The organism is Pseudomonas fluorescens Q2-87 (genome assembly GCF_000281895.1).
GTDB classification, from domain to species: Bacteria; Pseudomonadota; Gammaproteobacteria; order Pseudomonadales; family Pseudomonadaceae; genus Aquipseudomonas; species Aquipseudomonas fluorescens_S.
Window position 1 is genome coordinate 2795282 of record NZ_CM001558.1, and the last position, 115052, is coordinate 2910333.

The 115052-nt window shown below is 60.9% G+C and carries 95 protein-coding genes and 5 pseudogenes (2 of these 100 running past the window's edge); 42 read left to right on the top strand and 58 right to left on the bottom strand.

Annotation, left to right across the window (positions count from 1 at the left end):
* The 3 genes and pseudogenes from PFLQ2_RS15290 to PFLQ2_RS15280 all read left to right on the top strand — a co-directional run.
* Nucleotides 1-313 carry the final stretch of a PQQ-dependent sugar dehydrogenase gene (locus tag PFLQ2_RS15290; protein ID WP_003181290.1) on the top strand. The gene continues 836 nt to the left of window position 1, outside the view, so 313 of the gene's 1149 nt are visible here — the last part of the coding sequence; its start codon lies beyond the left edge, outside the window; it ends in the stop codon at nt 311-313.
* Between the two features lie 271 nt (nt 314-584).
* Nucleotides 585-1556 (top strand): annotated as a pseudogene (gene ilvA, locus PFLQ2_RS15285) (threonine ammonia-lyase, biosynthetic); the annotation flags it as partial.
* A gap of 390 nt (nt 1557-1946) precedes the next feature.
* Nucleotides 1947-2228: a DUF1652 domain-containing protein gene (locus tag PFLQ2_RS15280; RefSeq protein ID WP_003181294.1), complete on the top strand. Its 282-nt coding sequence runs from the start codon at nt 1947-1949 to the stop codon at nt 2226-2228.
* A 77-nt stretch (nt 2229-2305) separates the two neighbouring features.
* Here PFLQ2_RS15280 and PFLQ2_RS15275 read toward each other — a convergent pair whose 3' ends face one another.
* From PFLQ2_RS15275 to PFLQ2_RS15230, 10 genes are all read right to left on the bottom strand, one after another.
* The gene (locus tag PFLQ2_RS15275; RefSeq protein ID WP_003181296.1) at nt 2306-3244 is read right to left on the bottom strand and encodes a carbohydrate kinase family protein; all 939 of its coding nucleotides are present in this window, start codon (nt 3242-3244) and stop codon (nt 2306-2308) included.
* A gap of 13 nt (nt 3245-3257) precedes the next feature.
* On the bottom strand, nt 3258-4745 hold the full coding sequence (xylB, locus tag PFLQ2_RS15270; protein ID WP_003181300.1) for a xylulokinase: 1488 nt from the start codon (nt 4743-4745) through the stop codon (nt 3258-3260).
* A 205-nt stretch (nt 4746-4950) separates the two neighbouring features.
* Entirely contained in the window at nt 4951-6423 is a 1473-nt protein-coding gene (locus tag PFLQ2_RS15265) for a mannitol dehydrogenase family protein (protein ID WP_003181302.1), read from the bottom strand.
* A gap of 17 nt (nt 6424-6440) precedes the next feature.
* Nucleotides 6441-7544: an ABC transporter ATP-binding protein gene (locus tag PFLQ2_RS15260; protein WP_003181304.1), complete on the bottom strand. Its 1104-nt coding sequence runs from the start codon at nt 7542-7544 to the stop codon at nt 6441-6443.
* Nucleotides 7545-7583: 39 nt separating this feature from the next.
* Entirely contained in the window at nt 7584-8414 is an 831-nt protein-coding gene (locus PFLQ2_RS15255) for a carbohydrate ABC transporter permease (protein ID WP_003181306.1), read from the bottom strand.
* Nucleotides 8415-8424: 10 nt separating this feature from the next.
* Nucleotides 8425-9357 (bottom strand): carbohydrate ABC transporter permease, encoded by a 933-nt coding sequence (locus PFLQ2_RS15250; RefSeq protein ID WP_003181308.1) that lies wholly within the window; start codon nt 9355-9357, stop codon nt 8425-8427.
* Nucleotides 9358-9520: 163 nt separating this feature from the next.
* Nucleotides 9521-10831 carry an ABC transporter substrate-binding protein gene (locus tag PFLQ2_RS15245; RefSeq protein WP_003181310.1) on the bottom strand — a complete coding sequence of 437 codons (1311 nt, stop codon included), beginning with the start codon at nt 10829-10831 and terminating at the stop codon, nt 9521-9523.
* 205 nt (nt 10832-11036) lie between these two features.
* Nucleotides 11037-11942, bottom strand: a complete 906-nt coding sequence (locus PFLQ2_RS15240; protein WP_003181312.1) for an AraC family transcriptional regulator — start codon at nt 11940-11942, stop codon at nt 11037-11039.
* A 100-nt stretch (nt 11943-12042) separates the two neighbouring features.
* Nucleotides 12043-13335 (bottom strand): glycosyltransferase, encoded by a 1293-nt coding sequence (locus PFLQ2_RS15235; protein WP_003181314.1) that lies wholly within the window; start codon nt 13333-13335, stop codon nt 12043-12045.
* Nucleotides 13336-13412: 77 nt separating this feature from the next.
* Entirely contained in the window at nt 13413-13778 is a 366-nt protein-coding gene (locus PFLQ2_RS15230) for a response regulator (RefSeq protein WP_003181316.1), read from the bottom strand.
* Between the two features lie 264 nt (nt 13779-14042).
* Here PFLQ2_RS15230 and PFLQ2_RS15225 point away from each other — a divergent pair, with 264 nt between their 5' ends.
* From PFLQ2_RS15225 to PFLQ2_RS15205, 5 genes are read left to right on the top strand one after another with little or no spacing between them, the layout of a single operon-like run.
* Nucleotides 14043-17525 (top strand): response regulator, encoded by a 3483-nt coding sequence (locus PFLQ2_RS15225; protein ID WP_003181318.1) that lies wholly within the window; start codon nt 14043-14045, stop codon nt 17523-17525.
* Nucleotides 17525-18340, top strand: coding sequence for a CheR family methyltransferase (locus tag PFLQ2_RS15220; protein ID WP_003181320.1), 816 nt, complete (start codon nt 17525-17527; stop codon nt 18338-18340). Before PFLQ2_RS15225 ends, PFLQ2_RS15220 begins: the two co-directional genes overlap by 1 nt.
* Complete coding sequence (locus PFLQ2_RS15215) at nt 18337-18924, top strand: chemotaxis protein CheB (RefSeq protein WP_003181322.1); 588 nt, start codon at nt 18337-18339, stop codon at nt 18922-18924. Before PFLQ2_RS15220 ends, PFLQ2_RS15215 begins: the two co-directional genes overlap by 4 nt.
* A 5-nt stretch (nt 18925-18929) precedes the next feature.
* Nucleotides 18930-20195 carry a hybrid sensor histidine kinase/response regulator gene (locus PFLQ2_RS15210; protein WP_033046479.1) on the top strand — a complete coding sequence of 422 codons (1266 nt, stop codon included), beginning with the start codon at nt 18930-18932 and terminating at the stop codon, nt 20193-20195.
* On the top strand, nt 20188-20565 hold the full coding sequence (locus PFLQ2_RS15205) for a response regulator (protein WP_003181326.1): 378 nt from the start codon (nt 20188-20190) through the stop codon (nt 20563-20565). The genes PFLQ2_RS15210 and PFLQ2_RS15205 overlap by 8 nt, the downstream gene beginning before the upstream one ends.
* Before the next feature lie 30 nt (nt 20566-20595).
* Here PFLQ2_RS15205 and PFLQ2_RS15200 read toward each other — a convergent pair whose 3' ends face one another.
* From PFLQ2_RS15200 to PFLQ2_RS15170, 7 genes are all read right to left on the bottom strand, one after another.
* Nucleotides 20596-22266 (bottom strand): response regulator, encoded by a 1671-nt coding sequence (locus tag PFLQ2_RS15200; RefSeq protein ID WP_003181330.1) that lies wholly within the window; start codon nt 22264-22266, stop codon nt 20596-20598.
* Complete coding sequence (locus PFLQ2_RS15195; protein WP_003181332.1) at nt 22263-23765, bottom strand: ATPase domain-containing protein; 1503 nt, start codon at nt 23763-23765, stop codon at nt 22263-22265. The genes PFLQ2_RS15200 and PFLQ2_RS15195 overlap by 4 nt, the downstream gene beginning before the upstream one ends.
* Nucleotides 23766-23907: 142 nt before the next feature.
* Complete coding sequence (locus tag PFLQ2_RS15190; RefSeq protein WP_003181334.1) at nt 23908-24963, bottom strand: tetratricopeptide repeat protein; 1056 nt, start codon at nt 24961-24963, stop codon at nt 23908-23910.
* A 317-nt stretch (nt 24964-25280) separates the two neighbouring features.
* The gene (locus PFLQ2_RS15185; protein WP_003181337.1) at nt 25281-26702 is read right to left on the bottom strand and encodes an efflux transporter outer membrane subunit; all 1422 of its coding nucleotides are present in this window, start codon (nt 26700-26702) and stop codon (nt 25281-25283) included.
* Nucleotides 26699-29878 carry an efflux RND transporter permease subunit gene (locus PFLQ2_RS15180; protein ID WP_003181339.1) on the bottom strand — a complete coding sequence of 1060 codons (3180 nt, stop codon included), beginning with the start codon at nt 29876-29878 and terminating at the stop codon, nt 26699-26701. The genes PFLQ2_RS15185 and PFLQ2_RS15180 overlap by 4 nt, the downstream gene beginning before the upstream one ends.
* Nucleotides 29879-29893: 15 nt before the next feature.
* Nucleotides 29894-31147 (bottom strand): multidrug efflux RND transporter periplasmic adaptor subunit MexE, encoded by a 1254-nt coding sequence (mexE, locus tag PFLQ2_RS15175; protein WP_003181341.1) that lies wholly within the window; start codon nt 31145-31147, stop codon nt 29894-29896.
* A 207-nt stretch (nt 31148-31354) separates the two neighbouring features.
* Nucleotides 31355-32119, bottom strand: coding sequence for a substrate-binding periplasmic protein (locus tag PFLQ2_RS15170; RefSeq protein WP_003181343.1), 765 nt, complete (start codon nt 32117-32119; stop codon nt 31355-31357).
* Nucleotides 32120-32539: 420 nt separating this feature from the next.
* Between PFLQ2_RS15170 and PFLQ2_RS27745 the strand changes: the two genes are divergently transcribed.
* On the top strand, nt 32540-32815 hold the full coding sequence (locus PFLQ2_RS27745; RefSeq protein ID WP_033045995.1) for a helix-turn-helix domain-containing protein: 276 nt from the start codon (nt 32540-32542) through the stop codon (nt 32813-32815).
* Between the two features lie 97 nt (nt 32816-32912).
* Here PFLQ2_RS27745 and PFLQ2_RS15165 read toward each other — a convergent pair whose 3' ends face one another.
* The 4 genes from PFLQ2_RS15165 to xylA form a co-directional block, all read right to left on the bottom strand.
* Nucleotides 32913-34049, bottom strand: coding sequence for a sugar ABC transporter permease (locus PFLQ2_RS15165; protein WP_003181345.1), 1137 nt, complete (start codon nt 34047-34049; stop codon nt 32913-32915).
* Nucleotides 34050-35594 carry a D-xylose ABC transporter ATP-binding protein gene (gene xylG / locus PFLQ2_RS15160; protein WP_003181347.1) on the bottom strand — a complete coding sequence of 515 codons (1545 nt, stop codon included), beginning with the start codon at nt 35592-35594 and terminating at the stop codon, nt 34050-34052.
* Between the two features lie 186 nt (nt 35595-35780).
* Nucleotides 35781-36782, bottom strand: coding sequence for a D-xylose ABC transporter substrate-binding protein (gene xylF, locus PFLQ2_RS15155; protein ID WP_003181349.1), 1002 nt, complete (start codon nt 36780-36782; stop codon nt 35781-35783).
* A gap of 216 nt (nt 36783-36998) precedes the next feature.
* Nucleotides 36999-38315 carry a xylose isomerase gene (gene xylA, locus PFLQ2_RS15150; protein WP_003181351.1) on the bottom strand — a complete coding sequence of 439 codons (1317 nt, stop codon included), beginning with the start codon at nt 38313-38315 and terminating at the stop codon, nt 36999-37001.
* Between the two features lie 155 nt (nt 38316-38470).
* On the opposite strand from xylA, the gene PFLQ2_RS15145 reads away from it, so the two are divergent.
* From PFLQ2_RS15145 to PFLQ2_RS15130, 4 genes and pseudogenes are all read left to right on the top strand, one after another.
* Nucleotides 38471-39658: a XylR family transcriptional regulator gene (locus tag PFLQ2_RS15145; protein WP_003181353.1), complete on the top strand. Its 1188-nt coding sequence runs from the start codon at nt 38471-38473 to the stop codon at nt 39656-39658.
* 287 nt (nt 39659-39945) lie between these two features.
* Nucleotides 39946-41073, top strand: a complete 1128-nt coding sequence (locus PFLQ2_RS15140) for a saccharopine dehydrogenase NADP-binding domain-containing protein (RefSeq protein ID WP_003181355.1) — start codon at nt 39946-39948, stop codon at nt 41071-41073.
* Nucleotides 41074-41075: 2 nt separating this feature from the next.
* Nucleotides 41076-41411: pseudogene (locus PFLQ2_RS15135) on the top strand (DUF2269 family protein); the annotation flags it as partial.
* A 261-nt stretch (nt 41412-41672) separates the two neighbouring features.
* On the top strand, nt 41673-42467 hold the full coding sequence (locus PFLQ2_RS15130; RefSeq protein ID WP_003181359.1) for a hypothetical protein: 795 nt from the start codon (nt 41673-41675) through the stop codon (nt 42465-42467).
* Nucleotides 42468-42507: 40 nt separating this feature from the next.
* On the opposite strand, the gene PFLQ2_RS15125 is transcribed toward PFLQ2_RS15130, so the two are convergent.
* Nucleotides 42508-42756 carry a hypothetical protein gene (locus PFLQ2_RS15125; protein WP_003181360.1) on the bottom strand — a complete coding sequence of 83 codons (249 nt, stop codon included), beginning with the start codon at nt 42754-42756 and terminating at the stop codon, nt 42508-42510.
* A 151-nt stretch (nt 42757-42907) separates the two neighbouring features.
* On the opposite strand from PFLQ2_RS15125, the gene PFLQ2_RS15120 reads away from it, so the two are divergent.
* The 4 genes from PFLQ2_RS15120 to PFLQ2_RS15105 all read left to right on the top strand — a co-directional run bounded on the left by PFLQ2_RS15120 (nt 42908) and on the right by PFLQ2_RS15105 (nt 46124).
* The gene (locus PFLQ2_RS15120) at nt 42908-43249 is read left to right on the top strand and encodes a hypothetical protein (protein WP_003181362.1); all 342 of its coding nucleotides are present in this window, start codon (nt 42908-42910) and stop codon (nt 43247-43249) included.
* A 311-nt stretch (nt 43250-43560) separates the two neighbouring features.
* Nucleotides 43561-44346 (top strand): DeoR/GlpR family DNA-binding transcription regulator, encoded by a 786-nt coding sequence (locus PFLQ2_RS15115; protein ID WP_003181364.1) that lies wholly within the window; start codon nt 43561-43563, stop codon nt 44344-44346.
* A gap of 136 nt (nt 44347-44482) precedes the next feature.
* A complete protein-coding gene (locus PFLQ2_RS15110; RefSeq protein WP_003181366.1) occupies nt 44483-45409 on the top strand; it encodes a Gfo/Idh/MocA family protein in 927 nt (308 codons plus the stop codon).
* 16 nt (nt 45410-45425) lie between these two features.
* The gene (locus PFLQ2_RS15105) at nt 45426-46124 is read left to right on the top strand and encodes a tRNA (adenine(22)-N(1))-methyltransferase (protein ID WP_003181368.1); all 699 of its coding nucleotides are present in this window, start codon (nt 45426-45428) and stop codon (nt 46122-46124) included.
* A gap of 14 nt (nt 46125-46138) precedes the next feature.
* Here the strand turns inward: PFLQ2_RS15105 and PFLQ2_RS15100 are convergent, their stop codons facing one another.
* Nucleotides 46139-46516 carry a hypothetical protein gene (locus tag PFLQ2_RS15100; RefSeq protein WP_003181370.1) on the bottom strand — a complete coding sequence of 126 codons (378 nt, stop codon included), beginning with the start codon at nt 46514-46516 and terminating at the stop codon, nt 46139-46141.
* A 112-nt stretch (nt 46517-46628) separates the two neighbouring features.
* On the opposite strand from PFLQ2_RS15100, the gene PFLQ2_RS15095 reads away from it, so the two are divergent.
* On the top strand, nt 46629-47270 hold the full coding sequence (locus PFLQ2_RS15095) for a hypothetical protein (protein WP_003181372.1): 642 nt from the start codon (nt 46629-46631) through the stop codon (nt 47268-47270).
* 217 nt (nt 47271-47487) lie between these two features.
* On the opposite strand, the gene PFLQ2_RS15090 is transcribed toward PFLQ2_RS15095, so the two are convergent.
* Nucleotides 47488-48732, bottom strand: coding sequence for an acyl-CoA dehydrogenase family protein (locus PFLQ2_RS15090; protein WP_003181375.1), 1245 nt, complete (start codon nt 48730-48732; stop codon nt 47488-47490).
* 379 nt (nt 48733-49111) lie between these two features.
* Here PFLQ2_RS15090 and msuE point away from each other — a divergent pair, with 379 nt between their 5' ends.
* From msuE to PFLQ2_RS15055, 7 genes are all read left to right on the top strand, one after another.
* On the top strand, nt 49112-49675 hold the full coding sequence (msuE, locus tag PFLQ2_RS15085) for an FMN reductase (RefSeq protein WP_003181377.1): 564 nt from the start codon (nt 49112-49114) through the stop codon (nt 49673-49675).
* Nucleotides 49676-49711: 36 nt separating this feature from the next.
* The gene (gene sfnG, locus PFLQ2_RS15080) at nt 49712-50806 is read left to right on the top strand and encodes a dimethylsulfone monooxygenase SfnG (protein WP_003181379.1); all 1095 of its coding nucleotides are present in this window, start codon (nt 49712-49714) and stop codon (nt 50804-50806) included.
* Nucleotides 50807-50820: 14 nt separating this feature from the next.
* On the top strand, nt 50821-51981 hold the full coding sequence (locus PFLQ2_RS15075) for an AMP-binding protein (RefSeq protein WP_003181380.1): 1161 nt from the start codon (nt 50821-50823) through the stop codon (nt 51979-51981).
* A 13-nt stretch (nt 51982-51994) separates the two neighbouring features.
* On the top strand, nt 51995-52777 hold the full coding sequence (locus PFLQ2_RS15070) for an ABC transporter ATP-binding protein (RefSeq protein WP_003181382.1): 783 nt from the start codon (nt 51995-51997) through the stop codon (nt 52775-52777).
* 67 nt (nt 52778-52844) lie between these two features.
* Nucleotides 52845-53726, top strand: coding sequence for a branched-chain amino acid ABC transporter permease (locus PFLQ2_RS15065; RefSeq protein ID WP_003181384.1), 882 nt, complete (start codon nt 52845-52847; stop codon nt 53724-53726).
* Nucleotides 53727-53735: 9 nt separating this feature from the next.
* Nucleotides 53736-54803 (top strand): branched-chain amino acid ABC transporter permease, encoded by a 1068-nt coding sequence (locus PFLQ2_RS15060; RefSeq protein WP_003181385.1) that lies wholly within the window; start codon nt 53736-53738, stop codon nt 54801-54803.
* A gap of 72 nt (nt 54804-54875) precedes the next feature.
* On the top strand, nt 54876-56201 hold the full coding sequence (locus PFLQ2_RS15055; RefSeq protein WP_003181387.1) for an ABC transporter substrate-binding protein: 1326 nt from the start codon (nt 54876-54878) through the stop codon (nt 56199-56201).
* A 315-nt stretch (nt 56202-56516) separates the two neighbouring features.
* Here the strand turns inward: PFLQ2_RS15055 and PFLQ2_RS15050 are convergent, their stop codons facing one another.
* From PFLQ2_RS15050 to PFLQ2_RS15040, 3 genes are read right to left on the bottom strand one after another with little or no spacing between them, the layout of a single operon-like run.
* Nucleotides 56517-57221, bottom strand: coding sequence for a FadR/GntR family transcriptional regulator (locus PFLQ2_RS15050; RefSeq protein WP_003181390.1), 705 nt, complete (start codon nt 57219-57221; stop codon nt 56517-56519).
* Nucleotides 57222-57271: 50 nt separating this feature from the next.
* A complete protein-coding gene (locus PFLQ2_RS15045; protein WP_033046487.1) occupies nt 57272-58798 on the bottom strand; it encodes a UxaA family hydrolase in 1527 nt (508 codons plus the stop codon).
* A 14-nt stretch (nt 58799-58812) separates the two neighbouring features.
* Nucleotides 58813-59823, bottom strand: a complete 1011-nt coding sequence (locus tag PFLQ2_RS15040; RefSeq protein WP_003181394.1) for a zinc-binding alcohol dehydrogenase family protein — start codon at nt 59821-59823, stop codon at nt 58813-58815.
* Nucleotides 59824-60106: 283 nt separating this feature from the next.
* Here PFLQ2_RS15040 and treA point away from each other — a divergent pair, with 283 nt between their 5' ends.
* Complete coding sequence (treA, locus tag PFLQ2_RS15035) at nt 60107-61738, top strand: alpha,alpha-trehalase TreA (RefSeq protein WP_003181396.1); 1632 nt, start codon at nt 60107-60109, stop codon at nt 61736-61738.
* A 224-nt stretch (nt 61739-61962) separates the two neighbouring features.
* Nucleotides 61963-64335, top strand: coding sequence for a putative bifunctional diguanylate cyclase/phosphodiesterase (locus PFLQ2_RS15030; RefSeq protein ID WP_003181398.1), 2373 nt, complete (start codon nt 61963-61965; stop codon nt 64333-64335).
* Between the two features lie 9 nt (nt 64336-64344).
* Here the strand turns inward: PFLQ2_RS15030 and PFLQ2_RS15025 are convergent, their stop codons facing one another.
* The 3 genes from PFLQ2_RS15025 to PFLQ2_RS15015 form a co-directional block, all read right to left on the bottom strand.
* Nucleotides 64345-64794, bottom strand: coding sequence for a substrate-binding domain-containing protein (locus PFLQ2_RS15025; RefSeq protein ID WP_003181400.1), 450 nt, complete (start codon nt 64792-64794; stop codon nt 64345-64347).
* Nucleotides 64794-66026, bottom strand: coding sequence for a porin (locus tag PFLQ2_RS15020; protein WP_003181402.1), 1233 nt, complete (start codon nt 66024-66026; stop codon nt 64794-64796). Before PFLQ2_RS15020 ends, PFLQ2_RS15025 begins: the two co-directional genes overlap by 1 nt.
* A 214-nt stretch (nt 66027-66240) precedes the next feature.
* Complete coding sequence (locus PFLQ2_RS15015; RefSeq protein ID WP_003181404.1) at nt 66241-68124, bottom strand: ATP-binding protein; 1884 nt, start codon at nt 68122-68124, stop codon at nt 66241-66243.
* A 221-nt stretch (nt 68125-68345) separates the two neighbouring features.
* Between PFLQ2_RS15015 and PFLQ2_RS29820 the strand changes: the two are divergent.
* Nucleotides 68346-68489 (top strand): annotated as a pseudogene (locus PFLQ2_RS29820) (hypothetical protein); the annotation flags it as partial.
* A 77-nt stretch (nt 68490-68566) separates the two neighbouring features.
* On the opposite strand, the gene PFLQ2_RS15010 reads toward PFLQ2_RS29820, so the two are convergent.
* On the bottom strand, nt 68567-69520 hold the full coding sequence (locus tag PFLQ2_RS15010) for an MBL fold metallo-hydrolase (RefSeq protein WP_003181405.1): 954 nt from the start codon (nt 69518-69520) through the stop codon (nt 68567-68569).
* 451 nt (nt 69521-69971) lie between these two features.
* Here PFLQ2_RS15010 and PFLQ2_RS15005 point away from each other — a divergent pair, with 451 nt between their 5' ends.
* Entirely contained in the window at nt 69972-71933 is a 1962-nt protein-coding gene (locus tag PFLQ2_RS15005) for a methyl-accepting chemotaxis protein (protein WP_003181407.1), read from the top strand.
* A gap of 147 nt (nt 71934-72080) precedes the next feature.
* Here PFLQ2_RS15005 and PFLQ2_RS15000 read toward each other — a convergent pair whose 3' ends face one another.
* The 7 genes and pseudogenes from PFLQ2_RS15000 to PFLQ2_RS14975 form a co-directional block, all read right to left on the bottom strand.
* Nucleotides 72081-72869: an SDR family NAD(P)-dependent oxidoreductase gene (locus PFLQ2_RS15000; protein WP_003181408.1), complete on the bottom strand. Its 789-nt coding sequence runs from the start codon at nt 72867-72869 to the stop codon at nt 72081-72083.
* 55 nt (nt 72870-72924) lie between these two features.
* Nucleotides 72925-73002, bottom strand: a pseudogene (locus PFLQ2_RS30990) (hypothetical protein); the annotation flags it as partial.
* A gap of 193 nt (nt 73003-73195) precedes the next feature.
* Complete coding sequence (locus PFLQ2_RS14995; RefSeq protein WP_003181411.1) at nt 73196-74149, bottom strand: sensor domain-containing diguanylate cyclase; 954 nt, start codon at nt 74147-74149, stop codon at nt 73196-73198.
* A 3-nt stretch (nt 74150-74152) separates the two neighbouring features.
* Nucleotides 74153-75145, bottom strand: a complete 993-nt coding sequence (locus PFLQ2_RS14990; protein WP_003181413.1) for a response regulator — start codon at nt 75143-75145, stop codon at nt 74153-74155.
* A 98-nt stretch (nt 75146-75243) separates the two neighbouring features.
* Nucleotides 75244-75993 (bottom strand): substrate-binding periplasmic protein, encoded by a 750-nt coding sequence (locus tag PFLQ2_RS14985; RefSeq protein ID WP_003181415.1) that lies wholly within the window; start codon nt 75991-75993, stop codon nt 75244-75246.
* Nucleotides 75994-76089: 96 nt separating this feature from the next.
* The gene (locus tag PFLQ2_RS14980) at nt 76090-77322 is read right to left on the bottom strand and encodes an MFS transporter (protein ID WP_003181417.1); all 1233 of its coding nucleotides are present in this window, start codon (nt 77320-77322) and stop codon (nt 76090-76092) included.
* A gap of 10 nt (nt 77323-77332) precedes the next feature.
* On the bottom strand, nt 77333-77956 hold the full coding sequence (locus PFLQ2_RS14975; RefSeq protein WP_003181419.1) for an isochorismatase family cysteine hydrolase: 624 nt from the start codon (nt 77954-77956) through the stop codon (nt 77333-77335).
* A gap of 192 nt (nt 77957-78148) precedes the next feature.
* Between PFLQ2_RS14975 and PFLQ2_RS14970 the strand changes: the two genes are divergently transcribed.
* The 8 genes and pseudogenes from PFLQ2_RS14970 to PFLQ2_RS14935 all read left to right on the top strand — a co-directional run bounded on the left by PFLQ2_RS14970 (nt 78149) and on the right by PFLQ2_RS14935 (nt 85627).
* Nucleotides 78149-78649 carry a winged helix-turn-helix transcriptional regulator gene (locus tag PFLQ2_RS14970; RefSeq protein ID WP_003181421.1) on the top strand — a complete coding sequence of 167 codons (501 nt, stop codon included), beginning with the start codon at nt 78149-78151 and terminating at the stop codon, nt 78647-78649.
* Between the two features lie 149 nt (nt 78650-78798).
* On the top strand, nt 78799-79632 hold the full coding sequence (locus tag PFLQ2_RS14965; protein WP_003181423.1) for an oxidoreductase: 834 nt from the start codon (nt 78799-78801) through the stop codon (nt 79630-79632).
* A 22-nt stretch (nt 79633-79654) separates the two neighbouring features.
* Nucleotides 79655-80593 carry an AraC family transcriptional regulator gene (locus PFLQ2_RS14960; RefSeq protein ID WP_003181426.1) on the top strand — a complete coding sequence of 313 codons (939 nt, stop codon included), beginning with the start codon at nt 79655-79657 and terminating at the stop codon, nt 80591-80593.
* 278 nt (nt 80594-80871) lie between these two features.
* Nucleotides 80872-81540 (top strand): GntR family transcriptional regulator, encoded by a 669-nt coding sequence (locus PFLQ2_RS14955; protein WP_003181427.1) that lies wholly within the window; start codon nt 80872-80874, stop codon nt 81538-81540.
* A gap of 72 nt (nt 81541-81612) precedes the next feature.
* Complete coding sequence (locus PFLQ2_RS14950; RefSeq protein ID WP_003181428.1) at nt 81613-82419, top strand: ABC transporter substrate-binding protein; 807 nt, start codon at nt 81613-81615, stop codon at nt 82417-82419.
* Nucleotides 82420-82431: 12 nt separating this feature from the next.
* Nucleotides 82432-83204: pseudogene (locus PFLQ2_RS14945) on the top strand (amino acid ABC transporter permease).
* Nucleotides 83205-83206: 2 nt separating this feature from the next.
* Complete coding sequence (locus PFLQ2_RS14940; protein WP_003181432.1) at nt 83207-83986, top strand: amino acid ABC transporter ATP-binding protein; 780 nt, start codon at nt 83207-83209, stop codon at nt 83984-83986.
* 30 nt (nt 83987-84016) lie between these two features.
* The gene (locus PFLQ2_RS14935; protein WP_003181433.1) at nt 84017-85627 is read left to right on the top strand and encodes a gamma-glutamyltransferase family protein; all 1611 of its coding nucleotides are present in this window, start codon (nt 84017-84019) and stop codon (nt 85625-85627) included.
* Nucleotides 85628-85647: 20 nt separating this feature from the next.
* Here the strand turns inward: PFLQ2_RS14935 and mqo are convergent, their stop codons facing one another.
* From mqo to PFLQ2_RS14920, 3 genes are all read right to left on the bottom strand, one after another.
* Complete coding sequence (gene mqo / locus PFLQ2_RS14930; RefSeq protein WP_003181434.1) at nt 85648-87297, bottom strand: malate dehydrogenase (quinone); 1650 nt, start codon at nt 87295-87297, stop codon at nt 85648-85650.
* 175 nt (nt 87298-87472) lie between these two features.
* A complete protein-coding gene (locus tag PFLQ2_RS14925; protein ID WP_003181437.1) occupies nt 87473-88774 on the bottom strand; it encodes an erythromycin esterase family protein in 1302 nt (433 codons plus the stop codon).
* A gap of 22 nt (nt 88775-88796) precedes the next feature.
* On the bottom strand, nt 88797-90119 hold the full coding sequence (locus tag PFLQ2_RS14920) for an SDR family oxidoreductase (protein ID WP_003181438.1): 1323 nt from the start codon (nt 90117-90119) through the stop codon (nt 88797-88799).
* Nucleotides 90120-90416: 297 nt separating this feature from the next.
* Between PFLQ2_RS14920 and PFLQ2_RS14915 the strand changes: the two genes are divergently transcribed.
* Nucleotides 90417-91508, top strand: coding sequence for a hypothetical protein (locus tag PFLQ2_RS14915; RefSeq protein WP_033045999.1), 1092 nt, complete (start codon nt 90417-90419; stop codon nt 91506-91508).
* A gap of 54 nt (nt 91509-91562) precedes the next feature.
* Here PFLQ2_RS14915 and yghU read toward each other — a convergent pair whose 3' ends face one another.
* The 5 genes from yghU to PFLQ2_RS14890 all read right to left on the bottom strand — a co-directional run bounded on the left by yghU (nt 91563) and on the right by PFLQ2_RS14890 (nt 96481).
* The gene (gene yghU, locus PFLQ2_RS14910; RefSeq protein WP_003181441.1) at nt 91563-92402 is read right to left on the bottom strand and encodes a glutathione-dependent disulfide-bond oxidoreductase; all 840 of its coding nucleotides are present in this window, start codon (nt 92400-92402) and stop codon (nt 91563-91565) included.
* A 78-nt stretch (nt 92403-92480) separates the two neighbouring features.
* On the bottom strand, nt 92481-93215 hold the full coding sequence (locus PFLQ2_RS14905; RefSeq protein ID WP_003181443.1) for a substrate-binding periplasmic protein: 735 nt from the start codon (nt 93213-93215) through the stop codon (nt 92481-92483).
* A gap of 28 nt (nt 93216-93243) precedes the next feature.
* Nucleotides 93244-94590, bottom strand: coding sequence for a GGDEF domain-containing protein (locus PFLQ2_RS14900; RefSeq protein ID WP_003181445.1), 1347 nt, complete (start codon nt 94588-94590; stop codon nt 93244-93246).
* A gap of 1 nt (nt 94591) precedes the next feature.
* Nucleotides 94592-95350, bottom strand: a complete 759-nt coding sequence (locus PFLQ2_RS14895; protein ID WP_003181447.1) for a substrate-binding periplasmic protein — start codon at nt 95348-95350, stop codon at nt 94592-94594.
* 135 nt (nt 95351-95485) lie between these two features.
* Nucleotides 95486-96481: an aldo/keto reductase gene (locus tag PFLQ2_RS14890; protein WP_003181449.1), complete on the bottom strand. Its 996-nt coding sequence runs from the start codon at nt 96479-96481 to the stop codon at nt 95486-95488.
* A gap of 112 nt (nt 96482-96593) precedes the next feature.
* On the opposite strand from PFLQ2_RS14890, the gene PFLQ2_RS14885 reads away from it, so the two are divergent.
* Complete coding sequence (locus tag PFLQ2_RS14885; protein WP_003181451.1) at nt 96594-97517, top strand: LysR family transcriptional regulator; 924 nt, start codon at nt 96594-96596, stop codon at nt 97515-97517.
* 63 nt (nt 97518-97580) lie between these two features.
* Here PFLQ2_RS14885 and PFLQ2_RS14880 read toward each other — a convergent pair whose 3' ends face one another.
* The 6 genes from PFLQ2_RS14880 to PFLQ2_RS14855 form a co-directional block, all read right to left on the bottom strand.
* Nucleotides 97581-98324 carry an SDR family NAD(P)-dependent oxidoreductase gene (locus PFLQ2_RS14880; RefSeq protein ID WP_003181452.1) on the bottom strand — a complete coding sequence of 248 codons (744 nt, stop codon included), beginning with the start codon at nt 98322-98324 and terminating at the stop codon, nt 97581-97583.
* 163 nt (nt 98325-98487) lie between these two features.
* Nucleotides 98488-99255 carry a phosphonate ABC transporter, permease protein PhnE gene (phnE, locus tag PFLQ2_RS14875; RefSeq protein WP_003181454.1) on the bottom strand — a complete coding sequence of 256 codons (768 nt, stop codon included), beginning with the start codon at nt 99253-99255 and terminating at the stop codon, nt 98488-98490.
* On the bottom strand, nt 99252-100079 hold the full coding sequence (locus tag PFLQ2_RS14870; protein WP_003181455.1) for a PhnE/PtxC family ABC transporter permease: 828 nt from the start codon (nt 100077-100079) through the stop codon (nt 99252-99254). The genes phnE and PFLQ2_RS14870 overlap by 4 nt, the downstream gene beginning before the upstream one ends.
* On the bottom strand, nt 100073-100870 hold the full coding sequence (locus PFLQ2_RS14865) for a phosphonate ABC transporter ATP-binding protein (RefSeq protein ID WP_003181457.1): 798 nt from the start codon (nt 100868-100870) through the stop codon (nt 100073-100075). Before PFLQ2_RS14865 ends, PFLQ2_RS14870 begins: the two co-directional genes overlap by 7 nt.
* The gene (locus PFLQ2_RS14860) at nt 100867-101718 is read right to left on the bottom strand and encodes a putative selenate ABC transporter substrate-binding protein (RefSeq protein ID WP_003181459.1); all 852 of its coding nucleotides are present in this window, start codon (nt 101716-101718) and stop codon (nt 100867-100869) included. Before PFLQ2_RS14860 ends, PFLQ2_RS14865 begins: the two co-directional genes overlap by 4 nt.
* A 1220-nt stretch (nt 101719-102938) precedes the next feature.
* The gene (locus tag PFLQ2_RS14855) at nt 102939-104558 is read right to left on the bottom strand and encodes an inorganic phosphate transporter (RefSeq protein WP_003181461.1); all 1620 of its coding nucleotides are present in this window, start codon (nt 104556-104558) and stop codon (nt 102939-102941) included.
* Between the two features lie 287 nt (nt 104559-104845).
* Here PFLQ2_RS14855 and PFLQ2_RS14850 point away from each other — a divergent pair, with 287 nt between their 5' ends.
* From PFLQ2_RS14850 to PFLQ2_RS14840, 3 genes are all read left to right on the top strand, one after another.
* Nucleotides 104846-105943 (top strand): carboxynorspermidine decarboxylase, encoded by a 1098-nt coding sequence (locus PFLQ2_RS14850; RefSeq protein WP_003181463.1) that lies wholly within the window; start codon nt 104846-104848, stop codon nt 105941-105943.
* Nucleotides 105944-105968: 25 nt separating this feature from the next.
* Complete coding sequence (locus tag PFLQ2_RS14845) at nt 105969-107213, top strand: saccharopine dehydrogenase family protein (RefSeq protein WP_003181466.1); 1245 nt, start codon at nt 105969-105971, stop codon at nt 107211-107213.
* Between the two features lie 225 nt (nt 107214-107438).
* Nucleotides 107439-107948 carry a GNAT family N-acetyltransferase gene (locus PFLQ2_RS14840; protein WP_003181468.1) on the top strand — a complete coding sequence of 170 codons (510 nt, stop codon included), beginning with the start codon at nt 107439-107441 and terminating at the stop codon, nt 107946-107948.
* A gap of 106 nt (nt 107949-108054) precedes the next feature.
* Here PFLQ2_RS14840 and PFLQ2_RS14835 read toward each other — a convergent pair whose 3' ends face one another.
* From PFLQ2_RS14835 to PFLQ2_RS14810, 6 genes are all read right to left on the bottom strand, one after another.
* Nucleotides 108055-108489 carry a DUF1810 domain-containing protein gene (locus tag PFLQ2_RS14835; RefSeq protein WP_003181470.1) on the bottom strand — a complete coding sequence of 145 codons (435 nt, stop codon included), beginning with the start codon at nt 108487-108489 and terminating at the stop codon, nt 108055-108057.
* 46 nt (nt 108490-108535) lie between these two features.
* Nucleotides 108536-109048 (bottom strand): GNAT family N-acetyltransferase, encoded by a 513-nt coding sequence (locus PFLQ2_RS14830; protein WP_003181471.1) that lies wholly within the window; start codon nt 109046-109048, stop codon nt 108536-108538.
* Nucleotides 109049-109165: 117 nt separating this feature from the next.
* On the bottom strand, nt 109166-109864 hold the full coding sequence (locus PFLQ2_RS14825; RefSeq protein WP_003181472.1) for an outer membrane protein: 699 nt from the start codon (nt 109862-109864) through the stop codon (nt 109166-109168).
* Nucleotides 109865-109949: 85 nt separating this feature from the next.
* Nucleotides 109950-110426: an SRPBCC family protein gene (locus PFLQ2_RS14820; protein WP_003181474.1), complete on the bottom strand. Its 477-nt coding sequence runs from the start codon at nt 110424-110426 to the stop codon at nt 109950-109952.
* Nucleotides 110427-110482: 56 nt separating this feature from the next.
* Complete coding sequence (locus PFLQ2_RS14815; RefSeq protein ID WP_003181476.1) at nt 110483-113896, bottom strand: beta-ketoacyl synthase N-terminal-like domain-containing protein; 3414 nt, start codon at nt 113894-113896, stop codon at nt 110483-110485.
* Nucleotides 113897-113974: 78 nt separating this feature from the next.
* Nucleotides 113975-115052 carry the 3' portion of an acyl carrier protein gene (locus tag PFLQ2_RS14810; protein WP_003181477.1) on the bottom strand. 5 nt of this gene lie beyond the right edge of the window, so 1078 of the gene's 1083 nt are visible here — the last part of the coding sequence; its start codon lies beyond the right edge, outside the window; its stop codon occupies nt 113975-113977.

Here is a 115052-nt window from a genome sequence, read left to right on the forward strand (position 1 = left end):
CGAAGCCCAAGGCAAGACGGCCGATGGCACCGTGGGGCCACACCACGTCTGGCAAGTATCGCCGGGGCTCAGCGGCATGGCTTTTTATGACAACGATCGTTTCAAGGCCTGGCAACATAACGTGTTCATCGGCGCGCTGGTTTCCAAGGAGCTGATCCGCCTGCAATTGCAAGGTGACAAGGTCGTCCACGAAGAGCGTCTGCTCGGCGAACTCGACGAGCGTATCCGTGACGTCCGCCAGGGTCCGGACGGTTACCTGTATGTGCTGACGGACGAGGACGATGGGGGACTGTACAAAATCGGACTCAAATAAGCCGACAAATGGTGCGCGTGGCCTGGAAGCAAATCCGATGTCGGAAGCTTTTAATGTTCGCCATTGACTTGCCGCCAGCCCACCGCTAACGTCCAGCCATGACTTTGACCGTATTGCGTAGCCAGCCAAGCATTATTACCGCCATTCCTTATCTGGCGGGCTAGCTGACGACTGCACCCAACCCGCCCTCGAGGCGGGTTTTTTCTATCTGTCTCCTGGGCTCCGTCCACACCAGGAGACCGCCATGACCGTTACCCACACCGAGCAAACCCTGCTGGAGCATTACGTCAAGAAGATTCTGGCGGCGCCGGTATACGAACTGGCCGTGCGCACGCCTCTGCAATTGGCTCCGGCGCTGTCCGAAACCCTGGGCAACCAGATCCTGCTCAAGCGCGAAGACCTGCAACCGACCTTTTCCTTCAAGATCCGTGGTGCTTACAACAAACTCGTGCAGTTGACCGCAGACCAGCGTACCCGTGGTGTCATCACTGCGTCGGCTGGTAACCACGCCCAAGGCGTGGCGCTGGCGGCACGGGAATTGGGCATCTCGGCGAGCATCGTCATGCCACTGACCAGCCCGCAGTTGAAAGTTCTGGGTGTGCGTAACCGGGGTGCCGATGCCTTGCTGCACGGCGAGAGTTTTCCGGTTGCGCTGGCCCATGCGTTGGAGCTGGCCCAGCAGACGGGACGGGAATTCGTTTCGCCGTTTGACGACCCGGACGTGATTGCAGGGCAGGGCACTGTCGCGATGGAAATCCTGCGCCAGCATCCAGGCAGGCTGGACGCGATCTTTGTGCCAGTGGGCGGCGGCGGGCTGATCGCCGGCATCGCCGCCTACGTCAAATACCTTCGCCCGGAAATACGCATCATTGGCGTCGAGTCGCAGCACTCGGCCTGTCTGCAAGCGGCACTGGCAGCGGGGGAGCGGGTGGTCTTGCCGAGCGTGGGCACGTTCGCCGACGGTGTGGCCGTGGCGCAGATCGGCGCCCATGGCTTCGACATCTGCCGTTTCTGCGTCGATGAGGTGATCACTGTCAGCAATGACCAGTTGTGTGCAGCGATCAAGGACATCTACGACGACACCCGCTCCATCACCGAACCGTCTGGAGCCCTTGCGGTGGCGGGTATCAAGCAGTACGTGGACAGTACCGGCGCGCGAGGCCAGACCCTGGTGGCCATCGACTCCGGCGCCAACATCAATTTCGACAGTTTGCGCCATGTGGCGGAGCGTGCCGCGGTAGGCGCGACGTGACCTATTTGCCTGCAATCAAACTTTTCTGGAACCAGGCGACGGATGGTTCGACGCCTGGCGGATGTTCGCGTCTACGCTGCAATGCGAGAGGAACGAAACAGTTGCACTTTGCATGAAAAAAGCGCCGTTTCCTTGCATTTTGCACGAGCGGTCCGGCGCAGGACGAAGCTAAGTGGTTGATTTGCATCAACCCGGGGCGGGGTAAATACAGGCATATTTTTTGCGGGACGATTCAGGAGCCTTGATGGGCTCGTTAATCGAACACGCCAAGAAGAACGAACGAACGGCACGGCATTCGTAGTCCCAGTCCGCAGGGAAGAAACGGACGAAAATACCGCCGTCGTGAACATCATTTGGCCGCCTCAACAGGAGAGAGTTGCCATGTTTTTATCTGCCCTCGAAATGCGAAACATCATTGAAAGCAGCCTGCTGCCCAAGCGCTCGCAATGCACCGTATCACCGGACCTGTCGATGACAGTCAAGATATACGACGATCACGAAACCGATCGTGTGGCTCTGATCAAGACCGATATCGATGCCAGGAAACTCACCGGATGCCGGGCCATCAACGACTTGATCGCCGAGCTGCGTACCGAGCTCGACCATAACCCCGCCGCTGGCAACCACTTTTACCAACAGCACCACCGGATGACCGGTCGCTGATCCCAGCGTTATATTCGCAAGCCAGACGCCCGGGTGCGGTCATGTCCGAACCCGGCGTCCAATTTACATTGGCGTCATCAGCCCAGTTGTCGCCGGTAGGGCAAGTCCGGCCCGGTTTTACCGCAGGTCAAGGCGGCGGCGCGGATGGCGAATTCAAGCATTGCACTGGTCTGGTCCCGGGTCAGGGTCTGCAAGCCTTCGATCGAATCCAGTTGTTGTTCCGTCAGCCACGTGATCAACGCGGCCTGGAAGGTGTCGCCTGCACCGACGGTATCGGCAATATCGACCGGGCATGCCGGCAAAGACCATGAGCCGTGTTGCCTACTGAACACTGTCGCGCCCTGGCCGCCTCGGGTCAGGAACACCACTTGGCAGCGGTGCTGCAGCCAACCGTCGATGACGGCTGCCGGCTCAGCCTCTGGATAGAGCAGGCTCAAATCTTCATCGCTGACCTTGATCAGGTCCGCATATTTCACCAGCGTTGCGATTCTTGAACGCCACAGTTCGATGTCTGGCTGCGGGTTGAGCCGCACGTTCGGATCGAGGCTGATCAGGCGCCGACCGCTTTCACGCTGCGCCAGGGCCAGCAGCGTATCGGCAATAGGCTGCACCACCAGGGAAAACGAACCGAAATGCAAGCCACGCACGTCCGGGCCCAGCACCGGAAGATGCTGGGCGTTTAGCTGTCGATCCGCGCAGCCTTCACCGCGAAAACTGTAGTGGGGCGAGCCATTGGCGCCCACAGCGACCATTGCCAGGGTGGTGGGTGCGTCGAAATCCCGCAAATATTGGCCACTGACGCCCTCATCGAGCAGTACCCGTTGCAGGCGTCGGCCCAGATAATCGGTAGACAACCCGGCGAACAGTGCCGACTCGACACCCAGGCGTCGCAGTCCCACGGCCACATTGAAGGGTGAACCGCCGGCGATGGCCTTGTAGTTCACCCGGGAGGCGGGGCCATCCGCTTCGGTTTCACTGAAAAAATCAAACAGCGCTTCGCCACACACCAAATACATAGTTGCCCGCTCTTCAAAGGGTTGCGACATGTTGTCGATAACGTTCATAAGCCAGCTGGGACGCCGTCACGTGTTCGGCGACGGGTCGGGTTTCGCTGGCCGGGTCAAGCTTGACGCAGCGTTCGCACAGTTCGGCCAGGCCAGCCGCCGAGCCGCCATGGCACCACGCCGCCTGGATCGCCGCTCCCAGCGCCGCCGCTTCGCTCTGTTCGGTGCAGATGACGGTTGTGTCCATGGTGTCGGCGACGATCTGCCGCCACACCGGGCTCTTGGAGCCACCGCCGATCAAGCGAATGCTCTGGGCTTCCAGTCCATTGGCCCGCAGAAGGTCCAGGCCATAACGCAAACCGAACGTGGTGCCTTCGACCACCGCGCGGCACAGATTGGCCCGGGTCAGGTTGGTGCTGGTCAGGCCCAACAGGCTGCCGGTGGCATGGGGCAGGGCGGGAACACGTTCGCCATTGAGGAACGGCAACATGCTCACCCCGTCCGCGCCGATCGGGGCCTGGGCCACCAAGGCGTTAAAGGCGTCGATATCCAGGTCCAACAACTCGCGTATGGCCCCGGTGGCGTTGGTCAGGTTCATGGTGCAGATCAGCGGCAGCCAGCCCCCGCTGGAAGAGCAGAACGTCGCCACTGACGGTTGTGGGCTGACCACAGGTTCGGCGCCATAGGCGTAGACCGTGCCGGACGAACCGAGGCTCATGGTGATCACGCCGGGCTGGATGTTGCCTGTGCCAATGGCGCCCATCATGTTGTCACCGCCACCGCTCGCCACCACGGCATTGGGGTTGATGCCCAAGTGTGCGGCAATGGCCGGCAGGATCCGTCCAACCGGTTGATGCGCGTCGATGAGTTCCGGCAATGCCGATACCAGGCGGCCGCTGGGGTCGATGTGCTGCAGCAACGGCTCGTCCCATTGACGGGTCCGCACATTGAAGTAGCCGGTACCCGAGGCGTCGCCGTACTCCGTGCAATGGCGGCCGGTGAGCCAATGATTGAGAAAGTCATGGGGCAACAGGATGCTGGCGATGTGATCGAACACGTCCGGATGCTGTTCACGGGTCCACAAGAGTTTGGACACCGTATATCCCGGGGCGATGACCATGCCAAGACGCTCCAGTGAGCCGCTTTCCCCGCCCAGGTGCGCCAGCAGTCGATCGTTTTCCGGGGTGGTTTCGGTGTCGCACCACAGCTTGGCCGGGCGCAGGACTTCGCCTTGCTCATCGAGCAGCACCAGGCCATGTTGCTGGCCGGAGACGCCGATGCCAAGGATCGCCTGGCCATCGACCCCGGCGGCAGCCAGGGCCTGATGGGTAGCTTGGGTGAACGCTTCGAGCCACTGATGGGTATCTTGTTCGCGGCGGCCATTTGGGCCGCTGATCATGGCGTGGGCGGCGGCACCCAGGCCCAGGACCTGGCCGCTGGTCGCGTCGAGGATCAGGGCCTTGGTGCCTTGGGTACCGCAGTCGATGCCCAGGAATAGTTGTTGGTTTGCCATAAAAATCCTTGGTCGTCAGATCAATCCCACGGAAATAGCTGCTCGGTCAGCAAGTACACGACCGTGGCGAGGGAGCTTGCTCCCGCTGGGCTGCGAAGCTGGCCCAAAAACCGGACACTCGGTGTGTCAGGTTCACCGCGTCGGCTGTCTTGGGGCTGCTTCGCAACCCAGCGGGAGCAAGCTCCCTCGCCACGGACGCTAAGCCTTAGGCCAACACCCGCTCAAGTGTTCGCGTCACTCCATGTTCGCGCAAGCTGTTGCAGCACCATTCGAATGCTGCCACGAACTCAGGCGAGCGGGGGATCGCCGTGCCAAAGATTTCTTCCACTTCCAGCATCCGCTGGGTCACCAGCGCGTCGTCAGCCACCAGCGCCTGGCAGAACGCCACCCGTGGGTCCGGAATCGAATAGGTCACGCCATTCTCATCCACGCCCTTGAGGTACACGGCCCAGGCCGCCACCACCAGCGCGGCGCGGCGGGTTTCGGCGCCGTCGGCGATCAAACGGTTGATTGTCGGCACGGTAAATTTCGGAAATTTCGACGAGCCATCCGAGCAGACCCGCTCCAGCTGGTCGGCAATCGCCTGGTTGGAAAACCGTTCCACCAGGGTGTTCTTGTAATCGGTCAGGTCGATGCCCGGCACCGGCGCCAATTGCGGCGTGACGTCCAGATCCATGTAGGCGCGCATGTAGCGCACGAACAACGGGTCGTTCATGGTTTCGTGGACGAAACGATAGCCTTTGATGAAACCCAGGTAAGTCAACGCCAGGTGGCTGCCGTTGAGCAGCTTGATCTTCATCTCTTCATAGGGCGAGACATCATGGGTGAACTGCACGCCAACCTTTTCCCAGGCCGGGCGGCCATTGACGAACTTGTCTTCCAGGACCCATTGCACGAACGGTTCGCAGACCACTGGCCAGGCGTCGTCGATGCCATGATCGTCATGCAGCTGCAAGCGATGGGCAACGCTGGTCATGGGCGTGATGCGGTCGACCATGGCGTTGGGGAAGCTGACGTTGTGGGCGATCCAGTGTTCCAGCTCGGCATCGCGCAAGGCCGCGAAAGCCAGCAGCGCCTTGCGAGTCACGGCGCCGTTGTGGGGCAGGTTATCGCAGGACATCAAGGTGAAGGCCCGCGTACCGGCGGCGCGGCGCTTGGCCAGGGCGGCGCAGAGGAGGCCGAACACGGTTTTCGGTTCGTCGGGATGGGCCAGGTCGTGCTGGATCTGCGGCAGATGGGCCATGAACTCGCCATTGCTGTCGTCGATGCAGTAGCCGCCCTCGGTGATCGTCAGGGAGACGATGCGGATCTGTGGGTCGGCCAGCTTGTCGATCAGCGCCTGGGCCCCGTCTTCGGCCAGCAGCATGTCGTTGATGGCGCCAATCACACGGACTTCGGTGTCGTCGGTATCGCCCAGTTCATAGAGCGTATAGAGGTAATCCTGGCCGGCAAGGTCATCTCGGGCGCGACGATCTTCGGCCCGCAGGCCGACGCCACAGATGGCCCAGTCGAGGCCTTCACCGGTGTTCATCAGCGCATCGGTGTAATACGCCTGGTGGGCGCGGTGAAAACCGCCGACGCCAATGTGGGCGATGCCCTGGCGGATGTCGCCCAAAGGGTAAGCGGGCAGGGCGATTCCCGGCGTCATGCGGTGCAGGTTCTGTCGGTTGAGTTTCATCGAAAATATCTCGGCAATCAGGCGGCGGCGCGTAGCGCACGGGTGACCGCCACGCCATCGGCATCGAATAAATGGCAGTGTTCTGCGTCCAGGTGCAGGCTCAGTTGCTCGCCGAAGCGGCTCGCCAGGTCGCCGCGAACGCGCATGGTCAAGGCTTCGCCGGACGCCGTGACGACGTGGCAGAACGTATCGCTGCCGAGGCGTTCGCTGACATCGGCAGTCACTTGCAGCGTGCAATCGCCCGGTTGTGCCAGGTTCAGGTGCTCCGGACGGATCCCCAGGGTCACTGCGCCGCCAACGCTCAGGTTGGCACCGCTGCGCGGCAGGCTGATGCGGGTGCCGGCGTCCAGGAGGACTTCACAGCCCTGGCTGTCGAGCGCCGTGACCTTGCCCTTGAGGAAGCCCATTTTCGGCGTGCCGAGGAAGCCGGCGACGAACAGGTTGGCCGGCTGGTGATACAGCTCCAGTGGCGAGCCGACCTGCTCGATGCGTCCGCCATTGAGCACCACCACCTTGTCGGCCAGGGTCATGGCTTCGACCTGGTCATGGGTTACGTAGATCATGGTCGCTTGCAGTTCCTTGTGCAGCCGCGCCAGTTCCAGGCGCATCTGTACGCGCAGGGCGGCGTCGAGGTTGGACAAGGGCTCGTCGAACAGGAAGATTTTAGGATTGCGCACGATGGCCCGGCCAATCGCAACCCGTTGGCGCTGGCCCCCAGACAGCTGCTTGGGCTTGCGCTCGAGCATCGGCCCCAGTTCGAGGATGCGCGCTGCTTCGTTGACCTTTTTCTCGACTTCGGCCTTGGGCACGCCGGCCAGGTCCAGGGCAAAGGACATGTTCTTGCGCACGCTCATGTGCGGGTACAAGGCATAGGTCTGGAATACCATCGCCAGGTCGCGCTTGGCCGGGCTGACTTCGGTGATGTCCCGCCCGTCCAGCTCGATGGTGCCGTCGCTGACTTCTTCGAGGCCGGCGATCAGCCGCAGCAGGGTCGACTTGCCGCAGCCCGACGGACCAACGAAGACCACGAACTCGCGGTCATTCACTTCAAGGTCGATGCCTTTGATGATGGAGAAACCTTCGAAACCTTTTTGCAAATTTCTGATTTTCAGGTTGGCCATGATGATGGGCCTCCACTTCTGATAAAGGTGTAGGGCGCGTTATTTCACGGCGCCGAAAGACAAACCGCGCACCAGTTGCTTCTGGCTGATCCAGCCAAAAATCAGGATCGGTGCGCAGGCCAGGGTCGAGACGGCGGACAACTTGGCCCAGAACAGACCTTCCGGGCTGGAGTAGGAAGCGATCAATGCGGTCAGTGGCGCGGCTTTGGAAGACGTGAGGTTCAGCGACCAGAAGGCCTCGTTCCAGCACAGGATCAGCGACAGCAGCACGGTAGACGCCAGGCCACCCTTGGCAATCGGCAGCAGCACACGAACCATCTCCTGCCACAGCGTGGCGCCATCCAAGCGCGCGGCTTCGAGAATGTCGCGGGGGATGTCCTTGAAGTAGGTGTAAATCATCCAGACCACGATCGGCAGGTTGATCAGGGTGTAGATGACGATCAGTGCCAAGCGTGTATCCAGCAGGCCGAAGCTCTTGGCCAGCAGGTAGATCGGCATCAGCACGCCCACCGGCGGCAGCATTTTGGTGGAGAGCATCCACAGCAGCGTGCCTTTGGTGCGCTGGGTTTCGTAGAACGCCATGGAGTAGGCCGCCGGCACCGCGATCAGCAGGCAAAGGGCAGTGGCGCTGAAGGAAATCACCACCGAATTCCAGGCGAAGCTGAAATAGTCGCTGCGCTCGTTGATGTGCAGGTAGTTGTCCAGGGTCGGCGCGAAGATGAATTGCGGCGGCGTGGCGAACGCGTCGATTTCGGTCTTGAAGCTGGTCAGCACCATCCAGAAGATCGGAAAGAAGACCACGATCGCGATGGCCCAGGCCAGCGTGCCGAGCAGCAGGCTCTGCAGGCGACGGGATTGTTGAAGTGTCATGGCGGCGGCCTCAGTGCTTGTCGGTGAGGTTTTTGCCGATCATCCGGACCAGGATGATGGCGGCGATGTTGGCGATGACCACGGCGATCAGGCCACCGGCCGACGCCATGCCGACGTCGAACTGCACCAGTGCCTGGTTGTAGATCAGGTAAGCCAGGTTGGTAGAGGCGTAGCCGGGGCCACCGTTGGTGGTGGTGAAAATTTCGGCGAACACCGACAGCAGGAAAATCGTCTCGATCATCAGCACCACGGCAATCGGACGCGCCAGGTGCGGCAGGGTCAGGTGCCAGAAAATCGCGATGGGGCCGGCACCGTCCAGGCGGGCGGCTTCTTTCTGCTCCTGGTCGAGGGACTGCATGGCGGTCATCAGGATCAGGATCGCGAAGGGCAACCATTGCCAACTGACAATGATGATGATCGACAGCAGCGGGTAATGGGCCAGCCAATCCACCGGTTGCGCGCCGAACAGTTTCCACACCGAGGCAAGAATCCCCGAGACCGGGTGGAAGATCAGGTTCTTCCAGATCAGCGCACCCACGGTGGGCATGATGAAGAATGGCGAGATCAGCAATACCCGCACGATTCCACGACCGAAAAACTCACTGGCCTCCAGCAGCGCGCTGATCAGCACGCCGAGTACGATGCTGATCAGCAGCACGCTGCCCACTAGCAACAAAGTATTGGTGGCCCCGGGCAGGAAACCCGAGTCGGTCAGGAAATAGGTGAAGTTCTCCAGCCCGACGAATTCATTTTCGCCGGGGTAGAGCAGGTTGTAGCGGATCATCGAAAAATAGACGGTCATGCCCAGCGGCACGATCATCCACAGCAGCAGCAAGGCGACCGAAGGGCTGACCAGGAACCAGCCCGGGTTTGCCAGGCGAACCTTGCGCGACGGCGGGGCTATTTCGATGGGGGCTTTGACTGTTGTCGTTGAAGTATTCATGAGTGCTTACTCTTATGCGACGCATTCCCTGTGGCGAGGGAGCTTGCTCCCGCTGGACCGCGCAGCGGGCCCATGTCGAGAGGCAATCCTTCTGATCGCCAGGGCGGGCTTCACCCGCCAGCGGGAGCAAGCTCCCTCGCCACAAATGGATGTCTACTAGCTTTTATTTGGGATACCCGGCGCGCTTCATCTCGCGCTCAGTGGTGGACTGCGCAGCGGTCAGCGCCTGGTCCACGCTCTGCTGGCCGGTGAGCGCACCGGAGAAGAACTTGCCCACCTGGGTGCCGATGGCCTGGAACTCGGGAATGGTCACCAACTGGATGCCGACGTAGGGCACCGGCTTGAGGGTTGGCGATTTCGGGTCGGCGACTTTCAGCGACTCCAGCGTCACCTTGGCAAACGGCGCGGCCTTCATGTATTCATCGCTGTAGGTCGAGGTGCGAGTGCCAGGTGGAACGTTGGCGATGCCATCGGTCTTGGCGACCAACTGGCCGTATTCCTTGGAGGTCGCCCAGGTGGTGAAGACCGTGGCGGCGTCCTTGGCTTTGGAACTGGCGGGGATGGCCAGCGACCAGGAATACATCCACGAGGTGCCTTTGTCGGTTTTTTCGTGGGGGGCGAAGGTGAATCCGACGTGATCGGCCACCTTGCTCTGGGTCTTGTCGGTGACGAACGAACCGGCGACGCTGGCATCGACCCAGATCGCGCACTTGCCGCTGTTGAACAGCGCCAGGTTTTCGTTGAAGCCGTTGCTGGAAGCACCCGGCGGGCCGGATTTCTTCATGTTGTCGACGTAGAAGTTCAGCGCGTCCTTCCACTCGGGCCCATTGAATTGCGGCTGCCATTTTTCATCGAACCAACGCGCGCCGAAGCCGTTGGCCAGGGTAGTGATCAGCGCCATGTTCTCGCCCCAGCCGGCCTTGCCCCGCAGGCACAGGCCATATTGTTCCTTGGTCTTGTCGGTGAGTTTTTCGGCGAACTCACCGATCTGGCTCCAGGTCGGGTGCTCGGGCATGGTCAGCCCGGCGTCCTTGAACAGGTCGGTGCGGTAATAGGTGATCGAACTTTCGGCATAGAACGGCAAGGCGTAGAGCGAACCTTTGACCGACAAGCCGTCACGCACGGAAGGGAAAACGTCCTCCAGGTCGTAGGAGGCGGGTAGATCCTTCATCGGTTCCAGCCAGCCCTTGGCGCCCCAAAGTGCAGCTTCGTACATGCCAATGGTCAGAACGTCGAACTGCCCGCCCTGGGTGGCGATGTCGGTGGTCAGGCGCTGGCGCAGGACGTTTTCTTCAAGCACCACCCAGTTCAGCTTGATGTCCGGGTGCTCGGCCTCGAAAGTTTTCGAAAGCTTTTGCATGCGGATCATGTCGCTGTTGTTGACGGTGGCAATGGTGAGGGTCTGTGCGCCGAAACTGACGCTGCTGAGGGTCATGCAGGTGGAGACAAGCAGAGCTTTTACCGAAGGTTTCATCGCGCACTCCTTTTCCGCGCCAGGGGCTGCAGAAGGACAGTTATTGTTTTTGTGTCTTCCGGATGAAGGGAAGAATGTGCGCTGATTACAGCCCTCAATGAACGGCGTGACAAATCATCCGTCGCACTTGTGCTGATACTTTTTTGCACTGGGCGGGGTGGCCGCTTGTCAGTACAGGCCAACAAAGACCCCCGGTGGAGAAACGTCAGCCCTGGTTCTGCTCGGTCAACCGCTGCACTGCCAGACGCCGATAATGGGAAGGCGTCATGCCCTTGAGCTGCTGGAAGCGCCGGTTGAAATTGGAAATATTGTTGAAACCCGATTCAAAGCACACGTCGGTCACCGGTTTGTCGCCGTCGGCCAGCAGTTCGCAGGATTTACTGATGCGCAGGCGATTGACGAACTCGATGAAACAACGGCCAGTCGCCTGTTTGAATACGCGGCTGAAATAGGTGGGTTTCATGCCCAAGTGCTCGGCGACTTCTTCCAGGGACAGTTCCCGGGCGTAGTGGGCAAAGATGTAGTCCACCGCGCGGTTGGTGCGGTCGATGCTGTGTTCGTCCGCCGATTGCGGCGCGGTGGCGCCGGACAGCAACTGATAGTCATCCGAGGCGGCCAGAAGCTCCATCAGGATGAAAAAATGTCCCAGCCGGCTCATGCCCTGGGAATCGGCGATGCGCTGCATCAGCACCATCGCCTGGCGGATCGTGCGTTTGCAGCGAAACTCGATGCCGTATTGGGCGCGTTCGAGCAGCGGGGCGACGGTCTTGAGTTCCGCGAACACCTGGTGGCCGCTCTCGAACAATTCGTCGGTGAAGTTCACCAGCATGTCGCGCTTGGCGACCACTTCGTCCTCGGCGACCTGGCTGATCCAGTTATGGGGCAGGTTGGGGCCGGTAAGGAACAACGATTGGGGATAGAAGTTGCCGATGTAATCGCCGATGAAGACCTTGCCGGAGCTGGCGACGATCAGGTGCAGTTCGTATTCCTTGTGGAAATGCCAGCGCACCAGCGGGCAAGGAAAACCGTGCTGGCGGTAGATGATGGAGCGTCCGTCGTGGTCGTCCATCAACTCGTAGGAGGGGTCGGTGACTCTGGCTGTTCGGGTCATGAGCCTGGCGCTTTTATTGTTTTCGCCGCTGGATAATGCCCCCTTCGTCGCGCAGGTGCCAGTCCGGATAGCGCGGACTGGCAGGGGCTTCCCGCCCGGCCTAGCTGTTGCGGTTCTTTTCTTCGATCCACTGGGACATGTATTGGGTGCTCTTATGCTGGTGGTGACGCAGCATGCTGCCGATGAAGTTGTCGCGACGTAGCTGCGCCAGATTCCCACGGCAGGCGTGAATGCGCTCGATCAGCGCCGGGCCATGGACCTGCCGCTGATAGCGGCTCGCCAGCAGCGCGAGGCCGGCATCCTGGGCGTGGGCCCAGCGCGCCTGGTCGCCATAGAGTTGCACCGCCGCATCGGCGATGGCGCTGGCGCTCTGGCCGATTGCCCCAGGCCAGGGCATTTCGCCGCCCATGGCTTCGGCGCCGATGGGCGTGGTGACGTTCGGTGTGCCGCAGAGCATGGCGTCGATCAGCTTGCCCTTGATACCGGCGCCGAAACGCAGCGGTGCCAGGCAGATGCGCGCCGCCGACATGACCTGCAAGGCATCTTCGGCCCAGTTCATGATGTGAAACCCTTGGGCTGGATTATGCAGCGCGGCGGCCTTGGGCGGTGTATAGGCGCCGTACAGATGCAACTGAACGCCGGGTAACTGTTGTCGGATCAGCGGCCAGACGGCGTTTTTCATCCAGAGCACGGCATCCCAGTTCGGCGCGTGGCGAAAGTTGCCAATGCTCAGGAAATGCGCTCGGTCTTCGAACGGCACCAGCGGTTGGTCGGGCAGGTCCAGCATCAACGGGCACCAATGCAACAGGCTGCGGGGCAGGTTGAAGTGCTCCACCAGCAGCTCGATTTCCACTTCCGACACCATCAGGTTGAGATCACAGCGCAACAGCGCGGCAATCTCTCGCTTGGCCAGGTCGGTGCCGGCCATCAACTCGAACTCTTCGCGCAGGGCCGGGGCAAACAGGTCGCTGAAGTCCTCGCCGGCGTCGGGCGCCTTCAAACGCTGCTTGAGCCGTTCATGCCGGGCGTGGCGCAAGCTCTGCAAGTCGGAGGTTTCCAGCACGCGCAAGGCGCCGGGACAATGTTTCTCGACCCGCCAGCCGAATTGTTCCTCCATCATGAACTGGTCGAACAAGACGATATCCGGGGTCAATTCTGTAATGAACCCATCGAAACTGCTGTTGTTCAGCTCGATAGGCACCTCGCGGATACCCAGCGCGACCAGGTCGGCGCGGTGCTCGCCCGGACCCGCGGGGCTGCTGAAGGTGATCTCCCAGCCTTGCCCGAGGAAAGCTTCCAGAATCTGCATGACGTGCCCGCTGGCCGCCGATGAGCGGGGCTCAGGCCAGACATAGCCGATGACCAGGACCTTAAGGGCGTTGGGATGAGGCATGAGCGAGCAATTCCTGGAAGCGATTCAGGCGCGTTCGGCGCGCGGGGCGCCGATAGTGAACAACAATGCGCCTGGGCTCAAGGAAGAATGCTTTTGACCTTGTCGCGCAACTGGTCAATGGAAAACGGCTTGCCGATGACCGCCATGCCGGCGGGGACATCGATACTCTCGGCATAACCACTGGCAAACAGGACCGGCAGCTGCGGCCGGATCGCTAGCGCCTGCTTCGCCAGCTCGCGACCGTCCATGACCGGCAGGCCGACATCCGTCATCATCAGGGCGATGGGCTGCGCCTGGTTGCGCAGGAATTCCAGCGCCTGCTCACAACCGTCCGCTTCCAGTACCCGATATTCCAACTCTTCGAGCACGTCGACGATCAACATCCGCACGATGTCGTCGTCTTCAACGACAAGAATGGTGGGTGCGGTGACAGCGGCTGGCATGGACATGTAGGTATTCTCGAAAAGATGGGGCGGGACGGGCTACGAAACAAAAGCCACATGCATGAGTAAATGACAACGCTGCACAAGTTCCCTGGGTTGTACAAGAAAGGATCTATAGTACAAGAGCTGACAAGGATAGTCGCATCCTTGCTACAGGCAGATCGCCGTGGGAATTGTGCCTTCGATTCACCAGAAATTGTGGATCCAGGCCGTGGCTTTCGGGCACACTCCATGGTTTTTCAACTGTCCACCAAGGCCTTTACCATGAAGCCATCGTCTTCGGTCGACGAGCAAAGCTTTCGCAAGCTCCTGAGTCGCAATATCAGCCTGCCGCTGGGCATTGGTGCGCTCAGCGCGGTGTTTTTCATTGTGCTGATCACCTACCTGCTCTCGGTGATCCAGTGGGTTGGGCACACTGACCGGGTGATCAACAATGCCAACGAAGCGCTCAAGTTGAGCGTGGACCTGGAAACCGGCATGCGTGGCTTTCTGTTGAGCGGCGACGAGCATTTTCTCGACCCCTATGAAATCGCCAAGCCACGCATTGCGGTTGCGCTGGACACATTGCTGGAATTGACAGCCGACAACCCCATCCAGACCGATCGCCTGCACCAGATACAAGCGCTCCAGGTCGAATGGGACAAATACGCCCAAGGCCTGATCGAACTGCAACGCAGCAGCGGCGATTACCGGGGGGCGGTGAAGGCCGGACATGGCAAGCGCCTGACCGATGAAATTCGCAAGGCCTTCGAAGACATCGTCGAAACCGAACAGCACCTGCGCACCGCGCGCAATGAGGACGTGCGCTTCACCACGATCTCAAGCATCGCCTTGTACCTGCTGTTCGTGGCGGCCGTCAGCGGATTGCTGGCCTATATTGGTCGCCGGGATCTGTTGAATCTTTCCAGCAGCTACAGCGCCAGCCTGAAAATCCAGCAACAGAGCGCCCAGCGCCTGGAGAAGCAGGCCTGGCTGCGCAATGGCCAGACGCAACTGGCCGAACAGGTCCTGGGGCAACTGACCCTGAACGTGTTGGGTCGCAACATCCTGCAGTTTTGTGCCCAATACCTGGGGTGCGTCGTGGCTGTACTTTATTCGCGTGAAGAAAACGGCGTCCTGCAATGCGTCGCCACGTATGGCATGTCCCGGGAAGAGGAGGAACGGCACCAGGTTATTCTCGATGCAGAAGGCATTGTCGGGCAGGCCGTGCGGCAGGGGCATCCCATCCGCCTGGACGATGTACCGAGTGATTACCTGAAAGTCAGCTCCGGGCTCGGCCAGGGACTGCCCAACAGCGTGCTGGTGGTGCCGACGAGCGATGACGACCGGATCAATGGTGTCGTCGAACTGGGCTTCCTGCGGCCGTTGACCGAGCGTGACATCGAACTGCTGGAGCTGATTGCCGGCAATATCGGCACTTCCATCGAAGCGGCTCGCTATCGCCAGCGTTTGCAGGAGGTTCTGGCCGAAACCCAGCAGTTGAACGAAGAACTGCAGGTCCAGCAGGAAGAGCTCAAGACTGCCAACGAAGAGCTGGAAGAACAGTCGCGCATCCTCAAGGAATCCCAGGCCCACCTGGAGACCCAGCAGCAGGAACTGGAACAGACCAACGAGCAACTGGCCGAGCAGCGCGATGCCATGGACCAGAAAAATACCGAGTTGAACCTGGCCCAAATCCAGTTGCAGGAACGCGCCGAAGAGTTGCAGCGTTCGAGCAAGTACAAGTCCGAATTCCTCGCCAACATGTCCCATGAACTGCGCACGCCGCTCAACAGCTCGCTGATCCTCTCCAAGCTGCTGGCGGAAAACCCGCAGAGCAACCTCAGCGACGAGCAGGTCAAGTTTGCCGAATCGATCTATTCGGCCGGCAACGACCTGCTGAACCTGATCAACGACATTCTCGATATTTCCAAGGTCGAGGCCGGAAAACTCGAGGTCCGCCCGGAAAACACCAGCGTGCCGCGGCTGGTGGAGGGCTTACGGGATATGTTCATGCCGCTGGCGGCTGATAAAGGCCTGCATTTCGAGGTCCAGTTGCTGCCGGACGCACCATCGATGCTGTACACCGACCGCCAGCGCCTGGAGCAGGTGATCAAGAACCTGCTGTCCAACGCCGTGAAATTCACCGAGCAAGGGGCCGTCAGCTTGACCGTGGCCGGCCAGCCCGGCTCGGGCATTGCGTTCATCGTGCGCGATTCGGGAATTGGTATCGCCGCTGACCAACAGCAAAGCATTTTCGAGGCCTTCCGCCAGGCCGACGGCACGACTAACCGTCGTTACGGCGGCACCGGCCTGGGTCTGTCGATTTCTCGGGACCTGGCCACGCTGCTGGGTGGTTCGATCTCTGTTTCCAGCGAACCGGGGCAGGGCAGTGTGTTTACGCTGGTATTGCCTGAGCGCTACATCGAGCCCGGCGAGACGCCCCGGGCGCCCAGGACGTTCACCCCGACGGCGACTGTGTCGGCAACGGCTGCGCAAAAGACCGTGCCTGTGCCGTTGATTGCCGACGTGGAACCGCCAATTGCTCGATTCGCCGATGATCGGGACAAAGCCCCGTTCGATACCCGATGCATCCTGGTAATCGAAGACGAACCCAAGTTCGCCCGGATTCTGTTCGACCTGGCCCACGAACTCGGTTATCAGTGCCTGGTGGCCCACGGTGCCGATGAGGGCTTCGACCTGGCATCGCAACTGAGCCCCGACGCGATCCTGTTGGACATGCGTCTGCCAGATCATTCCGGGCTCACGGTGTTGCAGCGGCTCAAGGAGCAGGCGGCTACCCGGCATATCCCGGTTCATGTGATTTCCGTGGAGGACCGCGTCGAAGCCGCGATGCACATGGGCGCCATCGGCTATGCGGTCAAGCCGACGACCCGTGAAGAACTCAAAGATGTGTTCGCTCGCCTTGAAGCCAAGCTCACCCAGAAGGTCAAACGGGTGCTGCTGGTGGAAGACGACGACTTGCAGCGCGACAGCATTACCCGCCTGATCGGCGACGATGACATCGAAATCACTGCCGTTGGCCTAGCCCAGCAAGCCCTGGACCTGCTTCGCGCGAATATCTACGACTGCATGATCATCGACCTCAAGCTCCCCGACATGCTGGGCAACGACTTGCTCAAGCGCATGTCCACGGAGGACATCTGTTCATTTCCGCCGGTTATCGTCTACACCGGGCGCAACCTGACCCGCGATGAGGAAGCCGAGCTGCGCAGGTATTCACGCTCGATCATCATCAAGGGTGCCCGTTCGCCGGAGCGCTTGCTGGATGAAGTGACACTCTTTCTGCACAAAGTCGAATCGCGGTTGTCCCATGAACGTCAACGGATGCTCAAGACTGCCCGCAGCCGGGACAAGGTATTTGAAGGCCGTAAAGTGCTGTTGGTGGACGATGATGTGCGCAACATCTTCGCCCTGACCAGCGCCCTGGAGGCGAAGGGGGCCATTGTCGTCATCGGCCGTAACGGCCTGGAGGCGATCGAGCGCCTGAACGAACAGGATGACATCGACCTGGTGCTGATGGACGTGATGATGCCCGAGATGGATGGTTTCGAAGCCACCGCGCTGATCCGCAAGGACCCGCGCTGGCGCAAATTGCCGATCATTGCTGTCACGGCCAAGGCCATGAAGGATGATCAGGAACGTTGCCTGGCGGCGGGCTCCAATGATTACCTGGCCAAACCGATCGACCTGGATCGTCTGTTCTCGCTGATTCGCGTGTGGTTGCCGAATATGGAAAGAATTTAGTGGAACGTGACAGCGACATTGAACTGCGTTTGTTGATCGAAGCGATCTACCTGAAGTACAGCTACGATTTTCGCGATTACTCCGGTGCATCCATCAAGCGCCGGGTGCACCATGCGCTCGGCCAGTTCGAGTGCAAGACCATCTCGGCGCTGCAGGAACGCGTGCTGCACGACCCGGGTGCCTTCATGCAGTTGCTGCAGTTGCTGACGATCCCTGTCAGCGAAATGTTTCGCGACCCCACGCATTTCCTGGCGATCCGCGAGGAGGTGGTACCGCTGCTGCGGACCTACCCGTCGATCAAGATCTGGATCGCCGGTTGCAGCACAGGGGAGGAGGTGTATTCCATGGCGATCCTGCTGCGCGAAGAAGGCCTGCTGGACCGCACGCTGATCTATGCCACCGACATCAATCCGCGCTCGCTGGAAAAAGCCAAGCAGGGCATCTTTTCCCTGGACAACGTGCGGGCCTACACCCAGAACTATCAGCGCGCAGGCGGGCGGCGATCATTTGCCGACTATTACACGGCTGCCTACGATTACGCGATGTTCGACAGGACGCTGTGCGAGAACGTGACATTTGCCGATCACAGCCTGGCGACCGACAGTGTGTTCTCAGAAACTCAATTAATTTCATGTCGTAATGTATTGATATATTTTAATAAAAAGCTTCAAGATCGTGCCTTCGGGCTGTTTCATGAGTCGCTTTGCCACCGCGGATTTCTGGTACTGGGCAGCAAGGAGACGTTGGATTTTTCTTCTTTCGGCGCCCAATTCGAACCGTTGGTCAAGCAGGAACGGATCTATCGCAAGTTATGAGCCAAACGAAGGACAGATCCAGGAAGGCCATCGAGGCCATCGCCGTCGGTGCCTCCGCTGGCGGCGTCGAAGCATTGCTCAAGGTGTTCGCGCACCTGCGCAAAGGCTTCCGCTTGCCTATCCTGGTCGTGTTGCATCTGCCGGACGAGCGTGACAGCCAATTGGCGCGGGTGCTGGGTCATCGCCTCGCCGTGCCGGTGGAAGAAGCCCGGGACAAACAGGACATCTTGCCGGGCACCCTGTACGTCGCCACGCCCGGCTATCATTTGTCGGTCGAGGCGGATCGCAGCCTGTCGCTGAGCCTGGAAGCGCCGGTTCACCATTCGCGCCCCTCCATCGATCTGCTGTTCGAGTCGGCGGCCGATGTCTTCGGCCCCAACCTGGTGGCGGTGGTGCTGACCGGCGCCAACCATGACGGCGCCCATGGCCTGGCCAGGGTCAAGGCAATGGGCGGAATCACCGTCGTCCAAGACCCTGCCGAAGCCCAAGTATCCACCATGCCCGAAGCCGCGCTGGCGCTGCATCAGCCCGACCATATCCTCACTTTACAAGGCATCGGCCAATTACTGGCCGGGCTGGAATGAACGACATGCCAAGAGATATTCAAGCCAAACTGCTGATCGTCGACGATCTGCCGGAGAATCTGTTGGCCCTGGAAGCGCTGATCAAGCGCGAAGATCGCGCAGTCTTCAAGGCCTTGTCGGCTGACGAAGCGCTGTCGCTGTTGCTGCAACATGAGTTTGCCCTGGCGATCATTGACGTGCAGATGCCGGAGATGAACGGTTTCGAGCTGGCTGAATTGATGCGTGGCACGGAGCGGACCCGCAGCATCCCGATCATCTTCGTCAGCGCCGCCGGCCGTGAGCGCAACTATGCCTTTACCGGCTATGAAAGCGGCGCGGTGGACTTCTTGCACAAGCCGTTGGACACCCACGCCGTCAAAAGCAAGGTCAACGTATTCGTCGAGCTGTATCGCCAGAAAGAGGCGATGAAGGAGCAGGTCATCGCCCTGGAGCAAAGTCGACGAGAACAGGAAACGTTGCTGCAGCAGTTGCAGGTGGCTCGCGGCGAACTGGAGCAGGCGGTGCGCATGCGTGACGATTTCATGTCCATCGTTGCCCACGAGGTGCGCACGCCCCTCAATGGCCTGATCCTCGAGACCCAGCTGCGCAAGATGCACCTGGCCCGGAACAACGCCGAGGCGTTTTCCCTGGACAAGGTACGGGCGATGGTCGAGCGCGACGAACGCCAGATCAAAAGCCTGATCCGGTTGATCGAAGACATGCTCGATGTATCGCGCATCCGCACCGGCAAGCTGTCTATCCGCCCGACTCGTTTCAACCTGACCGCGTTGGTGCAGAATTTGTTGCGCAACTTCCAGCCGCAGATCGCAGCGGCCGAATGCACGCTCAATTGCAACGCCGAGCCGGTGGTCGAAGGGCAGTGGGATGAGTTTCGTATCGAACAGGTGGTGTCCAACCTGCTGACCAATGCCCTGCGCTATGGCGGCAAAAGCCCGATCGATGTACGCGTCTACAGCACGTCCGAGCATGCCTGCATCGAAGTCCAGGATCGCGGCATCGGTATCAGCGAAGAGAATCAGAAGCGCATTTTCCAGCAGTTCGAGCGCGTGTCCTCCAAGGCGGCCTCGGCTGGGCTTGGGCTGGGGCTGTTCATCTCCGAGCAGATTGTGAGCGCACATGGCGGTACAATCACGGTCAATAGCCGCCTCAACGAAGGGGCGTTGTTTCGCGTTTGTCTGCCTTTTCACAAAACCGGCGAACAGACGCAACCTCTGAGAGACCCTAAGGTCGTATCAGCAGCTATTGATCGAACAAAGGCTTCTCATGAGTGAAGATGCGCAAGATGTTGTACTGATTGTCGAGGATGACCCGTCGATCCTGATGGTGTTGGCAGCTTACCTGTCGGGGGAAGGTTATCGCGTGCTGCAAGCCGAAAACGGCGAACAGGCATTCGAGATCCTGGCAAGCAAACCCCACCTGGACATGATGATCACCGACTTCCGCCTGCCTGGTGGCATCTCCGGGGTGCAGATCGCTGAGCCGGCTGTCAGGTTGCGCCCCGACTTGAAAGTCATCTTCATCAGTGGCTACGCCCAGGAAGTGCGCGACACCGACAGCCCTATTACCCGAAAGGCGCCAATCCTGGCCAAGCCTTTCGACCTGGACGTGCTGCAAGAGATCATGCGCACCATGCTGTCCTGAAGGCCTCGCACACCGCGAGGCGCTTCTACTTCATGCCCCGATCATTTCCCGCACCTTGGCGGTCAGCAGGTCGAAGGTAAACGGCTTGGTGATCATCTGCATGCCCGGGTCGAGGAAGCCGCCGCGGACTGCGGCATGTTCGGCATAGCCGGTGATGAACAACACCCGCAGGTCCGGACGGATCTGCCGACCGATTTCCGCCAGTTGCCGCCCATTCATGCCTGGCAGGCCGACGTCACTGATCAACAAGTCGATGCGTTGCCCCGATTGCAGGATGGGCACCGCGCCATCGGCATCGGCAGCCTCGACAAAGGCATAGCCAAGCTCGCTGAGCACCGCGCTGACCAATACCCGCACCGCTGGATCGTCTTCGACGATCAGCACTGTCTCGCCGTCCTGGGCATAAGGCGCATGGTGGGAGTCGACTTGGGGTTCGTGTATTTCCTCGCCGACGAAGCGTGGCAGGTAGAGATTGACCGTGGTGCCTTTGTCGACCTCGCTCTCGATGGTGACGTGACCACGCGACTGCTTGCTGAACCCGTAGATCATCGACAGCCCCAGCCCAGTGCCCTGGCCGATGGGTTTGGTGGTGAAGAACGGATCGAACGCGCGATTGATGACCGCTTCGGGCATGCCGCAGCCGGTGTCTTGCACACTCAAGACCACATAGTCGCCGGGCTCCAGGTTGGTGTAGGCGTCGGTGACGTGCGAGTCCAGGTACCGGTTGAACGTCTGGACCACCAGCTTGCCGCCGTTGGGCATTGCGTCCCGGGCATTGAGCACCAGGTTGAGCAGGGCGCTTTCCAGTTGGTTGGGATCGGCTTCGGCAATCCAGAGCTGCTCGTCCAGCTGCATGTCCAGGCGGATGCTTTCGTTCAGGCTGCGTTGCAACAGTTCGCCCATGGACAGCACCAGGGTGTTCATTTGCACGGCCTTGGAGTCGAGCGATTGGCGCCTGGAGAACGCCAGCAGGCGATGGGTCAGCCCGGCGGCGCGGTTGGCTGAGGTCACGCCCAGGTCGATCAGGCTGTCGAGATCCTCGATGCGACCACGTGCCAGACGCCGGCGCAGCAGTTCCAGGCTGCCGATGATACCGGTGAGCATGTTGTTGAAGTCATGGGCGATGCCGCCAGTGAGCTGGCCGACCGCTTCCATTTTCTGCGACTGGCGCAAGGCTTCCTCGTTGTGACGCAATTGAGCGGTACGCTCTTCCACTTGCTGTTCGAGGGTCTCTAGGGTGTTTTGCAGGCGCAGCTCACTGTTGCTGAGGTCGATCAGGCGATCCCGGGCTTCGTACTGCCTTCGACGGCCGCGCAAGGCGGTGGTCACCAGGCTGACCAGGGTCACCGGATGGAACGGTCGCTCCAGGAAGGTCACGTTGCCCAACTGCGAGCCGATGCGCGCCGCCGGGTTCTGTTCCGGCCCGCCATGGTGTGTCAGCAGGACGATAGGCAGGTCGGACCAGGCCGGTTGCTGTTCAATCTGGTTGAACAGCGTTTCCATGTCAGGCCCCGACAACGCTTCGGAGGCGACTACCAGCAGCCCGGCGCCTTGCTCCAGTTCTTCGCACAAATGACCCAAGTGGCGGCAGACGAGGCCGGCAAAACCGGCCTCGTTGAGTATCTGGAGGGCAATCTGGCTGTCCCGTCCCAGCGGCGCAAGGATCAGCGCTCGCTCGGACAGTGGCTGGGCCAGCGTCACTGTAGATCATCCTTGAGCAACGGATTGTCCGCTCCCATGTAGTTGGGCACTCCCCGCAACACGCCTTGGAATGCCTCAAGCGGTTCGCCTATGGTCATGCCCTGGCTGCTGATGCGGTATTCGCGAATGGTGGATTCGTGGCTGCCGGTGCGTTTCTTGATGATTGATATCGCCCGGCGAACCTTGCCCAATGCCTCGAAATAACGCAACAGAATCACCGTGTCGGCCAGGTAAGTAATGTCCACGGGCGCTTGCATGTCGCCGACCAGGCCATGCTGGGCAACGGTCATGAAAGTCGCCGCGCCCTTGCGGTTGAGGTAGAGCAACAGCTCGTGCATATGCAGAACCAAGGCGTTTTCCTCTGGCATGGCCGCCTGGTAGCCGTTGATGCTGTCGATAACCACTGTCTTGATATCGCCTTCATCGACACAACGGCGCACCCGGTGGGAAAACTCGCCGGGGGACAGTTCGGCGGCATCCACCTGTTCAATCAGCAGGTTGCCGGTTCGCTGCAGTGCCGGCAGGTCAATACCGATGTTTTTCATGCGCTCGAACAACAAGCCCAACTCTTCATCGAAGATGAACAGCGCGGCCTTTTCACCGCGATGCACCGCGGCGGCCGCGAAGATCATCGAGATCAACGATTTGCCGGTACCGGCAGGGCCCAGGATCAAGGTGCTGGAACCGGTCTCGATACCGCCACCCAGCAGGGCGTCCATTTCCCCGATGCCACTGGACAGTTGCTGGCGCAAATATTGACCGCGGTGTTCGGCGGCCACCAGGCGCGGAAAGACATGAACCCCGTCGCCCATGATGGTGAAGTCATGGTAGCCACCGCGGTATTTCTGCCCGCGATACTTGACCACCCGGATCCGTCGCCGCTCGGCGCCGTAGTTGGGGGTCAGCTCTTCCAGGCGGATCACCCCGTGGGCCACGCTGTGCACGGTCTTGTCGAGGGATTCGGTGGTCAGGTCGTCAAGCAGCAGGACGGTGGCGTCGTAGCGCACGAAGTAATGCTTGATCGCCAGGATCTGGCGGCGGTAGCGCAGGGAGCTTTGCGCCAGGAGGCGGATCTCCGACAGGCTGTCGAGCACCACCCGGGTCGGCTTGAACCGCTCGACCACTTCAAAAATCTGCCGGGTCGCTTCGCCCAGCTCCAGGTCCGAGGAATACAGCAAGCTTTGCTGATGCTCGGCATTGAGCAGGCTCTCGGGCGGGGTCAGCTCGAAAATATGGATGTTATCGTCCAGCGTCCACCCGTGGGAGGCAGCGCCTTGGCGCAGCTCACGCTCGGTTTCCGATAGCGTGATGTACAACGAGCGCTCGCCAGCCTGGGAACCGGCCAGTAGAAAATGCAGCGCGACCGTGGTTTTACCGGTGCCCGGTTCCCCTTCCAGCAGGAACACGTGGCCGCGGGACAGACCACCGGAAAGGATGTCATCCAATCCTTCGATACCGATGGCGGCTTTTGCACTGATCAACTCGTTTGATGTAGACAAAAATAGCCCTCTCATGACTAGGGAAGTGGGCAGCAGGCGGGGTAACGCCTGAAATGAACTGCCTGATCACTTGACCTTCGGCGGTGGTGGCGGTTCCGCTTCCTTTTACAAAACGCGCAGTGCCGCACAACTTCGAGAAGGTCTATAAACCCTGTTGCAAGGCCGGATCGTCGGGGTTGAGCTGCTCAAGTTGCGCCAACAGGATCTGCACATTCTGCAACTGCCCAGTCTCCTTCCAGTAGCTGATCAACAGCACCCGCGCCTTGCGGTCGGCGGGGTAGCGCTGGACGATTTCCTGGAGCTGTTTCTGCGCGGCTTCCACTTCCTGCTCGGCATGCAGCGTGGTTGCCAGGTCATAACGGTAGTGTCGATTATCTGGCTCAAGTTCCACGGCTTTTGCCAGGCCGAGCACCGCGTACTCGCTCTGGCCATGCTGCAGCAGCCACATGCCCAACGCATGTTGCAGATAAGCCGATGCGGGCTGGGCCTGCAATTGCCGGGCGAGCAATTGCCGCGCGGCTTCGCCTTGGCCCTGTTTGTCCAGCACTTCGATCTGCATGACCAGCGCCGGCAGGTTGTCCGGTTGCAGGTGCAAAGCCTGTTCGAGTGCCAGTTGGGCTTTTTTCAATTCGGCGTTGTGCAGGTGCAGGCGGGCGAGCTGGTAATGCGACTCGGCGCTTGGCGGACCGTCCCCGAGCACCTGTTCCCACGCGTCGATGGCAATCTGCATCGGCCCGAAATACAAGCCAAGGTCATCGGGAGACAAGCCCAGCAACGCGTTTACGGTGGCGAACCGGACGGCCTGGTCATTGTCGTCCAGCAGCGGTCCGAGCAACAGGGCGCGCTGGCCGGTTGGCACCAGCCCGCCAATGCTGCCGATGGCGGCACGGCGCACATCGGGCGATTCACTGTGCAGATCGGCCTCCGCCAGTTTCAAGGCTAGCGGGCTCGGGTAGTTGGGCAGTTCGGCGTGCAGCCAGACGCGGCGCTTGGGCGACAGGTCCGGCCTACCCAGTTGCTGATAAAGCACCCGCGCGGCCCCAGGTTGTCCATTGCGGGCCTTTTCCAGGGCTTCACTGTAGCCACGCTTGATGGCCTCCGGGATTTGTGGAGTGGTACTGCGTAGCCATACCGCGACAAGACCAATCATCAACAGGACGGACAGGCTGAGAAGCAGATAGCGGCGAGGCGAGGGCATGCAGGCAATCCATAACCAGAAGCGTGAAGTGTCGCAAGCTTCGGTCAGGTGGAAGCTTGAGTCAAACCTTCTAGGGGTGTTCATTTGCCCTGTGGGAGCGGGCTTGCTCGCGAAGACGTCTGTAGCTTCGACATCTTATGAAGATGACCGGACGCCTTCGCGAGCAAGCCCGCTCCCACAATAGAGCAACTCAATATCCCAAGGTAGCCGTCATGGACCACAGCCGGACAAAAAAAGCCCCGCGTCCGAATACGGGCGCGGGGCAAAAAATTTGGCTGGTTGCGGCCAACCAAAGGAGCTCGGTTGAGCTGCGAAGGTCAGTTGCTGGCGACGGTTTCCGGTTTCCAGCCACCGCCCAGGGCCTTGTAGATCGCGACAATGCCGCGGTACAGGTCGACTTCGGCCTGGGCCTGGGTGTCTTCGGCGGCCAGGCGTTCACGCTGGGCGTCGAGCAGCACGAGGAAGTCCACGGTGCCTTCGCGGTAGCGAATCTCGGCCAGGTCGGCGGCGGCACGGCTCGATTCGCTCTGGCGGATCAACGAAATCAGGCGTTGTTGGCGCTTGCCGTAGTCGCTGAAAGCATTTTCCGACTCTTCCAGGGCCAGCAACACTTGCTGTTCGTAGGTCGCCAGGGCGCCGTCGGCCTCGGCACTGGCACCGCGCAAGCGAGCCCGCACGCTGCCCAGGTCGAAAGCCGCCCAGGTAATGCTCGGGCCCAGCGCCCAGGCGTTGGCGGCCGAGGAACCGATCTGTGAACCACGTCCGGCGGTGAAGCCCAGGAAACCGCTCAGGCTGACCCGGGGAAACAGGTCGGCCTTGGCTACGCCGATACGCGCCGTGGCAGCGGCCAGTTGGCGTTCGGCGCTGAGAATGTCCGGACGACGTTGCAGCAGCTCACCCGGGTCGCCGATAGGCAGGGCCTTGGCGATGGCTGGCAGTTGTTTGGGGCTCAGGTCCACGCTCAGCTTGTCGGGACGCTCACCCAGCAGCGTGGCGATACGATTGCGCTGACGCACCTGTTCGGCCTGCAGTTGCGGCACGCTGGCTTCCACCGAGGCCAGGCGGGCATCGGCGCGCACCACGTCGAGCTGGTCGCCGACGCCGGCATCACGCAGGCTTTCGGTGATCTTGCGCGAGTCCTGCTGGTTCTTCAGGTTGGCCAGGGCAATTTTTTCCCGCAGCTGGGCGCCGCGCAGTTGGCCGTAGGCATCCACCAGTTCGGCGATCATCGTCACCTGCAACTGATAGAGGTCGGCTTCAGCAGCCTGCTGGTCGGCGTCGGTGGCTTCCAGGTTGCGCTGGATGCGCCCGAACAGGTCCAGCTCCCAGGCCATGTCCAGGCCCAGATCGTAGCGCTCGGTGTTGACCCGGTCGGTGGTTTGCCCTGGAATCTGGCCTTTGCCCAGGTTGCTGCTGGCGCGGCTGGTGATGGTCGGCATGGCGTCATTGCTGGCGTCATCGCGAATCGCCCGTGCGGCCCGCAAGCGAGCGAAGGCCACGCGCAACTCACGGTTGCCTTCCAGGGATCGGGTTACCAACGCGTTGAGGGTCGGGTCGTCGAATTGCTGCCACCAGATGCCTTCGAAACGGGCTCGGTCGAAATTCTTCTGGCCGGCGGTGCCGTCGGTGGCGGTGGTGATGTTCGCCGCCTCCGTTTGCGGTGCCTTGTAGTCCGGGCCCACGGCGCAGGCGCTCAACGCCAGGACCAGCAAGCTCGGCACGAACGCTTTCAAACTCATTGTTGCGCCTCCAGTTTCAAAGCCCGGGCCGCTTTACGGGCCTCACTGCGCTCGACGAAGTTGCGGATCAGTACATAGAACACGGGGGTCAGCAGCAGGCCGAAGAACGTCACGCCAAGCATCCCGGAGAACACCGCCACACCCATGGCGTGACGCATTTCAGCACCGGCACCACTGGAGAACACCAGGGGCACCACGCCCATGATGAAGGCGAAGGAGGTCATCAGGATCGGCCGCAGACGCAGGCGGCAAGCCTCCAGCACGGCAGCCAGTGGGTTCATGCCCTCGAGCTGCTTATCCTTGGCGAACTCGACGATCAGAATGGCGTTCTTGCAGGCAAGCCCCACGAGCACGATCAAGCCGATCTGGGTAAAGATGTTGTTGTCGCCACCGGACAGGATCACCCCGGTAATCGCCGACAGCAGGGTCATCGGTACGATCAGGATCACCGCCAATGGCAGGCTCCAGCTTTCGTATTGCGCCGCGAGTACCAGGAATGCCAGCAGTACGCAGAGCGGGAACACGAACAGCGCAGTGTTGCCCGAGAGGATCTGCTGGTAGGTCAGGTCGGTCCACTCGTAGGTCATGCCGTTGGGCAGTTCATCCTTGAGCAGTTTCTCGATGGCTTTCTCTGCCTGGCCGGAGCTGTAGCCCGGGGCAGCGGCACCGTTGATTTCAGCGGTGATGAAGCCGTTGTAGTGCATCACACGGTCCGGCCCGGAGGTGTCGCTGACCTTGATGAAGGTCGCCAGCGGGATCATCTCGCCACGGTTGTTACGCACCTTGAGCTGGCCGATCTGGTCCGACTCGAGACGGAACTGCTGCTCGGCCTGGACGTTGACCTGGTAGGTACGGCCGAAGCGGTTGAAGTCGTTGGCATACAGCGAACCCAGGTAGATCTGCAGGGTGTCGAAGATGTCGCTGACGGCCACGCCGTGGGTCTTGGCTTTTTCACGGTCGATGGCGGCATCGACCTGGGGCACGTTCACCGTGTAGCTGGTGAACAGGCCGGCCAGTTCCGGCACGCTGCGGCTCTTGGTGATGATGTTCATGGTTTCTTTGTACAGCTCGTCGTAGCCCAGGTTGCCCCGGTCTTCGATTTGCAGGCGGAAACCACCGATCGTGCCCAGGCCCTGTACCGGCGGCGGCGGGAAGATCGCCATGTAGGCTTCCTGGATCTGCGAGTACTGGCCGTTCAAGGCACCGGCAATGGCGCCGGCCGACATGCTCGGGTCCTTGCGCTCCTCAAACGGCTTGAGGGTCACAAACACGATGCCGGCGTTCGGGCTGTTGGTGAAACCGTTGATCGACAGGCCAGGGAAGGCCACCGCGCTTTGTACGCCCGGTTGTTTGAGGGCCAGCTCGGACATGCGCTTGATCACGTCTTCGGTACGGTCCAGGCTCGCGGCGTCCGGCAGTTGGGCGAAAGCCACCAGGTATTGCTTGTCCTGGCCAGGCACGAAGCCGGTCGGCGTGGTGGAGAAGCCGAAGAACGTCAGCACCATCAGGCCTGCGTAGAGCAACAGGGCGATGCCGCTGCTACGGATCACGCGGCCAACGGTGCCCACATAGCCGTGGCTGGCACGTTCGAAGAACCGGTTGAACGGCCGGAACAGCCAGCCACCGAAGATCTTGTCGAGGAACTTCGAGAAACGGTCCTTGGGTGCGTCGTGGCTCTTGAGCAATACGGCGGCCAGGGCCGGCGACAGCGTCAGGGAGTTGACCGCCGAGATCACCGTCGAGATGGCAATGGTCAGGGCGAACTGTTTATAGAACTGCCCGGTCAAGCCACTGATGAATGCCGCCGGAATGAACACCGCGCACAGCACCAGGGCGGTGGCGATGATCGGACCGGTCACTTCGCTCATGGCGCGCTTGGTGGCCTCCACCGGGGTGAGCCCTAGCTCGATGTTACGTTCGACGTTCTCCACCACCACGATGGCGTCGTCCACCACGATACCGATCGCCAGTACCAGGCCGAACAGTGACAGGGCGTTCAACGAGAAGCCGAACAGGTGCATCACGGCGAAGGTACCGATCAGCGACACAGGAACCGCCACCAACGGAATGATCGAGGCGCGCCAGGTCTGCAGGAACAGGATCACCACCAGCACCACGAGAATCAGTGCTTCGAACAGGGTGTGGACCACCGCTTCGATGGAGCCGCGCACGAAGATCGTCGGGTCGTAGACGATGCTGTAGTCCATGCCGGCCGGGAAGCCTTTCTTCAGCTCCTCCATCTTGGCGCGCACGTCGTTGGAGATCTGGATGGCGTTGGAGCCTGGGCGCTGGAAGATCGGGATCGCGACCGCCGGCTGGTTGTCCAGCAGCGAGCGCAGGGCGTATTGGCTCGAACCCAACTCCACCCGGGCGATGTCCTTCAGGCGAGTGATTTCACCGTTGGCGCCGGAACGAATGATGATGTTCTCGAACTCTTCCTCATTGACCAGGCGACCTTGGGTATTGATCGAGAGCTGGAAGGCCTGGGCATTCGGGGCCGGCGGCGCACCCAGTGCACCGGCAGCCACCTGGCGGTTCTGCTCACGGATCGCGGTGACCACGTCGGTGGCGGTCAGGTTGCGCGAAGCGGTCTTGTTCGGGTCCAGCCAGACCCGCAGCGAATAATCACCCATGCCGAACAGTTGCACGTCACCCACGCCACCCAGGCGCGCCAGCTCATCCTTGATGTTGAGCAGGGCGTAGTTGGACAGGTAGAGCATGTCGTAGCGCTGGTCCGGCGAGGTCAAGTGCACGACCATGGTCAGGTCGGGCGAGGCCTTGTCCACCGTGATGCCGATCCGGGTCACTTCTTCCGGCAGCTTGGGCTCGGTGCGGGTGACGCGGTTCTGCACCTGCACCTGGGCGTTGTCCAGGTCGGTGCCCAGGGCAAAGGTGATGGTCAGGGTGATCTTGCCGTCAGCGGTGGACTGCGAGGACATGTACAGCATGTTCTCGACACCGGTGATGGCTTGCTCCAGGGGCGCGGCCACGGTTTCACCGATCACCTTGGGGTTGGCACCCGGGAAGTTGGCGCGTACCACCACGGTGGGCGGCACGACTTCCGGGTATTCGCTGATCGGCAACTGGAACAGCGAGATGGCGCCGGCGATCAGGATCAGCAGCGAAAGCACCGCTGCGAAGATCGGCCGCGAAATGAAGAACTGGGAAAATTTCATCTTGGATTCAGTCCCTTAACCGCGTGGGGTCGCAGCGGCCAGCTTGCCTGCCGATCCGGACGCTGCCTTGGAAGGCGCGCCTTGGGACAGGTTGCTGGCTTCGAGCGCTTTACGTTGTTGAGCCAGGGCGGCAATGGTTTCGTCGCTGGCCATCGGAATGGTTTCAGGCGTGACCGGTGAACCCGGACGAGCCCGTTGCAGCCCCTTGACGATGATGGTGTCGTCCTTGCTCAAACCGCTGCGCACGATGCGCAGGCCTTCGATCTTCGGCCCCAGCTCGACGGCGCGGTAGGCCGGTTTGTTCTCGGCGTCCATCACCAGCACGAATTTCTTGCCCAGGTCGGTGCCCACGGCTTCGTCGTTGATCAACACGGCGGAATAAGTGCCGCTGCCGACCAGCTTCAAGCGGGCATACAAGCCTGGGGTGTAGGCGCCGTCCTTGTTGTCGAATACCGCGCGGCCACGGATGGTGCCGGTTTGCGGGTTGACCTGGTTGTCGATGAAGTTCATCTGGCCCTGGTGAGGATTGCCGTCTTCGTTGGACAGGCCCATATAGACCGGCGTGGCCTGGCCGCGCTGGCCCTGGCGGGCGAGTTGGGTGTATTTGAGGAAGACGCGCTCATCGGCATCGAAGTAGGCGTAGACCTTGTCGGTCGAGACGACGCTGGTCAGGGGCGTGACGTCGGCGGTCACCAGGTTGCCGGCGGTGATTTCCGCCCGGCTGACGCGACCATTGATGGGCGAGGTGACGCGGGTGAAGCTCAGGTTCAGTTTCGCCAGGTCCAGCTGTGCCTGGATGGCGGCAGCGGCGGCGCGGGCTTCCTGGGCGGCGCTGGTGCGCGAATCCGCCAGCTCGGCGGAAATGGCATTGCTCTGACGCAGGCGTTCACCACGCTGGGCTTCGTTTTCGCTGCGGGTGGCGGTGGCGCGGGCCTGGGCCAGTTGGGCTTCGAGACGACGCACTTCAGCCTGGAACGGGCGTGGGTCGATCTGGAACAGCAGGTCGCCTTTCTTGACCAGCGCACCCTCGGTGAAGGCCACTTCGTCGATCTGCCCGGAAACCCTCGGGCGAATCTCGACGGTTTCCGGCGCTTCGAGGCGCCCGGTGAATTCATCCCATTCGTTAACCGGCTGCTCCAGCACCTTGGCGACACTGACTTTGGCAGGCGGCATGGACGCTGCCGTGTCGGGAGTCTTGCCGCAAGCGCTCATCACCAGCACCGCCAGCAGCGCGAGGGGAAAACGCAATTTTGAAAGTGAATGTTCCATGGATAGCATCCGCCAATGTATTGAGAATGGGCGGATGATGCGTGGCGCAACGCAGAGGAACGAATCGAATGAAGTAAAGGTAACTATCATTCGGAATGATATAAGCCATAGACGAGCCCCCTAGTACGGGGCTTTTCGTTAGGTGGCTATCATTCTGGTCGATAAACCACAGGTGTCAAATCGGCCAAGCCTTTATCGGTGAAAAATCTATTCCGGCAGGTAGACGGTGCGGATGCGCTTAAGTTCGCCGCTCGCGCGTAGGGCGTCAATAGCTTCACGCAAATCCTTGACCAATGTGGGCGAGCATTGCCTCGAGCACGCCAAGTAGAGATCGGCACTGCTGCCCACCGGGCTCATGAGCAGCTTGCGCTTGGACACCTTCGGCCAGATGTAGCGGCTCTCCGGAACGCCGTTGAACCAAGCATCGATGCGACCCATCAGCAGCAATTGCGCGGGGTTGTCGCCGATGGCCAGGGGATAGATCTGCTCGTTGCTGAACCCTTCGGTGCGCAGGATTTCCTCCTGGGCGCTGCCCAGGCCGACGCCAATCTTGCGGTAGGTTTCCCTGGCTTGGGCAAAGCTGTCCACCTGCCGCTCCAGGCTGAAGAACGCTCGCTCCATGGGCATGATCGACGCGATCCAGGTGAAGTGGCTTTCGCGGCCAGGTAGGCGCGACAAGGGCGCGATCAAGAAGTCATGCTCTTCACTGACATGTTTTTGAGCCCTGGCCCAGGGAAGCACATGGATCTTCACGGCATACCCAGCCTGGGTGATAGCCGCCACGGCGACGTCGCCAACGATGCCGTAACCCCTTGGATCGTTGACGAATGTCAGCGGAGGCGCGTCCAGAATGTGCAGTTCAACTACCGTGGGTTCGCTCCACGCGCACTGCACTACCAGCAGTGGCAGCAATAGACAAAGCCTGCAAAGCGCAGAGCCGGGACGATTCGAAACGCGTGCGGTCGAGCTCATGAACGATGACTTCAGGCATTGAAAGGTGATGCGCCTCGGCACGTGTGCTTGGCGCTGGAAGCCGCATCTGAAGGCCGGCTTCTCATGTGATGCGCAGAACCGATACCGGTTCGCCACGATCATTTTTATCGAGACACGCCAAGCGACTGTCTTGGGCCGGTCACGTTTACCTGACGATAGATCATCCGGTCGACATAAACCTTGAATTTTGCATTTCGACAACGGTTTCCAGGTTACTGAACCGAGGGCGTGCAACGGTCGCCGATCCCCATTGTAGGCACCGTCTGTCAGCGCCCAGCCTGTTATCTGTCAGTCCGCTCTTTTTATGCGTCTGGCCCTCTATCTAAACCTAGCCAGCGTCCCGCGACATTGCTTACCTTGGTCCTGCGAAGCGTAAAAGCAGGATGCAGGACAGCAACGATGAACAACGCTTGGGGCGAACATCAAGGTCACCCGCATTCAAGCGCGCGTCGGGATTGCGGACAACGCTTGAAGGCGACCCTGGAAGAATATGGCATTGCCCCTGTGGCTTTTGCCGAGTTGCTCGGTATCAGCCCGCAGTGCCTGACGAACTGGAGTGCGCGAGGCATACCCCGGTTGCGGATAGCACAGCTGGCGCGCTTGCTGAGTGTCAGTGAGGTGTGGCTGGCGACCGGGGAAGGGGAGCGGGCGGGCGATATGGGGCATCGGAAGTGATTGCCTTAACAACATAGGGAGAAGGGAAATATGGGCGCGCGCCTGACCTGGACCGGCCTGGACAGGCCATCCTTTGGAGGCTGATGGGGTATGCCATTCAACGTCGCCCCGTGCGCGTACTCACATCCACCCACACCGCCAACACCAGGATGCTGCCCTTGACGATCATCTGCCAGTAGCTATCCACGTCGAGCATGGACATGCCGTTGTCCAGGCTGGTGATGACCAGCGCGCCGAGGAGCGCGCCGTAGACGGTGCCGGAGCCGCCGCGCATGGAAGTGCCGCCGATGAAGCAGGCGGCGATGGCGTCGAGTTCGCCCATGTTGCCGGCCGAGGGTGAGCCGGCGGCCAGGCGCGCGGTATTGACCATGCCGGCGAGGGCGCACATCACGCCCATGATGCCGAAGATCCACAGCTTCACCGCCTGCACGTTGATGCCGGACAGGCGCGTGGCTTCCATGTTGCTGCCCACCGAATAGACCCGGCGGCCGAACACGGTCTGGCTGGTGACGTAGCTGAACACGCCCAGCAGGATCAGCAGGAGCAGCACCGGCACTGGAATGCCGTCGTAGCTGTTGAGGGTATAGACGAACCCGGCCAACACCGCGCCGATCAACACCACGCGCAATACGTCGCGCACCAGTGAGTGGGCCGCGAGGCCATGCAGGGCACGATTGCGTCGTTGCTTCCAGGTCAGGAAAAGGGTCAGGGCGAACAGCAGGATGCCGAGCCCGGTGCCCACAGTATGTGGCAAGTAACCTTGGCCGACATAGACCAGTTCCGGTGATACCGGAGCAATGGTGGTGCCGCCGGTCACGCCCAGCAGGATGCCGCGAAAGGCGAGCATGCCGCCCAGGCCGACAATGAACGAGGGGATGCGCAAGTAGGCGGTCATGTAGCCGTTGCACAGGCCAATCATCAAGCCGCACAAGGCCACCAGGCTCAGGTTCGCCAGCAGGGGAATGTGATAGACCACGTCCAGGATTGCCGCCAGGCCGCCGAGCAGCCCGAGCAATGAACCCACGGATAAATCGATCTCGCCGCTGATGATCACCAGCACCATGCCGCAGGCAAGGATCCCGGTGATGGACATCTGCCGCAGCAGGTTGGAGAGGTTGCGCGGGGTCACGAATCCGCCGTCGGTCTGCCAACTGAAGAACAGCCAGATCACCGCCACGGCAATCACCAGGGCGAGCATTTTGTAGCGGGAAAAGAGTTGTTTGACCTGATTCATCTACGCGGACTTCCGATCATTATTGTTATGGCTGAGCGCGGCGGCGAGCACCTGTTCCTGGGTGAGTTCTTGGTTGATGAAATCGCCGCGCAGTTGACCTTCGCCGATCACCAGGACCCGGTCGGAAACCCCCAGCACTTCGGCCAGCTCCGAGGACACCATGATGATCGACACGCCTTCGACCGCCAGCGCGCCCATCAGCTTGTAGATCTCGTATTTGGCGCCGACGTCCACGCCGCGAGTCGGCTCGTCGAGGATCAACACGCGGGGTTTGGTCAATAGCATCTTCGCCAGCACGGCTTTTTGTTGGTTGCCACCCGAGAGGCTGGTGATCGGCAGGAACGGGCTCGCCGTCTTGAGGTGCATGCGCGAGATTTCCCGGTCGATGCTGCCTAGCTCGGCTTCGGCATCGATGCGGGTCATCTTCGAATAATTGTCCAGCACTGCCAGGGTGATGTTCTGGCCCACTCCCAGGTCCGGGATGATGCCCTGGCGCTTGCGGTCCTCGGGGACCATGCACAGGCCGGCGCGGATGGACTTGAGCGGTGTGCGCGTGTCGACCTGTTGATCTTCCAGCCAGACTTCACCTTCATAGCGGCCGGGATAGGCGCCGAACAGTGCCGACACCAGTTCGGTACGACCGGCGCCGACCAGCCCGGCGATACCGAGGATTTCCCCGCGCTTGAGGACGAAGGAAATGTCGTCGACCCGTTTGCGCTTGGGGTTGTCAACGTCGTAGCAGGTGAAGTGGCGGGCCTCGAAAATCACCTCGCCGACGTCATGGGGTTCGGTGGGGTAGAGGTTGCTCATCTCCCGTCCGACCATCTGCGTGATGATCTTCGGGATGTCCATGTCGCTCATGGCGGTGGTGGCGATGTGTTTGCCGTCGCGGATCACTGAAATGGTGTCGCACACGGCGGCCACTTCATCGAGCTTGTGGGAGATATAGACGCAGGCGACGCCCTTGGCCTTGAGGTCGCGGATGATGTCCAGCAGCACCTCGATCTCCGAACGGGTCAGGGCCGAGGACGGCTCATCGAGAATCAGCAGGCGCGCTTGTTTGTTCAGCGCCTTGGCGATTTCCACCAGTTGCTGGTAGCCACCGCCGTACTGCGAAACCGGCAGCGACACGTTCATGTCGGGGACCTTGAGTTCGCGCATCAGCGCTTCGGCCCGGTGGATCATGGCCGGGTAGTTCATGCGCCCGCCGGGCAGTGTCAGCTCGTGGCCCATGAAAATGTTTTCCGCCACCGACAGGTCGGGGACGAGGGTGAGTTCCTGATGGATGATGACGATCCCGGCGGCTTCCGTTTCACTGATCGATTGTGCCTTGAGCGGCTGGCCGTCCCAGAGAATTTCACCGTCCCAGGTGCCGTAGGGATAGACCGCCGACAGGACTTTCATCAGGGTGGATTTGCCCGCGCCGTTCTCGCCGCAAAGGCCGACGCATTCCCCGGGCCTGACCTTGATGTCGATGCCGTTCAGGGCTTTGACACCGCCAAAGGTTTTGACGATGCCGTTCATTTGCAGCAGGTAGTCGGACATGGCGAAGGGCTCGTGAAAAGGGGCTCAAACGTAAGCAGGTGGGAACAGCCGTGGGGGCAGGCTCACCCTAAATGCCAGAGTTAAGCAGGTTCTTGTGGGAGCGGGCTTGCTCGCGAATGCGGTGGGTCAGCCTGACTGATATTGACTGTCCCACCGCTTTCGCGAGCAAGCCCGCTCCCACAGAGGTCACTGCCCGGCGATCTGTGCCTTGGTGTAGAACCCGTCCTTTTCCAGCAGGTCGATGTTGTCCTTGGTCAGCGGGGTAGGCGTGAGCAGGATGGTGTCGACTTTTTTGCTGCCATTGTCGTATTGCGAGCTGAAGGCAGGTTTCTCGTTGCGCGCCAGTTGCACTGAAAGCTTGGCGGCTTCGGAGGCGATCAGTTTCAGCGGTTTGTAGACGGTCATGGTCTGGGTGCCATCGATCACTCGCTTGACCGCCGCCAGGTCGGCGTCCTGGCCCGAGATCGGCACCTTGCCGGCCATTTTCTGTGCGGCCAGGGCCTGGATGGCGCCGCCGGCGGTGGCGTCGTTGGAGGCGACGATGCCGTCGATCTTGTTGTTGTTCCGGGTCAGGGCGTTCTCGACGATGCTCAAGGCTTCGGTGGGGTTCCATTCCTTGACCCATTGCTGGCCGACAATCTTGATATCGCCCTTGTCGATGGCCGGTTGCAGCACTTTCATCTGGCCTTCGCGCAGGACCTTGGCGTTGTTGTCGGTGGGCGCGCCGCCGAGCAGGAAGTAATTACCCTTGGGCGCCGCTTTCAGGACGCCGCTGGCCTGCATCTCGCCGACCTTCTCGTTATCGAAGGAAATGTAGGCGTCGATATCGGCATTGAGGATCAAGCGGTCATAGGACACGACCTTGATTCCGGCCTTCTTCGCCTCGGCGACGGCGTTGGTCAGCACGGTGGCGTTGAACGGCACGATGACGATCACATCGACGCCACGGGAAATCAGGTTTTCGATCTGCGAGATCTGTTTCTGTTCGTTGGCGTCGGCCGACTGGACGAAGACCTTAGCGTCGAGCTTTTCCGCCGCCGCGACGAAATAGTCACGGTCCCGCGACCAGCGTTCCAGGCGCAGGTCATCGATGGAAAAACCGATTTTCGGGTGCGCCGCATCGGCCATGACCGGAAGCGAGAGCAGGGCGAGGGCGCCGGCGAGCAGGGTGCGTTTGAAGCTTTTCATGGTGGTGCGTCCTTTTATTGTTGTTTGAAAGACACTGCCTGACGATGAGCGTGGTGCGGATAGAACTGTAGAGAGTCGCCGAGCGCTGTGGGCAGAGATTTGTCGCGAGAATGTAACAACCCACTTTGGCGAATCAGATAAATCAAGGTCGTTTTTTCCGGGGGGCTGCTTCGCAGCCCAACGGGATAAATCCCCTCGCCACAGCTCAGTCTATTGTCAGGGGAAGATGAACCGGTTGACGACGTTTTCCAGCATCTCCTGGCGACCGCTGACGGCCTGGGGATTCAACTCGTTGGCAAAGGCATGCTCGGCCAGCGAAGCGAGGCTGAACTCTCCGGCCAACACCGCCTGGCCGAACGGTTGCTGCCAGCCGGCGTAGCGTCGATCTTTGAATGCTTGCAGTTGATCGTCCTGCACCATGGCCGCTGCGCGCTCCAACGCCAGGGCCAGGACGTCCATGGCGGCGACGTGGCCGTGGAACAGATCGATGTCGTCCAGGCTCTGGCGCCGAACCTTGGAATCGAAGTTGAATCCACCATGGGTGAAACCGCCGGCCTTGAGGATCTCGTAGGTGGCGAGGGTCATCTCTTCGACGCTGTTGGGGAACTGGTCGGTGTCCCAGCCGTTCTGCGGGTCGCCCCGGTTGGCGTCGATGCTGCCGAAGATGCCCAGGGAGACGGCGGTGGCGATCTCATGGTGGAAGCTGTGCCCGGCCAGGGTTGCGTGGTTGGCCTCGATGTTGACCTTGATTTCTTTTTCCAGGCCGTACTGTTGCAAGAAACCGAACACCGTGGCGCTGTCGTAATCGTATTGGTGCTTGGTCGGCTCCTGGGGCTTGGGCTCGATCAGCAAATCACCCTTGAAGCCGATCTTGTGTTTGTGTTCGACCACCATGGCCATGAAGCGACCCAGTTGCTCGCGCTCACGCTTGAGGTCGGTGTTGAGCAGGGTTTCGTAACCTTCACGGCCACCCCAGAGGACGTAGTTGGAGCCCTTGAGACGCTGGGTGGCGTTCATGGCGCTGAAAACTTGGGCAGCGGCGCAGGCGAATATCTGCGGGTCCGGGTTGCTGGCGGCGCCTGCGGCGAAGCGCGGGTTACTGAAGCAGTTGGCGGTGCCCCACAACAATTTGATCCCGGTCTGCTCTTGATGGCGCTCCAGATGATCGACCATCTGCGCGAAGTGGTTGCGGTACTCCTTCAGTGAGTTGCCTTCGGGGGCGATGTCGGTGTCGTGGAAGCAGTAGTAATCGATGCCCAGTTTGGAGAAGAACTCGAAGGCCGCTTCGGCCTTGCCGATGGCCAGTTCCATCGGGTCCCCGCTGCGCTGCCACGGGCGCTTGAAGGTGCCGGCGCCGAACACGTCCGAACCCGGCCAGACAAAGGTATGCCAGTAGCAGACCGCCATGCGCAGGTGCTCGCGCATGGGTTTGCCGAGGATCAGCTTGTCGGCGTCATAGTGGCGGAAGGCAAGGGGTGAGGCGCTGGCGGCGCCCTCGTAGCGAATCTTGTCGACACCGGGGAAGTACGGCATGGGCGGTTTCCTTATTGTTCTTGGCGGTGACTCGATACTAACGCCGGCCCCAGCGCCGCTGATTATGAAAATCACCAAGGCGCAGTGCGATTTTGAGTATTGAGATTCACCCGCCCGGCGCCTAGTCTGTGTCGATCGGCCCAGGATAAACGACCATGAAGACCGTCCCGCCCGTCCACCGCATCGCACTGTTGTTCAACGGCAGTAAGATCTATGACCGCGGCATCATCAGTGGCATCGGCAACTACTTGAGCAGCACGCGCGCCTCTTGGGACTTGTTCCTTGAAGAGGATTTCCTTTGCCGCCTCAAAGGCATCGAGCGCTGGCAGGGCGACGGGATCATTGCCGACTTCGATGACCCGCTGATCGGCGAGGCGCTGGCCGGGATCAAGTTGCCCGTGGTGGCGGTGGGTGGTTCCTATCAGGATGAACGCGCTTATCCGAAGGGCATTCCCTATGTCGCCACCGATAACGATGCGCTGATGAAGCTGGCTTACGAGCACCTGATCGAGGCCGGGCTGACCCGTTTTGCCTGCTTCAGCCTGCCTGAAGCACAAGCCAATCGCTGGGCCCAGGAAAGGGAAAAGGCTTTTCGCCGGCTAGTGCAACGCGATGGACTGCCCGCCGAGGTCTACCGTGGCATGGGCACCAGCGCACCGCTCTGGGACAGCGCCGTCGAACAACAGATCGCCTGGCTGCAAAGCCTGCCCAAACCCATCGGCATCATCGCCGTCAGTGACGCCCGCGCCCGGCAGTTGCTGCAAGCCTGCCTGACCGCCGGAATCGCGGTGCCGGAGCAGGTGGCCTTGATCGGCATCGACAACGACCCCCTGACCCGCAGCCTGACGCGGGTGCCGCTGAGTTCGGTGATCCAAGGCACCGAAACCATGGGCCGGACCGCCGCGCGCCTGCTCCACCAAATGTTGCACGGCATGCCATCTACGGGCACGCAGATTCTGGTGCCGCCGGATGCAATCAACGTGCAGGTATCGAGCCTGCACCAACCGTTGGGCAATCCCTATGTGATGCAGGCGCTGTTGTTCATTCGCCAATACGCCTGCCAAGGTATCAAGACCGCCCAGGTGGCCGCGTATGTGGGGATATCGCGCTCGTCGCTGGAATCACACTTTCGCAAGGAGCGCGGTTGCAGCGTTCACGATGAGATCCTGCGCTTCAAACTGGCGGCCGCCGCCAGCGGACTGGAAAATACGGATGCGCCAATTGCCGATATCGCCCTGGGCTGCGGTTTCAAATCGGCCCAGTACCTGCACACGGTCTTTCGTCGGGAGTTTGGTTGTACGCCGAGGGAGTATCAGCAGGGGGCTGTTGCAGTGAATCAATGAGCCGATGTGGCGGGCTGCATTCGTTTAAGTGACACTGCGCCGAATTGCTCTCGTGGCGAGGGAGCTTGCTCCCGCTCGGCGGCGCAGTCGTCGTAAAACCGGTACATGCGGTGCATCAGGTAAACCGTAGTGACTGGTTTGGGGCTGCTTCGCAGCCCAGCGGGAGCAAGCTCCCTCGCCACAGGTTTTTGTATGAGTTTCACGGTAACAGCATTAACGCGGTGAAGTAATCCAAGGCCTGTCTCGGATGAGCAGGTTGCGTGATCGAATTGTTAGGGACGAGCTCAATGGCGTTAAGAGTGCTGGTGGTCGGCGGCTACGGAAATTTTGGCAGCATTGTTTGCCGGCATCTGGCGGCGATGCCGGGTGTGGACCTGGTTATTTCGGGGCGCGACCCGCACAAGTTGCTGCGCAAGGTCGATGAGTTGAAAGACCAGTGGGGCACGGTCTGTGAAAGTTGGTGCGGCGACGCCATGGGGGCACCGTTCAAAACGGTCCTGGAGGCGCTGGACATCCAGCTGGTCATCCATACCGGTGGTCCATTCCAGGGGCAGTCCTATGCGGTTGCCGAGAGTTGCATCGACGCGGGTGTGAACTATTGCGACTTGTCTGATTCCAGGGCGTTTGTCACTGGCATTGGCGCGCTCGATGCCCGGGCCCGGCAGGCGGGCGTGGCGATCCTCAGCGGTTGCAGTTCCGTGCCGACGCTGTCCGCCGCGATCATCGATCAGCAGCGCCATCGTTTCATGCGCATTGAATCGATCGAACATGGCATTTCCTCGTCGGCCAAGATGCCTGGGCTGTCGACCATCGAAGGGGTACTGGCCTACGCGGGCAAACCGATCAAGCAACTCAAGGACGGCCAGGTGCACGAAGTCCTGGGATGGCAGGACCTCAAACTTCGTAGAATGGCGCACCTGGGCACGCGGGTATTGGCTAACGTCGATGTGCCGGACCTCGATATCTTTGCCAGCCGCTACGGTGCCCAGACGTTGAGCTTCAAGGCCGGCGCGGGCCTGAAGCTGGCGGGCGTTGCCAATTACCTGCTGGCCCAGGCAATGCGGGTGGGCATGGTGCGCAACCATCTCCCTTGGGCTGCGAGGCTTCACCGTTGCGGACTATGGTTCGAGCGGTTTGGCGATGGCAAGAGCGCGATGTACATCGATGTCCATGGCATCGGCGTCGATGAAAAACCACTGTCCATGACGGCCCAGCTCACCGCGTTGAACGACAAGGGCCCGGAAATCCCCAGTTGCGCAGCCGTAGCCCTGGCCGCGAAAATCGCCCAGGGCTACGTGCCCGAACCTGGTGCCCGGGCTTGCGTGGGTGAAATCACCGTCGACGAATACATGGCTGCCATCAACGATCCGCAGAACCTCAGCCTGTCCGTGCACTTCTCTGGCGAGCCGGGTTGACGATGCTCTACCTGTCCCTGAAATACATCCATATCATTGCCGCGATTTTCCTGTTCGGCTTCGGCATGGGTTCCTATCTCTACTTGATCGCCGCCAGTCGCACCGGCAATCCCCAAGTAATTGCCCATGTGGCAAGGACGGTCGTGCAGTTCGATACCTGGATTACCACGCCCGCAGGGTTCATCCAGATCATCAGCGGTTACTGGCTCATGAAGCTGGCCGGGCTTTCCCTGACCACGGCATGGGTCGCGACTTCGCTGATTATTTTCTTGTGCGTGGGGTCGCTCTGGCTTCCAGTCCTGGTGCTACAGAAACGGCTATATGTGATGGCGTCGAGCGTGGCCTGGCATGAGCAAAGGGGTAGGGGTTGGACGAATCTGTGAGTTCGGCATAAACGTGGTCTACATAGCGCCTGGTAATCCGGGTAATACCCGTGTCCAGCTAAAAGAACGTGCCGAATCAATGCTCGACTGCAATGACTTAAGGACCTGAGCCGAACGATGAACGATGACCCCCACGCGCTGTATATACGCTTCCAGTCCCCTGATCCTGGCATAGGGCCACGCGTCCAGGCGCCGATGCTCCCCCAGGAGCAGGCCATGGCTCGGTGGCATGCGGCCGGGCATCGTTTCAGTTGGCTAGAGGTGCTGGTGCCGCCACTGTGTTTTGGCCCGATTCTGCCGCCCCTCGCGTTGCTGCCGGGTCTGTTGGCTTATCAAGCGCTATTGGCTCCAAGCCTGGATCTGGATGGCATCGTCGGGCAGTCCTTTGGCTGGCTGGCGGTGGTCACGTTGCTCTTCACGATGCTTTGGGGCCTGCGCAATTTTTTGCGGGACAAGCACGACCCGGTGAAGCGCTATTGGCAGTCCATGCCGGCTCAAGGCGTGGTCGAGCTTGAGCAGCATGACCTGGTGTCCGGCATCAGCCTGTGGTCAAACGACTTTGATCCGGACTGCAATACCCTCCTGCGCTGGGCCAACGGCAAGCTGGAATCCGTGCAGGACAGCGGTGTGTTGCAATGGATCCTGGCCAGGACGATGGCAGGGCATTGGCTGATATTCAAGGAAGAGTATCCGGGCGACTTCTGCTACGGACCGGTTGGCCGGATGCCCGAGGCGAAAAAGCAATTGCAACCCTGCCAGCAACTGGCGATTGCGTTCGCTCCCGGTACCAACCTCCCACTGGGCCGACGTTTCGACGGCTCGCCGATACCGATGGTGAATACGCCGTACTGGATGTCTGTCAATGAGCTCAAGCGCCTTGCCGAGGCCGCCCATCACTGGATGTTCTTTGCGCCAGATCGCTATGCCGTGGTCAATGATCAGGATGCCGCCTGGGTGCAGCGGATGGTGGACAGGGCACAAGCCAGTGTCGGGCCCCAGCCGGCGCGATGAGTCCCGCCGCTGATCACGGTTGATCCGCTTCAGTTCCGGTTCACTTTTCGTCGTGGAGCCACGTGTCCACCACCCGCCGATCCAGTTCCTCCCACTCAGCCATGCCCAATACCCGGGTGGTGTTCAGCCCGCGTAGATAGCCGCGCAGTTGATTAGCTGTGGCCCGCTTGAATTCCGGGTCGGGTTCGGTGCTGCTCAACAGCACGCTTTCGTACTGGATCAGGTACTCGGCCACCCGCTCACGGAAGTCGGGCAATACCGCGTCGCGAATCAAATCAAACGTTCTCATGGTTAGGCCTCATCAGTCTCACTCAGCTTGCAACTATTGCTATGAGTAATAGTGACCATTACCAAATGCAAGTTCTGCTTTGCCGACAATCATCGGAAAATCAGCGCCATCGAACTTGCAACCCAGTTTTTTTATTTTCAGGACCCAACCCATGCGCTCTTTATTTTTGCTTCCCATGGCGTTTGCCTCGTTGCTGTTGGCCGGATGTGCCTCCGCGCCGAACGACCCGACCCTGACTTTGCAAACCAGCAAGAGCCCTGAACAGTATGCTGATTGCGTCGTTCCGAAATTGCAGGGCAGCGCATTGAACCCAATGGTTTCGCAGACTCAGCGCAGTTACCGCATCGTGGTGCCGAGCAAGATCTCGGCGGACAACGTGCTGGAGGCCTACAAGGCCGGGAACGGCGGCAAGGTATTCGTCTACGAACGCCATTTGCTGGCTTCGAACCTTCTGCCTTCGAGTTTTGAGCGCGCCGCCCAAGACTGCATCTGACCGGCCCGCAAACGCTTTTCGCAGTGCTCCTTTGGTTGGCCGCAACCAACCAATTCTTTGCCCCGCACCGTATTCGGTGGCGGGGTTTTTTTTGTCCGCTTGGTCAGCCTGCCGATCAATAATCCTTTGTAGAAGCGGGCTTGCCCGCGAAGAGGCCTTCACATTCAGCACTGATGCCAGCTGACCCAACGCCTTCGCGGGCAAGCCCGCTCCCACAGTGTTTCAAGGTTTAGATTTGACGCCTCGCTGCAGAATCGGCATATTTTGCGCGTTTGTGATCATTGGTGCTCGTTTATGCAGGTTGTACAGTCATGACTTCAACTCACGAAGCGTTTCCCGGTGAACGTCAGCAATTGATCAGCGAGCGTCTTGCCCGCTACGGCCGAGTGATAGCGGCCGACCTGGCCAGCGAACTCAACGTGTCGGAGCATTCGATACGGCGCGACCTGGGCGCGTTGGCAGCGGCGGGGGTGTGCAAGCGCGTCTATGGCGGCGCGATCCTGTTGCCCGCGGCCGAACGGCCGATGGAAGTGCGCGTACGGCAGGACCCCGCACGCAAAGGCAGCCTTGGCCAGGCCGCGGCGTCGTTGCTACGGGCGGGCCAGCATGTGTTCATCGATGTCGGCTCGACGAACCTGGCGATTGCCTGCGCCATTGATCCGCAACTGCAACTGACCGTCACCACCAACTCGCCATTGATTGCGGTGCAATTGATGAAATTGCCGCGGGTCGAAGTCATCCTGTTGGGAGGCCGCTTGAACACGGTCGCCGGTGGTGTGATCGGGCTGACAGCGGTTCAGCAGCTTCGGCAATTCAGTTTTGACCTGTGCTTTCTCGGCGCTTGTGCCATCGATCCGGACAACGGCGTCACCGCTTTCGGCCTGGAAGACGCTGAGTTCAAGCGCGCAGTCGTCGCGGCAAGCGGTCAGGTGGTGGCGGCGGTGACCAATGAGAAGCTGTCCAGCGTGGCACATTATCAGGTGGCGTCGTGCGAAGAGGTCGCCGCCCTGGTGGTGGAACATGACGCGCCGCACGAGCGGCTGGAGCCGTTCTTCGGCCGGGTTTCCCAGGTGGTGACGACCACTGAAGAGCCTTAGTGCGGGTGGCAACAGGTTGGAGCGACTGCGCCAGTGGCAATGACAAATAAACGGATACGCGACGATCCCATTGTCCGCGACATGAATTACCGCTAGTTTGCTGCCCCTGCATAAGTACAAAAATCAGGAGTCATCGATGCAACCGATTCGTCTCGGTCTGGTGGGCTACGGCAAGATTGCCCAGGACCAACACGTTCCAGCTATTCTCACCAACCCCGCGTTCCAACTGGTGGCTGTGGCCACGCAGGGGCAGCCTTGTGCCGGGGTGGAGAACTTCCGCTCCCTGGGCGAGCTGCTCGACCACGGTCCGCAAGTCGATGCGATTGCGTTTTGCACGCCACCGCAAGGTCGATTCGCGCTGGTGCAGCAGGCGCTGGCGGCGGGCAAGCACGTGCTGGTGGAAAAGCCGCCATGCGCCACGTTGGGTGAAGCAATGGCGTTGGTGGATCAGGTCCGCGAGCAAGGCGTCAGCGGTTTGTTCGCCTGGCATTCGCGGTACGCGCCGGGCATCGAAGCCGCCCGCGACTGGCTGGCGGGCCGCACATTGCAAAGCGTACAGATCGATTGGAAGGAAGACGTGCGCAAGTGGCACCCGGGCCAGGCGTGGATCTGGCAACCCGGTGGGCTGGGTGTGTTCGATCCAGGCATCAACGCCTTGTCGATTGCTACCCATCTGTTGGCACTGCCGTTGTTCGTCGAGTCGGCGGAATTGCGCGTGCCGGACAACTGCCAGTCGCCGATTGCCGCCAGTATCAAGATGGCTGACGCGCGCCACCTCGATATCCGGGCCGAATTCGATTTCGATCACGGTCACGACGAGCTCTGGAGCATCGAGATTCGTTGCACCGAAGGCGTCCTGCGCCTGGACAATGGCGGCGCCCTGTTGAGCATCGATGGCGTGCGCCAGGTGGTTTGCGAGGAAGGCGAGTACGCGGCGGTGTATCGGCATTTCCAACGGCTGATTGCCGACAAGACCAGCGATATGGACTTGCAACCGTTGCGGCTGGTCGCGGACAGCTTTTTCGTCGGCAGTCGGACGTTGGTCGAGCCGTTCTACGATTAACCCAAAGGAACCGCTGTTGAACGAACACACCTTGTCCATGCGCCTGGAGCGCGTGGCTGCGCACATGCCGGCGGGCGCGCGGCTGGCCGACATCGGCTCGGATCACGCTTACCTGCCGGTGGCATTGGTGCGCCGAGGCGCTATCTCGGCGGCGGTGGCCGGTGAGGTGGCCTCGACGCCGTTTCACGCCGCCGAGCGCACTGTGAGCGAGAACGACCTGGACCAGCAGATCAGCGTGCGCCTGGCCGATGGCCTTGCGGCAATCGAGCCTGAGGATGGGGTCAACGTCATCAGCCTCTGCGGCATGGGCGGCGAGACGATCCGCGACATCCTCGACAACGGCAAGGCGCGGTTGAGCGGCCGGGAACGCCTGGTCCTGCAACCCAATGGCGGCGAGCAGCCGCTGCGCCAATGGCTCATGGAAAACGGCTACCGCATCCTCTGCGAGGAATTGCTGCGGGAAAACCGCTTCTATTACGAAATCATCGTCGCCGAACGTGCCGGGCCGGTGGTAATGTACACCGACGAGGAGCTTTACTTCGGTCCGCTACAGATGCAGGCGCGCAATCCTGCATTCTTGGCAAAGTGGCAGCGCTTGCTGCGGCAGAAGCAAAAGACCCTCGCCAGCTTCGCCAAAGCACGGCAAGCCGTGCCCGAAGAGAAGTTGCAAGACATTACGCGTCAGGTCCGGTGGATTAGCCAACTGCTGGCTTGAGCCCCCGGGTACCCTTATCGGCCTGCCACCGGGTAGTGCTTGATACGACACGCGTAATCCTTGCCATCGCCCTTGCAAATGCCATCCAGGTACCGGTAATCCACTTTCACTGACTTTCCTTTCCCGGGCCATTGACGGCGCGGGAGGGTGGCTTGGTAATCGGCGGTTTCTGGAATGAAGCTGAGTGTTGTCCCTACCGTCGGGCATTCCACCGTAGAGGATTTCGGGCTGGCTTTGAGCACCTGCGCCTGGAGCTGCGGATAGGGTCGTTTCTGAACCTCGATGATGCGCAGTTCCATATGGCAGATTTGCCAAGTGGATGCCTGGACGGGCTCGCACAGCAGGGGGAGCGGCAGGGTAATCAGTCCGATGCAGGCTGCGCGAATGTTCATGATTGCCCTGTTTGAGTACTGACGTTGGCGAATCATAGCCCGGTATTGTTGTGGTTGGCAGGGTAGTGGCACTATGCCTTTAATCTTGAAGGCCAATCCAAGGAAGTGACCCATGTCCGGAATCCAAAATGTCGCGTCAGCATTTCGCGAATTCATGCAATCGTGGGAAGAGGACCGAAAATACCTGCCGTCATCCATCAGTGCCCTGGCTAATGGCTTCGAGGGCTGGTTGAAGTTCGAGTTTTATTTCTGGCTGATCCACGCCCGTAAGCTTCGCGGTCCCGATCGCGAGCTGGCCGATGTTGGCGTCGAGTATAAAGTCGCGCTTGATCAGCGCTGGTCGCAGATGGACATCGGTACCAAGCAGTGCGATCTGTGGATCCGCGACCAGGATGAAAAGCGCTTTCACTTCATCGAGCTCAAGACGCCTTTCGCCAATGCCAACCAGGGCAAGATGTTTGAAAGTGCGGCCAAGGATTATTGGTACATGACCCGATTGAAAGCTCAGGCGGAGAGAGTCGCCAGCGGCAGCGTGATTATCTTTGGCGTGAACTTCGGCAAGGAGCGTTGGGACGAGCATCTGCAGCGGATCGAGGGATACGCCGGCTATGTTGAACACTCAACCAAGGCCTCCGACACGGTGCCGGGCGTGGAGGGGCTGAGGTGGGCGGTTCTGACCATGCATTACCCCGAGTTGGGCGCCGGTGCCGAGGATTGCGCACCCGCATCTGCCCTGCGCAATCTCCCAGCCTGACACCGTGCTTGTGTGGCGAGGGAGCTTGCTCCCGCTGGGCTGCGTAGCAGTCCCCAACCGGCGCTTGGATCAACCTGAGCCACCGCGTGGCCAGGTTTTAGGGCCGCTTCGCGCCCCAGCGGGAGCAAGCTCCCTCGCCACGGGGTTGTGTGGGGGGCGTGGTTTTTTGGGTGGACCGTGCGGCCCGACGGGGATGAATCCCCTTGCCATAGGGATTTTATCCTTGCTTCGAACCCCCGCCAATCTGCCAGACATAGGGCGGTTCCGTACCGTTGATTTCCCAGTCACCGATGATGCGTTCCTTGTAGATCAATGGGTTGTGCGAAGCCGCGGTGCGGGCGTTGCGCCAGTGGCGGTCGAGGGCCTTGCTGGTGCTGGTGGCCGACGCGCCGAGTGCGTTGAACAGGTCGCTGGTGGCGCGTAGCACCAGGTCAGAGATGACCACCTGGGCTTGGGCTGACTCCAGTTCGGCGGCGATATTGGCGGTGTGCTCGGTCTCCGCGTTCTGGCTGAAACGGCTTTCGTAGGCGCGTTGGGCGGCGCTCGCAGCGTGCAGGGCGGTGGCTTGGGCAGCGTAGACCTGGGCCGACGCCTTGCCGATCACTTGCTGCACCTGGACATCCTGGCTCACCTCGCTGGCATTGCCGGTGCTGAAGATCCGCGTGCGCTTGCGCACCTGATCGGTGAAGTCGTGGACGGCGGCGCGGCCGGCACCGGCCAGCACGGCGAGCAAGACCAGTTGATAGAACGCCGTCTGGTATTTGAAGCGGGTAGAGAAATCGATGAGGTTTTGCGCTTCGACCACTGCGTTTTCGAATACCGAAGTACCGCTGCCGGTGGTGCGCTGGCCAAAACCATCCCAGTCGTCGCTCTGCTTGACGCCAGGCTGATGCACCCTGACGGCGGCAATCACGTCGGCGCCGTTGTCGTCGCGCTGGGCGTACAAGTCTATCCAGTCGGCGAAGATGCTGCCGGTGCTGTAGTACTTGGTGCCGTTGGCGACCCACTGATCACCATGACGGGAAATGCGCGTGCCGACCTCGCCGATTTTCACAGCGCCGATTTCAGTCCAGGCGTTGCCCACCAGGTCGCCATCGACGAAGCGCTTGAACCAGGTGTCTTGTGGGCTGGTGGCGTGGGCGTTGAGGCGGTCTTCGACAAAGGCGAAGTGGCCGCGCAGGGCTTGGGGCAGGTTGGAGTCGGCCTCGGCCAGTTCAATCAACAGTTGCAGCAATTGCGGCAACGAAGCCCCGGCACCACCGTACTCAAGTGGTACCCGGACGGCGCCAAACCCCGCGTCCTTCAGCCATTTCACCGCTTCGAACGGCAGGCTGCGCGTTTGTTCGCGCTCCAGCGCGCCGGCCTGGATGCGCGCGAAGATCGGCCGGAACCGTTCGGCCAAGGCCTCGTAGTCAGTGCCAATGGAAAGAGTCGGTGGCAGTTGTTGTTGCTGTGCGGTCATGGCGATGTTCCTTCTAATGAACGGCTGGGCGGGCAGGGGCGAAACCTGCCGGTGCCAGCGGTCATTGCACAGTCCATGCCCGAGGCCCAAAGCCCCGTAAAAGCGGGGCCTGCGCGGCATTCATCGGCCAATGGGCTGTCCCGCTGCGGGACAATTTGTCCGGCCACTGTGTGCCAGGCAACAGTTTGCTTCGTGGGTATCGGCGTGCGGGGTGTTGGCCCGCCAACAGTGGATCAGCAGCCTGTCTGTCGAGCGACAGTATCCACATTCAACAACTTCTTATAACCCATTGAATATCAACGAAATATCCAACTGGCACGGTTGCTGCTCTATCCCTTGTGCAAACGCTGAAGTGGCGTCTTCCGGTGCGGGGTAAGTGATGAGCAAGCAATTCAAAGTGGTCGCGGTATCAGGCAGCGTGCAGCAACCGTCGCGCACGCTGGTTCTGCTCACAGCCCTGGTGGAAAGGCTCGGGCAACAACTGCCGGTGCAGGTTCGATGGATCGAGCTGGCCAAGGTCGGCCCGCAGTTCGCCGGGGTGTTGCGTCGCGAAGCGTTGCCCGCGGCCGTGCAGGAGGATCTGCACGCGATTGAGACCGCCGATCTGCTGATCGCTGCAACGCCCGTTTACCGAGCCTCTTACACCGGCCTGTTCAAGCACCTGTTCGATTTCGTTCATCACGAAGCCCTCAAGAACGTACCGGTGCTGTTGGCCGCGACCGGAGGCTCCGATCGCCACGCCTTGATCATCGACCATCAGCTGCGGCCGCTGTTCGGATTCTTCCAGGCCCTCAGTCTGCCGGTCGGGGTGTATGCCTCGGAAACCGATTTCACCGAATACCGGATCTCCAGCACGCAGGTGCTGGAGCGCATCGAGCGCGCCGTCGAGTCGGCGCTGCTGAGCCTCGTCCCGGATACCCGGCGCAACGTCAGCGCCGCCTGACCCTTTTTCTTTCAACGAGCCGTGGAGTACATGCATATGAGCCAGGACATCAAATTTGCCTACTGGGTGCCCAACGTCAGTGGCGGGCTGGTGGTGAGCAAGATCAAGCAGCGCACCGACTGGGGGATCGATTACAACCGCAAGCTTGCGCAGATCGCCGAAGAGGCCGGCTTTGACTACGCCCTGACCCAAGTCCGTTTCACCGCCGGCTATGGCGCCGAATACCAGCATGAGTCCGTGGCGTTCAGCCACGCCTTGCTGGCTGCCACCACGCGCCTGAAAGTCATCGCAGCGGTGTTGCCCGGGCCGTGGACGCCGGCGGTGTTGGCCAAGCAGATCGCGACCATCGACCAACTGACCGCAGGCCGCGTGGCGATCAACGTCGTGTCGGGTTGGTTCAAGGGCGAGTTCACCGCCATTGGCGAACCATGGCTGGAGCACGATGAGCGCTATCGTCGTTCCGAAGAATTCATCACCGCCGTCAAGGGCATCTGGACCACCGACAATTTCACCTTCCGCGGCGACTTCTACCGTTTCCATGACTACACCCTCAAGCCAAAACCGCTGCAGCAGCACCCGGAAATTTTCCAGGGTGGCAGCTCACGTGCAGCCCGGGACATGGCCGCACGGGTATCGGACTGGTATTTCACCAACGGCAACACCGTGGAAGGCGTCAAGGCGCAGATCGATGACATCCAGGCGAAAGCCGCGGCCAACAACCACAAGGTCAAGGTCGGCATCAACGCCTTTGTCATTGCTCGGGACACCGAAGAAGAAGCACGGTCGGTGCTGGCCCAGATCATCGACCAGGCCGATCCCGAGGCCGTCAATGCCTTTGGCGATGCGGCGAAACAGGCCGGCAAATCCAGTCCGGAAGGCGAGGGCAACTGGGCCAAGTCCAGCTTCGAGGATCTGGTGCAGTACAACGACGGCTTCAAGACCAACCTGATCGGTACGCCGCAGCAGATCGCCGAACGCATCATTGCGCTCAAAGCCGTGGGCGTCGACCTGGTGCTCGCCGGCTTCCTGCACTTCCAGGAGGAAGTCGAGTATTTCGGCCGCAAGGTCTTGCCGCTGGTGCGTGAATTGGAACAGCGCAACGCAACGGCGAAAACGGCGGCGGTCGCGTAGGCGCGGGAGGAAGCATGGGCACGTTCACCGACACCCCCGACGAGGCTCCGGCCGGTCTGCCCCAGTGGCTGGTGCGACAGGCGCATCGGCACGGCACGGACATCGCGCTGCGCCATAAATACCTGGGCATCTGGCAAGTGCGGACCTGGCGGCAGGTGGCCGATGAGGTGCATCGCCTGGCAATCGCCTTGCAGGCTCGGGGTTTCTCAGTGGGCGCGACCTTGACCATCATCAGCCGGCCCAGGCCGCAAGCGCTGCTGGCGGCATTGGCCGCGCAGTGGCTTGGCGGTGCGGCGAGTCTGTTGGATCCGTTGCAACCTTCAAGCGAACAGGTGCCATTGCTCGCAGCGATCCAGCCGGAGTTCGTGCTGGTTGAAGGCGTGGAGCAAATGCATCGGTTGCGAGCAGCCGGGATATCGCCGCGAGTGATCACGTATCTCGACAAGCGCGGCTTGGCCGATTCGCTGCTGTTTGCTGGTGCGCAGCACTACCAAGGGTTGATAGCAGAACCGCCCGCCGATGAGCTGGCGGTGCCAGGACCGGCACAACATACGGCCTTCGTGTTTTATCGCTGGGCTGCGCAGGCCATCGAGCAGCAACGCGTCAGCCACGGCGAGCTGTTGCAAGAAGGCCTGCGGTTGGTGGAGCGCGAAGGACTGGGGCGGCAGGAGGAGGCGTTGGCGGCGCGGGCTTTCGCGTCGGCCGGCCAGGCACGTTATCTGTTGGCGCCTTGGCTGATCGCCGGTTTTCGCCTGAATTTTCCAGAGAACCTGGCAACTCGCGACCGCGATCGGCGCGAGCTGGGCCCGACGCTGGTGGCCGGAACACAGGAAACCTATGGGCGTTTGCACAAGCGGGCATTGGAGCGCTTGCCGGAGCCGGGCACGTTGTCACGTCGGTTGGTGGACTGGGGGTTGACGACGCATCCCGGGCCGTTGCAACGGTACCTGGGGGACTGGCTGGTGCGTCGACCGTTACGCGATGTGCTGGGATTTTCCCGTACCCGGGCGCCGCTGCTGGTCGGTGATGCCTTGCCGCCCGGGACCCAGGCGTTTTTTGAAGCCCTGGGCATCAAGGTGCGTCATTGGGGCGATTCAGCCCAGTGGGAAATACCGTCGAACGCTGTGAAGACAACCACCGATGACTGGGTCGAGTCCCAGTCGCAATTGGCCTGAGAGGAGGCGACCCATGACGCACACGGCCGCCACGCATTTGCTGGAGCTGGACAATATTTCGCTGTCGTTCAAAGGCGTCAAAGCGGTCACCGACATCAGCTTTCGTGTCGCCACCGGAGAGATCTGTGCCTTGATCGGCCCTAACGGCGCCGGCAAGAGCTCGCTGCTGAATATCATCAGCGGCGTTTACCAGGCTCAGGACGGGCGCATCCGTTTCGACCGGGTCGAGCGTCGCCGGATGCGCGCCCACGATGTGGCGGTGCGTGGCATCGCCCGCACGTTCCAGAACATTGCCTTGTTCAAGGGCATGAGCGTGCTGGACAACGTGCTCACCGGACGCAATCTCAAGCGTCGCAGCACTTGGATCGAGCAGGCCCTGCGCATCGGTCGAGCCCGGGCCGAGGATGACGTCCAGCGCGAAGCGGCGGAACGGGTCATCGAGTTCCTGCACCTGGAGCCCTGGCGCGACGTGCTGGTCGGCAAGTTGCCCTATGGCTTGCAGAAACGCGTGGAGCTGGCCCGGGCACTGGCGGCGGAGCCCAGGCTGCTGTTGCTGGACGAACCCATGGCTGGGATGAACGCCGATGAGAAGCAGCAGATGAGCCGCTTCATCGTCGATGTCAATCGTGAGCTGGGCACCACCGTGGTGTTGATCGAGCACGATATCGGCGTGGTCATGGGCATCAGCGACCACGTGGTGGTGCTGGACTACGGTCGCAAGATCGGCGATGGCACGCCAGCAGAAGTACGGCAGAACCCCGAGGTCATTTCGGCCTACCTGGGCACTCGCCACTGATAGTTGATTTTCGGCGCTTTCCCGCCAGGGAGAGCAGGCAAGTTGCGCCCGCAGAACAGGAACAGGCATGGAATTTTTCTTTGAAGTATTGATAGGCGGGTTGCTGGCGGGAGTGATGTACGCGTTGGTAGCCATCGGCTTTGTGCTGATCTACAAGGCCTCCGGCGTGTTCAATTTCGCCCAGGGCGCGATGGTGCTGTTCTCGGCACTGACCTTCGTCAGCCTGTTGGAGCGTGGCGTGCCGTTCTGGCTGGCGTTTCTCATCAGCCTGGCGGCCATGGTGCTGATCGCCGTGGCGGTGGAACGGGTGGTGCTGCGCCCGTTGGTCAATCGATCGCCCATCACGCTGTTCATGGCCACCCTCGGGCTTTCCTATGTCATCGAGGGGTTTGCCCAGGCGCTGTGGGGCGCCCAGGTGCATGGCCTGGAACTGGGCATCAGTGACGAGCCGCTGGAGCTGGGCGGGATGCTCTTGTCGCAGTTCGACATTTTTGCCGCGCTGACGGCGGCTTCCCTGGTGGTGCTGTTGTCCTGGCTGTTCAACAAGACCCGATTGGGCGTCTCGCTGCGTGCAGTGGCGGATGACCCCTTGGCGGCGTTGGCCGTGGGCATTCGCTTGCAGCGGGTGTGGGTAGTCGTGTGGTCGGTGGCGGGCTTCGTCGGGTTGGTCGCCGGCCTGCTCTGGGGGGCTCGCCTGGGCGTGCAGTTCTCGTTGTCGCTGGTGGTGCTCAAGGCCTTGCCGGTATTGATCATCGGCGGCTTCACCTCCATCAGCGGGGCGATTGTCGGCGGCTTGATCATCGGCGCCTCGGAAAAACTGGCGGAGGTCTACCTGGGCCCCTACATCGGCAGCGGCATCGAAAATTGGTTTCCCTACGTGCTGGCGCTGTTGTTCCTGCTGGTGCGGCCGGCGGGACTGTTCGGCGAACGTGCCATTGAGCGAGTCTAGGAGAGCGCCATGTTTTATCGAGAAGCGGGCCAATTCAATACACGTTATGCCCAGGATCGTCGCGTCTTCGCCCTGCGCCAGGATCGCCATGGGCTTGCCGCGCTGCTGGTGTTCGCTTTCGTCGCGGTGCCTTGGCTGGGTAACGACTACTGGTTCAGTGCGATTCTGATTCCGTTCCTGGTGTTGTCCTTGGCCGGGTTGGGGCTCAATTTGCTCACCGGTTATGCCGGGCAGTTGTCCCTCGGTTCTGCGGCGTTCATGGCGGTGGGGGCGTTTGCCACCTATAACCTTGAAGTGCGCGTAGCCGGTCTGCCGTTGCTGCTCAGCATCGCCTTGGGCGGGTTGGCGGCGGCGCTGGTGGCGCTGCTGTTCGGGCTGCCGAGCCTGCGCATCAAGGGTTTCTACCTGCTGGTTTCGACCCTGGCCGCACAGTTCTTCGTGACCTGGGCCTTGACCCGGTTCAGTTGGTTTTCCAACAACAGCGCCTCCGGCGTGATCAGCGCGCCACGGCTGGACGTGTTCGGGGTAAACCTGGACGCGCCGGCCGGTCGCTACCTATTGACGTTGACGGTGGTGGTCGCGCTGTTCTGGCTGGGCAACAACCTGGTGCGCAGCGAGTTGGGGCGCAACTGGATGGCGGTGCGCGACATGGACACTGCCGCAGCGGTCATCGGCATCCCATTGATGAAGACCAAGCTGCTGGCGTTCGCCATCAGCGGGTTTTTCCTCGGGGTGGCTGGCGCGCTCTGGGCTTTCACTTACCTGGGCACGGTGGAGCCCCATGGCTTCGATCTCAATCGATCGTTCCAGATCCTGTTCATCATCATTATTGGCGGCCTCGGCAGCCTGCTGGGCAATTTCCTCGGCGCGGCGTTCATCGTCCTGTTTCCCGTCCTGCTCTCGAACCTGGTGTCGCTGATGCCCGGTGGGCTGGTGGACGCAGGGCAGGTGGAGAACCTGCAGAAGATGATATTCGGCGCGCTGATCATCCTGTTCCTGATCAAGGAGCCCGAGGGCCTTGCGCGCCTCTGGCAGAGATTTCGCGAGCGCGCACGGCTATGGCCGCTGCGCTACTGAGCGAACCGCATGACGCGGGTTTGCAGTTCCATCCTGTTGGCTTATCACTGGCTTCATAACAAGGAAAATCCGATGTTCAAACGATCATTCGCCAGCAGCCTGGCACTGGCCCTGAGCCTCACCGCCGCGGCCTTCACCGTCCAAGCGGACAACGAACAGTACTTTCCGCTGCAAAGCTATCGCGTCGGCCCCTATGCGGCCGGCGGGACCGGTTTTTTCGGCGGTTTCATCGACTACCTCAAATACGTCAACGCCAACGGCGGGGTCAATGGCGTCAAGCTGACCTGGAGCGAGTGCGAAACCGAGTACGTGGTGGAAAAAGGCGTGGAGTGCTATGAGCGCCTGAAGAAAGGCTTGAACGGTGCGCCAGCGGCGGCGACCAACCCGCTGTCGGTGGGCATCGCCTATGCCACGCTGGAGCGTTCGACGGCCGACAAACTGCCGCTGATTACCATCAACCACGGGCGCACGGACTCCACCGACGGCAGCGTGTTTCCCTACGTCTTCCCGTTGCAACTGAACCCCTATTCCGAGGTGTCGGCGATCATCAACTACATCGGCCAACGGGCTGGTGGGCTGGATAAACTCAAGGGCCAGAAGATCGTCACGCTGTATCACGGCTCGCCTTATGGCAAGGAAACCAACGAGGTCCTGCAAACCCTGGCGGACAAGTACGGGTTTGCCTTGACCCTGCTGGAGGTGCCGCATCCAGGCAACGAGCAGCAATCGCAATGGCTGAACATTCGCCGGGAAAAGCCCGATTGGGTGATCCTGCGCGGCTGGGGCGTAATGAACCCGGTGGCGCTGAAGACCGCGCAAAAAGTCGGCTTCCCGGCTGACCACATCATCGGCAACATCTGGAGCAACTCTGAGGACGACGCCGCGCCAGCCGGTGCAGCGGCCAAAGGTTTCATCGCCATTACCACGCACCCGTCGGGCACCGATTTCCCGGTGTTGCAGGGCATCAAACAGCAAGTGGTCGACGCCGGTCATGGCGACCTGGCCGATCCCAAGCGTTTCGGCACCGTTTACTACAACCTTGGCGTGGTCAACGGCATCCTCAACGTAGAAGCGGTGCGCATTGCCCAGCAGAAATTCGGCAAGCAACCGTTGACGGGCGAGCAAGTGCGCTGGGGTTTTGAAAACCTCAAGCTCGACGATGCCCGACTCAAGGAACTGGGGGCGTTGGGCCTGGTGCAACCGTTGCAGCTGTCGTGCTCGGACCACGAGGGCGGTGGTGCGGTGCGCTTCCAGCAATGGGACGGCACGCAGTGGAAGCTGATCAGCGATTGGGTCCAGGCCGACCGCGCCTTGCTGCGGCCGATCATCGAAGCGTCCTCGCACCAATACGCCCGGGAAAAAGGCATCACCCCACGCGATTGCAGCAAGGAGTCCTGAGACGTTGTGGCAGGGGGGGGCTGCCACAGATTCCCAGCCACCCAACCCCTTGTGGCGAGGGAGCTTGCTCCCGCTGGGCTGCGCAGCAGACCTAAAACCAGGCACTGCGGTGCAACAGATCGTTCGCGGTCAACGGGTTCAGGGCCGCTTCGCGCCCCAGCGGGAGCAAGCTCCCTCGCCACAAGGACCCGTGAGCGGGAGCAAGCTTCCTTGCCACAAGGGCCCATCAGCGGGAGCAAGCTTCTTTGCCACAAGGACCCATCAGCGGGAGCAAGCTTCTTTGCCACAAAGGCCATCAGCGGCAGCGCCAAGTGATCAGGCCTCCGGCTCCAGGGCTTGCAGCCAACGGTTTTCCGAGCGGCTCAAATGCAGGCGCATCGAGGTTTGTGCGCCGAGCACGTCTTTGTTGGCCACGGCGCGCAGGATGGCTTCGTGCTCCATGACGGCGGCTTCCCAGGTCAGCGAATTCTCTGAATGCTTGCTCAGGTGAGCCGACATCGGTTTATGCCGTTCATCAAACAGCGCGGTGATGATCCGCACCAAGGCGGAGTTGCCGCTCATCTTGGCCAGGCGCTGATGAAACTTGCGATCGTCTTCCAACGGGGGCAGGCCATCGGCGATGCTGGCGCGCATGGCGTCGATGCATTCCTGCAAGTAGCGATAGTCGCTTTTCTTGCCATGCAAACAGGCCAGTACCACTGACTCACCTTCGATCAAGGCGCGGGCCTGCATCAGTTCCGAGGGGCTTTCGCCCAAGGTTACGCTGGTATTCTTCCCATCCTTGGGCTTGGCGCGCACGTACACGCCGGAGCCCATCTTGATTTCAATATCGCCCTCAATCTCCAGGGCGATAAGTGCTTCGCGCAGCGAAGGCCGGGACACGCCCAGCAGTTGCGTCAAGTCGCGCTCGGGAGGAAGCCTGGAGCCGGCTTTGAAATCCCCCTGGGCGATGTAACTGCGGAGCTGGTCGGCGATTTTCTGGTACGGCTTTCGCTCAGTGGCGTTTAGCGTTGAAACCATGGGAGCGGTGTCCATCAGAGAGTCGGCAAAGGCTACCACAGGCGCCAAAGTCACATCACCGCGCCAATCTGCCAAGGCAAAAACTCGTTATCCCCCAGGCCGTTTTCCTCGCTGCAGCTGCGGCGTCCGGAGGCGGTCTCAAGCATCAATCGGAACAACCGTTCGCCGGCCTCGGCCACCGACTCCAGGCCATCGACAATGCCGCCGGCGTTGAAATCCATATCCAGCTCCATGTGCTGGAACAGGCGGGTATTGGTGGCGATTTTCAAGGACGGCGTCGGCTTGCAGCCATAGGTCGAGCCACGGCCCGTGGTGAAACAGATAAGGTTTGCGCCTCCTGCCACCTGACCCGTAGCGGACACCGGGTCGTAGCCAGGCGTGTCCATGAACACCAACCCTTGGGCGTCGATTTTTTCAGCGTATTGGTAGACCCCCATCAACCCGGTAGTGCCTGCCTTCGCTACGGCGCCGAGGGATTTTTCCAGGATGGTGGTAATGCCCCCGGCCTTGTTGCCGGGCGACGGATTATTGTTCATGTCCCCGTCGTTATGACGCACATAGGCTTCCCACCAATGAATCCGCTCCATCAGTTTTGTCGAAATATCGGCGGATGCGGCGCGGGCCGTCAGCAGGTGTTCAGCGCCGTAGATCTCTGGCGTTTCCGAAAGAATCGCAGTGCCGCCATGTTGCACCAGTAAATCCACCGCCGCGCCGAGTGCGGGATTGGCCGTGATGCCTGAATAACCGTCCGAGCCGCCACATTGCAGGCCGACGGTCAGGTGGCTGGCCGCGACGGTGGTGCGCTGGCATTGGTTGACGATGGGCAACATCGCTTCAATGTGGGCGATGCCCCGTTGCACGGCTTCGCGCGTACCGCCAGCTTCCTGGATGATCAGGCTGGCCTTGAGCGTTGCCGCGCGATCCCCGAGTTCGTTCATCAAGGGTGTGAGTTGGTTGACCTCGCAACCCAGGCCGATCAGCAGCACCCCGGCGAAATTCGCGTGGTCCGAATAGCCGCGCAACGTGCGCTTGAGGATATCGATGCCGTCACCTTTCGCGCCCATCCCGCAGCCGCTGCCGTGAGTGATGGCCACGACGCCGTCAACGTTGGGAAAGTCTTTCAGGCGCTCGGATGTAAAGGCGTTGGCGATGTGTTTGCACACGGTGGCCGAGCAATTGACGCTGGAAATGACGCCTATGTAATTGCGTGTCCCGACACGTCCATCCTCGCGCACGAAACCTTCAAACGTGGCGGGTGAGCGGCTGGGCACAGTGGGTGCATAGATGTTCTGCACGCTGTGTTCGGCATTGGCGATGGGCATGGCCAGGTTGTGCACATGGACGTAATCCCCGGGCTCGATGTCCTGGGTCGCCTGGCCGATGGTCTGGCCATATTTGAGCACCCGCTGGCCAGCCAACACTGTGCGCAACGCAATCTTGTGGCCGGACGGAATCGGTTGGCGGGCAATCAGCGTGATGCCATCGGCATTCAGCGGTTGACCTTCAGCGATATCACCGCGGGCCACCGCGACATCGTCACCGGGGGTCAAGACCAGCAAAGAAGAGGGCGTGTTCATGTCGGTTTCCACTCCTAGCACTCGATGATTGCCTTGACCACACCCTGTTTCGGGTCGAGCAAGGTGCTGAACGAGTCGGCCACTTCGCTGAGTGCCAATCGGTGGGTATTGAGGGCTGCGTCCGGAATCAATCCGTCGCGCAAGCACTGCTCCACATAATGAAAGTCTTCCTTGGTGGCGTTGCGGCTGCCCATCAGCGTGGCTTCACGCTTGTGGAATTCGGGGTCGGAGAAGGTGATGGAGTCCCGGACAACCGAAATCATCACATAGGTGCCGCCGTGGGCGATGAACTCGAAGCCGCGTTCCATGGCCCGGGCATTGCCCGTGGCGTCGAACACCACGTCAAAAAAATCATCCCCGGTCAGTTCCGCCAGCGTCTGTTTGTCGCCGTCGCCGATCTGCACGGCCGCGTGGATATCCAGGTGTTGCCGACAGAACGACAGGCGATCCTCACGGGTATCCAGCACGGTGACTTTCGCGCCACGCAGGCTGGCGAAGATCGCCGCAGCCATGCCGATCGGGCCGGTGCCGACCACCAGGGCATGTTTATCTGCCTGCACATTCGAGCGACGGACAGCGTGGGCACCGATGGACAGAAATTCGATCATCGCCGCCTGATCGAGGGAAACGCCCGCCGCCTTGTGCACGAATTGCTGGGGAACGCTCAGGTATTGGGTGAATGCACCGTCGCAATGAACCCCCAGCACCTGGATGCGCGTGCAGCAATTGGTCTTGCCCTGGCGGCAGGCAATGCAGGTGCCGCAAGACAGGTAAGGCATCACATAGACGACATCGCCCAAAGCCAGGTCGCTGGTCTCGTCAGTACCTTCAACGATCCCGGAGAACTCGTGGCCAATGACGCGCGGGTAATCAAGGTACGGTTGATTGCCGGTGAAGATATGCAGGTCGGTGCCACAGACGCCGACGCGCTTGACGCGGATGAGGATCTCGCCGGGTTTCCTGGACGGTTTTTCAGTTTCGATGGCGGTTAACGAGCCGGGTTCGTTACAGATGACAGTCAGCATGTTGATGCTCCTTGGCTGGCGTGCGGCAGCGGCTGCCTGCAGGCGGGAGGAGGGTTGTGAGCGCACGGCTGCCGGGACCGACGCTCGTTTTTTGTTGTAGGTGGGCACAGATCTGCACCGATGACCTTGGCCCGAAACTACACGCCGGAAAAAATATTGGCAATACCAGTTAGGCAAAAAGCAGATTGGACAGACCAGTTTCAACGTGCGCGCTATTTAAATGAACCGAGGTCGCTCGTGCCCTGTCAGTCGTTTGTCAGGAACGACAACTTATGGAGCTGCCATGCGACCTCTGTATTTCACCAGCCTGTCCGTTGCCGCTGTGCTGTGCGCGGCCTGTTCAAGCCAACCCTCCGCGACCTGGAGCTACAAGGACGCTCAAAGTCGAACCCCTGTACCGCCCGACCAGGCCTACCCCGAACTGTTCGAAGCGGTGCAACGCGAACAGATTTTCTCCGACCAGAAACACTTCGTGGACGCGCTGCCCAACCGCGATCCATCGAACATCCGCGCCGATTACCTGGCCCGGCGCGACAGCGATGGCTTCGATATCAAGGCGTTCGTGAAGGACAATTTCATCGAGTCCGGCCAGGCTGAAAGTCCGGCACCGAAACCGGGAGCTCCCATCGATGAGCACATCGACAAGCTCTGGCCCGTATTGAGCCGAACCTACACCCAGGTGCCGCCCTACAGCAGCCTGCTGCCGTTGCCGCAGCCCTACGTGGTGCCAGGCGGACGCTTTCGCGAGATGTACTACTGGGATTCCTATTTCACCATGCTCGGCCTGGAGCAAAGCGGGGATAAGGCCCAGGTGCGCCAGATGACCGACAATTTTGCCTACATGATCGACACCTACGGCCACATTCCCAATGGCAACCGCACCTACTACCTGAGCAGGTCGCAGCCGCCATTTTTCGCCTACATGGTGGAGTTGCAGGCGCGCATCGAAGGTGACCAGGCCTACGGGCGATACCTTCCACAATTGCAAAAGGAGTATGCCTATTGGATGGCGGGCACCCAGGCGCTCAAGCCTGGCGAGGCCGGTCAACATGTGGTCAAGCTCGCCGATGGCAGCGTGCTCAATCGCTATTGGGACGCGAGCCCGACGCCGCGCCAGGAATCCTGGCTGCAGGACGTCAAGACCGCCGAGCAGGCTCCCGACCGGCCCAAGCAGGAGATCTGGCGGGACCTGCGCGCCGGTGCGGAAAGCGGTTGGGATTTCAGCTCACGCTGGCTGGGCGATGGCCAGAACCTGGCGACCATACGCACCACGTCCATCGTGCCCGTCGACCTGAACAGTCTGATGTTCCACCTGGAGCGCACCATCGCCAAGGCCTGCGCAACCGTCCAGAACGGGCCGTGTGTCCAGGCTTATGGCCAACGCGCGGACCTGCGCCAGCACGCCATCGACAAGTATCTGTGGAACGCCGATAGAGGCTACTACGTGGATTACGACTGGCGACAGAATCAGCAACGCCAGGGCCTTACCGCCGCTGCGCTTTTCCCGTTGTACACGGGCCTGGCTTCCGCCGAGCATGCCCAGCGCACGGCCGATGCGGTACGTGAAGGCCTGTTGCGTCCCGGCGGTATCGCCACCACCCAGGTCAACAATGGCCAGCAATGGGACGAGCCCAATGGCTGGGCACCGCTGCAGTGGGTGGCGGTAGAGGGGCTGGACCGATACGGCCAAACCGCGCTGGCACAAGAGATCGGCAGCCGCTTTCTGCGGCAGGTGCACGACCTCTACCGCAAGGAAAACAAGCTGGTTGAAAAATACGATCTGTCCGGGCAAGGCAATGGCGGGGGAGGCGGTGAATACGAGTTGCAGGATGGCTTCGGCTGGACCAACGGGGTGACCTTGAAACTGCTGGGCAAGTATGGCGCAACCGCTTCGGGAGCCACGGCTGGCGAATAACCAACCTGACGGGCACTGAGCCCGGTGAATGGAAGAGAGGAGCGGCAATCCGCTCCTTTCTTTTTATCCGAGATTGATCAGTGGATGCTCGCGCACGTCCCTTGGCAGGCGTGGTTTGTGGTCTATAGTTCTCAGCAGATATGGACCTTTCGCGGGCGCCGGGGCATGACGATCCTCTGGAGCCTTAATCGCGTTGGATACCCAAAGACTGCAGGGAGCACGCCATGCCGATCCAACGGCCCGATACATTGAGGTCGGCCCCTGGCAACGCCAGTTCCGTGGATGCCATTTCTGGCATCGCGACCAACCTTTTCCGGCAACGCTTCGACCAGATCAAGGAAGCCTATATCCTGTTTCCGTTGTCAGCGGTTGTCCTGTTGCTGGCGATCTGGGCGGGTACCCTGTACCTGATCGAGGTCGAACGGGGTCGCGCGCAGCAGGAGATCGCGGCGGCAAGCCTGGAAATCGCCGCGACTTACGAAGCGCAGATCCTGCGGGCGGTGCGTGAGATCGACCAGACGCTCAAACTCATCAAATATGCCTATGAGTCCGAGGGCGAACGCAATCCGCTGCCCAGTCTCAAGACGCGGGCGCTGTTGCCATCGCCGTATGTGTTTGATGTCAGCGTGGTTGACGCTAGCGGTGTGGTTGTCGCGAGCACCCAAGCGAGCGAGACAGGCCTGCAGCTTGCCCGGGATACGCTGCAGAATGTCTGGCACGCGACCACGCTGTCGATCAGCCGTCCCTGGAAAAACCCGGTCACGGGCGAGTGGCGATTGCGCTTCAGCCGTCGGCTTGACGCGGCGGACGGCGGGTTCTCCGGCATCGCCATGGTTGAAGTCGATGCAGCCTATTTTGTCAGCAGCTATGACGCCTCGAAGCTCGGCGACCGAGGGGTGCTCGGGTTGCTTGGCACCGATGGCCTCTTCCGCGTTCGGCGCACTGGCGAAGCCGTGACCGCCGGTGACGCGGTCAATTATGCGACGGTGGTGCCGGACACGGAAAACACCGAGGCCGTGCTGTCGGTCAATGGCTGGGACGAGGTGCTGCGCTACACCAGTTCCCGCCAACTCTACGACTTTCCACTGGCGGTGATCGTAGGGTTGTCCGAGGAAGAACAACTGGCCGCCGTGACCCGGCAGGCGCGCATCTATCTGTGGCGTGCGGCGGGCGGCAGCTTGCTGCTGGTGCTGCTGGTAGGCCTGTTGAGTCGCACCAGCTGGCAGTTGGCGCAAAGTCGTGCGCGCGCCGCCCAAGCCAAGATCACCTACGCCGAACGGGTCGAATACCTGGCCTATCACGACGGCTTGACCGCGCTGCCCAATCGCAGTTTGTTCAGCAAGGTCTTGACCCAGAGCATTCTCGAGGCCAGTCGATATGATCGACAACTGGCGGTGCTTTTCCTGGACCTGGACCGTTTCAAGCAGATCAACGACACGCTGGGCCACGATGCTGGCGACCAGTTGTTGCAGGAGGTCGCCCAGCGACTCAAGGGCTGCCTGCGTGCCAGCGATACCGTCGCCCGATTGGGCGGCGATGAGTTCGTGATACTGCTGCCTGAATTGTCCGAGGACAAATACGTGGCGACCACCGCGCATAAGATCCTCACCGCCATCGCCCGGCCGTTCAATCTCCAGGGCCAAGAATTCCGTGTGACCGCCAGTGTCGGTGTCAGCCTCTTCGCCCAGGACGGCCTCGACGAGCAGACGCTCATGAAAAACGCCGATATCGCGATGTACCAGGCCAAGCAGAAGGGTAAGAACAACTTCCAGTTCTATTCCGAAAAAATGAATGCCGACTCCCTGGAGCGCATGACGCTGGAGCTCAGCTTGCGCCACGCGTTGGAGCGCCAGGAATTCCAGTTGCACTACCAGGCCAAGCGCGACATCCGCAGCGGGCGGATCACTGGCATGGAGGCGCTGCTGCGCTGGAATCACCCCGACCTGGGCATGGTCGCGCCCATGCAGTTTATTCCGGTCGCCGAAGAGACGGGGCTGATCGTGTCGATCGGCAAGTGGGTGCTCCAGACGGCCTGCCGCCAGAACGTTGCCTGGCAACAACAGGGATTACCGCGTTTGAGTATCGCCGTGAACCTGACAGCGCGTCAGTTCAGCGATGAAAGCCTGCTGGCGGACCTCACTGCGATACTGGCCGAAACCGGCATGGACGCCAGCCTGTTGGAACTTGAAATCGCCGAAAGATTGCTCATGCAGGATGTCACCCGGGCGTTGCGGGTGTTGACCGGTCTGAAGAAGCTCAATATCCGTATCGCCATCGACGACTTCGGTATCGGTTATTCTTCCCTCTCGGCGCTCCAGCAATTTCCGCTGGACTCCATCAAGATCGATCGCTCGTTTATCTGCGACACGGCCAGCGTGCCGGAAGACAAGGCCTTGACCGAAGCCATTATCGCCATGGGCCGCACCCTGAGCCTCACCGTGGTCGCCCAGGGCGTGGAAACCAAGGAACAAGCCGACTTCCTGCGGGCAAACGCCTGCGATGAATTCCAAGGCTTTTACTTCAACAAACCGGTACCCGCCGGGCAGTTCAAGGCGCTGCTGCAAGCACAGGCAACCCACGGGGCGGATCCAGCATGAAGACGCTGTTCATTGCGGGGCAGGGGGCAATGCCCTGACGCTGCCGTCGACCTCGCTGGCCTCGATATAACCGATCGTTTCCGGATTCTCCGCGATACGTTTCTTGACCTCCGCGCTGCTTGTCACCACCTGCGGAGGCTGGCCCCTGCCGGTAAAGATTATTTTCGACCAATGCGCCTTGATCTGCGCCGGCGACTTGCCGGTGAATGTCGAATAGAACTCATCGCGCGTAGCGGCCCCTTCGGGCTGGTCGACTGGTGTGGCTTGGCCGCCATCGGGGAAACGATTGACCTTGCCAAGGAAAATATCCGCCACCTGGCTGCGCGTGAGCACCTTCACCGCGCTGGAGTTCGCGACGACCACCACTATGTCGGCTTCAGCGGCCGCGCTGGCCCCGCACAGGAGAAGTCCCGCTACAGCGACTCCGACGAGCCTCGCACACCGCATGGCCTGCTCCATCAGAATACAAAATCCACAGCTAGGCTGATGACGTTGAACGAGCCCCCGGAATCGAAGTCCGGTTGGCTGTTGATCAACGGACCGACAGAGTTGCCCTTCAAGCGGGTGTGATCGTATTGCAGCTTGGCGTCCATGTTTTTCGTGAAGTCCCACCGCACACCGAGGGAAAGGGTTTGCTGGCCTTCGTTTGAGCCCAGAATGGAATTGAGCGCGCCGTTGAGCTCCGTGGCGATTCCCGCAAAGGCGGGCGGCAGGGTAGAGGTCGTCAAGCCTGGCGCTGAGACTTCCGTTTCAGTCTTGGATCGCGCGTAGGTGATATAGGGCGTGAACGCTTCAATGCGGTATCCGCCGCTGATGTACCAGCCGCTTGTCTTGCCCAGGCCGGAGCGGCTGTCGAGACGGCCCCATTCACTCATGACGAACCAGTCGCCCGGATCATAGCTGGCGCCCACGCCAATGAAATCCACCGGTGTGTCATCGGAGTCGTAGCGATCGGCGATGGCGATCCCTTCCTCACCGAACTCACGGAAGGTGTCGAAGATCGAATTGAACTGCTCCAGGGTCAGGTCGGCCTTCATGTAGGTAATGCGCGTGGTCAGGGCGCCGACCTCGGCGGTGTTGGTCAGCCCCCAGAGATTCCTCGTCAATGCCTTGCCGGCGCCGCCAGGCTGGCGGCTGTCGGTCTGGCCGTAGTGAGCGTGCACGGTATTGGTCACGTCACCGACCCGAAATCTGTAGCTGCCATCGACGCCGTCGCTGCTGGTAATCGGCATCAGGCTGTAGAGCTCCATGGGCGCTCGCACCCAGGGCAGGGTATAGCCGACTTTCCGGGTATCGGAAACCAGGAAGGTCGGCAGGACGGTTCGGCCGATACGGGCACTGAAATCAGGTGTGAACTGGTACTTGATGTTGGCCCATTCGAAGAACGGCCGGTAACTGTTGTCGTAGCGCTGCTCCGAAATGACCTGCACCACGGCTGAAAGCTGCGGGGTGAAAGTGGCGGTCAACTGGGCACCGATCAGGCTGTCGACGTCGGCGCTCCAATTGCGCGAGTGCCCTGCGCCGTTGGGCTTGAAGATAGAGGAAGTGAAGTCGGCTTTTCTCTCGCTCGAATGGACGATCCCCGCAGTGCCGAAACTGCTCAGCGAGAACATCGACATGTCTGCGGCGTTGGCTGCGGCGGCATTGAGGGTCACCATTGCCAAGGCCAGCCTGTTGAGTGTCGGCGCCATAGGATCAGCCCGATTTCATCGTCATGCGGGGCATACGCTGCGTCGGGCAAGATTGCATCGACACTAGCGCTCTGGTGTTGGCGAGCGAGGTGTGAGTAGGGATCGCCATTCGTTTATTCCTTGTAACGTTGGCTGAAACTGCGCGATATCACGAACCGAAGAGTAGCCTAAAAAACCAATACGTCCGTCTGTGAGGACCAGGAATCCCTAGGCGTTACGCAAACTGGGCCTGCTCGGAGGCCTTGATCGCCAATTTGAGCGTAAAGGTCGCTCCGGTGCCCGGGCCGTCACTGTGAGCCTCCAGCGAGCCGCCCATTTCCATGGCGGCCAGCACGCAGCTGTGCAAGCCGAAACCATGGCCATCTTTGCGTGTGGTGAAGCCATGGGCAAAGATGCGCGTCAGGTTTTCCGGCACGATGCCCTCACCATTATCGATCACTCGGATAACCAGGGTATTGCCCAGCTGCACCTCGGTGACCAGGGTGATCTGCGGCTGTAGACCTGGCCTGTCATCCATTGCGCTGCTGGCATTTTTTATCAGGTTGACCAGGATCAGCAGTACTCGGTGCTTGTCCAGTTGCAGCAAGGGTGTCGCGGCAAAGTTGCGCACCACGGTGATCTGGCGCGCCGCGAGTATGCCGACATTCATGCGCAGGGCATCCTCGATCAGTTCCTTGATCTGGACCGTCTCGGCGATGCTGGAGGCGCCCGCATAGGATTGCTGGGCGGAGACGATTTCCTTGATGTGATCAACGCTTTTGGTCAGTTGTTCGAGTTCGTCGGTCATGCTCTGCTGTTCAATCGCCAGTGCTTCCACCAATTGGTTCAGGTAACCCGGCAGCAGCTTGCCTTTGGCGTCCTGGGAGATGAAATCTGCAAGGTCATCGGCATGCTCGTTCATCAACTGCACCGCCTTGCCAAGCCCTTGAGCCTTGCTGGTGCGCAGTTTGCGGGTGACCAGGTCTGCGCAAATGTTCACGCTGTTGAGCACATTGCCGACGTTGTGCAGGACATTGGTGGCGATTTCGGCCATACCGGCCTGGCGGGCCGCGGCGGCCAGTTGCTTCTGGGCTTCGGCGGCGCGCAAGCGACTTTGCGCCAGTTGCCAGCTCATCCGGGCGAGCAGCGCCACCAGCAGCACCAGCACCAGGCTGCCGCCCGCCGCGCGCCACAAATAGGTGTGCGCCTGCCGGGTCACGGCGGCCAGTTGTTCGTCCTCGGACAGCCCGACTATCACCGCCAGAGGAAAATCATAAAGTTGGCGTGCGCTGGTGTAACGCCGCACCTCGTCCCACCCATTGGCCGACAGCACGGCCTCGGTGTTGTCCGTGTCCGGCACCACCGCGGCGTAGTCCACCGCATTGCCCGCCATCACGGCGTCACCAGTGCGCCGGACGCGAAAAATGCCGTCGGTTCCGAGCAACCCGAGCACCCCTCGGTCGCCGAGCTTCGAGGTGTCATAGCTGCTGACGAAGTAGGCCGCATCGACCTCGACCCTGGCGATGCCGGCGAGCGCGCCATTCGCCGCGTCGAGTCGGCGGCTGAAACGCAGTCGCCATTCGCCCGTGGCGGGGCTCTTCCACGGGCGGCTGATGGACAGTGAATCGCTACGTCGCAGCGTCTGCTGTTCATCCGGATCAGCGATTTTCTCCCGATCGTTTGCCCGTGTGCTCGCTATGGGGGCGCCGTCGGGCTTGACCACGCTGACATCAAATACCAGGGCCGGCGGCAGCAGGGCGCGTTCCTGGAGCCGGGGCAGGGGATTGGGCTCGCCTTCGGCTTCATAGGTATATTTGACCAGCTTGAGGGTTTGATCGATTTCATGGATTGCGCGCAACATCTGTGCTTCATATGTCGCGCCGATTTCCAGACTGGCGGTGGCAGCGCTCTGCTGTGCACGCAGGTGTTCGACTCGGATCAGGTAGAGGGTGGCCGACCAGATCGCCAGCAACAGGAGCGCGGCCAGCAGCGGAAACAGAATGTAGGCTTCCCTGGCCTGGTCGAAGACGCGCCGGAGCAGGCCGGCCCGGGAATCAGGCTGCGGACAAAGAGCAATACCAGGGTCCAACCGCAGAATATCGGGCCGCTGGATGGACATAGTGTGCTCCCTGCAATTCACTATTGATGGCTTGTGAATGTCCGATTCGGTTACGGCTCGAACGGGTGCTTCCTGGCTGCGCGAGCGAAAGAATTCGGATCTGCTAAAACTATAGACCACAAACCGCGCCATCGACATCGGCGCACCGCGTACAGTGGGCATGATCCTGCGTACGACATGTAGACCGTTGGGCAGGCGTTCCAGCAGGCTTGTCTCAAGCAGGGTTGATCGTGGAGTTGGGTGGACGCCACGGCGCGACCGTACGCTTCCTGCCGCCGTTGATCATCACCGAGCAGGAGATCGATTTCGTCGCCAGGATCCTGTTTCAGGCCGCGAGCATGGTCAACGAGCGCCCGGGGCGCTGACCATCCGCAGGGCCCGAGGCTTGCCGAACTTTAATCGGCAGGCCTCTGTCATGGGCATGAAGCCCGAATGACTGGGCTCAATAATCCCAAAACGCCGCCACCCACCGGAAGGCGTCACCATCGACCGCCACCCGGCCAACGGAGGGGAATGGCAGGTGCGTGGCAACCAGTAGCTCACCTGACGCAGCCGCCTCTTGCATGAGGCGCACCCGAACGCGAACCGATTCCTCGGGGTCATGCTCAAAGCCGTTGTGCCAATCGGGATGGTCGAATGCGACGGGGAACAGGGCGTCTCCCGCGAAGGTCAAGCGCTCGTGGGCAGATGTCACGTGGACCACGCTGTGCCCGGGCGTATGGCCGCCGGTGAGCTTGACCACCACGCCTGGCGCCACTTCATGGCTTTGTTCGAAGGTGCGCACTTTGCTGCGGTATTCATTCATGAACTGCTCGGCGGTCGAGCGCAGGACTTCCGGCACCGGCGACGGCATGGCCGTGAGGGAAAAATCCGGCGCGGCCCAGAAGGCGACCTCAGCCGCCGCCACGTGGATCCGCACGTCTGGCCGCAGCCGATTCTTCACCTCATCGACGAGCAAACCACCGATATGGTCCATGTGCATGTGGGTGATGATCACATCCGTCACGGAACCAAGATCGATCCCGGCCGCCTCGAGACGTTTGGGAAACTGCCCGGCTCGCGGAAAACCGGGAAACTGGCCGCCCAACCCGGCATCGACGAGTACGGTCTGTTCGCCGCTGCGCACCACCAGCACATTCAGGGCCCAGTCGAACGCGTCGGGCCCCAGGAACATGTCCTTGAACCAGGCGGCGCGCGCTTGCGGGTCGGCGTTGGTGGACATGGTCGTTGTCGGCAGCGGGAGGACCCCATCACTGACGACCAGTACGTCAATCTCACCGACCTTTAATGCATAACGCGAAGGAACCAGTTCTTCATATGCGCTCGAGTCCCGCTGGTTGTTGCTGTGCTGCTGTGTTCCGTCCTGCTGGACGGCGACGTTCAGATGCGAGTTCATGATTGTTCTCCGATGGCTTGGCTCAAGAGGCTAAGACGACACTCGAATCCTGGCGTAAGAGGACCGATTCGTCTGGAGATCGAGTCTGCATCGCGACACGGCGCGTTCGGTACTCCACCTGGGTATGGCGGGGCATGGACGTTAGGGTGATCGTCCCTAAATCAAAGTATGAGAGAGAAGGGCGCTGGCGGTTGGGCGCGGAGAATTCCGCTCTGGCTTACCCAATTAAACCGCCAATGATTTTCGTCATTTATCTCGGGATACTGATCCTGATCAAGGCAACTTGAATTAGTCATGTGCGCCCAGCCTAAATATCAAACATTGCACGATCAAGGGGGTGATGGCTCATTGATATTGCGTTAGCATGAGGCCTCGATAAGCGTGCATAAGTCAGCTCAACAATAAGTTCACGCATCAATACCAATTCATATGGAATGAGGCTTGAACGAAAATGCTGAGGAATGCACCGCTGCGCCTGAAACTTCTATTGATCCTTATACTTCCTTTAATCGGCTTCCTGACACTGGCCGGGGTTTTTGTAGTGGCCAACTACAAGACGCTACATGACATGGACGCAACAGTAACCGCCAGCGCCACGGCCCAGAAACTGAGCCAACTGATCACTATGCTGCAGCGTGAGCGAGGCGCCAGTGGGGTTTTCCTGGGCAGCGCTGGCAAATCCATGGGCGACCGGATGGCCTTGATGCGCAAGGACTCCAGCGCGTCGGCCGAAGTCGTGCGTGGCTTGTCAGCGTCGGGGAGTTCGCAGTTGGACAACGTCCTTGGCGCGCTGGACGAGTTGCCGGCTATTCGTGGACAAGTTGATAAGTTGAGTATCAGCAGCACCGAATCGGGCACCCGTTATACCCGGATTATCCAGACCCTTGTGGGTTACACCCATTCTTTGGAAGCAACGCTCAATAACGCTGCCATTATTCATGCGCTCGGGTCCCTCAATCAGTTTATCGAGATGAAAGAGCGCGCCGGGCGCGAACGGGTAGTGCTGGGCCTGGTGTTCAGCCAGGATCGTTTCGATGAGGTGTTGTTATCGCGTTTCAGCCGTAACCTGGGGGAATTCGCAGCCTATTCCGAAGCATTCCGCCGCAAGGCTCAGCCGGCGTTGCTGCAGACATTCGATGAGCAGATGCAGAAGCCTGCCGCCGTAGAAGTCGGCAGGTTGCAGCGCCTGGCGTTCGAGGTACCTATGGGGCAACCGCTGGGGATCAAGCCAGAGGCATGGTTTGAAACCTCCACCCAGCGTATCGACATGATGAGCCAAGTGGAGCAAGCCTTGGGCGAGAGTGTCAGTCGCTTGGCCATGGACGAGCGCGATGCCGCAAGCCGTGCCCTGTGGCTGACCGTCGGTGCGGTCATCGTCGCCCTGCTGGCGGTGGCGCTGCTGTCTTACTTGATCATTCGCCTGATCGGCCTGGCAGTGCGGGACGTGAACCGAGCCCTGGATGACTTGGCACGGCGGGACCTTACCGCCAGGGCCACTTATGACAGCAAGGACGAATTTGGCCAGATCTCGCGCAACCTCAACCGCATGGCCGAAGAAATCAGCGGCGTGGTCCAGGAAATTGGCAACGCCACGGCACAGGTGGCCACTGCGGCGGAAGAGTCTTCTACCGTGACGATCCAGACCAGCCAAAGCGTCGAGCAACAGCGCCAAGGCACCGAGCTGGTGGCCACCGCGATCAATCAGATGAGCGCTACGGTGCGGGAGGTAGCGCAGAGCACCAACGATGCCGCGCAGATGTCGCAGCAGGTCAATATCAGCACCGCGCAAGGGCGGATGGAGATCGAAAGTACCGTCGGGCTGATTCGTCAGCTCTGCGGACAGGCCGAGGAAACAGCCGGCATCATTGGCGACCTGAAACTGGAAAGCGATGCGATTTCGTCCGTGCTCGATGTGATTCGTGGCATTGCCGAGCAGACCAATCTGTTGGCGCTCAATGCAGCGATTGAAGCGGCACGGGCCGGTGACCATGGCCGCGGGTTTGCCGTGGTGGCCTCCGAGGTTCGTACGCTGGCGCAAAAGACCCAGGAATCGACGGGCAATATCCAGCAGATGATCAGCAATCTGCAGGCAGGTTCCGACCGCGCGGCTGTTTCCATGCAGCAGACCTTGGGCAAGGCTCAGGACGGTGCGAGCAAAGTGGAGCGGGCCGGGGCGCTGCTGGTGGAAATCGCCGAGGGCGTGGCGACGATCAGCGACCGCAACATTCAGATCGCTTCGGCCGCCGAAGAGCAGAGTGCCGTTTCAGAAGACATCAATCGAAACGTGAATGAGATCAACGACTTGGTTATCCAAGTGAGCGCCGGTGCCGAGCAAACGGCAATCACCAGCCAGGAACTGGCGCGCCTGGCCGAGTATCAGCAGCAACTGGTCAGTCGTTTCAAGGTGGCCTAGGCGCAGGTCGCGTCCGGGTTATTTAAGATTGATCAAAAACGTCCACATCGGCTTGAACAGATCCGTCGGAGTACTTCATCCTTTCACCGGTGTGGAACGGGGCGATCTCATAAGGCGAGACGCCCCTGGGCGGTTGCAGGGCGGTGGTCAGGCCTGGGGCTGATAACGATCAGCCGCACGTGCTTGGCGGATGTCCGAGAGCAGCCCTTGGCGCGCGCCGTCCAGTGCGTCCCAGCGTTCGGCGACATGCAGCGGCGGGACCGTGACCAGCTCGCGACGGTCGTAACCGATCAGCGCTGCATCCACCAGCTCGCCCACTTCCATTACATCGGCGATGGTAGTGAGGTCGATGCCGGCGCGCTCCCAGATTTCAGTGCGTGTCGCGGCTGGCAGCACGGCCTGTACATAGACACCCTTGGGCGACAATTCGAGGTTCAGGCCCTGGGACAGGTACAGGACGAACGCCTTGGTGGCGCCGTAGAGTGTCATGCCGAACTCAGGAGCAAACCCGACCACCGAGCCAATGTTGACGATCGCGCCGGTGCCGGACTGGGCGAAGCGCGGAGCAACCGCCGCCGCCAGCCGCGTCAACGCGGTGACGTTGAGGGTGATCATGCGCTCGATGGCTTCAGCGGTCTGTTGTACGAAGCCCCCTGACTGCGCGATCCCGGCGTTGTTGATCAGCACGCCGATCTGCTGGTCATCGCGCAAGCGGGTTTCGACTGCCGTCAGGTCGGCGGGTTGGGTCAGGTCGGCTTGCAGCACTTCGACAGCCACACCGCTGTCTGCACGCAGGCGTGCCGCCAGGGTTTCCAGGCGAGCCTTGTCCCGGGCAACGAGCACCAGGTCATGGCCACGACGGGCGAAGCGTTCGGCGTAGGTCGCGCCAATACCGGAGGAGGCGCCGGTGATGAGGACGGTTGGAAGCGTAGTCATGATCATTTCCTTTAGAGGAGTGGCTCAGGCAAGGACTTGTAAAAAAGGATCGGCTTCAGCGGGAGATCGTCGGGTAGTCGGTGTAGCCTGCTGCGCCCCCGCCATAGAGCGTGGCCGGGTTGAGTGGCCCCATCACGATGCGGTTGGAGAGGCTCAGGCTGCCGAGGGCGTACGGTTCGAAAAGGGTTTGTCCGGTCATGGTCCAGCTTCCGATGTGGAGGATGCCGGTATAATTACGCTCATAATCTAAGCTGTCAACATCTTTGATGACGGTTGACATCAATGAGGCTGTCTTGGCGATGTTCCCCCCTCAGCGCGGGTTCTATCTATTCATGCACCGTCACCCGATTGCGCCCGGTCTTCTTCGAGGTGTACAACGCTTGGTCAGCCCAGGCGATCAGGTCGGCGTGGCTGGTCGAGGGCTGGCTCAGGTCGGCCACGCCCAGGCTGATGGTGAAGCGGATGGCCTCGCCGTTGTGCAACACGTGCATCGTTTCGACCGCCTTGCGCAGGCGTTCGGCAAAAATGCTTGCGCCGGCCTTGTCGGTGTCTGAAAGCACCACGCCGAACTCCTCTCCACCGTAACGCCCGGCCAAGTCGGATTCACGGATGTGTTCGCGGACCAGCTCGGCGATTTGCTCGATCACTTTGTCGCCGGCCTGATGGCCGTAGGTATCGTTGACCCGTTTGAAATGGTCGATGTCGAACATCACCAGGCTCAAGGCGGTGCCATAACGCTGGTGCCGGGCGTGGGCCGCCCGCAGGCTTTCTTCCCAGTGGCCGCGGTTGTACAAGCCCGTCAGCCGGTCGGTGCTGGAGAGCAATTGCAGTTGTGCATTGGCGGCCTGGAGCTGGTGGCGGTTGGTGGCGACGTCGGTCACGTCATAGATCACCAGGCAGATATGGTCGATCTTGCTGTTGGGGGAATGCAGGGGCAGCAACGTGGTGTTCTGGTACATGAACGCTTCCTGGCCGGTGATCGGCTGGTAGTTCTTGAACCGCACCAGGTACGGGCGCTGCTCCCAGACGGTGAACGCAGGCGTGCCCAGGGTCGCGACGCTTTCTACCTTGCGGCTGAACCATTGCTGATCGATCTCGGGGAACAGCGTGAAAAAATGCTGATTGTGAGCGTCCTTCGGTTGTATCCCCGAGCGGTTCTCCATGAAGGTGTTCCAGACTTGGACACGGTAATCGCGGTCGAGCACCACCACGCCGACATCGATGCTCTGCACGATCGCCAGCAGCCAGTGGAATTCATTCAGATCGACAGGATTATTCATGGCTCAGTTCATCAAGTAGGCGAGTTTGTGGGTCAACCGCTCAATGGAGTCTTCCGTGAACAGCAATAGCAGATCGAAGCGAATGTCATGTCCTTCCAGGCTGTAGCTGATTTCCACGGCCAGGGTCTTTTTCCAGCGCTTGTGGTTGAGTCGGATCAGCTCGTCGATGGCCGCGTGTTGGCCGAGAATCTGCGGGTGGCCTTGAGAAAACACCACGTCGATCTGTTCGGCGATGCTGCTCAGGCAGGCGCCGATCAGCACGCTGGAAAGGTCCAGCAGCATTTCCAGATCCGAATAATCGGCGCTCTGGCGTTGCATCAGTTGCGCGATATCGGCCACTTCCGAGTCGTGGAATATCAGCAGGGCTTCGCCGGCGATGCCACTGCCGATGAAGCCCTGACAGATGGCCGTGAGTTGCCGGGAGCTGCTCGCATCGGCCAAAGCCATGTGCAACTCGCCGACTTCGAGGAGATTGACGTTCGGTACGGGTAACTGCACGAACACCCCCAGTACCTTCGCTATCAGGGCGGCGGCCCGGCCGATGGCGACGTTGACCGTCTCGCGAAATACGTCGTGAAAGCCGATGGGCGTGCCGGTCGTTGGGCGATCTTGCAGCGCGCTGCTACCCGGTGCCGTCAGTAGCCCCAGGCGGCTCAGGGTCTGGCGCAGTTCATTTTCATCGAAAGGTTTTTTCAGGAACGCCAATGCGCCCAACTCATGCACCCGGCGCACGGCTTCGTCCTGGACGTCACCGGAGATGACGATGACCTGCGCCTTCAACCCTTCGGCACGCAACGCACTGAGCACTTGATAACCATCCATTTCCGGCATGGTCAGGTCCAACAGCACCACCTGGCCCAGACCCTGGCGTATGGCGTCCATCGCCTGGCGACCGTTGATGGCTTCGGTGACCGACACCGGCCAGTCCCCAGGCAAGGCTCGCAGCACTTGTTTGCGAGCCATGTTGGAGTCGTCACATACCACTAGAGGGATCATCGGCACAGGTTGGGCGCTCATTGGCGTTGAGTGTCAGGTTCCGGAACTGTCTCCAGCGTTAGAGCCCAGCGTGAATGGCAGGTTCAAGATTCCGACCTCTATTGCCCGTAGGGGTCGTTGTACCGATTTTGGATGCGTTCCAGCTCGCCGGAGCGGCGCAACTGGTCCAGTGCCTTGGCCCAGGCGGCCACGACAGGGTCCTCGGAGTCGCGACTGAAGGCGATGTAGAGCGATGAGCGATAGAGTTCGACGGGGATGCGACGCAACGTGCCGGGCGCAATTTTCAACTGGCGGCTGTAGTAAGCGACACCCGCCGTGGTATCGCCGACGATGATCCCGGTACGCCCGGCCAGCAACATTCGATACAGCTGCAGGCTCCCGGTTGCGCTTTTGTCGAGGTTGGTGAACCCTCGCGACTGCAGCACTTCGGGTATCAGGCCAGCGTTTCGCGTGGTGATTCGCGGAGCGCGCATCAACTGCTCCAGGGAGCTGATGGGCTGCTGCGCATCGGCCAGCTCATAAGGGTAGATGGACTCTTCCACAATCGGACCGACCCATTTGTACAAAGGCTGGCGCTCGGCGGTGCGGAACATGGAATACAGGATGGTCCTGGGATGGGTCTTCAGGACCCGGGAGCTGCGCATGCTGGGGAGCACCGCGATGGGAAAGTCATCCCCGGTCAGTGCCATGATGGCGCGCACGATCTCGGTGGTCATGCCGGTGAGCTGATTGTTCTCCAGATAGTTGTACGGCGCCCACTCTTCAGTCACGACCTGATACTGCTCAGCCCTGGCAGGCGCGTCGAGCAACAGAACGAGCAGCGCTGCGGTAACTATTAAATATCTCAAATGATCGGCCTGGTTGGCGCTACGTTGAAAAACAGTGCGGTGCTCAAGGATTGGGACTGGGGCAGGGCAAAACCAGTATAGACCCTGGCATACCTCTCACGCCTGTTGGTTGCAATTGCCACGTGTGGGCGAGTCAGCGGGCAGGGCGCTCGAGGCTTGAGGAAAGAAGGCGCTGATCACCGCTGCTGCCAGGGCCAGTGATGCTCCCACGGCTGCAAGGCCGATCCAGCCAGCTCGGTGCACGCCGTAGTTTCCCAGCGCTGCCCCGACGGCGCCACCCATGAAGTACGAAGCCATGAAGACCGTGTTGAGTCGGCTGCGAGCGTCGGGGCGCAAGGCGTGGATGCGCGACTGGTTGGCGACCAGGCCGGTGCGGTTGCCCAGGTCCAGCAACACCATGCCGACGAGGAGGCAGCCAAGGATATGTCCGCCTGCGGCAATACAAGCAAAACCCGCGGTGAGAATGATCGCGCTGGCAAATGCCATGACGCGCGCGCCCAAGCGATCCGCCAAGGCACCGATACTAGGCGATGCGACGATGCCCAACAGCGTGACCAGGCCAAACACTCCGATAGTGGCGGCGTCGAAACCGTAGGGCGGTTGCGTCAGCAGCGCGGCCAGTGTGGCCCACAGCGCGCTGAATGCAGCGAAGATAAAAAAGCCGCTGGCCGCGCATAGGCGCAGCTCACGCTCCTCGCGTACCAAGCTGACCAGCGAACGCAGCAGCCGCGTGTAGCGGATCGGCGCCTGGCCGGCGATGGCAGGCAGGCGCCTGGCGACGATGATCAGCAGCAAGATATCGATAACTGAAGCGAGCACAAAAACCGTTCGCCAACCCGCATGTTCGCCGACGAAACCGCCCATCGTGCGCGCCAGCAAGAGGCCTGTTGAGAGGCCGCCAAGCAACGCACCGACGATTCGGCCGCGCTCAGCCGGCGATGCCAAGCCGGAGAGGACGGGAATGATGATCTGCGCGGTAATCGCCGTCACGCCCACCACAAAACTGCCAGCGCACAGCAGCATGAAGTTCGGTGCCACGGCGCAGGCCATCAACGCGACGGCGTTCGCGACAATCGCCGATAACGCCAGCCGGCGCGGCTGCCGGCAATCGGCGAGAGGCACGATGAGCAGCAGGCCCGTCGCGTAACCGAGTTGCGTCAGCGTGGCGACCAGGCCAGCCTGCGTCGGCGCCAGGCCGAACGAGGCGGCCATTTGCGGTAGCAGCGGCTGGTGGTAGTAAAGGGCCGAGACGGCGAGGGCGCAACACATCGCCATCACCGCAACCAGACGGGCAGGAAGCCCGGCCGGGACCGCGCTAGATACAGGCATAGCTCCCCCTTCAGCGTTGCAGGGCCAGCAGCAGCCCCTCGGTGTCAACGATGCTGTGGGCGAACGTGGGGCCGTTCAGTTCGTGCGCCGCGTGCATCATTTCCTTGCTGAACGCTGCCGTCGCATCGCGCACCAGGGTGACGTGATAACCGAGCTCCATGGCGAAACGCGCCGTCGACTCGATACAGGTATTCGCCAACAGCCCAACGACAATCACATGCGTGACGCCTTGCTGCTTGAGCTGGAAATCCAAATCGGTATTGGCAAACCCGCTTTGCCCCCAGTGCTCCTGGATGACGATATCGCCGTCCTGCGGCACGAAGTCCGGGTGCCAGTCGCCACCCCAAGTGCCTTTGGCGAACGTATGGCGCTCCTGGATCAAGCGCTGGGTCGGGTTGGGATGGTCCCAGTTGTCGTAGTCACCGGGCTGCCAGCGCCGATGCGGTACGTAGAACACGGGGAGGCCGCTTGCCCGCGCCGAAGCCACACACTTACGCAGGTTGTCGAGCAGATGGACGTCCTGTGCGACGCTTTCGAGCAAGGGAAACAGCTTGCCGCCGTCGGACAGGAAATCGTTGTACGGATCGACCAGTAACAGGCCGGTACGCGCCAGGCTGGGTTCAGGGTGGGTCATGTCAGTGCTCCTGTTGAAGGCAGTTGAGGACGGGTTTGCGCATAAGCGTCTGCGGTACGTCCCTGCCAGAATAATCAGCTATGATATTCATAGTGTCAACTGTTACGGTGCCTGTAGCCCAATTTAAGCGGTTTTGCTCGGCATCCGCCGTGTTACTATGAAAACCAGAGTGGATGGACGAGGTGCACATCGATGCAAATGCAACACAAGACGCCCGAGACGGTTTGCCCGGTGGCGCGTTCCGTGGAAGTGGTCGGCGACAAATGGACGATCCTGGTCCTGCGCGAGCTGTACATGGGCGCGACTCGTTTCGAGGAAATGCAGATCCAGACCGGCGCCACGCCGCAAATGCTCACCTCACGCCTCAAGGCGCTGGAAGCCGACGGCATGGTCGAGCGGCGGCTATACAACCAAAAGCCTGCGCGCTACGAATACCAACTGACGGACAAGGGCCGGGATTTCTACCCAGTGGTCTACGCACTGCGCGCCTGGGGCGAGAAGTGGTGCAAAAGCGAGGATGAAGGGCTGGCGATGCACTTCGTCCACCGCGCGTGCGGCCATGACGTGGGAGTGGCCAGCGTTTGCCCGCACTGCGGCGTTGCGGTGGGGCGTGAGGATCTGGAGAGCTCGATCAGTGAGGGTTTTCTCAACGAGCGGGTGGTTCGTCGGGATGTTTTCAAGGGGAGGTTGTGAAGTTGAGCCATTGACAATACTTGGATGGAACCAGGATCGAGTCTGCAGTTGGCGCTGATAGGAATAGGCAAACCCCAGAGATAAACCGATATAGGTCAGTGAGTTTCCAGTCGATACCATCGTCTCGTCTTCATCGATTGGATCTCGCCATGTCCCACCCAAAAACCTTATTCATCACCGGCGCGAGCAGTGGCTTCGGTAGCGCCCTGGCCCATGAAGCGCTTGCAGCGGGGCACCGTGTCATTGGAACGGTACGCAGTGAGGCCGCTTTGCAGGCGCTCCAGGCACTGTGCCCGGAGCGGGCCCACGGGGTGATCCTGGATGTCACTGACTTCACCCGGATCGACGGGGTGGTCGCAGCTGTCGAAGCCAGCCACGGCCCCGTCGACGTGCTGGTCAATAACGCCGGTTACGGCCACGAGGGTATCCTCGAAGAATCGCCGCTGGAGGAGATGCGTCGTCAATTCGAGGTCAATGTGTTCGGCGCGGTCGCCATGATCAAGGCGTTTGTTCCTTATTTTCGCCAGCGTCGTGCCGGGCATATCCTTAACATCACCTCCATGGGAGGCACCATCACGATGCCTGGGATCGCGTATTACTGTGGGAGCAAATTCGCCCTTGAAGGGATCTCCGATACGTTGAGCCAAGAGCTGTTGCCGTTCAATATATTTGTGACTGCCGTGGCACCAGGCTCTTTTCGCACCGACTGGGCGGGTCGTTCGATGCGGCGCACGCCTCGCAGCATCGCCGACTACGATGCCAGTTTCGATCCGGTGCGCAAGGCGCGGGAAGAGAAAAGTGGAAAGCAGCTCGGCGATCCGCAGAAGGCCGCGCAAGCGATGTTGCAGGTGATTGCCAGCGCGACGCCACCGGCCCATCTTCTGTTGGGCAGCGATGCGTTGGGGCTGGTGCGTGACAAACTCAGGCGCGCCGCCAGTGAGATTGAACAGTGGGAATCGCTGACCCGTTCAACCGATGGGTGAGCGCCGCATAGAGGGCAGTGCAATGGGGCAGGCCGATTCACCCAGCTCGCGCATGGTGCAGTTGATGGAGCAATTGGCGCCGTTGGAGGGCTACAACCTGAGCGCGCTGGAGGATATCCGTTTTCTACGCTCGAATCGGCCGCTGAGCCAAACGCCAGTGTTGTATGAGCCGGGTATCGTCATCCTCTGCCAGGGGTGCAAGCGTGGCTATCTGGGCGATGACATCTACGTCTATGACGCCCAGCACTACCTGGTGGTGTCGGTTCCGGTGCCGTTCACGATGGAAACCGATGCCAGCGAGGCGCAACCCATGCTGGCGGTGTACATGCGCCTCGACCTCCAATTGGCCAGCGAGTTGATGCTGCAAGTAGATGAAGCCCTAGGGCCCAGCGATGCGCAGCCCAAGGGTATGTACGCTTCGCCCATGGACGATGGACTGCGCGCCTCGACGCTGCGTTTTCTCGAGGCGATGACCAGCCCGCTCGAAGCGCAGATATTGGGTCCGTCGCTGGTGCGGGAGATCTACTACCGCATCCTCACCGGTGAGCAAGGTGGCTCGATGCGCGCCGCGCTCAATCGACAGGGGCATTTCGGCAAGATCATCCGCGCGATCCGCAAGATCCACAGTGGTTACCGGGAGCGCCTGGATGTGGAGTCCCTGGCCCGAGAAGCAAGCATGAGCGTGCCTAATTTTCATCTGCATTTTCGCAATGTGACGGACGCCTCGCCGATGCAGTATTTAAAGTCGACGCGTCTGCACCAGGCGCGGTTGCTGATGCTGCGCGACGCCATGAGCGCTTCGACAGCCGCATTCAATGTGGGTTATGAAAGCGCTTCGCAATTCAGTCGCGAATTCAAGCGCTTCTTCGGACGAACGCCCCAGGAAGAAATCCAATGGATGAAAGCCACCTATGCACTGCCAGCGCCGTCTTCGCCGTCCCTGTATGTCTCGTCGCATTAGCAAAAATGCTTCGCACTAGAACGGGAGAAAATTAACCGTTCGCCGAATGACAGCATCGCCCAGCGGTGTTACTTACAGCGACCACTACGCACCCATACAGCCCCAACCCTGTGCCATTTTGTAGCAGATAACCCCAAGTGCCACCCCCGGCAATCCACTCCCCATTACAGAAAAACCAACCCAAACAACCAGTTGAACTCTCCTGCCCAAACCTGGCACGTCTACTGCATTTCTGCATCTATGGATAATTGGATACAAAAATACAAAAGGTGGCCTATATGCAGTTCGCTCCCGCTTACGTTGAACGCCAGCCGCTGACCGCTGAAGAAGAGGCTTACAACTTCCTGCTCGAAGCGATCTGCCGCGGTCGTTACCACAAGGGCGACCGGTTGATCGCCGAGGACATTGCCACTGAAATCGGCATGAGCCGCATGCCGGTGCGCGAAGCCTTTCGGCGCCTTGACGCTCAGGGGTTGGTGACGTTGCGGCCTAACCGCGGGGCGATTGTCAGCGGTCTGGACATCAACGAGTTGCAGGAAGTGTTCGAGATGCGCAGCGCGCTCGAAGGCCTGGCGGTGCGAGTGGCCGTGGCTCATATCGGCGAGCGGCAATTGGCGGCGCTGGAGCGGCTGCTTGATGAAATGGATGACTACCGCGAGGAGAGCGCCGAGTGGGTCAGCCGTCACCGCAAATTCCATGAGTACCTGTGCAGCCTGAGCGGCCGGCCCCGGCTGCTTAAGCAGATTTCTGCGTTGTATTCGCTGATCGAGGCGCCGATGCGCCTGTGGCTGCAGCATGTCGACAAGCCCTTGAGCGCACGCCAGGAGCACGCAGTGATCCTCGACGCGATTCGCGCCGGCAATGCCGACCAGGTCGAGGCCGTGGTGCGCGCGCATATCGAAGGCACCGTCCCCGAACTGATCAAGTTTCTGCAAACCGAAAAATAAGCCCGAAAACGGGCCTCGCTGTTGTGATTTTGCGTACTGCCACCGTTACTCACCGAACTGGAGTGTCTGGTCATGCACAAAACGAACGCCTTGCTTGCCGCGGTATCCCTTGCTCTCTGCGCACAGTGGGCGCTCGCCGCGCCCGTGGTGCCGGAGCGTTTGCAGAAGGTCGACAAGCTCACGTATTGCTCGGGCATGGATTCGCCGCCGCTGGTGTCGTTCGACGAGGCGCAGAAGCCCAAGGGGTTGACGATCGACCTGGGCCTGGAAATTGCCAAGCGCCTGGGCAACAAGCAAGTGCAGTGGCGGGTGATCCCGTTCTCCGGGCTGTTGCCGGCATTGCTGGCCCAGCAATGCGACATGATTGTCGACCAGCTGTTCGACAAACCCGAGCGCCGCGAGGTGATCAACATCGTCAACTACATGTACTCCAGCCAGTCGGTGGTGGTGCCCAAGGGCAATCCGCAGGGCATCCAGCGCCTCGATGACCTTTCCACGCACAAGGTGGCCGTGCTCAACGGCTCGACGATCAAGACCTTGCTCGACGCGCAGAACGAAGCCCTGGCCAAGGCCGGCAAGCCGCCGATGAAGCTGGTGGTCTACAACACCGACACCGACGCATTCCAGGCCTTGCGCATCAGTCAGGTCGACGCCTACGGCACCACGGTGGAGACCGCCGGTTACTACGCGGCGATGGCTCCGGATCTGTTTCAAGAAGGCGTGCCGGCGTTCGGCCGGATTCTTACCGGCCTGGGCATTCGCAAGGACGACCCTCAGTTGACGGCAGCGGTGCAGCAGATCATCAGCGACATGCGCAGCGATGGCAGCTACACCCAACTGCTCGCCAAATGGCATGTGGACAGCGACAAACTCGACTGAGGCGTGCCCCTGATGAATTTCAATTGGGATGTGTTCTGGCAATACCTGTTGCAGCCCAGCGGGGTGTACCTCACCGGTCTCTGGCTGACGTGCCTGATCAGTGTGCTGGCGATGTTGATCGGCTGCGCGCTGGGGTTGGTGGCGGCGCTGATGCGCCTGTCGCACAACCCGTTGCTGCACCTGCCGGTCCGGTTCTACGTGTGGCTGATGCGCGGCACGCCGCTGCTGGTGCAGATCGTCTTTCTCTATACGGCGCTGGCGGCGGGCGGGATTTTCCGCTTCGAAGACGTGGAGCTGTTCGGCCTGGTGGTGCCGGGCAATATCCAGGCGGCGATCATTGCCCTGGGGCTGAATGAAGGGGCCTACATGTCGGAGATCATCCGGGCCGGCATCGGCGCGGTGGACAAAGGGCAGTATGAGGCCGGGCGCTCCCTGGGCATGACGTTCGGCAAGCTGATGCGCCGGATCGTGTTGCCCCAGGCAGTGCGGGTGATCGTGCCGCCCTTGGGCAATGAATTCAACGTGATGCTCAAGAACACCACGCTGGTCAGCGTGATCGGCGTGCAGGAGCTGTTGCTGAGCACGCAGATGGTGACTTCGGCGACGTTTCGAGTGTTCGAGCTGTACTTGGTGGTGGCGATCTACTTCCTGCTGCTGACGACGCTTTGGGGCTTCTTTCAGCGCTGGTTGGAGAAGCGCTTCGGCCAATCGGACCGGTCCCCACCGCCGACCGCCAGCAGTCGTCTGTTCGGCGCTACACCTTGAAATTGTTGCGGGGACGCTAAGCATGGCGCACAAGAGCGAAGAGTTGATCATCGATGCCCAGGACATTCACAAGTCCTTCGGCGAACTGGAGATCCTCAAGGGGATTTCCCTGCAAGTGCGGCGCGGTGAAGTGGTGGTGCTGATTGGCGCCTCGGGGTCGGGCAAGACCACGTTCATCCGTTGCATCAATCTACTGGAAGACATCCAGGGCGGCCGCATCCGTGTCAATGGCCGCGCCATGGGTTACCGCGAGCGTGCCGATGGCAGCCTGGTGCGCGACTCGGAGCGCAACATTGCGCGCCAACGCCGCGACATCGGCATGGTGTTCCAGCGTTTCAACCTGTTCCCGCACATGACCGCCCTTGAAAACATCATCGAGGCGCCGATCCAGGTGCTGGGCGTTCCCCGGGCCGAGGCCTTCGAACAGGCGCGCGGGTTATTGGCGCGAGTCGGCCTGGCGGACAAGGCCGGGCATTATCCGTCGATGCTTTCCGGTGGTCAGCAGCAGCGGGTGGCGATTGCTCGTGCGCTGGCGATGAAGCCTCAAGCGATGCTGTTCGATGAGCCCACCAGCGCCCTCGACCCGGAGACCGTCGGCGAGGTGCTGCAGGTCATGAAAGAGTTGGCGGAGGAGGGCATGACCATGGTCGTGGTCACCCACGAAATGGGCTTTGCCCGGGAAGTGGCGGACCGCGTGGTGGTGCTCGACCAAGGCGAGTTGATCGAGCAAGGGCCGCCTGAGCAGATTTTCAGCCGTCCCAGCCATCCGCGTACCCAAGCCTTTCTCAGCCGCGTGCTGTGATCGTTTTTTCGGCGTCGAGAGCATTTGCCCATGTTTAATTTTTCTGCCCATGAATATCCCTATCCGTCCCAACGACAGAGCGTCTTCGCGCGCCGAGGCATGGTCGCCGCGTCACAACCGCTGGCCGCCGAAGCCGGCATCGCGATCATGCGCCAGGGCGGCAATGCCATTGACGCTGCGATTGCCACGGCGGCGGCCCTGACCGTGGTCGAACCGACCGGCTGCGGCCTGGGCGGCGATGCCTTTGCGCTGGTCTGGAGCCAAGGCCGATTGCACGGCTTGAACGGCAACGGGCATGCGCCGGCAGCCTTGAGTATTGAAGCGGTGAAGGCCGCCGGGCATAGCCAAATGCCGACCTATGGCTGGACGCCGGTCACCGTGCCGGGTTGTCCTTCGGCCTGGGCCGAACTGTCCCGGCGCTTTGGCAAATTGCCGTTCGCCGACTTGCTGCAACCAGCCATCAGCCTGGCGCGGGACGGCTTTGCGTTGTCGCCGGTGGTTGCTCACCAATGGCAGATCGCGCTGAATGAATTCACACCCCATCGCGATGCGTTGCTCGAACCCTGGTTCGAGACGTTCCTGATTGATGGCCGCGCGCCCAAGGCCGGTGAGTTGTTCCGCAACACGGCCCAGGCCCGGACCTTGGAAGAATTGGCGGCAACCGCTTGCGAGAGCCTGTATCGCGGGCCATTGGCGCAACGCCTGGATGCCCATTCCCAAGCCAGCGGTGGCTACTTGCGCGCTGCCGATCTGGCCAGCTATCGGGCCCAGTGGGTCGAGCCGATTCACGTCAATTACCGTGGGGTGGACGTCTGGGAGATACCGCCGAGCGGCCAGGGCCTGGTGGCGCTGATGACGCTGAAGATCCTCGAAGGCTTCTGCTTTGATCACCGCGACAGCCAGCAGACCTGGCACCGTCAGTTGGAGGCGATGAAGCTGGCCTACAGCGACGGCCTGCACCACATCACTGATCCGCAGCACATGCGCGTGGCCGTGGCCGACCTGCTCAGCGATGCCTACAGCACCCGCCGCCGCGGACAGATCAGCGATCAGGCGCAACTGCCCGCACCCGGCGACCCCCATGCCAGCGGCACGGTGTACCTGGCCACGGCTGACGGTGAAGGCAACATGGTGTCGTTCATCCAGAGCAATTATCACGGCTTTGGCTCCGGTGTCGTGCTGCCCGACAGTGGTATTGCCTTGCAGAACCGCGGCCAGGAATTCAGCCTCGACCCTGCGCATGCCAACTGCCTGGCACCGGGCAAGAAGACTTTCCACACCATCATCCCCGGCTTCCTGACCCGGGATGGCGAAGCCCTCGGGCCATTCGGGGTCATGGGCGGCTACATGCAGCCTCAAGGCCATGTGCAAATGGTCATGAACCTGGTGGACTTTGGCCTCAACCCGCAAGCCGCCCTCGACGCTCCGCGTTGGCAATGGCTGGGCGGGATGAAGGTCGGCATCGAGCAGGGCGCATCTCGCGATCTGGCCAACGCCCTGGCCCGGCGCGGGCACCAGGTACAGGTCGCCAGCGACCTGACCGACTACGGACGTGGCCAGATTATCCTGCGTGACCCGTCCAGCGGGGTGCTGTGTGGCGGCACCGAGCCGCGAGCCGACTCGCATATCGCGGTGTGGTAGCGCGGCTCGCGTGAAGCCGCTTACAGCGCCAGGTCCGGGTCGGAATCGCTGTTTTTCTGGCCGACCGGATCACTGTCAGTCGGGGCATTAGAGGCGGCGTTACCCCGGATATCCGGTGGTGGCGCCAGTTGCAGTACGTCGCTGGTGTATTTCCATTCCTGATAGACGCGTTCGGGGTCGTCGTTGAGGTGGGTGCCGTAGCTGGGCACGATCTGGCGGATCTTTTCCTGCCATGCGGGGGAGGCCACTTTGTCCTTGAAGACCTTTTGCATGACGTCGAGCATGATGGGGGCCGCCGTCGATGCGCCTGGCGATGCGCCCAACAGGCCTGCGATGCTGCCGTCCTGAGAGGCGACCACCTCGGTGCCCAGTTTGAGCACACCGCCTTTTTCCTCATCACGCTTGATGACCTGCACCCGCTGCCCGGCCTGCCAGAGACGCCAGTCTTCTTGCTTGGCGTGGGGGAAATATTCTTGCAGTGCCTTGAAGCGGTCGTCGTCGGAGAGCATGAGCTGGCCGGCCAGGTACTCAACCAGCGGATACTGTTCGATACCGACCTTGGTCATGGGCCAGATGTTGTGCGTGGTCATGCTGGTGAAAAGGTCGAAATAGGAGCCTTCCTTCAAGAACTTGGTGGAGAAGGTCGCAAACGGCCCGAACAGAATCACGCGCTTGCCATCCAGGACCCGAGTGTCCAAGTGCGGCACGGACATCGGCGGCGCCCCGGTGGAGGCGATGCCGTAGGCTTTCGCCATGTGTTGCTCGGCAATGCTCGGGTTTTCCGTCACCAGGAACGATCCGCCGACCGGGAATCCTGCGTAGTCATCAGCTTCCGGGATGCCGGATTTTTGCAGCAAGTGCAGGGCACCGCCGCCGGCGCCTATAAACAGGAACTTGGCGTCGGTGGCTCTCGTCTCGCCATCCTTGAGGTTCTTGTACTCGACGTGCCAGGAACCGTCGTCGTTGCGGGTGATGTCCTGAACTTCGCTGGACAGTTTCAGGCTGAAGTTCGGTTTGGTTTGCAGGTAACTGACGTATTGGCGGGTGATTTCGCCGAAATTCACATCGGTACCGATGGGCGTCCAAGTTGCCGCGAGTTTCTGGTTCGGATCGCGGCCTTCCATCATCAAGGGCACCCATTTCTTGATTTGCGCCGGGTCCTCCGAGTATTGCATCGGGCGGAACAAGGGGCTGGCTTGCAGGGCTTCGTAGCGTTTCCTGAGGAATTTGATGTTGTCGTCCCCCCACACGAAACTCATGTGCGGGGTTGAATTGATGAATGAGCGGGGATTTTTCAGAACGTTGCTCCTGACCTGCCAAGCCAGGAACTGCCGGGTGATCTGGAACGCTTCGTTGATCTCGATGGCTTTGGAGATGTTGACCTTGCCGTCCTGGTCCATCGGCGTGTAATTGAGTTCTGCCAAGGCAGAGTGACCGGTGCCGGCGTTGTTCCAACCGTTGGAGCTTTCTTCGGCCACCGCGTCCAGGCGCTCGACCATTTCCATCGACCAGTCCGGTTCAAGCTCATTGAGCCAGATGCCCAACGTGGAACTCATGATCCCACCGCCCACCAGCAGCACGTCGACCTTTTTCGTCTCCGCTGCCTGGGCACTGCCAAGGCTCAATGAGGCGGCGAGGCCTAGCGTCGCCAAAGCTATCGTGTTGTTCATCGTTTCACCCTTGGCGACTGGATGAGCCACCTGCCGTTGCTGATGAAGGGGCGTGCCGGTTATTCAAGATAATCGCGGCTATGGATTGGACCGGCACAGGAAAAAGCCTGTTCAACCGCCTCGGCCTCGGGATGACGAAAGGCATACTGCATGGCATGCCTGCCGCTGCCCAGGGTCATACCCCGAAGGGAAACGTATCCTCCTCATGGCTTGGCGATTGCCCCCTGCCGAGTGGCGTAATCGCCTGGGTGTGGGCAAACCATAGCCAGGCATCGAATTGCTCGGCCAACGTCGCGTCGAAGTAATGGCTCTGGCGTTCGGTCCGGGGACGGTAGATGACGCCAATGGCGCGTTCCAGCAGGCGCCCGGACAACGCCGTGCGCAGCGCCGGGTGGTGCTCGCCGCGCCAATCGTAAAGCGCTTGTGGATGCCCAGCCTCGACAAAGGCGCGCTCCCAACTGTGAGGCAGCGCCGGTGTGACGGGCTTGACTTGCATCGGCGCGTCCCAGTCATCCGCCGCCGCTACGGTGCCCTGGTCGGTGCCCATGCCGATGAGCACCGCCTCCTGGCCCAGGCTTTCGCGACACAACTGCCCAAGCGTCAGCTGGCCGCCGTCGCCCATTTCGGTTGCCCTGGCATCGCCGACGTGTGAATTGTGCGCCCAGACGATGGCCTTGGCGTTGCGCCCCTGGCGGGCGCGCACTGCTTGCAGGGTCTCGAACATATGTCGGTCACGCAGGTTCCACGATTGCCGGCTGCCCTGGTACATCGCCCGGTAATACTGCTCGGCAGCGTGGACGACGCGGGCGTTCTGCGTGGCGTTGAACAGCGCTTCCTCGTCTTTGCCCATCAGCCCCAGGCGTTGGTTCAACAAGGCCTGGAGCTGTTCCAGCACGGCGCCTTCACAGGACGCCATGCCGCCCCTTTCGGTAAAGTGCCCGTACAGTGCCGGATCGTCATGCCAGGGTGTGAGGCAGCCGTAACGCTGCCGTGCTTCACGGGCCATATCAGGATCGGCACCCTCCAGGTATTCGAGCACCTCTCCAATCGAACTGCCCAGGCTGTACACGTCCAGACCGCGAAATTCTGCGCGGTCCTGGGGCGGGCGGGACCGATTGTATTCGTGCAGCCACCGCACAAAGGCCTGCACATCGGTGTTGCGCCACATCCAGGTTGGGAAGCGGGAAAACGCTGCCTGCTGCCAATCGCAGGTGTCGCGCTGCCTGACGCAGCGGTCGATCTGATCGGCGTCCGGCCAATCCGCTTCGACGGCGACAATGGAAAAACCATGCTTTGTCACCAGATGCCGGGTGATCGCCGCGCGCGCCTGATAGAACTCATGGGTGCCATGGCTGGCTTCACCGATCAGCACCACCTGGGCATCGCCATAGCGGTCGAACAAGGCGGCGAATTGTTCACTGGCGGCATCCGGCAGAGGCTCGGCGTGCGCCCTCAATGTCTCGTTCAAAGCGTCCATGAAGGGGGACTCCTATTAGCCGTCAGCGTGCTCGCCCGCGGGCGCGGTTCAACGCCAGCAAGCATCCACCAAAAAGCAGCGTCGCCCCGGCCACGAGCAAGGGCGACGGGCGCTGCGCAGGCTTGCGCCAGCCACCCTCGATGCGTCGTGTCCCGCTGGGAGGGTCAAACAGGTTGCCTGCGGACGACGCCGATTCGGCGCTGCGACTCAGGGCGAAGCGGGTGAGCCTGCCGGAGAGCTGGGCGAACCCTGGCAATAAAAAGTGCGCGAGCCGGGCGAATCTCGCCGCACCGCCTACGGTCGTGCCGGGCTTGGGGTTCAGCGCGCAGCGGACCATCGCCTCAGCCACTCGATGCGGGTCATAGACCGGAGGAGGGGGCTTGATGGCGTGGCCGGTGAAGTTGGCGCCATCGCGGAACCCCGGTGTGTCCATGGTCGCCGGATAGATATCGCAGACATGAATATCGGGCCATCCGCTGAGTTCGCCGCGCAAGGCTTCGGTCAAGCCGCGCAGCCCGTATTTGCTTGCCGAATAAGCCGCAGCATAGGGTTGCGCCACCCAACTGCCCAGCGACAGCGTGTTGATCAGGATGCCGCGCTTCTGTGCCTTGAAATAAGGCCAGGCCACGTGGGCACCACGCAGATACCCGAGCAGGTCTGTTTGCAGTATCTGTTCATGCACCTTGAGCGGCGTCTGTTCGAAACTGCCCACCGCACCCACGCCGGCATTGTTGATCCAGACATCGATGCGGCCGTCACCGAACGTCGCGGCCTCGGTTGCCAGGGCCTGCATCTGCTCGCTGCTGGTAACATCGGTGGGCACCGCCAGCGCGGCGGCGCCGAGTGCCACGCATTCATCCACGACCTCGGCGAGCGCCACGCTGTCGCGTGCCGCCAGCACCAAACGGGCGCGCTCCCTGGCGAACGCTTGCGCTGCGGCACGTCCGATACCGCTGGAAGCTCCCGTGATGACCACCAGCTTTTCATGCAGGGCCGAGGGCTCTGGATCGTCGGGTTGCGCCGGACTGTCATCGCGTCGATTGCCGGCCGCGTTCGACTCCGGGGAGTAGGGAATCTGTTGCAGTTTCAGGCGCGCACCGTCAGCCAGGATCAGCGTCAGGTCTTCAATCGTACCGGCGATTTTATCGGGGTAGACCGGTTCGCCGTTCGGGTCGAGTTGGTCATACACAAACCGCTGCCCTTCCAACCAGCCCACCGCTGTCTGGAGTTCTGGGCCCAGGTAGTATTTGGCGTCGAGAAAAAAGCCAGGGAAATGGGGCTCGCGCTCCACACTTTCGACCGCGTAACGCTCACCCGGCTTCATGCCGGTTTCAGGGGCAATCATGGTGAATTCCTCCTTTGGGTTGGTCTTGTGGTAGAGGCGGGAGGAAAAACAGGGGTTCAATCGAACTGAGTAAAGGCGGCCTACAGCTGACGAGATGCAGATTCTCGCCCTCGTTACGCGAGCGCTGTGCGCTGCTCCTCGAATGTCTTATCACCCATTGAAAATGGCACTCCGAAGCCTGGACGGGGAGGCGACACCCGCTATGCTTCGATGGTGGCGGCATGCCACTCATCGTGAACAGCGCCGCCTGGATCCAGACGAGCGTCTACTCGTCAGTGCCTCTTGCAGAGACGATCAATGAATAAATACAAAGCAGTGCCTGGGGTTGCTTGGGGTGTGTTGTTTGGTTGCATGGGGCAGGCTGGGGCTTTTCAACTCTCACCGGATGGCACTGTTGCCGAGAGAGAAATGGCCAAGAAATATGATGTTTCCTACAAGGCAACGGTGCCCTTTGCAAGCTTTGCATTGCACAGTTTTGCCGATTCCGCCCACGAAGCGCTCACGCAGAAAATATACGGGTGTGACGGGGATTGGCAGGATTGCAATAACCCTGATCTGGAAAACGCGGGCGCATACATTATTGCCGGCGTGCGCTGGAACGATGACCCAGTCTTTATGCCCGGCGTCGAGGATGCGAGGATCAAGGGCTGCGATGGTCGTTATTCCGTTGGTTTTATTACCCAAACACGGTGTTGGGTAAACCTTTTCGAAAACGCTGAGGCCAGGAGTACGGCCGATCCTCAGAGCTTCATGGGGGTTGGGAACTACATTTCGCGTTCCCATTTTGGCGACCTGCAGTTTTTGCACGCGATGGCCTCCCAAGAGCGAGACCCAGCCGAGAAAACCAAGCGTGAAATGATGATGTGGGCGGAATTTGCCTGGGGAGTCGCGGATGGAACCTATCCGATCAATACTTATTTGAAAGACATCCGGATCCAGGGTTGGGACCAGCATTTCAACAATGGCCAGACCGTGCAGGATTTGTTTGCTGTCGGGCGCCCTTGGTTGCGAGCGAACGTTCATCAGGTGGCCTTTGGCAGCTTGCTTCACCTCGTCCAGGACAGTTTTGCAGGCGGGCATGTGCAGCGGCGAGAAGAGATCCTGGGCGACAAATGCATGGGCGGCACCGAGGCCGTGCTGGGACGAATAGAAGAGTTCCATTCCTACACCCGACAAAATCACGCCAAGCATAAGGATGATGATGCCAGCTCAGTCGCCAGACTCATGCTGGTGAGGCATGAGCCCGACGTCGTTGATGCAGGCAAAAAGCTGAGGGGGTACATCGCCGACCGCAAGAAGTGGGCGGATGTGAAACCTTATCTGGAAGACTGTCTGTTTGCCTTGGCTAATGAAACAAGTGCGGCCTCGGCGGGCGACAAGTACCGGTAGGCAGATTCGGCTTGATCGATACAGTCTCTGGGCCCTTTAGCCTTGCATTCACCCTCAGTCCAGATCCTCGGGCTGATGCCGTTCCGGTACCTGGCTCGCTTCATCGCCCCATGTGCGGTTGACCCGTTGCCCGCGGACGACGGCTGGTCGATTGGCAATCTCCTCGGCCCAGCGCTGCACGTGGGTGTATCGGGCCGCATCAAGGAACTCGGCAGCCGAGTACACGTTGTTGCGCACCAGTTGGCCATACCACGGCCAGACCGCGATGTCGGCGATGGTGTAGTGGTTGCCCGCCAGGTACGGGCTTTCGCCGAGACGGCGATCCAGCACGTCCAGCTGCCGCTTGGCCTCCATGGTGAAGCGATTGATCGGGTATTCGAGCTTTTCCGGCGCATAGGCGTAGAAATGGCCGAAACCGCCGCCCAGGTATGGCGCCGCGCCCATCTGCCAGAACAACCAGTTCAACGTTTCGGTGCGGCCGGCAGGGTCGCCAGGCAGCAATGCGCCGAATTTTTCCGCCAGGTACAGCAGGATCGAACCGGACTCGAAGACCCGAATGGCCGGCTCCACGCTGCGGTCCAGCAGGGCCGGGATCTTGGAGTTGGGGTTGATGTCGACAAAACCGCTGGAGAACTGATCGCCCTCGCCGATGCGGATCAGCCACGCATCGTACTGCGCGCCTGCATGACCCAACGCCAGCAACTCTTCGAGCAGGATGGTCACTTTCACACCGTTGGGCGTGGCCAGCGAGTAGAGCTGCAAAGGGTGCTTGCCCGTCGGCAGGGTCTTTTCGTGGGTCGGCCCGGCAGTGGGGCGGTTGATGTTGGCGAACTGGCCGCCAGACGGGGCCTCGTGCTTCCAGACCTTGGGAGGAACGTAGGACGTTTTGCTCATGTAGACGTACCTCTTCGTTTGCTTGCGGTAATGACCAGGGATGCGAAGGGCGCGCAATAGCGCACTGATCCCAAGAGTCTACCGCTTCTCTTCCATGATTCGCGCGACTTCCCCCGAGGCCTTGAGCTGCTCGAAAGCACGTTGAGCCTTGGCGACGACTTCGTCCGGCGTGCTCAGGCTGAAGGCCAGGTTGACCCGGTGGGGTTGCTCGTCGAGGGTATAGACCTCTTCCAGCGAGATGAAATCCACTTGGGCGTCTTTGCTCAGCAGGCGCGCCGCGTTTTCAGGTATCGGTATCAACTGGACCTGACGGTTCAACAGCTTCTGAAAGTTATCGTGGTTATCCACCGATACGACCAGCCGGGAAAAACCGCGCTGTTGCAGGTAAATCTGCTTGGCGTCATTGCGCACGACGCCGATGCTGTACTGCTTGGCTTCCTCGAGGTTGTTGACCACGATGCCGTCATTGCCGCGCAGCTTATACAGCCTGCTCTCCACCCGATGAATTTCCCCGACCCATTTGAACAGCGTCTCCCTGGCCGGGGTGCGATCCAACGGAAAAATCAGCACGTTAGGTTCGTGCAACGCTTTTTCATAGGCACGTGCCCATGGGTACAGCTGCAAGCTGTAATCCGTTAGCTGGGCGTTTTTCAACATCTGCTCGACGATACGACTGCCCGGCCCGACCACTTTGTCCTCACGCTGATAGGCGTACAAGGAGTCTTCGGTGACGACTTCGATCGGCCCTGCATAACCTTCCAGGCTAATCAGGGCGAGCAGCAAGCATGAGCAGAGCGTAAGACGGATGTGCATACACAAATCTCCAGGCACGCGATGATGTCTACAGGGAAACGCGATCGCGCCCCTGGTGTTTGGCCCGGTACAGCGCTTGGTCGGCGCGCTGCAACAGTGGGTCGAAATGATCCATGGTGTCAGGGTCCAGCTCGGCGACGCCGATGCTCAAGGTGACAAAGGCTGAGACTTGAGAACCACTGTGGGGCAGTTCCCGCGCAGCCAGGCTCGTGCGCAGACGCTGGGCGGCGTCGTAGGCCTGGGCGGCGTCGGTGTTGGGCAGGACCACGACGAACTCTTCGCCGCCGACTCGGGCGGTCAATTCGTCTGATCGCCCGAAAACGCTGCGCAGGGTGTCGGCGATCTGCTTCAAGCACTGGTCGCCCTGCATGTGTCCGTAGGTGTCGTTGTAGATCTTGAAGAAGTCGACGTCACACATGAGCACCGCCAACGGGCTCTTGTGGCGTAGCGCACGGCGCAGTTCGTCTTCCTTCAGCTCGTCGAAATAGCGACGGTTGGCCAGGCCCGTCAGCGCATCGCGGCGAGACAGCGCTTCGAGGGCCTGGTTGGCTGCCTTGAGCTCCGCCGTGCGTGCTTCCACCAGTTCGGCCATTTGATCGCGGCTGGCGGCAAGGGCCAATTCATCCGAATGCTGGCGTTCCAAATGGGTGCGCAGGTTGTCCTGGAGTTCGTTGACCTGGGATTCGAGCAGGCTCAGTTCGTCCTGACGGCGTACCGTTCGCTGCAGCTTGAGGTGATGCTTGAGCGTGTGCGGGGCGAGTCCGCCCAGATGCCGGGCGATGTGGACTACGTGCACCGTCACCAGCCGGTTGAACATGGTCATGACCAGGCCGGCCAGCAGCAGCGACTGGATCACTTGGGTGATGACAATGCTGCGCGCTTCCCCCCAGAGTCGTTCCCAAAGCAAGTGGTTATCACCTTCGATCGTCAACTCGCCGACCTTCTCGTGAGCGCCGGCATAGGGCTGCGCGATGAGCTGGCGATGCAGCACTGGCGCCACGCCTGTTTTTTCCACCGCGTAGCGATTGAGTTCGATCACTTCAGGGGCTTGGCCCGGCCGCAGGATATTCAGCACCACACGACCGACCGGTGCGGCCGTGGCGACGCTGGTAATCTGCTGGTCCAGGGATTCGCGGTCCATTTCCCAGATGGCGTGGGCCAGGGTGTTCTGGAAAACCTGGTCGATCAGGACCAGTTCCGAATTCATTTCCGCCAAGTTGTTTTCCCAGGCCAGCCAGGTGCGCCAGGTAACCATGACCAGGGTGAAAAGCAGGCAAAACAATAAGGTGGCAAGCACCAGGCGACGTCCTAACGAGCTTAACGCCTTGGCCTTGGGTTGCTGCAGGGTGGGCACTGTTCGGAAATCGACGCCCATATCAAAACCATTTGCGTACGATGGCATCGTAAACGCCATTGCGCCGGATAGTCTGCAAGCCTGCGCGAAACTTCTCGACGGTATCGGCCGGTGTATTGCGGCTGAACGCCATGTTGAAGCCCTCCGCACTGCTCAACTCGGGAAGTGGCAGCGAACGGACCAGCACTTTATCCGGATCCTCGCCGTTCTGGCGGGTCAGGTACAGCGCGTTGAGCTCATTGGAAATCCACAGCTCCACGTGGTCGACCTTGAGCTTGCGGTAGTTATGCTCGTACCGGGTGCTGGATTGCAGTTCTTCGCCGATGCGGAACCCTTTCGAGACCAGGTATTGCTCCCCGACGTCCTGATTGACGGTGGCGATCTGGTGACCATGGGCATCGGCCAGGCTGTTGAGTTTGACGGGGCGGTCGGCCAGTGAGTATATGTACCACTGCGTCGGGGCAATGGCGCCGACCCATTGGAAAAGCGATTCGCGCGCTGGCGTGCGCACGATGGAATAGATGAGCACGTTACTTTCATTGAGGGCCAATTCGTAGGCGCGGGCCCAAGGCATAGAGTGGATGGGGGCTTGCACGCCGATTTCCTTGAGCACGGCTTGGACCACCTCGGTGCTCATCCCCGTCACGCGGCCATCCTGCGTCATGTTGTAGGGCGGCAGTTCCTCGGTAACGATGCGCAGGGGGGCCTCTGCCGCGCAAGCCCTTGCAGCGAGGAACATCAGGAGCCCCCACGTCAGAAGGCGGTTAAGCGGCAAACCCATCGATAATCACCCTATGCAACCTGCAGAGCCTGGTAAGGCCTGGGAGCTGTCTCTCATATAGAGGGTTATCGGCTGGGTGTGCAGCTGCTTGAATCTGGTTGGAAACGGCGATGTCCGTCGGCTCCAGCCATGGGCTCAGCCGTTGAGCAATGTCATCGTCTGCGCCTGGTAGCGCTCGCCGGCCACGGCCCCTTCGCCGGTGAAAACCGCATCGAGCCGGGCCAGATCATCGGCGCTCAACGCAACAGCGGCGGCAGCGACGTTGCTCTCCAGATACTTTCGTTGTTTGGTGCCAGGAATCGGGATCACATGGTCGCCCTGGGCCAGTACCCAGGCCAGGGCCAATTGTGAAGCACTGATGCCCTTGTCGGCAGCCAATGCCTTGACCCGCTCCACCAATACGAGGTTGAGATTGAAGTTGTCGGCCTGGAAGCGTGGGCAGGAGCGGCGGTAATCGTCGGCGGCAAAGTCTTCCGGCGATTTCAGTTCACCGGTCAGGAAACCACGGCCCAGAGGGCTATAGGCGACGAAAGCGATGCCCAGGCGACGGCAGGTATCGAGCACGGCGTTGTGCTCGGGATCGCGGGACCACAGCGAATATTCACTTTGCACCGCTGCCAGTGGATGCACCGCATGGGCCCGTTGGATGGTTTCGGCACTGGCCTCTGACAGGCCGATGTGGCGAACCTTGCCGGCCTTGACCAATTCGGCCATCGCGCCGACGGTTTCCTCGACCGGTACTTCAGGATCGATGCGGTGCTGGTAATAGAGATCGAGGTAGTCGGTTTCGAGCCGCTTGAGGCTGCCATCGATCGATAGCCGGACGTATTCGGGCCGGCCGTTGACACCCCGGGCATGGGGATCGCTGCTACGCACGAGGCCGAACTTGCTCGCCAGGTAAACGCCGTCGCGCTTGCCTCGCAGGGCTCGTCCGAGCAGTTCCTCGTTGGTATGGGGCCCGTACATGTCGGCGGTGTCGAACAGCGTCACGCCCAATTCGACGGCGCGGTGGAGCGTGGCAACGGCTTCTCGTTCGTCCACGCCGGTGGTGTAGAAATCCGACATGCCCATGCAGCCCAGGCCGATAGAGGAAACGTAAGGGCCGCGATGGCCGAGTTGTCGAGTATTCATGTGTTGCTCCCGGATCTGAATGGACGGGTGCAGTTTCCGGAAAACGTTACGCTGGATAAATCCCGTTTTATTGGTTTTACTGTTCGTGATATCTGAATAATGGAAGGGCACAGTGGACCGATTACAGGCAATGCAGGTATTCAGGCGCATCGTCGAACTGGGCGGCTTTGGCAAAGCGGCCGATGACCTTGGGCTGCCTCGGGCCACCGTCAGCCTGTTGATCCAGCAACTGGAAGCGCACCTCGGCGTACAGTTGCTACAGCGCACCACTCGGCAAGTGCGGGCGACGCTCGACGGTGAGGCGTATTACCAACGCTGCGGCCATCTGTTGGACGATCTCGATGACCTGGAGAGTTCGCTGTCGGCGCAACGAAGCCAGCCACGCGGTACGTTGCGGGTGGACATGCCCATCGCCTTTGGATGCGCCTGGATTGTGCCGCGCCTGGCGGACTTCTATCGACGCTACCCAGCGTTGCAACTGGATCTGGGTTTCCATGATCGGCAAGTCCATTTGCAGCGCGAGGGCGTTGACCTGGCGATCCGCGCCGGCAACGTCGTCGACCAGGGATTGGTGGCGCGGCCCATCGTGCAGCTGCATCAAGTGACCTGCGCCAGCCCTGGCTACCTGACACGCGAGGGCGTGCCCCAAGGGCTGGAAGAACTGGAGGCGCACCGCGCGATCCGGTTTTCTTCCGGCAACGGACGTTTCTTTCCATTTGAATTCGAGGTGGCGGGGCAAGTGCGTGAAGCGCAAATGCCGGGAGAATTGATCGTCAACAACGCCGACGCCTACGTGGCGGCCTGTGAAGCGGGATTTGGCTTGATCCAAGTGCCGCGCTACCACGTGCAACAGCAGTTGGCTGAAGGGCGCTTGGTTGCGGTGCTGGGCGGGTTCAGCGTGCCGTTGTGGCCGATTTCAGCGGTGTACCCGCCCCATCGACAGTTGTCGCCGAGGGTGCGGGTGTTTATCGACTGGGTAATAGAACTGTTGCATGGCGTGGCGGATACACAGGGCTCGCTGATGAGTCGGGCTTAGATATCAATACAGGCGCCTTTTGGTTGCGCCTAGCCCTCGTTCTTTCCAGCCCAGGCTCGCCGATCAACGCAAGGTGTAGCCGCTATCCACCACCCAGTCCTGGCCATACACCCCGCGAGCGCCCTGGCTCAACTGGAAGAGAATGACATCTGCCACGGCGCCGGGCTCCAGGAACTGTCCGCCCAACAAACGTTGGTTGACGCTGTTGGCGACCGAGCCCAGCGCCTCTTCATCGAGGCCCAGGGTGCCCCAGATCGGTGTGGCGGTGGGGCCCGGTGAAACCATGTTCAGGCGAACGCCGTGGGGCGCCATTTCGACGGCCAGGGTGCGCATCTGTGCGCGCAATGCGGCTTTCGATGCAATGTACGCCGCCAACCCTGGAAAAGTGACCTGCTCCAGGAACGTGCCGATGAAGACCACGGCCGCCTCGGCCGCCAGATGCTCGCGCAGGCTGCCCAAAGTGTTCAGGGCACCCGCGCCGTTGACTGCCCATTGACGGTCGAACGCCGTCAGATCCAGGCCGTCGGCCAGTTCGGCAATGCCGGCATTGGGCACCAGGCAATCCACTGGGCCAACGGAACCGGCCAGTTGGGCCAGCCTGGCGAGATCCGCCGGCTGGGTGACGTCTCCATGCAACCAGGTCAGCGTGTCTGCGAATCGCTCGATCCATTCGCCTAGGCCACCGATTTGCCGGGACATGGCGATCACCCTCGATCCTCGTTCCAACAGACGTTGGGTGACGGCCAGACCGATACCCGAACTGGCACCGGTGACGACGCTGAGGCTGGGGTTGAATGCATTGTTCATGTGGCTTTCTTCCTAGGTTCGCCAAAAGCGGCAGGTAGCCTGATCAGAAACTGTGCCAGTAAATAATGCCTTTAAAATCAAGTAATTGAGTTTATTTTGGTCGTTTTGACTCGCTCAGCGTGTGGTCTTAAATACCTGACTGTTGGTCGTTATGACATGGCCGTCAAGCCTTGACCCATCGTTGGCGACTCCAGCCACTCAATGCGTCCACGGCGAATACCAGGAGCAGCATGGCCAGGATCACGGTGCTGCCTTGGGCTTCCTGGAACAGGCTGAGGCTGACGTAGAGCATTTGCCCCAAGCCGCCAGCGCCAACGAAACCGAGCACGCTGGCCATGCGGATGTTGTTTTCCCAGCGGTACAGGATATAGGCCAGCAGCTGCGGCATCAGGTTGGGCAGTGTGCCGTAACAGAACGCCAACACCGCATTGCCGCCTTGCAAGCGGATGGCGTCGGCCGGTTCCGAAGGGGTGTTTTCCAGCGCCTCGGCGAACAGCCGGCCGAGTACGCCGGTGGTGTGCAGGGCCAGTGCCAGCGTGCCGGCATTGGGACCGAGGCCAGCGGCAAGGACCATCAACGCGGCCCACACCAGTTCTGGAACCGCACGCAGCGCGTTGAGCACCAGGCGTGACGCGCTTTGCAGCGGCCAGCCGAAGCGTCCGGCCGCCGGCAGCGCCAATATCAGGCCCGCTACCGCCGCGAGCAGCGTGCCAAGGGCGGACATGGCGAGGGTTTCCAGGGCGCCGTGGCCGATCGCCTCCAGGTGATTCAGGCTCAGGTCCGGGCTGAGAAAACGCTGCGCGTAAGCGCCCATCCGACCCAGATTGCCGCTGTCGCCGAGCTCGCCCAGGTCGATGCCCAGATAGAGGAACGAGGCGACGACCGCGACGCCGATGCACAGGCCGATGACGGCGTTGAACAGGCGATTCATGCCAGCCTCCAGCGCAGCAGACGGCTGAGTTGGTCGGCGAAGAGCACCAGTGCCAGGAACGTCAACAGCAAGCTGGCCACCTCACCGCCGGCAAACATTCGCAGCGACAGGTCCATCTGCTGGCCCAGTCCGCCGGCCCCGACGAAGCCCATCACCACCGAGGCGCGGATAGCGCATTCCCAGCGATAGACGGTATACGACACCAGCTCCGCCGCGACATTGGGCAGGATCCCATAGCAGAAGGCGGCGAGCCGACCGCTGCCCGACTGCAGCAGTGCATGCGCCGGACGTTGATCGACCGACTCGTAGATCTCCGCGTAGACCTTGCCCAACATGCCGCTGTAGGTGATGGCGATGGCCAGTACGCCAGCCGTCGGACCGAGACCGACGGCGCGCACGAAAAGCAGGGCCCAGACGATTTCCGGGATGCTGCGCAGGAAGATCAGCAGGCCGCGTACCGGCCAGCGCAGCAACCGACTTAAATATCCCGGACGACCGGCATGGGCCGCCGCCGACAGTGACAACGCCCGGCTCGCCACCAGGCTGGCGGGCACGGCCAACAACAGCGCCAGGGTCATGCCGGCCGTAGCGATTGCCAGTGTCTGTAAAGTGGCTTGGCCCAGCAGTTCAAGGAATTCGGCATCGTGGGCCGGAGGCCAGAATGCGGACACGAACCGACCCATTTCACGCTGGCTGTCGCTCGCCATCAGCACGCTTAGGTTCAATTCGCTGAAGTGAATGCCCGGCCACAGCAGGACAAGCGCCAACAGGCCGAGCAACAGGCGGGGGCGGGCGGCAGGGTCTCGGGTATCGCGTTTCAGCATCGCGGGATCTGCACGCTCAAAGTGGAGGCAGGCGGCGGCGCCGATTGCAGCTGCTCATTGGCGTAAAGCGCATCGAGCTGTTGACGGTCAACATCTTCGGCGGGCAAGTCGAACAGGATCTGCCCGTCACGCAGGCCTATGATTCGCGAAAAATGCTCAAGGGCCAGTTCCACCGCATGCAGGCTGGCGACCAAGGTCACGTTGTTTTCGCGGGCATGGCGGCACAGCACCGACAACGCGTGTCCGGCCAGCACCGGGTCCATGGCCGAGACCGGCTCATCGGCCAGCAGCACCTCGGGCGCCTGGTAGAGCACGCGTGCAATGCCCACACGTTGCAATTGTCCGCCGGACAATTGTTGGCATTGGGCGAACACCTTGTCGCCCAGGTCCAGCCTGGACAACGCCGCACGTGCGCCCGGGACGTCAAGCGGATGCACAAGATTCAGCAGGCTTTTGCCAATGCTCCATTGCCCCAGCTTGCCGGCCAGGACTGCCGTGACCACGCGTTGACGCAGGGGCAGGGGCGGCGATTGGTGGGTCAGGCCAACGCGAGCGCGCAAACGCTGGCGCTGGCGGGCGGATAAATCCCAGGCTCGCTCACCGAGCACCTGGACTTCTCCGTGCCTTGGTCGCAGTGCCGTGGCCAGCACGTTGAGCAGGCTTGATTTACCCGCGCCTGACGGACCAATGATCGCGACCTGTTCGTTGGCGCCGATGCGCAGATTCACGCCCCGCAACGCCTGGACGCCGTTGGCGTGGGTCACGCTGACCTGGGTCAGTTGCAGGGTCATTTGAGCAGTTCGGCGGCGCGTGCGGCTTCTTCGATGCCCTTGTAGTTCTCGGGCTTGGTTTCGATGAAGCGGCTGGCGGCTTGCAGATCGAGGATTTCCTTGTCCTTCGGGTTTGCTGGGTCGAGCGCCAGGAACGCGGCCTTGATCTTGGCCGCCAGGGCTGGGTCGAGCGTGCCACGCACCGTCCAGTTGTAGTCGAAGTACGCCGGGGTGGTGGCGAAAACCTTGACCTTATCGGTATCGACCTTGCCGGCGGCGACCAGTTTTTCCCAGACGCTGGCGTTGAGTACCCCGGCATCCACCTTGCCGGCCTGGACCCAGGCGACGGTGGCGTCATGCGCGCCCGAATAGCCTACCCGGCTGAAGTAGCTTTCCGGCTTGATGCCGTCCTGGAGCATGAAATAACGCGGCATCAAGCTGCCTGATGTCGACGACACCGAGCCGAATGCAAAGGACTTGCCCTTGAGGTCGGCCAGGGATTTGACGGCGGGATCGGCGGTGATGAATTTGCTGGTGAACTGGGCGTCCTGTTCACGTTGCACCAGCGGGATGGCGTTGCCGGATTTCAGCCGCGCTTGCACGAAGGTAAAGCCGCCGAGCCAGGCCATGTCGATTCGGTCAGTGGCCAACGCCTCGACCACGGCCGGATAGTCGCTCACCGGGACGAACTCGACTTTCATGCCGGTCTGCTGTTCCAGGTAGGCGCCCAGCGGCTTGAACTTGCGCAGCAGTTCGGTGGGGGCTTCGTCGGGAATGGCGCTGACTTTCAAGGTGTCGGCGGCCTGCGTCAACAGGGTGCAAAACGACAGGGTGACGCCGACGGCCAATGCCAGGGAACGCTTGAACATGGAAGATCTCCGGTGCATTAACACAACAATAATAGGCATCCCGCACACGCGGATGACGGTGCGATGCCTTGAGAGGGTAGACGAAGGGGAGCGATATTAACCGTTTCTGGCCCGGCAGATGAATTCTGCTGAGCCGGCGGACTGCGCAATTGCCAGGACTGGGCCCCTCGATCACGCTTTGCGACCGCCCCCAGCGGAGGGGGCAGTGCGCTGACCCTTATTTTTTGTGGGAGCGAGCTTGCTCGCGAAAGCGGTGTATCTGTGCCGGTGATGTAGGCCATGCCGCCGCCTTCGCGGGCAAGCCCGCTCCCACATGGGCTTTGCGGTGGGCCCGAAATTCAGGTTCCCAACCAGTCCCTGCGGGAGCGAGCTTGCTCGCGAAAGCGGTGGATCTAATGCCGGTGATGGAGGCCATGCCGCCGCCTTCGCGGGCAAGCCCGCTCCCACATGGGCTTTGCGGTGGGCCCGAAATTCAGGTTCCCGACCAGCCCCCTGTGGGAGCGAGCTTGCTCGCGAAAACGGTGTATCTGTGCCGGTGATGTAGGCCATGCCGCCGCCTTCGCGGGCAAGCCCGCTCCCACATGGGCTTTGCGGTGGGTCCGAAATTCAGGTTCCCAACCAGTCCCCTGTGGGAGCGAACTTGCTCGCGAAAGCGGTGTATCTGTGCCGGTGATGTAGGCCATGCCGCCGCCTTCGCGGGCAAGCCCGCTCCCACATGGGCTTTGCGGTGGGCCCGAAATTCAGGTTCCCGACCAGCCCCCTGTGGGAGCGAGCTTGCTCGCGAAAACGGTGTATCTGTGCCGGTGATGTAGGCCATGCCACCTCCTTCGCGGGCAAGCCCGCTCCCACATGGGCTTTGCGGTGGGCCCGAAATTCAGGTTCCCAACCAGTCCCTGCGGGAGCGAGCTTGCTCGCGAAAGCGGTGGATCTAATGCCGGTGATGTAGGCCATGCCACCTCCTTCGCGGGCAAGCCCGCTCCCACATGGGCTTTGCGGTGGGCCCGAAATTCAGGTTCCCAACCAGTCCCTGCGGGAGCGAGCTTGCTCGCGAAAGCGGTGGATCTAATGCCGGTGATGGAGGCCATGCCGCCGCCTTCGCGGGCAAGCCCGCTCCCACATGGGCTTTGCGGTGGGCCCGAAATTCAGGTTCCCGACCAGCCCCCTGTGGGAGCGAGCTTGCTCGCGAAAGCGGCGTATCTGTGCCGGTGATGTTGGGTGTGTCAGAACAGTTTAGTGAACAACCAGTAAAGGCTCCCGGACAGCAGGATCGCCGCCGGTAGGGTCAGTATCCAGGCCATCAGCAGGTTGCGGATCGTGCGCATCTGCAAGCCGGCGCCATTGGCGACCATGGTCCCGGCCACGCCAGAGGAGAGCACATGGGTCGTGGACACCGGCAAGCCGAACATGTCGGCGGCGCCTATGGTCAGCATGGCCACGGTTTCCGCCGAGGCGCCCTGGGCGTAGGTCAGGTGGGTCTTGCCGATCTTTTCCCCCACCGTGACGACGATGCGCTTCCAGCCGACCATAGTGCCCAGGCCAAGGGCAATGGCCACAGCGATTTTCACCCACAGCGGAATGAACCGGGTGGAGTTGTCGATCTGCTGCTTGAACAGTTGCAGCTTGCCGTTGGTATCGGCATCGAAATTCCCGACCTTGTTCTTGTCCATCAGGCGAATGGTTTCGCTGGTCAGGTACATGTCGTTGCGCACGTTGCCCACGGCCTCGGCGGGTACCTTGGCCAATGAACCATAGCCCTTGACCTCGGTGCCGATACTGCCTGCCAGCGCAGCCAGGGCAGGCACCAGCTGTGGCGAGGCCTGCTTGCTGCTCACGTAGCTGGAAAGCACCGCACGCGGCTCCGCCGGGGACGGCAGCGGCGAATGCTTGACCAAGGCCTGCTGGGTGACTTCCGCCACAGCGGCGAATTGCAACGCCTGGTCGGCGGGCATGGTGCGGTTCAGCGCGTACGCCATCGGCAGGGTCCCGACCAGGATCAGCATGATCAGGCCCATGCCTTTCTGGCCGTCGTTGGAACCATGAGCGAACGAAACGCCGGTGCAGGTCAGGATCAACATGCCGCGGATCCACCAGGGCGGCGGCGTATTGCCTTCCGGGGCCTTGTACAGTGCGCGGTTCTTGACGAAAGCCCGCAGCGCCAGCAACAGCAACGCCGCGCAACCGAAGCCCACCAGGGGCGAGAGCAGCAGTGCGTAACCGATCTTCGTCGCCTGGGCCCAGTCCACGCCGCTGGTGCCGTCACGACCGTGCATCAGCGCATTGGCAACACCAACGCCAATGATCGAACCGATCAACGTGTGGGACGACGACGCAGGCAAACCCAGCCACCAAGTGCCCAGGTTCCACAGGATGGCGGCGATCAGCAGGGCGAAGATCATGGCGAAACCGGCAGAGGATCCGACCTGCAGAATCAGCTCCACAGGCAGCAACGCGATGATGCCGAAGGCCACCGCGCCGCTGGACAGCAGCACCCCAAGAAAGTTGAACAACCCTGACCAGGCTACCGCGACGTTGGGCGCCATGGAGTTGGTGTAGATGACTGTGGCCACCGCGTTGGCTGTATCGTGGAAGCCATTGACGAACTCAAAGCCCAGTGCGATCAGCAGCGCCACGCCCAGCAACAGGAACGGCGTCCAGGTGGTCACCACCGTGCCGAGCTCGTTCATGTCGTGCATCAGGCTGTAGGCGGTAAACAGCAGGCCGATGCCCAGGACGGCGAAGAACACCACCAGGGTTATCACGCTCGGCTTGCGGTTGAGTTGCGGTCTTGAACTGTGCGTGATTGAACTCGATGAGTCCATGACCAGGGTCTGGTTCGTCATGAGGAGGTCCGATTCAGTGGGGTCATAGGGGATAGGCCAACTCACAACGTGGCGGCGCGAATCACGCTAGTTGCAATTTGTTACACGGTAATGACGTCCACTGGGTTTACAGACGGCAACTGTCATCCAGGTGTCATCGAACCCTGTCACTCAATACCCCCGATTATCGGAAGCTTCGGCGCGGATCCGTGTGATTGTATAAACGGGGCTATTCGCTCTTTCGATATGCAGTGAGTGAAGGCACAATGCGCATCCTTTTTTGGCTCGCCTTGCCGGAGGCCGCGAAAATGATCAAAACGCCGTACTACCTCATCGACAAACAGAAGCTGCTGGCGAACATGCAGAAGATCGCCTATGTGCGTGAGCAATCGGGGGCCAAGGCCTTGCTGGCGCTCAAATGCTTCGCCACCTGGTCGGTGTTCGACCTGATGCAGCAGTACATGGACGGCACTACTTCGTCGTCGCTTTATGAACTCAAGCTGGGCCGGCAGAAGTTCGCGGGCGAGACCCACGCTTACAGCGTGGCCTGGGCCGACGATGAGATCGAGGACATGCTCGCCAACTGCGACAAGATCATCTTCAACTCCATCGGCCAGCTGCAACGCTACACCGAAGCCTCGGCCGGCAAGGTCCGTGGCCTGCGGGTCAACCCGCAAGTGAGCAGCTCCGACTACCTGCTCGCCGACCCGGCGCGTCCTTTCAGCCGCCTGGGCGAATGGGACCCGGTGAAGGTCGAGCAAGTCATCGAGCAGATTTCCGGTTTCATGTTCCACAACAACTGCGAGAACGGCGATTTCGGCTTGTTCGACCAAATGCTGGGCACTATCGAAGAACGCTTTGGTCATCTGCTGCACAAGGTCGAGTGGGTCAGCCTCGGCGGCGGCATCCACTTCACCGGCGAGGGCTATGCCCTGGACGCGTTCTGCGCACGCCTCAAGGCGTTTTCGCAAAAGTATGACGTGCAGGTCTACCTGGAACCGGGCGAAGCGGCGATCACCCAGAGTGCCTCGCTTGAAGTCACCGTCCTCGACACGCTGTACAACGGCAAGCATTTGGCCGTGGTGGACAGCTCCATCGAAGCACACATGCTCGATCTGCTGATCTATCGCCTGGACGCCAAGCTGGCGCCGAGCGAGGGCGAACACACCTACATGGTGTGCGGCAAGTCGTGCCTGGCCGGAGACATTTTCGGCGAATACCAATTCGATCGTCCGCTGTCCATCGGCGATCGGCTGTCGTTCATCGACGCAGCGGGCTACACCATGGTCAAGAAAAACTGGTTCAACGGCCTGAAAATGCCGTCCATCGTAGTGAAACAACTCGACGGCAGTGTCGAGGTGGTTCGCGAGTTTGTTTACGACGACTATCTGTCCAGCCTGTCCTGAGCTGGCAGAAGGAGAAATGAAGAAATTGAAGAAGAACGTACTTATCATTGGTGCAGGAGGTGTCGCCAAGGTGGTGGCCCACAAGTGCGCGCAGCACAACGACGAACTCGGTCGTATTGCTATCGCGTCGCGCAACATCTCCAAATGCCAGGCCATCATCGACAGCGTCAAGGCCAAGGGTAGCCTCAAGCAACCCGCCGACATCAAGGCCTTTGCACTGAACGCTCTGGATGTCGAAGCGACCAAGGCGCTGATTCGCGAAACCGAGTCGCAGATCGTCATCAACGTCGGCTCCGCTTTCCTCAACATGTCGGTGCTGCGTGCCTGCATCGATACTGGCGTCGCCTATCTGGACACCGCCATCCACGAAGAACCGGGCAAGGTCTGCGAAACGCCGCCTTGGTACGGCAATTACGAGTGGAATCATCTCCAGGAATGCCAGGAGAAGAACATCACCGCCATTCTCGGCGTGGGCTTCGACCCGGGTGTGGTCAACGCCTATGCGGCATTGGCGCAGCAACAGCATTTCGACCGCATTGATTCGATCGACATTCTCGACGTCAATGCCGGCTCCCATGGCAAATATTTCGCCACTAATTTCGACCCGGAAATCAATTTCCGTGAATTCACCGGACAGGTGTGGAGCTGGCAGGACAGCCAGTGGACCAGCAACACCATGTTCGAAGTCAAGCGCACCGACGATCTGCCGGTCGTGGGCTCGCAGAACCTGTACCTGACCGGTCACGACGAAGTGCACTCGCTGTCGAAGAATCTCGACGTGCCCAACGTGCGTTTCTGGATGAGCTTCGGCGAGCACTACATCAATGTGTTCACCGTGCTGAAGAACCTGGGCTTGCTCTCCGAGCAACCGGTCAAGACCGCTGAAGGCCTGGAAGTGGTGCCGCTGAAAGTGGTCAAGGCCGTGCTGCCTGACCCGAGCTCGCTGGCGCCGGGCTACACCGGCAAGACCTGCATCGGTGACCTGGTGAAGGGTGTCAAGGACGGCCAGCCGCGCGAGATGTTCATCTACAACGTGGCCGACCACGAGGACGCCTACGCAGAAACCGATAGCCAGGGCATTTCCTATACCGCCGGCGTACCGCCCGTGGCCGCAGCCCTGCTGGTAGCCCGTGGCGAGTGGGACGTGCAGCGCATGGTCAATGTCGAAGAGTTGCCCGCCGAGGCATTCCTCGAAGCGCTCGACGTGATGGGCCTGCCGACGCGCATCAAGGACGAAAATGGAGATCGTCCCTGGAATCAACCCGCCTGAGAAACTGACAGTCTGCGGGTAGCTTGAATAAATGCTCCGTATCGAAAGGTACGGGGCATTTTCGTTTATGGGGCACATCATCCCGTGGCGAGGGGACTTGCTCCCGCTGGGCTGCCCGGCAGCCCCCATACAAACCGCCGCATGCCCCAAGCGAAAGCAAGAACCCTAGCCCTGGACCCTCCCTCCACCTTACGATTGCGATTCAAGGCCCAGGAGACTCAATCAGTGAAACCATTCAGAATTCGAGAGCTGAAAACTACCGACGCTGAAGCGCTACTGGCCTTCGAAATCCACAACCGTGATTGGTTCGAGTCCCATATCGACCCACGCGACCCTGCCTTCTATTCCTTGGAAGGTGTTGCTGATCACATTGACGAATACCTATCCGGGTTTGCCGCAGGCGCCTGGCACCCGTTTGTGATCGAGGATTGCAACGGGCGAATCGTTGGCCGGGCGAATTTGAAAGGCATCGACCCACCGGGCCGTTCTGCGCAGGTAGGTTATCGGATCGCCCTGGACTGCTGCCGGCAAGGCCTCGCTACGATGGCCTTGGAACATCTGATCCGGCAGGCAAGGGCGCGTTGGGCCCTGACGCAACTGGTGGCTTATGCCTACGAACAGAATGTCGGCTCGATGAAGGTTCTTGGACGATGCGGGTTCGTGCCTGAGCCCCTCCTGCCCGGCGAAGACGCGGAGTGCGGCTGCCGCTTTGTCCTTGCGGTCCGGGCTGATTGACCTCCGCCTGGAATTTCGTTCTGGCGAGTCAATACTGAGTCTTCACGGCAGCCTCAATCTATTCGGCTGGCATCGTCGGATTAGAGAGGCTTTGAGGCAGCCATGGTCAGCGATCAGGCGTTTTTCTCCTTTGCTGTTCAAGTATCCCAAGTGTTCTTGAGTCGGCACTGACCCTGCCTTCAAGCGCCCGCGCATACAGGGAACTCTCACCTGCGGCCGCTGAAAACAACGTCATGCAGGAGGCGAATTTCATGGCATCCAGGGAGCCCAGCAGGTGTTCAATGGGGTTTTTCGAGTCCAGGACGGCGAGGGTGGCGCGCTCGAGTCGCGGTCCCAGGAGCGGGTGACGAAGATAGTCACGGGCCTCTTCGATGTCGCGCAGGCCGTAGAAGGTGGCATTCTCACTGGACCCCAGGCCGCGTAGCTGGGGAAATATGAACCATATCCAGTGGCTTTCCTTGCGCCCACGTTCAAGCTCTCGCAGGGCGCGTTCATAGCTCGATGCTTGAGCCTGGACAAAACGCTCCAGTGATTCAGTCATGTCAACGCTCCGATAAAGTATTTGTTTCGATGGGCGCCACACTGGTTCATTTCTGTCGTCGATACACCAGGCTTGGCGCCTCGCTCGGCACGTCGTCCAATTCGCCGAAACGATGCATGCCGAGCTTCTCCAGGACCCGGATCGACGCGGCATGCCCGGGCCTGACCAGGCCGAAGACGTCGGGTAAAGACAGCGGCCCAAAGGCCTGCGTCAGGGCAGTGCTGCCCAGCTCGGTGGCGTAGCCCTGGCCCCATGCCTCGACGGCAAAGCGGTACCCGAGATTGACCCGTTGCTCGGCCAGGTAATCATGAGCGGCGATGCCGCCGAAACCGATGAGGTGTTCCGGCGCCTCGTTGCGAGCTACCGCCCACCAGCCGTAGCCATGGTTGTCCCAGTGCTCGAGCCAATGGTTCAGGAGCGCCTGAGCCTCGGCCAGGCTGGTCATTGGGCCTGCCGGGTTGAATAGATGGGTGCGTGGGTCGCCATAAATGGCGAACAGCCGCGACACGTCAGCGGGCTGTGGTTTTCGGTAGATCAGGCGTGATGCGGGGCCTGGCATGTGGGTTTCCTTGTCGACGAGCCAGGTAAGAACCTACTCGTCAGCGCGGACCACGGCAACTGCCTGTGAAGGACAAATTTGCGCCCGGTCGAGGCCGGGCGCAGGAGCCTCCAGCGCCTACAACCAGTACCGCAAGCCGAGCATCAACGACTGTGCCTTGTATTCGGTTTGCACGTCACCTTCGGGCAGGCCCTGGATATTGCCGAAGTGCGCTTCGCGGGTCTTGAAGTAGCGATAATCCATGGACATGGACCAATGGTCGGTCAGCTCGTAGCCGATCCCGGCGCCGAGTTGGTAGGCCGAGACGGTGTCGCGGTGGGTATCGCCGAACTGGACGCCGCCGGCTTCCAGGCCACTGACTTTCAGGACGGCGTAGCCCAGGCCGCCACCGACATACGGCGTGAACCGGTTCAAGGGCGCAGGCAGGTTCAGGACGTCATACCAAAGATTGGCCATCAGCGCGGTAGCTTGCTCTTCGCCTTCACCGTCGATGCTGCCGCCGCCTTCATAGACCCGGTGATTGAACTGGGCCAGGGTATTTTTTCGGTAGCTCAGCTCCACTTCGGGACGGAGCCCGATCGGGAACCGCCAGCCGAACGCCAGTCCGGTCGCGTAGCCGGAGTGAAGCGGTTGGTTGAACTCCATCTCGACGAAATCGAGGTTGTTCTGGTTCAGGTCCTGTGCCTCGACCCAGTTCACGCCGGCCATGCCGCTGAGATAGGGCCCAAGGGTGTCGGCGAAACCGGACGCCGGGGCGATAACTCCCGTGCCGATGATGCCCATCACGAGATACCGGGTGTTCTTTTTAAGATTCATGCTCGATCCGAAGTGTGCTGTTATCGATAAATAAGCGAAGGGTGTCCAGGCGCGAGCGTCCAAGCACGCGTTCGCCCGGTCGGTTTCATACAACGTGCAGGTGCGTGCCGGTTTTTGCCTGTCCCTGGCGGGTGATGGCATTGCTCCGTTGCTCGGCCAGGGTGCGGAGGTTGTCCAGTGCGGTGGTCATCGCTGCGGTCAGCGCTTTGCGCAAGAGCCCGCGGTACAGGAAACTCAAGGGCCCGGCGATTTTTGCACTGTGGATGACATGGGTTTCATCCGGGGAAAGCCTGCGCATCTGATGGTCGAATTCCAGATCGATCCAAAGCAGTCTCGCGCTGTTGCGATAGCTTTCGTACGGGCTTACGGCCTCCAGTTTCAATGGCATGCTCAAGCCATTTTTCAGGACACATTTGCCTCGTGTGCCCGCTTGAAACGGACCGTCGAGCTCACAATGGCGCACGTCGGTGTCCCACAACGGCGCTTCTGGGAAATTGCTCCAGATCTGCCAGATTTCAGCAGGCGGCGATTTGACTATGACTTGCACTTTGACGTCGTTCACGGCGATACCTTGGTTGTGAAGGGCTGGGTCACGCTGGGGCCGGTTCATCCAGCGCCTCAGGCGGCCGGTGCGGATTGACTCAGCACCTGCGCGGTAATGCTCGCTTGACCGATTTTTTCGCCCCGGTTGAACAGGTCGATGTAGATGCGGTTGGTCTTGAATGACTGGAACCGCGCGTCGAAACCGGCTTGCGGTGCCAGCGACAGCGGACTGTTCCTGGGGATTGGCCGGTCCAGGGTGAAACTCAAGGCCAGCAGGTTCATCGGCGTATTGAGGGGAATGCGCAGATGGCTGTGGGCGATCTGCATGTAGCACTGGCGGGCCACTTCGAGGAAATACACCATCGAATGGTGCGCGGGATCGCCTTCCTGGAAAAAGTGCTCGTCCGGCAGCTTCACCGTGTCCACGCTCAGCCCTTGAGCGATGCCGCTCATCTCACTGACGATGACGTTTTCTTCTCGCGCCTTGTGCAACAAGGCTTTGTCACGGCAAGGGGTGGCGGTGAACAGGCCGGCCGGCGATGTCTCGAACGCCGAGCTATAGGCCATTCCCAACACGCAAGTGCACATAAGTTTTTCGCCCTGCATGACCTTCGCATTGAACACCTGCGGATCTTTGCCTTGCTCCAGCAGCAGGTCTATCGCCCCATGCTTTTGTACGTAGTGCTGGAACTTGATCTCCAGGGTCTTGACGTAGGCAACCCGTCCGCTCAACGGCGGCATGGCGAGTTCAATGAGTTGCAGCACGCCCTCAAGCAATAGGATGCCGGGGATGTGCTCCAGCGGGTGATCGAAGAAATACGGGTGAGCTTCGTCCACCACCAGCTGTGCCTGCAACGCGTGGGGGCTGCGCTGGATGTGAGTGATCACACTATTTTCCCTGCGCCGTTGCCACTGCGCCGGGCGTTGGTTTTCCACGCCGCGGTGCAGGGCAAACAGCCCTTCCATGGCTCGAACCCTGACGCGCAATCCCGAGAGCATGGTGCTGGTCAACATCTCGCTGAGCTGCAGTACATCGACGCCGTCTTGTTGCGGCTCGCGGACGAGGCTGGCAGGTCGCGCCGGTGCGATGAGTTGCTGCAATTGCTGGGAGGACGAATGGGCAAAGCGCAACATGAACGCAAGCTTGATGGGGTCGGTGGTGTCCGCCGACGCACGCCATTCCCGCAGCTTTTCGGTGAACAACCACATCACCGCCTTGCCGGCCTCGCGGACCTCGATCACGGTGTGCTTCACATCGGCCAGCATCACCGCCAACAGGGTTTCGATGCCACTGGCTTCTGCCAGGAAACCGGTCTTCTCCCGCAGCGAGCCGTGGGCAGGCGTCGTGTCAGGCTGGAGCTCGCAGACCTCGATGCTCGAATATCGACCGCGATCCTTGCCCAGCAACCGGCAAGCCTCCTCCAATGAACCGGCGGCATGGGCGAGGACCGCTGCGCGGATTACCAGCAAAGGTTTTTCGCTGGCATTCGGTTGATAAGGGCGCAACGCGAGCAGGCCCAAGCCTTCGCCCTGTGGTACCGCAGCGTGCAGGGCGCGTTCGACCTCGATTTCACTGCTCATGAAACGTCCCGCACCGAGCAGCAGCGTCGTAATGCCTTCCTTGAACCATTGCTGTGAAGCCAACAGGGTGTGCCAGAAGAGGCCCGCAGTGCCGACCAGGGTTTGGTGAAATCCCTTGAAGTCAAAAATCTGCGCTGGATAACCGGACAACATATTGGGCAGCATGGTTGCCACGTCGGTCACTTCCACGCCCGGTGCCTTTCCCTGGGACCGGGCGTAAAAATTGTGGGCGCTGCTGTAGGCGTTGCTGAAGCGCTCGCCGCCCATGTTGCAGCACATGACCATTGCCGTGCCGGGTGAGCCGGCCACGCCCGGCAAGCGACGCAGCACGTGATTGACGCGATCGGTGATCAACAGCTTGAAGGGGTCGACGTGGGCCAGGGGCTTGGGGCCCATGCCGAAGCCGTCGATGTCGATGACCTGATCCTGTGCCAGGAACCTTCCCTGCAACGGTTGGGCGGGGGACGCCGAGTAATCAACGAAACGCCCATAGGGGAACGTGACCGAGGGCGTCGCCGGCTGGTCCAGCTGTTGCCGGAAGGCCTGCAATGAACTGTGGCCGCCCAACGCTGCTTCAGCCTCGACAATGGCCAGGTCCAGCATCAGCACGCCGGGGGCCACACGAGGCGCGGCGGGGCGGTTGTCGGGAATGTATTCCTCGACGACCAGGTGGGCGTTGGCGCCGCCAAAGCCGAAACTGGAAATGCCGATCCGGATCGGTGACTGCCGATCCGCCAGGGCCTTTACTTCATGGGTGGCGAGTTGCAGGCACGTCTTGTCGACTTTTGCGCTGGGACGGTAGTCGGGCTGGGGAGGAATGCCTTTATGACGCAATATCATCAAAGCCTTGGCGAGCGAAGCGCCTCCCGCAGCGGCCAAGGGGTGACCGATGACAGACTTGATCGAACCGATGCTTATTTTCTTGCCGTCCGGGCGATGGGGAGCGAAGAAGCCGTCCAGCGACGCCAACTCCGTCGCATCCCCCAGCGGCGTGCCGGTGCCGTGGGTTTCGATGTAGTCGACATCGCTAGGGTCAAGGCCGCTGTAGGCACGTTGATAAGCCATGTATTGAGCCTGTTGGCCCGGCGCAAATACCGAACCCTCGGCGCCATCGGCGGACAGTCCCAGCGCCCGTAGCACGCCCAGCGGGCGGCGCTGCGCAGTCAGGGCCTGGGCGACCGGCTCGACCAGAAATGCCACCGCACATTCGCCCGGCACAATGCCGTCGGCGTCCTGGCCGAACGCTTCCATTCGGGCCCGGGCGGAAAAAGCCGTCAACTGGGAAAAACCGAGGAACAGCGCAGGTGGCAACACTGTGTTGAGCGCCATGACAATCGCGTGGTCCGCCTGGCCACTGTTGACCAGGGCCTGGGCCATGTCGATGGCGTAGGGAAAGGAACTGCACGCGGTGTCCACCGACAGCGCCGGACTGCCGAGGCCGAAAGCCGCCGCCAGTTCAGCCACCTGTTCGCCCGGTGTATAGCCTTGCCGGGCATCTGTTTTGACGGCCAATCCCGTGACGAAATAGCTTTCATCACTCCAGGACGTCGCGACCACCAGTGCGGTGCGCTCCCGGCACAGCGCCGAACCCTGCCCGACGATCTGGGCAAGCAGCGTCCCCAGGACTTTCTTGCCAATGGCGACCTGTCGCCCCTCATGCCGTGACGGGATCGAGGCGTCGTCGGTGAGGCAAAAAGCGCTGTCCAGGTAGACGCGATCTTTTTCTCCGGCCTTGGCCGAATAGATCGACGTCTTGTCCAGTTCCCAGCGTGCCGGCATCGATTCGATAGGGGCCGTGCGCCCCTGGCAGAGCAACTGCCAGAGCGCCTCCGTCGACGGGGCCCCCGGAAACTCGCCCGCCATTGCGCTGAAGCAGAAATCGCCCGTTGTTGTTACTGCGCCACTCATATCCATTCTCCTGGTCGCAAAAATGCCGGGCGATCGTTTCGATCGCCGCGGATTTTTTTCCGTAGTGGGTCGTTCGACTCAGCTGAGCCTTGCCAGCAACGACAGGGCGTCTTGCGGCGTACGACGGGACATCAGCGCTTCACCGGCGAACTCGCTGGCTGTGCACTGTTGCGCCATGGATTGGCAGAGGGCTTCCCGGGCAAAGCCATTAAGGCCCAGTTGGGCGAACGGCGTCTGGATGTCGATGGACTGCGCCGCGTCGGGTAGCAAAGGCGACAGGGCGTCGAACAAGAGAGGGTTGGCTGGCGCCGGCGTGTGTGTTGCACCAGGCGAATTCGCTACGTCCTGCGCCGCTATCGCCTCGGGATCGGCCAGGGCGGCATTGATGACGGCAATGGTTGCCTGCGGCGACTTGGCGTTGGCGAGTTCGGAGCTCTGGGCCTTGAGCTGCGGCCACAAGGCCACGACCGACTCGAGGAAATCCAGCTGCACCAGGGAGTCCAGGCCCAGGCTTTCATAGCTGTGTGTCGGATCGATCTGCTCGACCGTGAAACCGGTGATGGTCGCCAGCTGTTCCAGCACCCAAGCCTGGGCATCCACCGCAGGCGCCTGAGGATCGGCTTCAAGCCGTGCCAGCAGGGCTGTGGGCGTCGGCGCATCGAAGAGCAGCGAAGTGAGCGCTTTCTTTTCCGGGAATTGCTTGGCCAGGGATTCGAAGAGATCCACCAATCCCAGGGAGTCGATACCCAGGCTGTCGAAACGCTGGTCGAAGTCGATTTGTTCCTTCTTGAAACCGGTGACCGAGCTTATCTCGGCGCGCAGCCATTGCGCGTAGTCGGGCGCCGGCGCCGGCCCTGCGACAGGCACGCAAACCAGCACCGGCGCATTGGCCTGCACCGGTTCCAGCATAGGGATGTTGTTGCTGGCGGGGGCTTCAAGCCCATGGGCATAGACGCCTTCCAGCACCTGCTGATGAGCATTGAAATAATGCGCGGTAACGGATTCGGCCTGCTCCAGCAGGCGCATCAAAATGGATTCCTTGGCGACATTGGATTCGCACAGTGAATCGATGATCTTCTCGGAAAGGGAAAAATAGCTGTGGGCGATTTTTCCGTTGGACACGATAAATTCCTGCACAACATCGTTGAGTTGCAAG

What these genes read in the sequence shown, in the direction of transcription:
- PFLQ2_RS15280 (WP_003181294.1), top strand. Translation starts at nt 1,947, where the DNA reads ATGTTTTTATCTGCCCTCGAAATGCGAAACATCATTGAAAGCAGCCTG.
- PFLQ2_RS15275 (WP_003181296.1), bottom strand. Translation starts at nt 3,244, where the DNA reads ATGTATTTGGTGTGTGGCGAAGCGCTGTTTGATTTTTTCAGTGAAACC.
- xylB (WP_003181300.1), bottom strand. Translation starts at nt 4,745, where the DNA reads ATGGCAAACCAACAACTATTCCTGGGCATCGACTGCGGTACCCAAGGC.
- PFLQ2_RS15265 (WP_003181302.1), bottom strand. Translation starts at nt 6,423, where the DNA reads ATGAAACTCAACCGACAGAACCTGCACCGCATGACGCCGGGAATCGCC.
- PFLQ2_RS15260 (WP_003181304.1), bottom strand. Translation starts at nt 7,544, where the DNA reads ATGGCCAACCTGAAAATCAGAAATTTGCAAAAAGGTTTCGAAGGTTTC.
- PFLQ2_RS15255 (WP_003181306.1), bottom strand. Translation starts at nt 8,414, where the DNA reads ATGACACTTCAACAATCCCGTCGCCTGCAGAGCCTGCTGCTCGGCACG.
- PFLQ2_RS15250 (WP_003181308.1), bottom strand. Translation starts at nt 9,357, where the DNA reads ATGAATACTTCAACGACAACAGTCAAAGCCCCCATCGAAATAGCCCCG.
- PFLQ2_RS15245 (WP_003181310.1), bottom strand. Translation starts at nt 10,831, where the DNA reads ATGAAACCTTCGGTAAAAGCTCTGCTTGTCTCCACCTGCATGACCCTC.
- PFLQ2_RS15240 (WP_003181312.1), bottom strand. Translation starts at nt 11,942, where the DNA reads ATGACCCGAACAGCCAGAGTCACCGACCCCTCCTACGAGTTGATGGAC.
- PFLQ2_RS15235 (WP_003181314.1), bottom strand. Translation starts at nt 13,335, where the DNA reads ATGCCTCATCCCAACGCCCTTAAGGTCCTGGTCATCGGCTATGTCTGG.
- PFLQ2_RS15230 (WP_003181316.1), bottom strand. Translation starts at nt 13,778, where the DNA reads ATGCCAGCCGCTGTCACCGCACCCACCATTCTTGTCGTTGAAGACGAC.
- PFLQ2_RS15225 (WP_003181318.1), top strand. Translation starts at nt 14,043, where the DNA reads ATGAAGCCATCGTCTTCGGTCGACGAGCAAAGCTTTCGCAAGCTCCTG.
- PFLQ2_RS15215 (WP_003181322.1), top strand. Translation starts at nt 18,337, where the DNA reads ATGAGCCAAACGAAGGACAGATCCAGGAAGGCCATCGAGGCCATCGCC.
- PFLQ2_RS15210 (WP_033046479.1), top strand. Translation starts at nt 18,930, where the DNA reads ATGCCAAGAGATATTCAAGCCAAACTGCTGATCGTCGACGATCTGCCG.
- PFLQ2_RS15205 (WP_003181326.1), top strand. Translation starts at nt 20,188, where the DNA reads ATGAGTGAAGATGCGCAAGATGTTGTACTGATTGTCGAGGATGACCCG.
- PFLQ2_RS15190 (WP_003181334.1), bottom strand. Translation starts at nt 24,963, where the DNA reads ATGCCCTCGCCTCGCCGCTATCTGCTTCTCAGCCTGTCCGTCCTGTTG.
- PFLQ2_RS15185 (WP_003181337.1), bottom strand. Translation starts at nt 26,702, where the DNA reads ATGAGTTTGAAAGCGTTCGTGCCGAGCTTGCTGGTCCTGGCGTTGAGC.
- PFLQ2_RS15180 (WP_003181339.1), bottom strand. Translation starts at nt 29,878, where the DNA reads ATGAAATTTTCCCAGTTCTTCATTTCGCGGCCGATCTTCGCAGCGGTG.
- mexE (WP_003181341.1), bottom strand. Translation starts at nt 31,147, where the DNA reads ATGGAACATTCACTTTCAAAATTGCGTTTTCCCCTCGCGCTGCTGGCG.
- PFLQ2_RS15170 (WP_003181343.1), bottom strand. Translation starts at nt 32,119, where the DNA reads ATGAGCTCGACCGCACGCGTTTCGAATCGTCCCGGCTCTGCGCTTTGC.
- PFLQ2_RS27745 (WP_033045995.1), top strand. Translation starts at nt 32,540, where the DNA reads ATGAACAACGCTTGGGGCGAACATCAAGGTCACCCGCATTCAAGCGCG.
- PFLQ2_RS15165 (WP_003181345.1), bottom strand. Translation starts at nt 34,049, where the DNA reads ATGAATCAGGTCAAACAACTCTTTTCCCGCTACAAAATGCTCGCCCTG.
- xylG (WP_003181347.1), bottom strand. Translation starts at nt 35,594, where the DNA reads ATGTCCGACTACCTGCTGCAAATGAACGGCATCGTCAAAACCTTTGGC.
- xylF (WP_003181349.1), bottom strand. Translation starts at nt 36,782, where the DNA reads ATGAAAAGCTTCAAACGCACCCTGCTCGCCGGCGCCCTCGCCCTGCTC.
- xylA (WP_003181351.1), bottom strand. Translation starts at nt 38,315, where the DNA reads ATGCCGTACTTCCCCGGTGTCGACAAGATTCGCTACGAGGGCGCCGCC.
- PFLQ2_RS15145 (WP_003181353.1), top strand. Translation starts at nt 38,471, where the DNA reads ATGAAGACCGTCCCGCCCGTCCACCGCATCGCACTGTTGTTCAACGGC.
- PFLQ2_RS15140 (WP_003181355.1), top strand. Translation starts at nt 39,946, where the DNA reads ATGGCGTTAAGAGTGCTGGTGGTCGGCGGCTACGGAAATTTTGGCAGC.
- PFLQ2_RS15130 (WP_003181359.1), top strand. Translation starts at nt 41,673, where the DNA reads ATGGCTCGGTGGCATGCGGCCGGGCATCGTTTCAGTTGGCTAGAGGTG.
- PFLQ2_RS15125 (WP_003181360.1), bottom strand. Translation starts at nt 42,756, where the DNA reads ATGAGAACGTTTGATTTGATTCGCGACGCGGTATTGCCCGACTTCCGT.
- PFLQ2_RS15120 (WP_003181362.1), top strand. Translation starts at nt 42,908, where the DNA reads ATGCGCTCTTTATTTTTGCTTCCCATGGCGTTTGCCTCGTTGCTGTTG.
- PFLQ2_RS15115 (WP_003181364.1), top strand. Translation starts at nt 43,561, where the DNA reads ATGACTTCAACTCACGAAGCGTTTCCCGGTGAACGTCAGCAATTGATC.
- PFLQ2_RS15110 (WP_003181366.1), top strand. Translation starts at nt 44,483, where the DNA reads ATGCAACCGATTCGTCTCGGTCTGGTGGGCTACGGCAAGATTGCCCAG.
- PFLQ2_RS15100 (WP_003181370.1), bottom strand. Translation starts at nt 46,516, where the DNA reads ATGAACATTCGCGCAGCCTGCATCGGACTGATTACCCTGCCGCTCCCC.
- PFLQ2_RS15095 (WP_003181372.1), top strand. Translation starts at nt 46,629, where the DNA reads ATGTCCGGAATCCAAAATGTCGCGTCAGCATTTCGCGAATTCATGCAA.
- PFLQ2_RS15090 (WP_003181375.1), bottom strand. Translation starts at nt 48,732, where the DNA reads ATGACCGCACAGCAACAACAACTGCCACCGACTCTTTCCATTGGCACT.
- msuE (WP_003181377.1), top strand. Translation starts at nt 49,112, where the DNA reads ATGAGCAAGCAATTCAAAGTGGTCGCGGTATCAGGCAGCGTGCAGCAA.
- sfnG (WP_003181379.1), top strand. Translation starts at nt 49,712, where the DNA reads ATGAGCCAGGACATCAAATTTGCCTACTGGGTGCCCAACGTCAGTGGC.
- PFLQ2_RS15075 (WP_003181380.1), top strand. Translation starts at nt 50,821, where the DNA reads ATGGGCACGTTCACCGACACCCCCGACGAGGCTCCGGCCGGTCTGCCC.
- PFLQ2_RS15070 (WP_003181382.1), top strand. Translation starts at nt 51,995, where the DNA reads ATGACGCACACGGCCGCCACGCATTTGCTGGAGCTGGACAATATTTCG.
- PFLQ2_RS15065 (WP_003181384.1), top strand. Translation starts at nt 52,845, where the DNA reads ATGGAATTTTTCTTTGAAGTATTGATAGGCGGGTTGCTGGCGGGAGTG.
- PFLQ2_RS15060 (WP_003181385.1), top strand. Translation starts at nt 53,736, where the DNA reads ATGTTTTATCGAGAAGCGGGCCAATTCAATACACGTTATGCCCAGGAT.
- PFLQ2_RS15055 (WP_003181387.1), top strand. Translation starts at nt 54,876, where the DNA reads ATGTTCAAACGATCATTCGCCAGCAGCCTGGCACTGGCCCTGAGCCTC.
- PFLQ2_RS15050 (WP_003181390.1), bottom strand. Translation starts at nt 57,221, where the DNA reads ATGGTTTCAACGCTAAACGCCACTGAGCGAAAGCCGTACCAGAAAATC.
- PFLQ2_RS15045 (WP_033046487.1), bottom strand. Translation starts at nt 58,798, where the DNA reads ATGAACACGCCCTCTTCTTTGCTGGTCTTGACCCCCGGTGACGATGTC.
- PFLQ2_RS15040 (WP_003181394.1), bottom strand. Translation starts at nt 59,823, where the DNA reads ATGCTGACTGTCATCTGTAACGAACCCGGCTCGTTAACCGCCATCGAA.
- treA (WP_003181396.1), top strand. Translation starts at nt 60,107, where the DNA reads ATGCGACCTCTGTATTTCACCAGCCTGTCCGTTGCCGCTGTGCTGTGC.
- PFLQ2_RS15030 (WP_003181398.1), top strand. Translation starts at nt 61,963, where the DNA reads ATGCCGATCCAACGGCCCGATACATTGAGGTCGGCCCCTGGCAACGCC.
- PFLQ2_RS15025 (WP_003181400.1), bottom strand. Translation starts at nt 64,794, where the DNA reads ATGGAGCAGGCCATGCGGTGTGCGAGGCTCGTCGGAGTCGCTGTAGCG.
- PFLQ2_RS15020 (WP_003181402.1), bottom strand. Translation starts at nt 66,026, where the DNA reads ATGGCGCCGACACTCAACAGGCTGGCCTTGGCAATGGTGACCCTCAAT.
- PFLQ2_RS15015 (WP_003181404.1), bottom strand. Translation starts at nt 68,124, where the DNA reads ATGTCCATCCAGCGGCCCGATATTCTGCGGTTGGACCCTGGTATTGCT.
- PFLQ2_RS15010 (WP_003181405.1), bottom strand. Translation starts at nt 69,520, where the DNA reads ATGAACTCGCATCTGAACGTCGCCGTCCAGCAGGACGGAACACAGCAG.
- PFLQ2_RS15005 (WP_003181407.1), top strand. Translation starts at nt 69,972, where the DNA reads ATGCTGAGGAATGCACCGCTGCGCCTGAAACTTCTATTGATCCTTATA.
- PFLQ2_RS15000 (WP_003181408.1), bottom strand. Translation starts at nt 72,869, where the DNA reads ATGACTACGCTTCCAACCGTCCTCATCACCGGCGCCTCCTCCGGTATT.
- PFLQ2_RS14995 (WP_003181411.1), bottom strand. Translation starts at nt 74,149, where the DNA reads ATGAATAATCCTGTCGATCTGAATGAATTCCACTGGCTGCTGGCGATC.
- PFLQ2_RS14990 (WP_003181413.1), bottom strand. Translation starts at nt 75,145, where the DNA reads ATGATCCCTCTAGTGGTATGTGACGACTCCAACATGGCTCGCAAACAA.
- PFLQ2_RS14980 (WP_003181417.1), bottom strand. Translation starts at nt 77,322, where the DNA reads ATGCCTGTATCTAGCGCGGTCCCGGCCGGGCTTCCTGCCCGTCTGGTT.
- PFLQ2_RS14975 (WP_003181419.1), bottom strand. Translation starts at nt 77,956, where the DNA reads ATGACCCACCCTGAACCCAGCCTGGCGCGTACCGGCCTGTTACTGGTC.
- PFLQ2_RS14970 (WP_003181421.1), top strand. Translation starts at nt 78,149, where the DNA reads ATGCAAATGCAACACAAGACGCCCGAGACGGTTTGCCCGGTGGCGCGT.
- PFLQ2_RS14965 (WP_003181423.1), top strand. Translation starts at nt 78,799, where the DNA reads ATGTCCCACCCAAAAACCTTATTCATCACCGGCGCGAGCAGTGGCTTC.
- PFLQ2_RS14960 (WP_003181426.1), top strand. Translation starts at nt 79,655, where the DNA reads ATGGGGCAGGCCGATTCACCCAGCTCGCGCATGGTGCAGTTGATGGAG.
- PFLQ2_RS14955 (WP_003181427.1), top strand. Translation starts at nt 80,872, where the DNA reads ATGCAGTTCGCTCCCGCTTACGTTGAACGCCAGCCGCTGACCGCTGAA.
- PFLQ2_RS14950 (WP_003181428.1), top strand. Translation starts at nt 81,613, where the DNA reads ATGCACAAAACGAACGCCTTGCTTGCCGCGGTATCCCTTGCTCTCTGC.
- PFLQ2_RS14940 (WP_003181432.1), top strand. Translation starts at nt 83,207, where the DNA reads ATGGCGCACAAGAGCGAAGAGTTGATCATCGATGCCCAGGACATTCAC.
- PFLQ2_RS14935 (WP_003181433.1), top strand. Translation starts at nt 84,017, where the DNA reads ATGTTTAATTTTTCTGCCCATGAATATCCCTATCCGTCCCAACGACAG.
- mqo (WP_003181434.1), bottom strand. Translation starts at nt 87,297, where the DNA reads ATGAACAACACGATAGCTTTGGCGACGCTAGGCCTCGCCGCCTCATTG.
- PFLQ2_RS14925 (WP_003181437.1), bottom strand. Translation starts at nt 88,774, where the DNA reads ATGGACGCTTTGAACGAGACATTGAGGGCGCACGCCGAGCCTCTGCCG.
- PFLQ2_RS14920 (WP_003181438.1), bottom strand. Translation starts at nt 90,119, where the DNA reads ATGATTGCCCCTGAAACCGGCATGAAGCCGGGTGAGCGTTACGCGGTC.
- PFLQ2_RS14915 (WP_033045999.1), top strand. Translation starts at nt 90,417, where the DNA reads ATGAATAAATACAAAGCAGTGCCTGGGGTTGCTTGGGGTGTGTTGTTT.
- yghU (WP_003181441.1), bottom strand. Translation starts at nt 92,402, where the DNA reads ATGAGCAAAACGTCCTACGTTCCTCCCAAGGTCTGGAAGCACGAGGCC.
- PFLQ2_RS14905 (WP_003181443.1), bottom strand. Translation starts at nt 93,215, where the DNA reads ATGCACATCCGTCTTACGCTCTGCTCATGCTTGCTGCTCGCCCTGATT.
- PFLQ2_RS14900 (WP_003181445.1), bottom strand. Translation starts at nt 94,590, where the DNA reads ATGGGCGTCGATTTCCGAACAGTGCCCACCCTGCAGCAACCCAAGGCC.
- PFLQ2_RS14895 (WP_003181447.1), bottom strand. Translation starts at nt 95,350, where the DNA reads ATGGGTTTGCCGCTTAACCGCCTTCTGACGTGGGGGCTCCTGATGTTC.
- PFLQ2_RS14890 (WP_003181449.1), bottom strand. Translation starts at nt 96,481, where the DNA reads ATGAATACTCGACAACTCGGCCATCGCGGCCCTTACGTTTCCTCTATC.
- PFLQ2_RS14880 (WP_003181452.1), bottom strand. Translation starts at nt 98,324, where the DNA reads ATGAACAATGCATTCAACCCCAGCCTCAGCGTCGTCACCGGTGCCAGT.
- phnE (WP_003181454.1), bottom strand. Translation starts at nt 99,255, where the DNA reads ATGAATCGCCTGTTCAACGCCGTCATCGGCCTGTGCATCGGCGTCGCG.
- PFLQ2_RS14870 (WP_003181455.1), bottom strand. Translation starts at nt 100,079, where the DNA reads ATGCTGAAACGCGATACCCGAGACCCTGCCGCCCGCCCCCGCCTGTTG.
- PFLQ2_RS14865 (WP_003181457.1), bottom strand. Translation starts at nt 100,870, where the DNA reads ATGACCCTGCAACTGACCCAGGTCAGCGTGACCCACGCCAACGGCGTC.
- PFLQ2_RS14860 (WP_003181459.1), bottom strand. Translation starts at nt 101,718, where the DNA reads ATGTTCAAGCGTTCCCTGGCATTGGCCGTCGGCGTCACCCTGTCGTTT.
- PFLQ2_RS14855 (WP_003181461.1), bottom strand. Translation starts at nt 104,558, where the DNA reads ATGACGAACCAGACCCTGGTCATGGACTCATCGAGTTCAATCACGCAC.
- PFLQ2_RS14850 (WP_003181463.1), top strand. Translation starts at nt 104,846, where the DNA reads ATGATCAAAACGCCGTACTACCTCATCGACAAACAGAAGCTGCTGGCG.
- PFLQ2_RS14835 (WP_003181470.1), bottom strand. Translation starts at nt 108,489, where the DNA reads ATGACTGAATCACTGGAGCGTTTTGTCCAGGCTCAAGCATCGAGCTAT.
- PFLQ2_RS14830 (WP_003181471.1), bottom strand. Translation starts at nt 109,048, where the DNA reads ATGCCAGGCCCCGCATCACGCCTGATCTACCGAAAACCACAGCCCGCT.
- PFLQ2_RS14825 (WP_003181472.1), bottom strand. Translation starts at nt 109,864, where the DNA reads ATGAATCTTAAAAAGAACACCCGGTATCTCGTGATGGGCATCATCGGC.
- PFLQ2_RS14815 (WP_003181476.1), bottom strand. Translation starts at nt 113,896, where the DNA reads ATGAGTGGCGCAGTAACAACAACGGGCGATTTCTGCTTCAGCGCAATG.